At 63.9% G+C, this 109,632-nt stretch carries 116 protein-coding genes and 2 tRNA genes (2 of these 118 running past the window's edge); 51 read left to right on the forward strand and 67 right to left on the reverse strand.

Annotated elements, in window-relative coordinates; translation table 11 throughout:
* Positions 1–690: the 3' portion of a Crp/Fnr family transcriptional regulator gene (locus AC1ROX_RS13370; RefSeq protein ID WP_493126282.1), read on the forward strand. Its footprint begins 12 nt before the window's first position; the window shows 690 of its 702 coding nt (coding positions 13–702); its start codon lies off the left edge, out of view; the stop codon is at positions 688–690.
* On the opposite strand, the gene AC1ROX_RS13375 is transcribed toward AC1ROX_RS13370, so the two are convergent.
* The 3 genes from AC1ROX_RS13375 to AC1ROX_RS13385 all read right to left on the reverse strand — a co-directional run bounded on the left by AC1ROX_RS13375 (position 608) and on the right by AC1ROX_RS13385 (position 2,374).
* Positions 608–1,165 carry a hypothetical protein gene (locus AC1ROX_RS13375; RefSeq protein WP_493126284.1) on the reverse strand — a complete coding sequence of 186 codons (558 nt, stop codon included), beginning with the start codon at positions 1,163–1,165 and terminating at the stop codon, positions 608–610. The genes AC1ROX_RS13370 and AC1ROX_RS13375 overlap by 83 nt on opposite strands.
* 150 nt (positions 1,166–1,315) lie before the next feature.
* Positions 1,316–1,834 carry a response regulator gene (locus AC1ROX_RS13380; protein WP_493126286.1) on the reverse strand — a complete coding sequence of 173 codons (519 nt, stop codon included), beginning with the start codon at positions 1,832–1,834 and terminating at the stop codon, positions 1,316–1,318.
* 93 nt (positions 1,835–1,927) lie between these two features.
* Positions 1,928–2,374, reverse strand: a complete 447-nt coding sequence (locus AC1ROX_RS13385) for an Hsp20 family protein (RefSeq protein WP_493126288.1) — start codon at positions 2,372–2,374, stop codon at positions 1,928–1,930.
* Between the two features lie 455 nt (positions 2,375–2,829).
* Between AC1ROX_RS13385 and AC1ROX_RS13390 the strand changes: the two genes are divergently transcribed.
* From AC1ROX_RS13390 to AC1ROX_RS13405, 4 genes are all read left to right on the forward strand, one after another.
* Positions 2,830–3,600 carry a Crp/Fnr family transcriptional regulator gene (locus tag AC1ROX_RS13390; protein WP_493126290.1) on the forward strand — a complete coding sequence of 257 codons (771 nt, stop codon included), beginning with the start codon at positions 2,830–2,832 and terminating at the stop codon, positions 3,598–3,600.
* A gap of 271 nt (positions 3,601–3,871) precedes the next feature.
* Positions 3,872–4,702, forward strand: a complete 831-nt coding sequence (locus AC1ROX_RS13395; protein WP_493126291.1) for a Crp/Fnr family transcriptional regulator — start codon at positions 3,872–3,874, stop codon at positions 4,700–4,702.
* A 159-nt stretch (positions 4,703–4,861) separates the two neighbouring features.
* A complete protein-coding gene (locus tag AC1ROX_RS13400; protein WP_493126293.1) occupies positions 4,862–5,185 on the forward strand; it encodes a hypothetical protein in 324 nt (107 codons plus the stop codon).
* A gap of 68 nt (positions 5,186–5,253) precedes the next feature.
* Entirely contained in the window at positions 5,254–5,772 is a 519-nt protein-coding gene (locus AC1ROX_RS13405) for a hypothetical protein (RefSeq protein ID WP_493126295.1), read from the forward strand.
* Between the two features lie 81 nt (positions 5,773–5,853).
* Here the strand turns inward: AC1ROX_RS13405 and AC1ROX_RS13410 are convergent, their stop codons facing one another.
* Positions 5,854–6,159, reverse strand: a complete 306-nt coding sequence (locus tag AC1ROX_RS13410; RefSeq protein WP_493126297.1) for a hypothetical protein — start codon at positions 6,157–6,159, stop codon at positions 5,854–5,856.
* Between the two features lie 202 nt (positions 6,160–6,361).
* Here AC1ROX_RS13410 and acpP point away from each other — a divergent pair, with 202 nt between their 5' ends.
* From acpP to AC1ROX_RS13430, 4 genes are all read left to right on the forward strand, one after another.
* Positions 6,362–6,601, forward strand: a complete 240-nt coding sequence (gene acpP, locus AC1ROX_RS13415) for an acyl carrier protein (RefSeq protein ID WP_493126299.1) — start codon at positions 6,362–6,364, stop codon at positions 6,599–6,601.
* A gap of 165 nt (positions 6,602–6,766) precedes the next feature.
* Entirely contained in the window at positions 6,767–7,162 is a 396-nt protein-coding gene (locus AC1ROX_RS13420; protein WP_493126301.1) for a helix-turn-helix domain-containing protein, read from the forward strand.
* A 369-nt stretch (positions 7,163–7,531) separates the two neighbouring features.
* On the forward strand, positions 7,532–7,798 hold the full coding sequence (locus AC1ROX_RS13425; RefSeq protein WP_493126303.1) for an HNH endonuclease family protein: 267 nt from the start codon (positions 7,532–7,534) through the stop codon (positions 7,796–7,798).
* Between the two features lie 71 nt (positions 7,799–7,869).
* On the forward strand, positions 7,870–8,352 hold the full coding sequence (locus AC1ROX_RS13430; protein ID WP_493126305.1) for a hypothetical protein: 483 nt from the start codon (positions 7,870–7,872) through the stop codon (positions 8,350–8,352).
* 168 nt (positions 8,353–8,520) lie between these two features.
* On the opposite strand, the gene AC1ROX_RS13435 is transcribed toward AC1ROX_RS13430, so the two are convergent.
* The 5 genes from AC1ROX_RS13435 to AC1ROX_RS13455 form a co-directional block, all read right to left on the reverse strand.
* Complete coding sequence (locus AC1ROX_RS13435) at positions 8,521–8,769, reverse strand: hypothetical protein (protein ID WP_493126306.1); 249 nt, start codon at positions 8,767–8,769, stop codon at positions 8,521–8,523.
* 249 nt (positions 8,770–9,018) lie between these two features.
* Positions 9,019–10,395 carry a replicative DNA helicase gene (locus tag AC1ROX_RS13440; protein WP_493126308.1) on the reverse strand — a complete coding sequence of 459 codons (1,377 nt, stop codon included), beginning with the start codon at positions 10,393–10,395 and terminating at the stop codon, positions 9,019–9,021.
* Positions 10,392–11,084, reverse strand: coding sequence for a hypothetical protein (locus AC1ROX_RS13445; RefSeq protein WP_493126310.1), 693 nt, complete (start codon positions 11,082–11,084; stop codon positions 10,392–10,394). Before AC1ROX_RS13445 ends, AC1ROX_RS13440 begins: the two co-directional genes overlap by 4 nt.
* The gene (locus AC1ROX_RS13450) at positions 11,074–12,156 is read right to left on the reverse strand and encodes a hypothetical protein (RefSeq protein ID WP_493126312.1); all 1,083 of its coding nucleotides are present in this window, start codon (positions 12,154–12,156) and stop codon (positions 11,074–11,076) included. The genes AC1ROX_RS13445 and AC1ROX_RS13450 overlap by 11 nt, the downstream gene beginning before the upstream one ends.
* 262 nt (positions 12,157–12,418) lie before the next feature.
* The gene (locus tag AC1ROX_RS13455) at positions 12,419–12,790 is read right to left on the reverse strand and encodes a hypothetical protein (protein ID WP_493126314.1); all 372 of its coding nucleotides are present in this window, start codon (positions 12,788–12,790) and stop codon (positions 12,419–12,421) included.
* Between AC1ROX_RS13455 and AC1ROX_RS13460 the strand changes: the two genes are divergently transcribed.
* Both AC1ROX_RS13460 and AC1ROX_RS13465 read left to right on the forward strand, forming a co-directional pair.
* Entirely contained in the window at positions 12,783–13,022 is a 240-nt protein-coding gene (locus AC1ROX_RS13460) for a hypothetical protein (protein ID WP_493126316.1), read from the forward strand. The genes AC1ROX_RS13455 and AC1ROX_RS13460 overlap by 8 nt on opposite strands.
* 75 nt (positions 13,023–13,097) lie before the next feature.
* On the forward strand, positions 13,098–13,388 hold the full coding sequence (locus AC1ROX_RS13465) for a hypothetical protein (protein ID WP_493126318.1): 291 nt from the start codon (positions 13,098–13,100) through the stop codon (positions 13,386–13,388).
* A gap of 8 nt (positions 13,389–13,396) precedes the next feature.
* On the opposite strand, the gene AC1ROX_RS13470 is transcribed toward AC1ROX_RS13465, so the two are convergent.
* Entirely contained in the window at positions 13,397–13,639 is a 243-nt protein-coding gene (locus AC1ROX_RS13470; protein ID WP_493126320.1) for a hypothetical protein, read from the reverse strand.
* Positions 13,640–13,727: 88 nt separating this feature from the next.
* Between AC1ROX_RS13470 and AC1ROX_RS13475 the strand changes: the two genes are divergently transcribed.
* The 6 genes from AC1ROX_RS13475 (at position 13,728) to AC1ROX_RS13500 (ending at position 16,637) form a co-directional block, all read left to right on the forward strand.
* Positions 13,728–14,432 carry a S24 family peptidase gene (locus AC1ROX_RS13475; RefSeq protein ID WP_493126323.1) on the forward strand — a complete coding sequence of 235 codons (705 nt, stop codon included), beginning with the start codon at positions 13,728–13,730 and terminating at the stop codon, positions 14,430–14,432.
* A 4-nt stretch (positions 14,433–14,436) separates the two neighbouring features.
* The gene (locus AC1ROX_RS13480) at positions 14,437–14,721 is read left to right on the forward strand and encodes a hypothetical protein (RefSeq protein ID WP_493126326.1); all 285 of its coding nucleotides are present in this window, start codon (positions 14,437–14,439) and stop codon (positions 14,719–14,721) included.
* On the forward strand, positions 14,718–15,008 hold the full coding sequence (locus tag AC1ROX_RS13485; protein ID WP_493126328.1) for a hypothetical protein: 291 nt from the start codon (positions 14,718–14,720) through the stop codon (positions 15,006–15,008). The genes AC1ROX_RS13480 and AC1ROX_RS13485 overlap by 4 nt, the downstream gene beginning before the upstream one ends.
* A 1-nt stretch (position 15,009) precedes the next feature.
* Entirely contained in the window at positions 15,010–15,246 is a 237-nt protein-coding gene (locus AC1ROX_RS13490) for a hypothetical protein (protein WP_493126330.1), read from the forward strand.
* Positions 15,247–15,330: 84 nt separating this feature from the next.
* Positions 15,331–15,888, forward strand: coding sequence for a hypothetical protein (locus AC1ROX_RS13495; RefSeq protein ID WP_493126332.1), 558 nt, complete (start codon positions 15,331–15,333; stop codon positions 15,886–15,888).
* Positions 15,885–16,637 carry a hypothetical protein gene (locus tag AC1ROX_RS13500; RefSeq protein ID WP_493126334.1) on the forward strand — a complete coding sequence of 251 codons (753 nt, stop codon included), beginning with the start codon at positions 15,885–15,887 and terminating at the stop codon, positions 16,635–16,637. The genes AC1ROX_RS13495 and AC1ROX_RS13500 overlap by 4 nt, the downstream gene beginning before the upstream one ends.
* Positions 16,638–16,664: 27 nt before the next feature.
* Here AC1ROX_RS13500 and AC1ROX_RS13505 read toward each other — a convergent pair whose 3' ends face one another.
* The 7 genes from AC1ROX_RS13505 to AC1ROX_RS13535 all read right to left on the reverse strand — a co-directional run bounded on the left by AC1ROX_RS13505 (position 16,665) and on the right by AC1ROX_RS13535 (position 21,232).
* The gene (locus tag AC1ROX_RS13505) at positions 16,665–17,159 is read right to left on the reverse strand and encodes a GNAT family N-acetyltransferase (RefSeq protein WP_493126336.1); all 495 of its coding nucleotides are present in this window, start codon (positions 17,157–17,159) and stop codon (positions 16,665–16,667) included.
* Between the two features lie 70 nt (positions 17,160–17,229).
* Positions 17,230–17,667 carry a hypothetical protein gene (locus AC1ROX_RS13510; protein ID WP_493126338.1) on the reverse strand — a complete coding sequence of 146 codons (438 nt, stop codon included), beginning with the start codon at positions 17,665–17,667 and terminating at the stop codon, positions 17,230–17,232.
* Between the two features lie 173 nt (positions 17,668–17,840).
* Positions 17,841–18,359 (reverse strand): type II toxin-antitoxin system VapC family toxin, encoded by a 519-nt coding sequence (locus AC1ROX_RS13515; protein ID WP_493126340.1) that lies wholly within the window; start codon positions 18,357–18,359, stop codon positions 17,841–17,843.
* Positions 18,352–19,134, reverse strand: coding sequence for a hypothetical protein (locus tag AC1ROX_RS13520; RefSeq protein WP_493126342.1), 783 nt, complete (start codon positions 19,132–19,134; stop codon positions 18,352–18,354). Before AC1ROX_RS13520 ends, AC1ROX_RS13515 begins: the two co-directional genes overlap by 8 nt.
* A gap of 272 nt (positions 19,135–19,406) precedes the next feature.
* Positions 19,407–19,916 carry a hypothetical protein gene (locus AC1ROX_RS13525; RefSeq protein ID WP_493126344.1) on the reverse strand — a complete coding sequence of 170 codons (510 nt, stop codon included), beginning with the start codon at positions 19,914–19,916 and terminating at the stop codon, positions 19,407–19,409.
* 58 nt (positions 19,917–19,974) lie between these two features.
* A complete protein-coding gene (locus AC1ROX_RS13530) occupies positions 19,975–20,781 on the reverse strand; it encodes a DUF3800 domain-containing protein (protein WP_493126346.1) in 807 nt (268 codons plus the stop codon).
* 28 nt (positions 20,782–20,809) lie between these two features.
* Positions 20,810–21,232 (reverse strand): hypothetical protein, encoded by a 423-nt coding sequence (locus tag AC1ROX_RS13535; RefSeq protein WP_493126348.1) that lies wholly within the window; start codon positions 21,230–21,232, stop codon positions 20,810–20,812.
* Positions 21,233–21,430: 198 nt separating this feature from the next.
* Between AC1ROX_RS13535 and AC1ROX_RS13540 the strand changes: the two genes are divergently transcribed.
* The 4 genes from AC1ROX_RS13540 to AC1ROX_RS13555 are packed head-to-tail and all read left to right on the forward strand — an operon-like array spanning position 21,431 to position 23,804.
* Positions 21,431–21,892, forward strand: coding sequence for a hypothetical protein (locus tag AC1ROX_RS13540; RefSeq protein WP_493126350.1), 462 nt, complete (start codon positions 21,431–21,433; stop codon positions 21,890–21,892).
* Positions 21,893–21,916: 24 nt separating this feature from the next.
* Positions 21,917–22,753 carry a hypothetical protein gene (locus AC1ROX_RS13545; RefSeq protein WP_493126352.1) on the forward strand — a complete coding sequence of 279 codons (837 nt, stop codon included), beginning with the start codon at positions 21,917–21,919 and terminating at the stop codon, positions 22,751–22,753.
* The gene (locus AC1ROX_RS13550) at positions 22,750–22,968 is read left to right on the forward strand and encodes a hypothetical protein (protein ID WP_493126354.1); all 219 of its coding nucleotides are present in this window, start codon (positions 22,750–22,752) and stop codon (positions 22,966–22,968) included. The genes AC1ROX_RS13545 and AC1ROX_RS13550 overlap by 4 nt, the downstream gene beginning before the upstream one ends.
* 29 nt (positions 22,969–22,997) lie before the next feature.
* On the forward strand, positions 22,998–23,804 hold the full coding sequence (locus AC1ROX_RS13555) for a hypothetical protein (protein WP_493126356.1): 807 nt from the start codon (positions 22,998–23,000) through the stop codon (positions 23,802–23,804).
* A 77-nt stretch (positions 23,805–23,881) separates the two neighbouring features.
* Here AC1ROX_RS13555 and AC1ROX_RS13560 read toward each other — a convergent pair whose 3' ends face one another.
* The 6 genes from AC1ROX_RS13560 to AC1ROX_RS13585 form a co-directional block, all read right to left on the reverse strand.
* A complete protein-coding gene (locus AC1ROX_RS13560) occupies positions 23,882–24,166 on the reverse strand; it encodes a hypothetical protein (RefSeq protein ID WP_493126358.1) in 285 nt (94 codons plus the stop codon).
* Between the two features lie 51 nt (positions 24,167–24,217).
* Positions 24,218–24,556, reverse strand: a complete 339-nt coding sequence (locus tag AC1ROX_RS13565; RefSeq protein WP_493126360.1) for a hypothetical protein — start codon at positions 24,554–24,556, stop codon at positions 24,218–24,220.
* A 156-nt stretch (positions 24,557–24,712) separates the two neighbouring features.
* Positions 24,713–25,009 carry a hypothetical protein gene (locus AC1ROX_RS13570; RefSeq protein ID WP_493126362.1) on the reverse strand — a complete coding sequence of 99 codons (297 nt, stop codon included), beginning with the start codon at positions 25,007–25,009 and terminating at the stop codon, positions 24,713–24,715.
* Positions 25,010–25,330: 321 nt separating this feature from the next.
* Positions 25,331–25,588, reverse strand: coding sequence for a hypothetical protein (locus AC1ROX_RS13575; protein WP_493126364.1), 258 nt, complete (start codon positions 25,586–25,588; stop codon positions 25,331–25,333).
* A gap of 96 nt (positions 25,589–25,684) precedes the next feature.
* Positions 25,685–26,023: a hypothetical protein gene (locus AC1ROX_RS13580; protein ID WP_493126366.1), complete on the reverse strand. Its 339-nt coding sequence runs from the start codon at positions 26,021–26,023 to the stop codon at positions 25,685–25,687.
* 57 nt (positions 26,024–26,080) lie between these two features.
* Positions 26,081–26,386, reverse strand: coding sequence for a hypothetical protein (locus AC1ROX_RS13585; RefSeq protein ID WP_493126368.1), 306 nt, complete (start codon positions 26,384–26,386; stop codon positions 26,081–26,083).
* Between the two features lie 46 nt (positions 26,387–26,432).
* Here AC1ROX_RS13585 and AC1ROX_RS13590 point away from each other — a divergent pair, with 46 nt between their 5' ends.
* From AC1ROX_RS13590 to AC1ROX_RS13600, 3 genes are read left to right on the forward strand one after another with little or no spacing between them, the layout of a single operon-like run.
* Positions 26,433–26,660, forward strand: coding sequence for a hypothetical protein (locus tag AC1ROX_RS13590; RefSeq protein ID WP_493126370.1), 228 nt, complete (start codon positions 26,433–26,435; stop codon positions 26,658–26,660).
* The gene (locus AC1ROX_RS13595; RefSeq protein WP_493126372.1) at positions 26,632–27,786 is read left to right on the forward strand and encodes a tyrosine-type recombinase/integrase; all 1,155 of its coding nucleotides are present in this window, start codon (positions 26,632–26,634) and stop codon (positions 27,784–27,786) included. The genes AC1ROX_RS13590 and AC1ROX_RS13595 overlap by 29 nt, the downstream gene beginning before the upstream one ends.
* A complete protein-coding gene (locus AC1ROX_RS13600; protein WP_493126374.1) occupies positions 27,783–28,088 on the forward strand; it encodes a hypothetical protein in 306 nt (101 codons plus the stop codon). Before AC1ROX_RS13595 ends, AC1ROX_RS13600 begins: the two co-directional genes overlap by 4 nt.
* A 94-nt stretch (positions 28,089–28,182) precedes the next feature.
* On the opposite strand, the gene AC1ROX_RS13605 is transcribed toward AC1ROX_RS13600, so the two are convergent.
* The 5 genes from AC1ROX_RS13605 to infA form a co-directional block, all read right to left on the reverse strand.
* Positions 28,183–28,258, reverse strand: a tRNA-Phe gene (locus AC1ROX_RS13605).
* A gap of 35 nt (positions 28,259–28,293) precedes the next feature.
* Positions 28,294–28,524 carry a DNA gyrase inhibitor YacG gene (locus tag AC1ROX_RS13610; RefSeq protein WP_493126376.1) on the reverse strand — a complete coding sequence of 77 codons (231 nt, stop codon included), beginning with the start codon at positions 28,522–28,524 and terminating at the stop codon, positions 28,294–28,296.
* Entirely contained in the window at positions 28,517–29,701 is a 1,185-nt protein-coding gene (locus AC1ROX_RS13615; protein WP_493126378.1) for a ribonuclease E/G, read from the reverse strand. Before AC1ROX_RS13615 ends, AC1ROX_RS13610 begins: the two co-directional genes overlap by 8 nt.
* Positions 29,698–30,279 (reverse strand): Maf family protein, encoded by a 582-nt coding sequence (locus tag AC1ROX_RS13620; RefSeq protein ID WP_493126380.1) that lies wholly within the window; start codon positions 30,277–30,279, stop codon positions 29,698–29,700. The genes AC1ROX_RS13615 and AC1ROX_RS13620 overlap by 4 nt, the downstream gene beginning before the upstream one ends.
* Before the next feature lie 3 nt (positions 30,280–30,282).
* Positions 30,283–30,501, reverse strand: coding sequence for a translation initiation factor IF-1 (gene infA / locus AC1ROX_RS13625; protein ID WP_216964027.1), 219 nt, complete (start codon positions 30,499–30,501; stop codon positions 30,283–30,285).
* 199 nt (positions 30,502–30,700) lie between these two features.
* Between infA and AC1ROX_RS13630 the strand changes: the two genes are divergently transcribed.
* From AC1ROX_RS13630 to AC1ROX_RS13645, 4 genes are all read left to right on the forward strand, one after another.
* Positions 30,701–31,459, forward strand: coding sequence for a hypothetical protein (locus AC1ROX_RS13630; protein ID WP_493126382.1), 759 nt, complete (start codon positions 30,701–30,703; stop codon positions 31,457–31,459).
* 17 nt (positions 31,460–31,476) lie between these two features.
* On the forward strand, positions 31,477–32,052 hold the full coding sequence (locus tag AC1ROX_RS13635; protein WP_493126384.1) for a hypothetical protein: 576 nt from the start codon (positions 31,477–31,479) through the stop codon (positions 32,050–32,052).
* A gap of 149 nt (positions 32,053–32,201) precedes the next feature.
* Positions 32,202–32,513 (forward strand): hypothetical protein, encoded by a 312-nt coding sequence (locus tag AC1ROX_RS13640; protein ID WP_493126386.1) that lies wholly within the window; start codon positions 32,202–32,204, stop codon positions 32,511–32,513.
* Positions 32,514–32,692: 179 nt separating this feature from the next.
* Complete coding sequence (locus AC1ROX_RS13645; protein WP_493126388.1) at positions 32,693–33,004, forward strand: hypothetical protein; 312 nt, start codon at positions 32,693–32,695, stop codon at positions 33,002–33,004.
* A 10-nt stretch (positions 33,005–33,014) separates the two neighbouring features.
* On the opposite strand, the gene AC1ROX_RS13650 is transcribed toward AC1ROX_RS13645, so the two are convergent.
* The 12 genes from AC1ROX_RS13650 to AC1ROX_RS13705 form a co-directional block, all read right to left on the reverse strand.
* Positions 33,015–33,458, reverse strand: a complete 444-nt coding sequence (locus AC1ROX_RS13650) for an arsenate-mycothiol transferase ArsC (RefSeq protein ID WP_493126390.1) — start codon at positions 33,456–33,458, stop codon at positions 33,015–33,017.
* Positions 33,459–33,471: 13 nt separating this feature from the next.
* Positions 33,472–33,960: a UPF0262 family protein gene (locus AC1ROX_RS13655; protein WP_493126392.1), complete on the reverse strand. Its 489-nt coding sequence runs from the start codon at positions 33,958–33,960 to the stop codon at positions 33,472–33,474.
* A 1-nt stretch (position 33,961) separates the two neighbouring features.
* On the reverse strand, positions 33,962–35,260 hold the full coding sequence (gene hisD / locus AC1ROX_RS13660) for a histidinol dehydrogenase (protein ID WP_493126394.1): 1,299 nt from the start codon (positions 35,258–35,260) through the stop codon (positions 33,962–33,964).
* On the reverse strand, positions 35,250–35,930 hold the full coding sequence (gene hisG, locus AC1ROX_RS13665) for an ATP phosphoribosyltransferase (RefSeq protein ID WP_493126397.1): 681 nt from the start codon (positions 35,928–35,930) through the stop codon (positions 35,250–35,252). Before hisG ends, hisD begins: the two co-directional genes overlap by 11 nt.
* A gap of 49 nt (positions 35,931–35,979) precedes the next feature.
* Complete coding sequence (locus tag AC1ROX_RS13670; protein ID WP_493126400.1) at positions 35,980–36,405, reverse strand: DUF2948 family protein; 426 nt, start codon at positions 36,403–36,405, stop codon at positions 35,980–35,982.
* A gap of 5 nt (positions 36,406–36,410) precedes the next feature.
* Positions 36,411–37,694, reverse strand: coding sequence for a UDP-N-acetylglucosamine 1-carboxyvinyltransferase (gene murA / locus AC1ROX_RS13675; RefSeq protein ID WP_493126402.1), 1,284 nt, complete (start codon positions 37,692–37,694; stop codon positions 36,411–36,413).
* Between the two features lie 12 nt (positions 37,695–37,706).
* Positions 37,707–38,261 carry a dCTP deaminase gene (dcd, locus tag AC1ROX_RS13680; RefSeq protein ID WP_068190442.1) on the reverse strand — a complete coding sequence of 185 codons (555 nt, stop codon included), beginning with the start codon at positions 38,259–38,261 and terminating at the stop codon, positions 37,707–37,709.
* 34 nt (positions 38,262–38,295) lie between these two features.
* Entirely contained in the window at positions 38,296–38,460 is a 165-nt protein-coding gene (locus tag AC1ROX_RS13685; protein WP_493126405.1) for a hypothetical protein, read from the reverse strand.
* A gap of 72 nt (positions 38,461–38,532) precedes the next feature.
* Complete coding sequence (locus tag AC1ROX_RS13690) at positions 38,533–41,640, reverse strand: efflux RND transporter permease subunit (protein WP_493126407.1); 3,108 nt, start codon at positions 41,638–41,640, stop codon at positions 38,533–38,535.
* Positions 41,641–41,662: 22 nt separating this feature from the next.
* Positions 41,663–42,793: an efflux RND transporter periplasmic adaptor subunit gene (locus AC1ROX_RS13695; protein ID WP_493126409.1), complete on the reverse strand. Its 1,131-nt coding sequence runs from the start codon at positions 42,791–42,793 to the stop codon at positions 41,663–41,665.
* A 52-nt stretch (positions 42,794–42,845) separates the two neighbouring features.
* Positions 42,846–44,381: an efflux transporter outer membrane subunit gene (locus tag AC1ROX_RS13700; RefSeq protein WP_493126411.1), complete on the reverse strand. Its 1,536-nt coding sequence runs from the start codon at positions 44,379–44,381 to the stop codon at positions 42,846–42,848.
* A gap of 16 nt (positions 44,382–44,397) precedes the next feature.
* Positions 44,398–45,090, reverse strand: coding sequence for a CerR family C-terminal domain-containing protein (locus tag AC1ROX_RS13705; RefSeq protein ID WP_493126413.1), 693 nt, complete (start codon positions 45,088–45,090; stop codon positions 44,398–44,400).
* Between the two features lie 133 nt (positions 45,091–45,223).
* Between AC1ROX_RS13705 and AC1ROX_RS13710 the strand changes: the two genes are divergently transcribed.
* Entirely contained in the window at positions 45,224–45,925 is a 702-nt protein-coding gene (locus AC1ROX_RS13710) for an HXXEE domain-containing protein (protein ID WP_493126415.1), read from the forward strand.
* An 85-nt stretch (positions 45,926–46,010) separates the two neighbouring features.
* On the opposite strand, the gene AC1ROX_RS13715 is transcribed toward AC1ROX_RS13710, so the two are convergent.
* Genes AC1ROX_RS13715 through AC1ROX_RS13725 form a run of 3 tightly spaced genes read right to left on the reverse strand, consistent with a single transcriptional unit; the run spans position 46,011 to position 49,607 of the window.
* The gene (locus AC1ROX_RS13715; protein ID WP_493126417.1) at positions 46,011–47,807 is read right to left on the reverse strand and encodes an acyclic terpene utilization AtuA family protein; all 1,797 of its coding nucleotides are present in this window, start codon (positions 47,805–47,807) and stop codon (positions 46,011–46,013) included.
* A gap of 3 nt (positions 47,808–47,810) precedes the next feature.
* A complete protein-coding gene (locus tag AC1ROX_RS13720; protein WP_493126419.1) occupies positions 47,811–48,791 on the reverse strand; it encodes a Bug family tripartite tricarboxylate transporter substrate binding protein in 981 nt (326 codons plus the stop codon).
* 30 nt (positions 48,792–48,821) lie between these two features.
* Positions 48,822–49,607, reverse strand: coding sequence for an enoyl-CoA hydratase (locus tag AC1ROX_RS13725; RefSeq protein WP_493126421.1), 786 nt, complete (start codon positions 49,605–49,607; stop codon positions 48,822–48,824).
* A gap of 78 nt (positions 49,608–49,685) precedes the next feature.
* Here AC1ROX_RS13725 and AC1ROX_RS13730 point away from each other — a divergent pair, with 78 nt between their 5' ends.
* On the forward strand, positions 49,686–50,576 hold the full coding sequence (locus AC1ROX_RS13730; protein ID WP_493126423.1) for a PaaI family thioesterase: 891 nt from the start codon (positions 49,686–49,688) through the stop codon (positions 50,574–50,576).
* Between the two features lie 133 nt (positions 50,577–50,709).
* Here AC1ROX_RS13730 and AC1ROX_RS13735 read toward each other — a convergent pair whose 3' ends face one another.
* Positions 50,710–51,033, reverse strand: coding sequence for an Hpt domain-containing protein (locus AC1ROX_RS13735; protein ID WP_493126425.1), 324 nt, complete (start codon positions 51,031–51,033; stop codon positions 50,710–50,712).
* The gene (locus AC1ROX_RS13740; protein ID WP_493126427.1) at positions 51,030–53,099 is read right to left on the reverse strand and encodes an ATP-binding protein; all 2,070 of its coding nucleotides are present in this window, start codon (positions 53,097–53,099) and stop codon (positions 51,030–51,032) included. The genes AC1ROX_RS13735 and AC1ROX_RS13740 overlap by 4 nt, the downstream gene beginning before the upstream one ends.
* 155 nt (positions 53,100–53,254) lie before the next feature.
* Between AC1ROX_RS13740 and AC1ROX_RS13745 the strand changes: the two genes are divergently transcribed.
* Positions 53,255–53,962, forward strand: coding sequence for a response regulator (locus tag AC1ROX_RS13745; protein ID WP_493126429.1), 708 nt, complete (start codon positions 53,255–53,257; stop codon positions 53,960–53,962).
* A 50-nt stretch (positions 53,963–54,012) separates the two neighbouring features.
* Positions 54,013–54,088 (forward strand) — tRNA-Ile (locus AC1ROX_RS13750).
* A gap of 227 nt (positions 54,089–54,315) precedes the next feature.
* On the opposite strand, the gene AC1ROX_RS13755 is transcribed toward AC1ROX_RS13750, so the two are convergent.
* The 3 genes from AC1ROX_RS13755 to AC1ROX_RS13765 form a co-directional block, all read right to left on the reverse strand.
* A complete protein-coding gene (locus tag AC1ROX_RS13755; protein ID WP_493126431.1) occupies positions 54,316–55,041 on the reverse strand; it encodes an alpha/beta hydrolase family protein in 726 nt (241 codons plus the stop codon).
* A 342-nt stretch (positions 55,042–55,383) separates the two neighbouring features.
* A complete protein-coding gene (locus AC1ROX_RS13760; protein WP_493126433.1) occupies positions 55,384–55,692 on the reverse strand; it encodes a response regulator in 309 nt (102 codons plus the stop codon).
* A 163-nt stretch (positions 55,693–55,855) separates the two neighbouring features.
* Complete coding sequence (locus AC1ROX_RS13765) at positions 55,856–57,475, reverse strand: tetratricopeptide repeat protein (RefSeq protein ID WP_493126435.1); 1,620 nt, start codon at positions 57,473–57,475, stop codon at positions 55,856–55,858.
* A 119-nt stretch (positions 57,476–57,594) separates the two neighbouring features.
* On the opposite strand from AC1ROX_RS13765, the gene AC1ROX_RS13770 reads away from it, so the two are divergent.
* Both AC1ROX_RS13770 and AC1ROX_RS13775 read left to right on the forward strand, forming a co-directional pair.
* Positions 57,595–58,830, forward strand: a complete 1,236-nt coding sequence (locus tag AC1ROX_RS13770) for a vanadium-dependent haloperoxidase (RefSeq protein ID WP_493126437.1) — start codon at positions 57,595–57,597, stop codon at positions 58,828–58,830.
* 476 nt (positions 58,831–59,306) lie between these two features.
* Positions 59,307–62,843: an autotransporter outer membrane beta-barrel domain-containing protein gene (locus AC1ROX_RS13775; protein ID WP_493126439.1), complete on the forward strand. Its 3,537-nt coding sequence runs from the start codon at positions 59,307–59,309 to the stop codon at positions 62,841–62,843.
* 42 nt (positions 62,844–62,885) lie between these two features.
* Here the strand turns inward: AC1ROX_RS13775 and AC1ROX_RS13780 are convergent, their stop codons facing one another.
* Both AC1ROX_RS13780 and AC1ROX_RS13785 read right to left on the reverse strand, forming a co-directional pair.
* Positions 62,886–64,268: an FAD/NAD(P)-binding protein gene (locus tag AC1ROX_RS13780; protein WP_493126441.1), complete on the reverse strand. Its 1,383-nt coding sequence runs from the start codon at positions 64,266–64,268 to the stop codon at positions 62,886–62,888.
* Positions 64,261–65,328 carry an LLM class flavin-dependent oxidoreductase gene (locus tag AC1ROX_RS13785; RefSeq protein WP_493126443.1) on the reverse strand — a complete coding sequence of 356 codons (1,068 nt, stop codon included), beginning with the start codon at positions 65,326–65,328 and terminating at the stop codon, positions 64,261–64,263. Before AC1ROX_RS13785 ends, AC1ROX_RS13780 begins: the two co-directional genes overlap by 8 nt.
* A gap of 255 nt (positions 65,329–65,583) precedes the next feature.
* Between AC1ROX_RS13785 and AC1ROX_RS13790 the strand changes: the two genes are divergently transcribed.
* Positions 65,584–66,864, forward strand: coding sequence for a CmcJ/NvfI family oxidoreductase (locus tag AC1ROX_RS13790; protein ID WP_493126445.1), 1,281 nt, complete (start codon positions 65,584–65,586; stop codon positions 66,862–66,864).
* A 12-nt stretch (positions 66,865–66,876) separates the two neighbouring features.
* Here AC1ROX_RS13790 and AC1ROX_RS13795 read toward each other — a convergent pair whose 3' ends face one another.
* From AC1ROX_RS13795 to AC1ROX_RS13835, 9 genes are all read right to left on the reverse strand, one after another.
* A complete protein-coding gene (locus tag AC1ROX_RS13795) occupies positions 66,877–68,238 on the reverse strand; it encodes an NtaA/DmoA family FMN-dependent monooxygenase (RefSeq protein ID WP_493126731.1) in 1,362 nt (453 codons plus the stop codon).
* Positions 68,222–69,922, reverse strand: coding sequence for an ABC transporter ATP-binding protein (locus tag AC1ROX_RS13800; protein ID WP_493126447.1), 1,701 nt, complete (start codon positions 69,920–69,922; stop codon positions 68,222–68,224). Before AC1ROX_RS13800 ends, AC1ROX_RS13795 begins: the two co-directional genes overlap by 17 nt.
* Positions 69,919–70,803: an ABC transporter permease gene (locus AC1ROX_RS13805; RefSeq protein ID WP_493126449.1), complete on the reverse strand. Its 885-nt coding sequence runs from the start codon at positions 70,801–70,803 to the stop codon at positions 69,919–69,921. The genes AC1ROX_RS13800 and AC1ROX_RS13805 overlap by 4 nt, the downstream gene beginning before the upstream one ends.
* 5 nt (positions 70,804–70,808) lie before the next feature.
* The gene (locus AC1ROX_RS13810; RefSeq protein WP_493126451.1) at positions 70,809–71,831 is read right to left on the reverse strand and encodes an ABC transporter permease; all 1,023 of its coding nucleotides are present in this window, start codon (positions 71,829–71,831) and stop codon (positions 70,809–70,811) included.
* Entirely contained in the window at positions 71,828–73,303 is a 1,476-nt protein-coding gene (locus AC1ROX_RS13815; RefSeq protein ID WP_493126453.1) for an ABC transporter substrate-binding protein, read from the reverse strand. The genes AC1ROX_RS13810 and AC1ROX_RS13815 overlap by 4 nt, the downstream gene beginning before the upstream one ends.
* Positions 73,304–73,744: 441 nt before the next feature.
* A complete protein-coding gene (locus AC1ROX_RS13820; protein ID WP_493126455.1) occupies positions 73,745–74,191 on the reverse strand; it encodes a hypothetical protein in 447 nt (148 codons plus the stop codon).
* A 128-nt stretch (positions 74,192–74,319) separates the two neighbouring features.
* A complete protein-coding gene (locus AC1ROX_RS13825; RefSeq protein ID WP_493126457.1) occupies positions 74,320–76,185 on the reverse strand; it encodes a TRAP transporter large permease subunit in 1,866 nt (621 codons plus the stop codon).
* A 66-nt stretch (positions 76,186–76,251) separates the two neighbouring features.
* The gene (locus tag AC1ROX_RS13830; protein ID WP_493126459.1) at positions 76,252–77,265 is read right to left on the reverse strand and encodes a TRAP transporter substrate-binding protein; all 1,014 of its coding nucleotides are present in this window, start codon (positions 77,263–77,265) and stop codon (positions 76,252–76,254) included.
* A gap of 41 nt (positions 77,266–77,306) precedes the next feature.
* Positions 77,307–77,672, reverse strand: coding sequence for a hypothetical protein (locus tag AC1ROX_RS13835; RefSeq protein WP_493126461.1), 366 nt, complete (start codon positions 77,670–77,672; stop codon positions 77,307–77,309).
* Between the two features lie 403 nt (positions 77,673–78,075).
* Here AC1ROX_RS13835 and AC1ROX_RS13840 point away from each other — a divergent pair, with 403 nt between their 5' ends.
* The 8 genes from AC1ROX_RS13840 (at position 78,076) to AC1ROX_RS13875 (ending at position 87,524) form a co-directional block, all read left to right on the forward strand.
* The gene (locus AC1ROX_RS13840) at positions 78,076–80,412 is read left to right on the forward strand and encodes a Tex family protein (RefSeq protein ID WP_493126732.1); all 2,337 of its coding nucleotides are present in this window, start codon (positions 78,076–78,078) and stop codon (positions 80,410–80,412) included.
* Positions 80,413–80,600: 188 nt separating this feature from the next.
* Positions 80,601–81,629, forward strand: coding sequence for an ABC transporter substrate-binding protein (locus AC1ROX_RS13845; RefSeq protein ID WP_493126463.1), 1,029 nt, complete (start codon positions 80,601–80,603; stop codon positions 81,627–81,629).
* Between the two features lie 2 nt (positions 81,630–81,631).
* Complete coding sequence (locus tag AC1ROX_RS13850; RefSeq protein ID WP_493126465.1) at positions 81,632–82,450, forward strand: ABC transporter ATP-binding protein; 819 nt, start codon at positions 81,632–81,634, stop codon at positions 82,448–82,450.
* The gene (locus AC1ROX_RS13855) at positions 82,443–83,321 is read left to right on the forward strand and encodes an ABC transporter permease (protein ID WP_493126467.1); all 879 of its coding nucleotides are present in this window, start codon (positions 82,443–82,445) and stop codon (positions 83,319–83,321) included. Before AC1ROX_RS13850 ends, AC1ROX_RS13855 begins: the two co-directional genes overlap by 8 nt.
* Before the next feature lie 424 nt (positions 83,322–83,745).
* Positions 83,746–84,864, forward strand: coding sequence for a methionine ABC transporter ATP-binding protein (locus tag AC1ROX_RS13860; protein WP_493126733.1), 1,119 nt, complete (start codon positions 83,746–83,748; stop codon positions 84,862–84,864).
* The gene (locus AC1ROX_RS13865; RefSeq protein WP_493126469.1) at positions 84,854–85,519 is read left to right on the forward strand and encodes a methionine ABC transporter permease; all 666 of its coding nucleotides are present in this window, start codon (positions 84,854–84,856) and stop codon (positions 85,517–85,519) included. Before AC1ROX_RS13860 ends, AC1ROX_RS13865 begins: the two co-directional genes overlap by 11 nt.
* A 37-nt stretch (positions 85,520–85,556) precedes the next feature.
* Positions 85,557–86,339, forward strand: coding sequence for a MetQ/NlpA family ABC transporter substrate-binding protein (locus tag AC1ROX_RS13870; RefSeq protein WP_493126471.1), 783 nt, complete (start codon positions 85,557–85,559; stop codon positions 86,337–86,339).
* Between the two features lie 114 nt (positions 86,340–86,453).
* Entirely contained in the window at positions 86,454–87,524 is a 1,071-nt protein-coding gene (locus AC1ROX_RS13875) for an LLM class flavin-dependent oxidoreductase (RefSeq protein ID WP_493126473.1), read from the forward strand.
* Here the strand turns inward: AC1ROX_RS13875 and AC1ROX_RS13880 are convergent.
* Together AC1ROX_RS13880 and AC1ROX_RS13885 are read right to left on the reverse strand one after the other, a co-directional pair.
* Positions 87,508–88,698 (reverse strand): YeeE/YedE family protein, encoded by a 1,191-nt coding sequence (locus AC1ROX_RS13880; RefSeq protein WP_493126475.1) that lies wholly within the window; start codon positions 88,696–88,698, stop codon positions 87,508–87,510. The two genes, AC1ROX_RS13875 and AC1ROX_RS13880, sit on opposite strands and share 17 nt — an antisense overlap.
* Positions 88,699–88,760: 62 nt before the next feature.
* Complete coding sequence (locus tag AC1ROX_RS13885) at positions 88,761–89,684, reverse strand: sulfurtransferase (RefSeq protein WP_493126477.1); 924 nt, start codon at positions 89,682–89,684, stop codon at positions 88,761–88,763.
* Between the two features lie 303 nt (positions 89,685–89,987).
* On the opposite strand from AC1ROX_RS13885, the gene AC1ROX_RS13890 reads away from it, so the two are divergent.
* The 4 genes from AC1ROX_RS13890 (at position 89,988) to AC1ROX_RS13905 (ending at position 93,699) form a co-directional block, all read left to right on the forward strand.
* A complete protein-coding gene (locus AC1ROX_RS13890; protein ID WP_493126479.1) occupies positions 89,988–90,815 on the forward strand; it encodes a TauD/TfdA dioxygenase family protein in 828 nt (275 codons plus the stop codon).
* A gap of 59 nt (positions 90,816–90,874) precedes the next feature.
* Positions 90,875–91,651, forward strand: a complete 777-nt coding sequence (locus AC1ROX_RS13895) for a MetQ/NlpA family ABC transporter substrate-binding protein (protein WP_493126734.1) — start codon at positions 90,875–90,877, stop codon at positions 91,649–91,651.
* Between the two features lie 41 nt (positions 91,652–91,692).
* A complete protein-coding gene (locus AC1ROX_RS13900) occupies positions 91,693–92,490 on the forward strand; it encodes a MetQ/NlpA family ABC transporter substrate-binding protein (RefSeq protein ID WP_493126481.1) in 798 nt (265 codons plus the stop codon).
* A gap of 225 nt (positions 92,491–92,715) precedes the next feature.
* Positions 92,716–93,699 carry a Bug family tripartite tricarboxylate transporter substrate binding protein gene (locus tag AC1ROX_RS13905; RefSeq protein WP_493126483.1) on the forward strand — a complete coding sequence of 328 codons (984 nt, stop codon included), beginning with the start codon at positions 92,716–92,718 and terminating at the stop codon, positions 93,697–93,699.
* A 15-nt stretch (positions 93,700–93,714) separates the two neighbouring features.
* On the opposite strand, the gene AC1ROX_RS13910 is transcribed toward AC1ROX_RS13905, so the two are convergent.
* The 3 genes from AC1ROX_RS13910 to htpG form a co-directional block, all read right to left on the reverse strand.
* Complete coding sequence (locus AC1ROX_RS13910) at positions 93,715–94,800, reverse strand: amidohydrolase family protein (protein WP_493126485.1); 1,086 nt, start codon at positions 94,798–94,800, stop codon at positions 93,715–93,717.
* Between the two features lie 10 nt (positions 94,801–94,810).
* A complete protein-coding gene (locus AC1ROX_RS13915) occupies positions 94,811–95,800 on the reverse strand; it encodes a Bug family tripartite tricarboxylate transporter substrate binding protein (protein ID WP_493126487.1) in 990 nt (329 codons plus the stop codon).
* Between the two features lie 128 nt (positions 95,801–95,928).
* A complete protein-coding gene (htpG, locus tag AC1ROX_RS13920) occupies positions 95,929–97,833 on the reverse strand; it encodes a molecular chaperone HtpG (RefSeq protein ID WP_493126489.1) in 1,905 nt (634 codons plus the stop codon).
* A 493-nt stretch (positions 97,834–98,326) separates the two neighbouring features.
* On the opposite strand from htpG, the gene AC1ROX_RS13925 reads away from it, so the two are divergent.
* Genes AC1ROX_RS13925 through AC1ROX_RS13935 form a run of 3 tightly spaced genes read left to right on the forward strand, consistent with a single transcriptional unit; the run spans position 98,327 to position 103,648 of the window.
* Positions 98,327–99,598 (forward strand): hypothetical protein, encoded by a 1,272-nt coding sequence (locus AC1ROX_RS13925; RefSeq protein ID WP_493126491.1) that lies wholly within the window; start codon positions 98,327–98,329, stop codon positions 99,596–99,598.
* Between the two features lie 10 nt (positions 99,599–99,608).
* The gene (locus tag AC1ROX_RS13930) at positions 99,609–102,578 is read left to right on the forward strand and encodes an ATP-binding protein (protein ID WP_493126493.1); all 2,970 of its coding nucleotides are present in this window, start codon (positions 99,609–99,611) and stop codon (positions 102,576–102,578) included.
* A gap of 17 nt (positions 102,579–102,595) precedes the next feature.
* A complete protein-coding gene (locus tag AC1ROX_RS13935) occupies positions 102,596–103,648 on the forward strand; it encodes a hypothetical protein (protein WP_493126495.1) in 1,053 nt (350 codons plus the stop codon).
* 200 nt (positions 103,649–103,848) lie between these two features.
* Here AC1ROX_RS13935 and ppa read toward each other — a convergent pair whose 3' ends face one another.
* Positions 103,849–104,382: an inorganic diphosphatase gene (ppa, locus tag AC1ROX_RS13940; RefSeq protein ID WP_493126497.1), complete on the reverse strand. Its 534-nt coding sequence runs from the start codon at positions 104,380–104,382 to the stop codon at positions 103,849–103,851.
* A gap of 92 nt (positions 104,383–104,474) precedes the next feature.
* Positions 104,475–106,142 (reverse strand): MFS transporter, encoded by a 1,668-nt coding sequence (locus AC1ROX_RS13945; RefSeq protein WP_493126499.1) that lies wholly within the window; start codon positions 106,140–106,142, stop codon positions 104,475–104,477.
* 169 nt (positions 106,143–106,311) lie between these two features.
* On the opposite strand from AC1ROX_RS13945, the gene AC1ROX_RS13950 reads away from it, so the two are divergent.
* Positions 106,312–106,959 (forward strand): response regulator, encoded by a 648-nt coding sequence (locus tag AC1ROX_RS13950; protein ID WP_493126501.1) that lies wholly within the window; start codon positions 106,312–106,314, stop codon positions 106,957–106,959.
* Here the strand turns inward: AC1ROX_RS13950 and AC1ROX_RS13955 are convergent.
* Positions 106,949–109,632 carry the 3' portion of an ATP-binding protein gene (locus tag AC1ROX_RS13955; RefSeq protein WP_493126503.1) on the reverse strand. 763 nt of this gene lie beyond the right edge of the window, so 2,684 of the gene's 3,447 nt are visible here — the last part of the coding sequence; its start codon lies off the right edge, out of view; its stop codon occupies positions 106,949–106,951. The genes AC1ROX_RS13950 and AC1ROX_RS13955 overlap by 11 nt on opposite strands.

The raw sequence follows: 109,632 nt of genomic DNA on the forward strand, positions 1-109,632 counted from the left end.
GCTATGACGCATCCTCTTCTGGACCTCTTGAGCACCCAAGATCGGGATATGCTTTTCCAATCCTTGACGGTGATCGGTCTTAAGCAACACGACCTTCTTGAAATTCCCGGCGAGCGAAATCGCTACGCCTATTTTATCCAAGAGGGCGTCGTCTCAATAGCTGCGGCTAGTGGATCACACCGCATCGAGATCGCCATGGTGGGTCCCGAAGGGGTCGTCGGCTTGGGCCGCAGCGAATCGCATTATGAGGCGACCGTGTATTTTTCTGGTCAAGCACTGCGTATTCCACAGAAGGATTTGAGCGCCGCCATGGCGAAGAGCGTTGCGCTCCGTGACCTGCTGGACAGATACCGCTCGGTATTGGAAGTGGAGATCGCTCAGAGCGCCATTGCCATCGGGACAGCGCAAATGCCAGCTCGCCTTGCCCGATGGCTACTGATGGTCCATGACCGGCTCAATGCCGACAAGTTGCGGCTCACACACGAACTCGTTGCCGATTCTTTAGCGGTCAGGCGACCGACCGTCACACTCACCCTTCAAGACCTGGAAGGTGCCGGCGCAATTCGTGGAGGCCGCAACAACGTTACGATTGTTCGCCGCGACATTCTCAAGGAAAAGGCCGGCAGGCTGTATGGGAAGCCTGAAGCGGAATATGAGCGCCAGATCCGGGAGTTTCGTCGCCGGCACTAGCTCGCCCCAACTCCCTTTCCGCTCGGTCATATTGGCGTTTGGCATCGTCCCACATGTCCGCAGCGAGCGCGACTAGCCAGACCGCCCCGGCATCGATCGGCCGCTCGTCCTCAACCATCTGAACGATGACATGGGGTGAGACCAGCGCGCGGCGCTGGTACGCGTTGCCCCACTCGACATAGATGTTCCATAGCCGGCAGGCGCGGGGGCCGAGTTCCCCGTTACCGCGGCCGACCCGGGCCAGGTCCATCGGGCGGAAGCCGAGACCCTGTGTAATGATCTTGCAGGCCTCGACGATTTGAAGGGCGGCCTCGAATTGATCGCTGCTGAGGCCCCCATCCTCCGGCCCCTTGCGAAGCAGGTCCTGCATGGGCCAAGGCTTCAGCTTCGCCAAGGTCTCGGGTGTTGCCTGCACGCGCTCCGTTCGCCGTACAGCCTGCCGCTTCTTCGCGCGACGTTTCTTTGCCTTCGCCATGGGGCCCCGCCATTCAAGTACTGACGGTTTCCCATTAGGGGGAAGTGTGACTAACGATCTCAACAAAATATTAGAAGAGAGGACTGGCGCGTCACAACTGCGGACCCCGCAGGTTGCGCCACTGCCAGTCCCCTTGCCTCTTCTCTCGCTTCAAATCGGCGGGAAGAGGCGCGGCCCTTTCTCGAAAGGAAGGACTACTGCGCCCGGGCCGCCGTTCACCATCAGGTCCACCGTTCCCACCAAAGCATGCGGCGAAACCGGCTTCGTGATCAGGGGCCGAAGTGCGAGTTCGTGCGGCAGCTCGCTCGCGTCGGCGGCGATCACTGCGAACGGCACATGTTCCGCAGCCAACCAATCCGCGACGGCGAAGGGCGCGCTCCGGCGGGAGTCCACGTCGATCACCGCGGCATCGAGTCGGCCACTTCGCACCAGCCGCTCCACTTCGCTCTGGCTTCCGGCGGGGCCGACGATGCGATAGCCGGCGTCCCGCAGGTGCTTCTGTATTTCGAGAGCCAGATGAAGCTGATCCTCGACGATCAGAATTCGACCGCGTGGGGGCCGGTCGATCGTGCCAGCATATCCGTAGGGCGGGGAAACCTCAGCACCATCGGCCTGGGGAGCCAGGTCTGAAGACCATTCAGGCCGGTAGGCTGCCGACCTTGCGATCATGACGAACCTCCTAAATGTAACGGGATGGAAGGGAAGGGAAGCGCCGCTGCGGTGGCAGCGAGGCACTTCTCTCCCCCGGTGTGGGGCCCGCGCCTACTGCTTCGAAATGCGCGGCGTCGAGCCCGACTCGATACGGATGGCGCGAGCCTTCTTCTCCTCCGGGATCTCGCGCTTCAGCTCGATTGTCAGAAGTCCGTTCGCCAGGCTGGCCCCCACCACCTTCACGTGGTCGGCGAGCTGGAAACGGCGCTCGAACTCACGGGCGGCGATGCCGCGATAGAGGTATTCCTTGTCCTCCGTGCCGGGCTGAGCCTTGCCGGTCACGAGGAGTTCCTCCTCCTTCTGGGTGATGTTCAGCTCGGCCTCGGAGAAGCCGGCTACCGCCATGACAATGCGGTAATGGTCATCCCCCGCCTTTTCGATGTTGTACGGCGGATAGCCCTGTGGACCCTGGCTGACGGCCGAATCGAGCATGTTGAAGACCCGGTCGAAGCCGACGGTGTCCCGGTAGAACGGTGAAAAGTCGAAAGCAGTGCGCATGTTCATCCTCCACTCTTGAGCGATGTGTTTGCGAAGCGGTCCCCCGAAGGGCCACCGCCGATGCGGTACCCTCAAGCACCGCGGCACACGATCTAGGTGAGGTTAACCAGCCTTCAAGTCGTCGATGTGAAAATTTTTCCACCCTTGGACGGGCACTGGGGGTCTTCGCAGAGCTAGCGGCGCCACGGTCGAGGCGCCTCCGGCCGCTCTGCTGGACCCGGCGGGTCCTGTGGCTGCTATCTGGGGGCGGTTGGGTGACGGGATCCGACTAACGGGACAAGCGATTGCAACAAACTCTGACACACCCGTCATGAGAGCTGCAACTCATTAGAGAGTGCGGATGATCACTTCACCCGGCGCGATTCTTGCACTAGAGACGAAACATACAAGGTAAACGGCGTCGGTTTGGGAAGGCCGGCGCTGATTTGGGAACGCTAGCGAACGTGGGGTTCGTTATGACTGCGTTGCGGAAGCCTTCGGCGTGGAGCTTTGCTCCTTTGCGGCAGAAACTGCTGTCTCTGGGTGTGAAAAGCGAAGTTCAACTGGACGAGCTGTTGAGCAGGATCAGAGTGGGTACTCGCGTCAACCGGGGCGAGGACATCCTGGCTGCGGGATCGACGTCGCGATATTCGACGGTATTGATCGAAGGAGTCGCATGCTTGTACGAGCGGCTCATCGACGGCAGCCGGCAGATTTACTCGTTCCAGTATCCGGGCGACTTCTGCGATCTCAGCCGGCATGTGCTGCGGGCAACGACGACGGAAGTCGCGGTAGCCGCCATTACGGAGTGCTCGATCGGCTTCGTCGAGAACAGTGCCCTTGAGCAGATGTTGGCCCAATATCCGGAACTGGCCCTGGTCCTGTGGCGGTCGACGATCCTTGAGACGGGCACGCTCCGGGCAAAGGTACGCGGCGCCCGACAGACTGCATTGCAGCGCGTTGCCCATATCCTATGCGAACAGTCGGCGCGGCTGGCAGCCATCGGGATCGACAGCCGCACCATTCCCGTGAGCCAGATCGATCTGGCCGATGCCGTGGGACTGTCCGTCGTCCACATCAATCGCACCTTCAAGGAGATGCAGGGTATGGGCCTCGTTACAAAGGCCGGGCGCTCAATGAAGGTGGTCGATCGGCTGGGCCTAGCTCGTCTCGCGAACTTCGACGGCCGCTATCTAAACATGCCCGAGTTGCTGGCGGGATGGGACGTCAAGCTTGAGCGAACTTAAGCCTCAATGCTTCGCTCACGCTAAACGCCCCATACTCAAAACAGGCTCATCCCCGGTTGCCATTTGGGCAAGTGTCACTAGGGAATGCCACTCGTGTCTGGCGGCGGCGGCAAAATTTTGTCGCAAACGTGGTGCCATCGCATTTCACCAACTGGATCACTTCTTAAACGAAAATTAACTCCTTCCATACTAGCACTTATTTCGGTTAGGTGCCGCCATTCCAGTATGGCTCAGCTGGTTGGGAAGCGTCAGCCCGCAGCTCAGGACCCCGATGACCGCCATGCTGAATGACACCTCGCAATGGAGCATTGCTCCTCTGCGGCTGAAGCTGAAGTTTTTGGGGATTACTGCCGAAACCGAATTGAAAGCCATCTTGAGCAGAATCAAGAAGGTCGGCCGCATCGGTCGAAACGAGGATATTCTAGCGTTCGGCTCATCTCCGAAGCACACCACTGTGCTCATCGGGGGTATCGCGTGCATGTACGAGCGACTTCTATGCGGCGCGCGACAAATCTATGCCTTTCAGTATCCCGGTGACTTTTGTGATCTCAGTCTCCATGCGCTGCAGGTAAAGACAAGTAAAGTCGCCGTAGCCGCGGTTGCGGACTGCTCGATCGGCATCATCGAGAATTCGGTCCTTGATCAGCTGATTGGTCAATATCCGATACTGGGCTTGGGTCTCTGGCGGTCCTCGGTCCTTGATGCATGCGCTTTACGAGCGCGACTACTCGCCGCAAGACAGACCGCGCTGCAGAGCGTTTCCCATCTACTGTGCGAGCAACTTGTTCGCCTCGACGCGATTGGGGTCAGCAGCGGCATCATTCCAATCAGCCAGATTGATTTGGCAGACGCGGCCGGGCTGTCGGTCGTGCACGTCAACCGCACCTTCAAGGAGATGCAAGTCATGGGTCTGCTGGCGAAGGCGGGACGCTCGATGAAGGTGGTAGATCGTGAAGGGCTTGCTCGACTCGCCGATTTTGACGGCAGCTACCTCAACATGCCCAAGCTGCTTGCGCGATGGGACGTTAAGATTTCGGCCCCTTGGACGCGGCACAGCCCTCAGACCGATAGCCTCCCGCTGCCGCAAAATGGTCCGCCTTGAGCACCCCAGCTTCTTGGCGATCCGCCGTCCGGCTGGCCCTTGACCGGCCGCTCGGGTTGCGGCCGAGTCGGCTTGTGCAGCTGGTGGCCCATCTTGGCGGCCGACCGTATCAGCTTCATAGTCGGCGTAACTTCGTTTCTCTCACACATGAGGACCATCATGGCCGACAAACCCGTTGACCCTGCCCCCATCTATACCGAGCAATTACCCGCCGTCGCCGGTAGCATTTCTGCCATAGCGAGCGCCAACGCTCCCTTCATCTATTTTGACGGCGTGCCCAACTTTGGATTCAACAATGGGATTGCGAATCTCTCCTTGGAGATCCTGCGGTTCAATCCCGTTCCGGGTAACTCGAAGGTAATGGTGGACCGGGTATCGGTTGCCCACCTGAGGATGAACCTCGCGGCTCTCAAGTCCCTCAAGGACGCCATAGCGGGAATCGAGCTTATGGCGGAGCCGGTTCCAGACGATCAAAAAAACTGAATTCGCGCCCAGGTGGACCTGCTTTCCGGTCCCTCCCGGTTGTTCATTGAGACCTCCCTCTGCGAGAAATGGCCGGCAGGTTCATCGCACTGCGCTGCCGCAAGACAGTCCGACGCGAGCATCGTAGCTTTCGCGCGATCCGGTCGTCGGTCAGCCTGCAGGCGTGCAAGTACCTGAGATCCTCGTCGTCCTCCGTGGTCCAGACTTTGCGCCGCCGGGGAACGCAGTCGATTCGGCCCCGTTTAACGGCCATGCTCGACCTGCCGCAGCTCTATCATCTCCCTTACATCGACCCGGACGACTTTCCCGAGTTCGTCGCGATTCTGGCCGGAGACGAAGGCTTTCCCGCCACCTACGACGCTTGGGACGCCCTGCTCAACGCCTCAGAGAAGGATCTCTGGCGAGATGGGAATGTCCCAATATTCACGAGCGTGACCCCAACAGGCTTCCGGCAGTTCGTGGCCGTTTCCATGGCCAGTGCCGGCATCAACACGCTGCTGGCCTATGCGGCTTTGTTGAGCTCGGCGCCAAACGACACCGAACGGAACCCAGACCTGGCGAATCTTCTCGAGAAGGCGGACGCGTAGCGCGGTCCAGACTTCGCGCGGGCGGGCCGAGGTTCATTCTTCGTGTTCATCTGAGCGTGAACGTGAACATTCGGCCGCTCGCTATTCGGCCCGGCGCCTGTCACGACTTTCAAGCGCGTCGACATCCAGCCGAGGCTCCTTGAACTTCGCCCACATAAGATGAACGGCCGCTTTTCCGAGCCGAGCCTTTTCCGGCCGGATCAAGTCCATAACCACGCATTCGAGAATGAGCGGCGGCGCCTGGAAGACGATCGCCGCGCGGCACAAGAGCGGGTTCTTGGAGAAGTAGCCCCACATGTGCCCGGCCCTGGACGCTAGCCGGATCGCCATAAGGCCCACGATCAGCCACGTCAGGATGCCGAAGCCAATCCAAGCGAATATGGGCATGTCGTCGCCTTCCAGCCACGATCAGGGCGGACGCCGAGGCGGGAGCTGGGCGCCGTCGGTGGGTGGACAGTGGCAGGAAGGCAGGGGTGGCCCAACCCCGTAGGCATACCTCCAAAGGGTTAACGTCTCCCATGGAGCATCCTTCCGGAGCCGGGCGGGTTGAACATGAAGGCACTGCCCGCCAGCGCGACCGGAGGCCCCCTTGAGTGAAGTTGAAGATCAGATCGCGGACATCATACTCGAGGCTCTGGATGTTCGGCGCGAATCCATCAAGCCGTCTTCGCGATTCCAAGAGGATCTGAAGGCCGACAGCCTGGAGGTCGTCGAATTGATCATGTCCGTCGAAGACAAGTTCGACATAGAGGTCCCCGACGAAAAAGCCGAGACCCTGCGAACGGTTGGGGACCTCATCGCCTTCATCAAGACGAAGCGGAAAGCCTGAAAGGTCAGGGAGCGCCCTCCCCGGTCATGTCCCGGCGGGTGGCGTCGTCTTCCACCTGCACCAATAACCCGCCTAGCGATCCTGCCACTTCGAGGCCTTGCCCGGAAATCGACGTTGCGTCACACCGAATAGTCACGCTGCAAATAACCTGTCCGAAAGATATCGATGCCACATCCCGTAGACATTTTTGTAGGTGCCCGTGTCCGACAGCGGCGCGCCCTCCTCGGCATGAGCCAGACGGACCTCGGCAAGGCCGTGGGTCTCACCTTCCAGCAAGTCCAGAAATACGAGCGCGGCTTCAATCGCATCAGCTCGAGCCGCCTATTCGAGTTCGGCAAGGTCCTCGACGTCCCCATCGAACACTTCTTCGAAGGCATGGACGCTTCGGCGGGCACCGCCAAGCGCAAGGCGGGCCGCCCCAGGGCCGCCGACATGTCATCCGACACCGATCTCAACACCAAGCGCGAGACGCTCGAGCTGGTCCGGGCCTTCTACAAAATCAGAAACAAAAGTCAGCGAAAGAAATTGGCGGACCTGGTGATTGCTCTCGCCGAGAAATAGGTCCCGTCCAGCTTGAGCGAGCCTCCGGCGGGGGCCGGCGGGCGGTGATTGCTGCCTTCCAAGGGTCCGGGCCGTGGGTTGGCGGGTCCCTAGTTGGGGGAAGTGTGACTAGGGGATGCAACAGAAAGAGGTGTTTGGGCACCAAATGTTCTACTTTCGACTCGCTTACCCCCAAGGAATCGCGTAGCCTAATAGTTGATCAAGAAAAAGGCCGCCCCTCCTGCCAGAGGGAACGGCCTGATCTTGATCGTAACCGCATGGATTGGAAGCCGGCGGCAACGAGATCGTATGGATGCAACGACATTATACCCGTGAAGTTGCTTGGTCAACTTGTCTGCCGGCTCTCCTTCCGAACAGAAGGAAAGAGCTATGAGTGGATTGTTTAGCGTTGGACTATTCGACGAACATCACTCGGTCTGGCTGCGTCACTACGGCAGTGCCGAATGGGCAACAGACTGCGATGGCCGAACCATCAAGCGTTCCGACTACGGCAAGGAAACGGAATATGGTTGGGAGATCGACCATATCACGCCTACTGCTTTAGGCGGCCTGGATCACTGGAGCAACAAGCGCCCACGTCACTGTCGCGGAAACGCTGGTGCCGGCGGTCTGCTTGCCGCGCTGCTGAGACGATAAGGCGAACGGGGGAGGCCGGCGATTCGGCTTCCCTTTTCCTTTCACTCGTCCCAAGAACAGGCGGAGCAACTATGGTGGACGTTTTCGTTGGCCTTGGCGGTTTCAAGACAATGCTTGATGCAGCTAAGGGTTTGAAAAGCATTAACGATGCGGTTATTCGAAACGAAGCCGTTATAGGGCTGCAAGAGCAAATTCTGTCCGCCCAGGAGGAATATGCGACGCTGCTGCAGAAGGTACGTTCCCTTGAAGCAGAAGTTACCGACCTGAAAAACTGGGAAAGTGAGAAGCTGAGATACGAATATCAGCGGCTCAATCCTGGTGTCCACATTCCCACGCTGAAGGCGGAAGTGGCCGGACCGGCAGGCACGCACCATCTTTGTCCCGCCTGCTATGAGCAGGGCAAGAAGTCCATACTCCAAGCGACGCCAGAAACTCGTGCGCGATACCGGGTCCATTTATGTCCTCGTTGCAAAACACAATTGGCGTTCGGCGCTCAGGCGCCCCTTCCACAGATCACGCAGGCCCATAGCGACTATGATCCTTTCGAACGATAAGGATGATTGACGGCCGCCAGCCCGATTGCCTCGCGTTGCCTCAGGATGGTCCGACGTGAGCATCCCAGCTTCCTCGCAATCCGACCGTCCGTGTACCGGCAGGCGTGCCAGTACCTCAGATCCTCGTCGTCTTGCTGGGTCCAGACCTTTCGGCGGCGGGGCCGGCTTTCATTTTTCACGTTCATGTTCATCTAAGGGTGAACATGAACATTCGGCCGGCAATGTTTCACGGCTGACACTCTCAGCAAGTCGTTGATCTGCAACTAAACTGCACAGCCGATCGACCTCGGCCGCCAGCTCACGGCAGCGCGGGCAAAGCGCGGCCTGCCTATATGCCTTCGCGTGGCCGCGTTCGCCGTATCGGGTGCGGCGGGTCTCCCAGGCGCGGCGACGTACCTCGGAAAGGTCCGCGCTCATGTCGCCTCCAGTGCTCCAAACTTAATGTCCCATCCGCGTCGTTGAAGGGAGCATGCGAGCAGCCTCCCTGAATTCATTTCATTTGTTCGCTTGTGAAATGCAGCAATTCGCAATTGTTTGTTGATGCCGACATTGGCAGGCGGCGAGAAATGGCGACGCGCTGAAGTCTCCCCGATGTAGGCGCGAGAGGGAGGCACCATACATTCTGGGTCCCTCGATACCCAGAGGTGCTTCCCTCGTCTAATAACCTCATGACGTCGCTGTCTCCGGCAGGTCGCTGAACTTCGTCAGAGCGCCGTTGAATGCCAGCTCCACTGTGCCCGTGGGACCATTGCGATGCTTCGCGACGATCACCTCCGCCTTGCCGATCGAGGCGATGTGCGCATACGAGTTCTTCTTGTCCGAACGCTCCAGGTAATACTCTTCACGGTAGACGAACATGACGACGTCGGCGTCCTGCTCGATCGATCCGGATTCACGAAGGTCTGATAGCAGCGGTCGCTTGTCCGTCCGCTCCTCGACCTTTCGTGACAACTGCGACAGGGCCAGCACAGGCACCTCCAGTTCCTTCGCCAGGGTCTTCAGGCCGCGGCTGATCTCCGATACCTGCTGGACGCGATCCGCCCGGCTCTTCGGGCCGCCCTCGATCAGCTGCAGGTAGTCGACGACCAGCAGTCCCAGGCCATGCTGGCGCTTTTGCCGGCGCGCGCGGGCGCGGATCTCTGCGATGGTCAGCGCCGGGGCATCGTCGATGTAAAGCGGCAGCCCCTTCAACGCCCCTTCGACGCTCTGCAGCTCGTCCATCTGCCGAGAGTTGATATGACCGCGCCGGATCGATTCGGCTGATAGGCGCGCGTGCTCGGCAGCGCCGCGGAGCATGATCTGCGACGCGCCCATCTCGAGCGAGAAGAAGCCGACAGTGGCACCGTTGTGAGTGTCGCCCAGTTCAAGGGCCTTCGCCGCACCGAAGGCGATGTTCGTGGCTAGCGCCGTCTTCCCCATCGATGGACGACCGGCCAGGATGATCAGATCGGTCCGATGGAGGCCGCCCAGAAAGCGATCCAGGGAGCGAAGGCCGGTCGTGATGCCTACCAGCCGGCCGCCGCCCTTGAAGGCGGTCTCAGCCTGCAGGATCGCCTCGCTGAGGGCGTCGCCAGCGCTGCGGAAGCCGCCGGCCGGTCGATCCGAGGTCGCGAGGGTGTAGAGCTCCCGCTCCAGGTCCGCGATCTGGGAGAGCGCGTCCCCATCCACACCGCCCGCCGCGGACTTCGCATCCTCGGCGAGTTCGATCAGTCGCCGGCGGCGCCACAGGTCTTGAACGATGCCAGCGTAAACCGGCGCATCTGCAGGGGCCGCTGATTGGGTCAGCAGACGCGCGAGATACCGGGTCCCGCCCACGGCCTTCAGGCCTTCGTCCTGCTCGGCAAAGCCCTTCAGCGTCACCGCGTTGACGATCTGGCCGCGCTCCATCAGGCCAGCCACCGACTCGTAGAGGCGGCCGTGAAGCGGATCGGCGAAGTGCTCCGGCCGCAGCACGTCGGAAACCCGGTGATAGGCCCCGTTGTTCAGCAGCAGGGCGCCCAGGACGGCCTGCTCGGCGTCGAGATTGTGGGGAAGTTCCGTCACTGCGGTAGAGCCCAGGTGGCCGGCTGGCGGTTCTGCAGCTTGGCCAGCTCCCGCTCCGCTTCCATGACGGCTGGGGAGCACGCAGTCATGCCGCTATCGAACATGTGCACGATTTGCACCAGTTCGCGGGTATGCGCCTCGACGATGGTTTCGCGATCCTGCTGCTCGCGCTCGATCTCGCGCAGCAGGCTTGCGAGCGCCCGGCGCGGCTGCATCGCCCACTCGCAGGCCGCCAACAGTTCGGAAACGGCCGGCCAGAATGGCGATGTTTCGAGCCATCGTTCGCAGGCCGCCGCGACCGCATCCTCGGGGTACGCCGCCAGCTTCTCGGCATAGACGGCCAGTGCCAGCCGATCGTCGGCCTCGACGGTCGGCCGGATGCGCGCAACCGCTCGCAAACGCGCCGTCGCCCTGAGGCATTGCGCCGGTCCGCTGGGCGTCATTGCCATTTCGGTGGCGGCGAGCGCACGCTTCACGTCGTCCTCCGGAATCGACAGGCGGTCGAGCTGATGCCGCACGTTGGTGCGCAGCTGCATGACCGGCCATCCGAGCGTCGAGTACTCGGGAACGCTGCGGTGCCATGCGAGCCGGATGACGATCGATGCTGGCAAGGTCGGAGCGAACGGGCCGAACTCCCGCTGAAGCTTCACGCGGGTCTCGCCAGAAATTTCCGTCAGGTCATTCGCCATGTCGCCGCTCCCTCTCGCTGATTGCTGAAACCACGTCGCTGAAAACCGACATCCGCCCCGGCGGCCCCGTGGCCCGATCAGACCCGCCGTCGCCGTCGTAGGTGCCCTCGATGACCTTGAGAAAATTCGTGGGGTTCATCAGCCAGCCGAGATTCCAGCCGCGCATCCCGACCTCGCGGATGAAATGCGAGGCCTTCGCCCGCTCGAGCGCGGAGCGGATACCCTCGATCCCGTGTTCCTTCAGCCGAGCCCGGATCGCCGAACGCCGTTCGTCGCTGAGGCCCCGGGTCCTGGGCCATTTCGGGATCTCAGCCGCGTACTGGTCCCACAGGTCGACGACGGCTTTCACGCCGTCGTGCTGGCAGACCTTCGGCGACACACACGCGCCGCTAGGCGCTAGTGTTTCAACAGTATGATTCTCTCTATCTTCTTTCTTAGATAGAAGACTGAAGAAAGAAGAAGGTTCGTCTGTGCTTGGGGTGCTGCTTGCCCCTGTGCTTTCCTCTTGCTTGCTTTCTGCTTCGGGCAACACCCCATTAATGCCGATGCAATCTGCAACGGATGGCGTTTCTTGTGCTTCGCCTCTGCCGGGTATGCTGCTTGCCTCTGTGATTCCCCCCGTGCTGACGCTCTGCTGAGGGGTCTGCTTGGGGGTCTGCTTCGCAGTTCGTGCCGCGCCGGAGGCCTTTCCGCCGCTCCGACCTGCCCTGATTTTGGCCTGCCGCGCGGCCTCCTCCCGCACCATCCGGCGGCAGCAAACGCGACCGCGATCGTCGACTTCGGCAACACCCTTCTCGATCAGTTCGTCGATCAGATCCTGCGTCGCTTCCGCGCCCAGGCCGAACTCGTAGCAGAGCAGCCCACCGAGCGCGGCGCGCGGCGATGGATGGTTGCCGACAAGCATCACGCCGAACTCGGCCGATTCGGCCGCGCAGGGCAGCATGTGCACCGCCCACAGTCCTTTCGCTGCCGGCGAGCAGCGCGACAGGGCGTTGCGCAAGTCGTTCCAGAACAGGTGCGTGCTGGGGTTCTTGCGGTTGCGGGAGGAGCGTTTGCCGGTCCGCTTAGGCACGGTGGCACGTCGCCCGTTCCAGATAGGCTGTCATCGCCTTGGACACGACGCGGCGCGCGACGACGCCGATGGGTTCCCACCCTTCGGATCGACGCTCGTCTGCTGTCCCACTTTCGCGAACGGGACAACCCTGGGACACGCTCTCGCGTCCATGATCAGGCGTGATTGGACGCCCAGCCTCGTCGTACGGTCGCATGGCTAGTCCTTTCGCGGGTCGCCGCCGCGGTTGAGAAGGTCGTCAGGTCGAACGGCGCGCGGGAGGTCAGTCGTCGCGACCGAACGGAGGTGCGTCGCCCAGATCGACAGCACTTCCGCCAGCCACAGGGCCGTCTTCCCGCGCAGCTCGATAAGCTTCGCGTAGTTCATGCGAGTGTTCCTCGTGCCGTTGGTGCGCGGCCTTGAGCGCGTCGAGGCGCTGGTTGAGGGTCCGCCATTCATCGGCGGTCACGACGCGGGCTTCACAGTAGAAAAGTGCCTTCACGCGGCGGTGTTTCCACACCAGCGTCCGCGCGACGCGCGCCAGCCACGACTTCCTGTTGTCGTGACGATCTGGCGGGACGGCCCGCCACATCAGGTCAGGGATCTGAACGTTAGATTCCACGGCCTTGGACTCCTGGTCCAACCTCTTGGACATCGATGCTCCTACTTTCGTGTGCATGCAGAGCATTCACCCGAGGAGAGGCACCAACGGTTTCGAGCACATCGGTTCGATCGCGCGTCGTGTGGTAGCGGAGCTGATCGAAGCGAGACGGAAAGCGGCAGCGAACGGATTCGATCCTGCCAACGACAACGAGACGCCGGACATTGCCGGTGAAGACCGAGAGTTCACGGCCGCGAACTGGTCCCCGCCGAACGCGCCGCCGTGAAGGCTGGCGGCCGGTGTTGGGGCCGGCCGCCAGTTCCTTTTTCAGAAGCCCCTCAGAACGGAGCGAGGTAGCACCGTGGCAAAGAAGCCGAAGACGGGGAAAAAGACGACAGGCGACCGTATCGCCATTGATTCGGCCGTCGGCATTGTTTCCTGGCTCTTGGTGGTCGAGCTGCTGGTCTTCCTCGAACGGCGCGGAACGCTCAAGTCCAAGGACACCAAGCGCATCGTCGCTGGCGCGCTCCACTCCCTCGACATGCTGGAAGGTGGCACCCTTCCCCATCCGAGCTTTCCGATCGCGCGGGAAATCCTTCTCGGCCAGATCGAGGGTTGGGATCGCGGATACCTCAGAGACGAGGACGGGTAGCGGCCTCATCAGGCGGCCTTCCGCCGGGACGGGCGCTGTGATCGACGGCTTTCGCCAACCATTTGCTCACGGTGTTGGGTCATGTAGGCCCGAACCTGGTCAAGCTTGCCGACCGTGAGATCGGCCCCCGCCCTGAGCCTGCCGATAAATTTGCCGTCATTGGCGACGCGCTTGCTGAAAGTCGCTTCCGACATCTCAGCGTCACGGCAGAAGGCGTCGATTTCCTTGAGGAGTGCGGACAGTGTCGTCATGCCGGGGGACACTAAGGGGGATATGTCCCCTTCGTCAAGGGGACACTTCCCAATTACTCCCGGGCGCGCTCCGTGGAAGCATCCCCAGATGGGAACATGGCTACAAGACGAACTTCAGCGGGTGATGGTGGAAAATGGTCTCAAGGCAAAGCCTTGGAGCATTAAGGCCGGCCTCAGCGAGACGTATGTGAAGGATGTCATCAGCGGTAAATCCGCTAATCCAGGGGCCGATGGCCTGAGGAAGCTGGCACAGGCGGCTGGGTTGCCTGGCGGGCATTTTGTGGAACAGCACTCACCGACCGAAGGTCAGGACCCTGTTCCTAATCTCACGCTGGCACCGATGGCACCTCCTATTCCGACACGTGGAGAAATGCCGAAGGATGTGCCCGTCTACGGGACCGTCTCAGGCGGCGAAGATAGCGGTGCCCTCTTCGATTTCGAGCTCAACGGCGAAATTGTCGATTATGTGAGGCGCCCACCCCGCCTAATCGGTCGCGCCGACGTGTTCGCAGCCTACCTCCGCGGGGAATCAGTTTCGCCGTGGCGTGAGCCTGGTCAACTGATCTACTTCGAGCGCGCCAAGGCCCCACGCGTGATGGATTATGTCTTGGTCGAGTTTAAACCCCACGATGGGGAGACCGTTCGACCGGCCTTGGTGAAGCGCCTCTTGGGAGTAACTCCGACCAAAATTAAGCTTCGCCAATACAATCCGCCAAAAGACTTTGAGATCGATCGCAAGCGAGTGTTGCAGATCGTTCGCGCCATGGACTGGGATGAACTCATGGGAGTCTGATGCCATGTCCGAAGAAACGAAATTCTACCCGCTACCTCGGATCGCCGCCGAGGACTTCGCCGAGTTCGCCGAGATCCTGGTCGACGACGCGGACTTCCCCCCGACGCACGTCGCCTGGGAGCGACTGGCCGAGGCCCGTGTCGCCGAGCTGGCCGACGAGGGTTACACCGCTAAGTCGGTCGAGGTGCGGCCGGCCGGGTTCCGGCGGTTCCTGGCCGCTGCTGGCGTGACGGCCAGCATGAACAGCCTTGCCGTCTATGTGGCGCTGCTGGCGACATATAAGCGGTGATCCTGATGGATCGCCGTATACCTCTCGATGATCGGATCACCCAACTGAGGCTGCGGCGGGCTGCGCTCGGATTCACCAGGGGGCAGATGGCGGCGGGCATCGGCCTTGGCCTTATCCACGTCCATCGGATCGAGCAGGGTGCCGAGCCAGACGCTGTGGTCGACCGCTACGAAGAATGGCTGGAAACCATCGAAACTTGGCCAGCAGACCTTCGGATAGCTCAGCTGAACCGCGCTAGAAACGGCGAAAGATTTTCCTCGATCGAGACCAGGGGCAAGGACGGCTGAGATGACAAAGGGCTGGCAGATTGTCGTAGCGACGCAGCGCCCAGGCGGTGCTGATCCCGATGCTGAGTATTTCATCGTGGCTGTTGGAGATCGGGATCGTGCGGTCGAGATCTTGCGTGAGCGTAAAAAGCTGACAACGGGCCAGAAGACCCTTGTCTTCGGCGAGGCGCCCGATGGCGTGCTGCGGTTCCTCAATGCCAAGCGTGGCGAGGTCTTTTCCCTCGCCGTGGTGATGTGATGCGCGGCCTGGCGCTGCTGGCGACGTACAAGCGGTGAAATTGATGAGGCTCCATCTCGCCCCCGTAGTCAGATCGGATAATCCGTGAAGATTCCTTCGCCTATGGCAACGGGAAACCTTTGCGACTGGGTGGATGAAGTGTTGTCCGCGCGGAAGAGCTTTCCGTATCCGCCACCGAACTGGGTGGCGGGAAATCGCTCAACGGAAAAGCGGATTCATCAATGGCTGGTGCAAGATGAGGACGGGCTGATGGGGGCCTTTGTCTCCTTGACCGCCTATCCGTTCGATACGCCGCTACGATATACGATCACGCTTAACGCGTGGCCGTCGGGCTGGCAGAAAGCCGCTTGCGTTTGGCGACTTGATTATGACCCTCCGTTCGCGAGGCACACAAACCGAGGCCAAGGCATCGAAGTTGCGGGGTGCAGTCAGGTGGTAGGACCGAACTTCCACTCTTGGGCGGCCAATCGACATCTTTGCAAAACCTACGGCTTTCCCGAGGAATTGGAGGTCGCTGAGCCGGTGCCGACCGAGGTGCGCCAATTCGACCAAGGATTTCGATGGTTTTGTGGTCAGACCAACATTGTAATGCCGACAGTTCTCATGCCGGACTGGCCTAGCACAGGTGGGAGGCTCCTATGAGCACTTTGGTTGAGCAAGTTCAGAAAGCCGCATCTAGTCTATCTGAGTGTGTTTCGCACAATGACAAGGTCGTTGTGCCCACCCACTTCTTGTACCCCTCGCGGAGCCATGTTTGCGTCTTTGTTTCGACGACGCTGCACAACTCGTTCGTAGTCTCAGATGGAGCGGGTGCAATTGATTCGATCAGCGCGCATGGAATCGAGCTTTATAATGCCGACCGCTATTTGAGCCCCTTCTGCTCACCCGCCGGACTTCGCGCCGTCAATGGTGCCATTGCGAGCGCACACATTGGAGCGGACCAAATTGCCGGCGCGATCATCAATGTGGCTGAAACTTCTGCTCGCGCAGCTCTTCACGCAGTGCATAAGTATCGCCCCCGCAAGAAACGCGATCTCTACGGTGCTGTGAAAGAGGAAATCGATAAACGGTTCGCTCCTGAGCGCGTAAGACAGCATGAGAAAGTGTTGGGCGCCAGCCATCGCCAATATCGCTTCGATTTCGTTGTCACAGTGAACGGCGATCGCACGCTCCTTCTCGATGTAGTGATGCCAGAGCAGAACTCGATAAACGCCAAAGCAGTCGCAAATATCGATGTTGCTCGAGCTGAGAAGACGGGCGTGACACAGATGATCGTCTATGACGACAAGGAGGACTGGAACTCTGAAGACTTGAACTTCGTCCAGCTGGCAGCTCCAACAATCGCGCTATCCAGGTTGCCCGCAAGCCTTCAAAGCGCGTTGGCGCATTAGCCCAAGAGCCCCATCCGGAGGCGGTTGTTACGTGCGAGGGCCGCCGCCGATTATCTTCGCATAGTGGAGCGCTTGCTCGCCGGAATGTTGGTCAACGATCGATTTAGGTGAGGCCGAGAGCAGCTTCTCGGCGACTCGCTTCGATGCCTCGTTTTTCACTCCAACAACCGCCTCAACATAAAATGCGTGAACGCGATTCCTAGCCAAGCCGGCATGGAGTTCTGCGATCGCTGCCGCTATCGCTGCTTGTGCAAGCCCCTTACCTCGCTTCTCCGGCAGTACGGCGTATCCCATTTGGAAACACGGAAGGCCGTCAAGTGGCTCGACTGCCGCCAGGATGACGAGGGCCGTGACGAGCTTGCCCTCGAGACGTACATAGGTAAACCGATGCGCGCCAGTTGGAGCATCAAGATGCACAAAGATCGTCGGATCAAGGGTTCCACGCTGAGCATCAACACGACCCGCTAGCAACGCTTGCTGAAAAGATTCGAGTGCTTGCATTGGGTCGACCATCGCTGGCATTGCACATCCTCCATCACTCCGTTTTACCGCCGCTGCGCCGCCCGCCACTCCAGCTCATGCTGCGGAGCCGCTATCCAAGTCGGCTCTTTATCCGACACCACCGATCCCTGTGACGTTCCATCCGCTCCAAATGGTGCGGCAACGGGCTGGTGACGTTGTAGACACCCTTCTCAACAGCCCAAGACGGGGAATTGGCATGGTCTCCCAGAGCATCTGCCACGTCGTCGAGCGATGCGAAAATGTAGAAGCGAGGATCGGTATCAAGGTCCCAAACCTGCACCACGACCATGCCAGGGGCCTTCGCAAACCAAGCTTTCTGGAAGTGATAACAGGAGCCCGCGCGCGCCTTGACCTGGACGGGTACCACTACGGTGGGCACGGCCTCGCGGAAGGCCAGCAAGTCGATGCCGCAGTCATAAGCCGGTTGCGCGACATAGATGCCCCGGCGCATGAGCTCGCCGGCGACCAGCGATTCGCCTGCTTTTCCAATAAGAGCCGCCTTACTCACCTTGCTCGCTCCCGTTGTCGCTACTCCCATGCCGGCACGCCGTCGCTCGAGTTCCTGACTTACATAGTCGGCACTGTAGGGAACGGACACTCTGAAGAGATTGCGTCGTTACCGGCCGATTAGGAAGGGGAAGGAGAGAAGTTCGAGACCGCGGCGGACGCCTGACTCGCGAACTAGACCGCGCCACTGCCGCCTGCGGCAGCGATAGCGAGCGGAAGATCGTCGCCTACACCGGGTTTTACCACTGGCAATAGCCTTCCACTGCGACACTTCAGAGTGTTGTGGAACGGCAGAAGGTGCGACCCATCCCATGTGTGGAGCTGCGTACAGTCGTAGTGCAGGGCGGTCGCGAGGTGAATTGCGTCAGGACGAATGATCTTGGTCTTGGCTTCGCTCTTGATTCGACGCGCTAGCTTTGCCACTTCGACGTCGAGCTGCACACGCTTAACGAACGGCTGCTCAAGCAAGGCAAAAATCATCGGATCGTGCTCAGCTAGATTGTACGGTTGCCCGTAGGGAGGCTTTCCGTAGACCACCTCCAAGTAACTGTAGGTGCTGGTCCAGATTTCGCACTGCCCCTTCTGCGCTTGCCCCCACAAGTGCTTAAGCACGGTAAGCTTACCGACCTCTTCGTTGATCATACCCAGCCAGGCGCATGCGTCCCAATAGTAGCGAGGAATTAAATCAGGCATCGTCGTCCTCGCCCCAGATCGCATCCAGGTAAGCTCGAGGTGTCAGACCGCCCAAAATACCTGGACGCGCTATCTCATCGTAGTTGATGGGACTGGCATCAATGAGCGCCATGCTAGCGTTGTTCACGCGACTGAGAGCGCCAGTCTTCTTATAAACAATCTCGCCGGATACTGTTACTCGGCGCCCCTCCCAAACCTCGCCCCAGTTGTGGGCGTGTTTGAGTTCATGCGCGGCATCATCCGATAGAACACAGGTGATGACCTGCCCCCGCAAAGCCTCGCACACATCGATCGCCGGCCGCCCGTAGTAGCGTGCAACACCCGCGACTGTACCTTCAATTGAGCCGATTTCGGTGCGACTGAGATCTTCGGTCGCGGCGCGCTTCTCCAGCTCGCTTTTCTCGATGGCAACCAGAGCCAGACGAGCCGTCTTCTCGACGATGATCGTGGGTGGAGAATGCGGGCGCTCAAAATCAATATCGGTTCGACCAACCCCATTGAGGTTTCGCTGCAGCAAAGACCGGGTCTTACTGAGCGCCATCCCCTCAAGCCACGCCGGCGGGGGATTTCCTGCCGTAAGAGTCTCAAGTGCTTGGCTTACGCGTTCCTTCCCTCGCCGCGCTACGATTTCGGGCGCAACCCCGGTCATCGTCGCGAATGCCTCTCCTGTCGCCATGGTCGGGCTATTCTTGGATATGCTAACAAGGCGCCACGATACGACCTCACCGTCGGCATCACCTTGCGCGACAGTCAAGAGATCGAAGATGTCGAGCACCTGACGGAGGGCATCCGATACTGAAATCGGCCCTTCGTCGCCCGTGCTTGGTCTAACTGTGACGGTGACGCGCTCAGGAGGCATTGCGCAGCATCCCGCCAAGGTTGCTCTGTAAGCAATGCTGGCACACGTCGTTCACCCCTGTGAAGATCAGCCTAGATCGTATGCGCCCTAGCATCCGTTCGCACGTCCTCTTTACCAATTTCTCCAACGTGTTGACATGGACGTAGGTCTCCTCCCCCCCCCCTGGCCGGTCACACGGCGTCTCACAGCTACCGGTCCGCGCGGGGGAAAGTCGAGCCAAAGGCATTGATCGCCTCTTCGTAAAGAGCCTTAAACCGTAGGGCTGCGAACATCCCCTGCTGGGGCGCAAACTCGTGAAGCCGCAGGTAGTGCGAGCCGGCAAACATCCGTTGGTCAATCGAGAGAGCTTCACTCTCCTCACCCATTGCCAGATTGGAAAACCAATCTTCAGCGGATTGAAGATTGTGCGGGGGCTTGGGCAAATTCATTTTCTCGAAAGCCGCTACTAATTCGTTCACCGCCGCCCTGCGCCACAACACTCGCCAAACAAGCCATCCCACTATCTGCTTCGATACCCACCAAACTATCGAGATAAGGATGAAGCCTGCCCACACAAAGAATGCAATACCCCAAGGTGAATTGTAACGGTCGGCCATCAGGTGACCGACCACAATCGAAATCAGTATCCAGAATGCGGACGATAGAAGCGCGCTGACGAACCAGCGCCTCTCAACGGCGCTCTTGAAGGCAACGGCCACTATCTCCCTCCCCGCTTCTCAAAATCCCAAGCCAGCGCGCATCTGTGCCCTAAATCTCCTAAGGACTCCGATGCTTCGACTTGCTGAAATCCATCTTCCAGATAGCGAAACCGTGAGTCTCATGATGGGGCAAAGTCTCGGTTCCCAATGTCAGTAGATCTCCACGCTCGGCGCCCGCCTTTGCGGCAGCACCAGTCGCAGGAAGACGCGCTCGTTTAGCTATATGCGCAGCAAGAGCCTTCTTGTGTTCTGAAGCATCCGTGTTGGTGTAGCGCTTGTTCCAGACCCATGCGACGGCGCCGGTTAACACGTCGGCCGCTTGAATCATCAGATTCTCTTTCGAGGCACCATCCACGACACTCTCGAAAATATCGAAATCCTTGCCACTGTCGCGGCGAAAGGCGTGATTGAGTGTGATCGCCTGGACTTCAGCTGAGCGCCGCTGCGGGGATTGGTCTAGGGTTACAATAAACCTGGTAGTATCTGGAGCGAGGGTGCGGCGAGCGTAACCGCGAAGGTGGTGATAGATATAGCGCTCTAAAGACGTTTCCGGCTCGTCAGAACGATACTCTGGCCTATTGGCTTGATGAGCGTCAATGACAGTGCACCGAAAGCTCAGCCCGAGGTCATTACGACAGGCGAAGATTTGATCAACGAACTTGATGTAGAGGCCAAGAAAACCCTTATGGTTCCACTTGCGCTCAAATGTAAGCGTTTCAGGAATTGAAGCTCTGAGCCGCTCTTCGATCTTAGACTGCCTGCTCGCATTGAAGCTAATGGTTCCGTAGACAAGGTAGTGATGCCCCTTATGGGAACTCTCGTCTCCGACGATGCAAAGCCGAGTCGGAACTAGTTCATTGCTCATCGCAAAGCCCCATGGTGATCACATGCGGCTACCGCCGCTCGCTCGTGCTGACGGGCTGTGGCTGCTCCCCCGGTGTCACTGGTTGTCGCGGCGTCACGTTTGGATGAATGCGGGTCATTTCCGGACAATTGTTACGGAGCGATGCAGTTCTCACCGCCTCGATCTGACCCTTGTAGAGCGCGATCTGCGGCGCGATCGATTGGCCTGACATGGAGCCGACCGGTAGGCCGATCAAAATGATGCCGACGGTGTCATTGGATCTCGCATTGCTCTGCGCCACCGACGCCGTGGCGAGCGCCTGGTTAAGGCGGATGCCCTCCTCGCCAAGCTGATCGCAGGTGTAACTCCGATATGGAATGTCGCTTACGTACGACGCCTGAATGGATTCAGGCGTAGGCGCACAGGCCGTCAGTACGGCAGTCGCCGCCAGTGTAGTTGCAATCTTATTCATTTCACTCCCCCAAGCTGCAGGGGAGTTTCGCTGGAGCATTACCCTCGGTCAACCGGCGAACGTTTCTCTGAAAATTCTCGGCGGCTCATTATTTGGGGATGTATCCCCTTGACTAGGGGATATATCCCCCTTACCGTCCCCCTTCGTTCGGTACACGCCGACACGGACCGGGCCGCTCCCGGACGCTGAGGGAAGCCTATGCCCGACACGCTCTTCACCGCCCCGGCCAGCCTCACCACCGCCCAGCGCATCGCGCTTCACCGCCGCCCGCTGCCGTCGCACGAGCTGAACGGCCAGAACTTCCGGGCATGGGCCGTCGCGGTCCTTCACGCGGAGGTCCAGCACCGCAGCCGTGACTTCGCCCGCGTCGAGCGCGAACAGGGACTAAGCTTCGACCGCAACGAAGACCCCCGCTGCGAAGAGCGCGGCCAGTATCCCCATGAGGCCAAGGCAGCCACGGCGCTGATCTGGCTGTCCCACCTGCAGACCCACGAGAGCGACAAGAACTGCCCCTTCGATGCGAAGCCGTGGCGCTCGTGGACACCGGCCGCTCAGAGGGCGTGGCTCGCCCGCCGCCGGTATCTCTGGGCGGGCTTCCTGAAGGCTGTCCGCGCCTATCGCGACGCCCGCGCCCCGATCGACCAGCCCCTCGCCGCCTAGTCCATCAACCGAAGGAGAACCGCCGTGCCCGATACACTCGTCAGCCTTGTTGGCCCATCCCGCCTACCCGTTCCGGCGCAGGGCTCCGTTCCACTCTCGACTTCGCCCGCATCGGAGGCCTGGACGGTTGTCCCCTGCTTTCATGACGGCGAAAGGCTCTGCTTCATCAAGCGTGGTGAAAAGCGAGCGTGGCTGCCCAAGGCCGACACGAAGGGCCTCAGCATCGAGGAGCTGAAGGAAATCGCTGACCGGTGGAACGCGGAGGCTGGTGTATCGGCAGACGCCGCCGGCGCCTTGGATCTGGACTGGACTGTCTTTTTCAAGATCCCGCCGACCGACCCTCTCGCCTTTGGTGAGTTTCGGGCCGACGAGGACCGCCTGAAGCTGGCGAAACAGGCGGTGAAGCGTCGGGCCCCAGCTTCGGCGGGGTGGCTTGCCATTGTGGTGGCGACGCATGGCCAGCCCGTTAACCCGCCAATCCGCCCAGGTTCGATCCGCCATACCTGGCTCACGGCACACTACGAAGTGACCGATTGGGCGGAAGCACACGGCCGTAAGTCGCCGTGTTCTCTGCTGCCTTCCGAGCGCGCCGCGCTGCGGGTCAACGAAGCCGCAAGTGCGCTCAGTGCAGCGAAGAAGGCATACTGGGGCTACTCCCGCGAGCTGGCGCAACTCCATCTTCGGCAGCGCGACGAGTGCGCCCAAGCGGCACACGATCACGTTCGGTCGCTCGACCAGACTGAGCGGCGCACCCTGCTGCTGAAGCTGCGGGCCGATCGCCGGCCGTTGCTCCGCGCGTTCTTCAAGGCAGCCGCGAAGTACGCCGCCGCCCGTGCCGCCCTGGCTCAGGGTGGGCGATGAAGGCCTGCCCTCTCTGCGGCGGCCCCGGCGCCATCCAGCACACGCCCAAGGGCTTGCCCTTCGTCGAGTGCGTCGCCGAGCACTGCGGGGCCGCCAGCAAGCCCGCCGACACCGAAGAAGGCGCGATCACCAGCTGGGCGACGTTCGTCCGCGCCCGCGAGCACATCCCGCACGACTGGATGCTCTACCCACCAGAGTTTTCTCAAGCCGCGTAACCGTCAACATCAACCCAAGGGGACCAATCATGCCCGATACCGCCATTCCATTCGATACGATGTCCAACCACTCCGACGCCAGCAAGGCGCCGCTGGTGACCGCCGCCTATATGCGCGGCTTGTGGGCCGCCTATGAGGCCGCCCGCGAGGGCTACAGCGAGGAGGAAGAGGAGCGGACCGGCGCGGCCTTCAACGAGGCCCAGACGCGCCTCCTGAGCGCGCGCACGGCCGACCCGGAGGGTGTCGCCCTCAAGCTGAAGGTGCTGGCCGAGCGGCCGGACATGGCGCCGCGCATGCTCGCGGAGCTTGCCCACGACCTCGCCCGGCCGCGGCCCCTCCCCTCGCTCGTCTCCTTCTGCCGGGCCATTTCCGCCGCGGCAGCCCCGCACACCGAGGAAGGCGGCGGCATCAAGTCGAAGATCGGCTTGGCGGACGCTCTGATGCCGCTGATCGGCCACTACACGATCGCCGATGCGGTCGGCGCGCTCGCCCTGCTGCACACCGCCTATGTGGCACTCGGTGACGAGGATGGCGACGATCCGATGTTCGCGGCGCTCATGCTCCTGGAAGACTTCGCGTCTTGCGCCGATGCCGCGGACGTCGATTCGGCTACGGCGCGCGCCCATCTCATCGAGAAGTCGCAGAATTCCGACGATGGTTGGGAACTCGGCACCGTTAACATGGCCGATGCCACCCGCCAGGCGCACCGTGATCTCCGTTCCATGCGCACAGGGTCGTTCGATACGGGCGCATATGGTGGGACCTTCGAAGCCTACTTCGGCAATCGGCTGTGGCGGAGCAAGAACGGCGAAGATCTGCCGGTCGCAGCCGAGTAACCAACACCAGCATGTCGACTGCTGACGCCCTACAGTTCGCGAAGAGGCCTGTTCCTGGCCTCTTCGAGCACGTCGGCTCAGGTAGGATGGCCGCCGGGGACCGGCAACGTCTCGAAGGCCGCGCGCAGGTCTGCCCTGGTCAGCTTGGCAGCCCCTGCGAGATCAACCTCGTGCGCATGCCGCTCGGCGGGAGAGAGCGCCGCCATTTCGAGAGCGCGCACGTTTGGTTCACCCCTGCCGACGCTCTCGATCGCGTGGGCCACGAAGAACGACACCCACGGGTCGGGCTCGCTCTGCTCGTCCGTCAGCCGATGAAGGATCGTCTCGATCCCCTGCCACGTGTGCAGTGTTCCTTCGTCCATCGAACACTCCCTTCCCTGCCGGGCACGACAACGTCGGAATGGGCGGGAGGTTCATGCCGTCGGCGGGCTATGCGCGTCGACGTGACCCGCCTCTGCTTGAAGAGCTTTCACAACGCTGGCCCGCACCTCGGCCACAGTCAGCGTCGCCCCGCCCGCCACCGTGGCCAGCGCCTTTTCCGAGCAGTAGAGATCGGGTCGCTCGACCTGAAGCATTACATCTTCGCCGACGCGGAAGTAGCCCATCTCCAGATCGGCCAACACACGGCGGATCAGATCCGTCTCCCAGGCATTGAGCGGCCTCGACTCCTGTCGAACAGTTTCGAGAAACCGCTCCATGCGCTGGACGAGGTTGCGGCGAGCCGTTGCAGTAGCCGTGGGTTTGATTGCCATGCAGGGCTGTAGCATGGGCATCCCTCGCCCGAACCTGCGCAATTGTGTCCGTTTGGCCACTTCCGTACTGGATTGCCCGCCATGAAGGCCGTCCGGGACTTCTCGGCTCAGAGTAAAGCGCTCAGGGCGCGAGCGCGTCTGGCAGACTTTTTTGGTCTACAGTTCGCGAACAGGCCTATTTTTTGCCTTTTCGAAGGTCGCCCGCGCTTCTGTGAGCGTGAGGAGCAGGTCGGTCTTGGGAATGCCGTCGACTTCGGGCTGCAGTCGCCCGCCTTCGGGCACTCGGCATTTGTGGAACAGTCCGACCCCCAGGTGGGCATCCACCGGCGTCTCGATATAGGCGATGGCTCTGACGAGGTGATGGCATTCCCAGCGGTCGAGCTGCTTCTCGTCCTGCTCCCGCTCGCACAGGAAGGCCTCTATCTCCGTAATGAGAACTTCACGTTCGGCCATGAGCACCCGTCCTATCGCAGATGCGAACGCCACGCAGTTGAGTCCGGTTCCTGTGAATGTTCGACGCCACGTGAACCCCGGCAATCACTTCACATTCTAAGGAACACTCCGACCGCCCTGCCCGCACTGCAGTTCCTCGATCTCACTTCACTTGCGTGTGAATTGAACTCGCGAGGCAAAGACGCCAACACTTTCAGTGACGCGCAGGGTTTCCCACACACCCAAAAACCCTTCGCGGAGGCCGGCACCAATACCCCATCTACTTGCCGGCCCGCCGCCGATCAGGCTCCCAACTTGGTCGGCGGCCCCACGGGGCCAATGTCACAGAACTTCCAGCATCCTTCGCAATCGCTCCCGCGTGTGCAGGGGACGGCGAGGCTTCATCGCCTCTTCTTCCAGTGTCGGACCACGTCTCAGGGTGCTGATGTGATTGAGGGCAATATCGTAATCGCCCCTTCGGATCGCTTCGATCGCACAGAGCAGTTTCATTTCCGCCCAGGCTTTGGGCTCGGCGGCCTGCCGATTGAGTTCAGCCAGCACGACGGCTTTCGCCGCGTCTCTCGTGACGACGACGGGCATGCTCCTTCCTCACATTCGACCAGCATGGCCGCGTGCGCAGAAGCCCCGCGGCCTCGCTCTCGACGGGCAATTTTATGGGAACACCAATTTCGCGTTTCAAGAGGCGGACAGAGATTCACCAGGGTCTGCGACCGGGCTCTCTTCCCGATCGCCGCGGATCACGCTCCGGAGGGCAGCGCGCAAGTCTGCCGCAGTCATGTGGTCATGAAGCCCCGGCATGTCAGAGACCGTCATCGGAATGGCATCGACACGCTCCGCGGCCTTCATGGCTTCGACGCCATCGCCGAAGCGGGCGTCGCGAAGGCACTCGATGGCCAACAGGACGTAATAGGCCTCCCGGCGCCCGGGTTGGCGCTTGTAGCGCTCAAGAACCAGGACAAATCGGTGAATGCGACGCGCGAGAGCAGCGATCGTCGGATCGTTGGGCTGAAGCATCACATGTTAAGTTACAGCAAAATCGCCGAAATTTCCAACACACTGCAACCAGTGGTGTCAGATGGCAGCGGCGACCACGCGGTCCAATTCCGCTCTCATCTCTGCGACCGTCACAACAGGACCGCCGCTCGAGGCGATGCTGGCGGCCCTGGTTCGGAACAACTGCGGTCGGCCCGCCTTGAAGGCCGCGTCATGGGCGAGGCTGTAGTTTCCGACCTGAAGGTAAGCCAGCGCACGGGCGAACATATCGGACTGCCACGCATCCAGCGGTTCGCCATCGGCATCGAGCCGATCAAGGCTTTCGCGAATTCGCGCCGCGGCGGAGTCGAACGTTGTGAAGACCGTTTTCCGGACGGCAGTCATGGAGCGACCCTGCATGAGTAAAGTGGCGAGAGATTGGCCAGCTCTGATGAAGCCGCTGACGGCACGTGCCTACCTGGACGATATGCCGGCTGCCGAGTTCAGTGCCCTGGTGGTGCCCCATCTCGACGCCCGCACGTCCGGCGGCAAGCTTCGCTTCACCCGCAAATCCCTGGACGACTGGATTGACGCCAGCGGCGGGTCGCGGGAGGTTCAGACCCCTGAGGCGCTGGGAAGGCTACTGGACGATGACGACGGTCCACATCTCGGGCATTAAGCGCTACGTCAGCAACGGCACGACGTACTATTACCTGCGGGCCAGCGGCGAGGCGATCACCGACGAGGCCGGCAACCGCCTCGATCCCAACAAGCAGCCGGAAGAATTCGCCGCCCGAGTCGAGGCGATGAAGGCGAAGCTGGCCGCCTTGCCGAAGCCCAAGGCCAAGGCCGGCGCCCTGCTCGACCTTATCGAGGCCTGGCGCGGCATCCCCGGCACGGACGGCCGTCCCAAGCGCGATCCCTCCCCGGAATGGCTGCAGCTCTCCCCGGCCACCCGCAAGAGCTACGAGCGCATGATCGACCCGAAGGACGGCTATCTGCGCCGGGCCCTCAAGCTCGACCTCGCCACGCTGATGCTGCCGGCGATCGACACGCCCAACGTGGTCAAGATCCGCAACAAGGTCGGGAAGGCCTTCGGCTTCTGGACCGGCAACTACGCCGTCACCGTGCTCTCGACGATGTTCTCGTGGGGCATCCTGTACGGCCATTTAACCGTGAACACGGCCAAGGGCGTGCCCGACCTGGAGCGCCCTGAGGAGCTGGAGTCCCAGCACCGGCCTTGGGCGGACACCGAGTTCAATGCGATGGTCGACGGCGCCCGTGAACGCGGCTGGAAAGGCATCCTCCTGGCGCTCGGCCTGGGCAGGTTCGCCGGCTGGCCGACGGGCGACATCACGCACCAGCCGCCTTCCGTGTGGCAGCGCCCGCGTCTCGTCTACACGCGCCGCAAGACCCGCAAGGGGAAGAAGATCACCAACGTGCTCGCCCCGGATCCGCTCATCGCCCTGCTGGACGAGGTGGGCGTCAATCCCAACGCTAAGACCCTGGTCGTGAACGAGGCCGGCGAGCCCTACACGGAAAGCGGCCTGCGGACGATGATCAACCGGCTATGCCGGGAGTTGGCCGACGAGAAGAAGGTCAAGCGAGGCCTCAACATCCACGGCCTGCGCCACTCGCTCGGTAACGAACTCTACGACCTCGGCATCGAGCGCGAAGCCCGGAAGCGCATGATGGCCCACGAGAGCGACGCGGCGAGCCTGGTCTACGAGCAGGGCGGCAACCGCAGCCGGCAGGCCGACAAGGCCACGCGAGCGCTCAACAGGAAGCATCGGAGCAAAAAATGAACGAAGCGGAAGATCGGAAGCAGCGATTCGCGGCGGCCTTTCCCTGGTGGGCAGAAGGCAAGGCGAAGCATGGCTGGGCTATGAAGGTCGAATATCAGCCAGGGATGAGGGAAATCCGCCGCGGGGGCCTCTTGATGGCGGCAGAACACGACCCGGCAAAAGATACCAGGTTCATTCAGATCAACATGCCCGGAGCGACAAAGGAGCAGTACGACGCCGTCGAAGCTTGGGCAGTGGCAGAATACGAGCAAGTACTGAAGCTGCGGCCTCAGGAACGTGAACGGAACGGGATCGATGTCTAAAACTGCGAGCGAGGGTGTCTAAAAAACAAAACCGCCCGATCGGCGCGGCTCAGGTGTCCTTGCTTAACTCGCTGAAATTATAGGGAAAAAGGAATGGTGCCCAGGGGCGGAGTCGAACCACCGACACTGCGATTTTCAGTCGCATGCTCTACCAACTGAGCTACCTGGGCATGCCGTCCGTTGGAGGCGGGGCTTATAGGACGCGTCAGCGCTGCTGTCCAGACGGTCCCTGCGTGCCGCCCCCGCTCTCCGGATCGTCCTCGCCGGGCCCCTCATCGGTCTCGACGCGGTAGCCCTCCTTCAGCCAGCGGCCGAGGTCGATATCGGCGCAGCGCTTGCGGCAGAACGGCTTGTATTTGGGGTCCGCGGGTTTTCCGCAGGTCGGACATTTCGGTTCGATGCGCACGGCACGCAGCGGCGGGGATCGGTCAGTCATCGCTCTTTTCCAGCGCTTCGAGCTGGGCCGCCAGGGTCGGGCCGCGCCGCGCGCGGGTCAACTCGAACAGGCCGAGCCGGGTGAAGCCGTAGATCTGGGTCGGCACCGGGTCGCTCGCCAGGGCCTCGGCCAGCGCCGCCTGCACCTTGTCGCGATCGTAGGCGCTGCGCATGGTGACGAAGTCGATCACCACCGCGCCCGCGAGGTTTCGCAGCCTGAGCTGCTGGGCGATCGTCGGCGCCGCCTCGAGATTGACCTCGACCGGGCGGCGCGGCGCGCGGCCCTGCCGGCCGCCGGCGCTCGCGCTGTCGACATCGACGGCGCACAGCGTCTCGCCCGGCTCGAACAGCACCTCGACGCCGCTCTCCAGCGCGATGCGTGGCGCCAGCGCCGTGTCGATCTGGCCCGCGACGTCGTCGATGTCGAAGGCCGGCATCGAGCCGTTGTGCCAGCGCACGCGGATCGCCTCACCCAGCCGGTCCATCTCGTCCTGCAGCCGCCGCGCCATGGCACGGTCGTCGAGGATCACCTCGTCGAGCGTGGCCCCGTGATCGCGCAGCGCGCGGGCGATCGGGTCGCGCTCGCCGGGCACGCGCGACGACAGGTCGGCCGGCGGCTCGACATCAAGGGCCAGCCGCCTGATCTTCTCCCAGCGCTCCAGCACATGGGTGGCATCGGCGCGCAGCACATCGGCCGTGACGCCGGACGCCGCCGTACGCAGCACGATGCCGCCCTCGAGCAGTCCCTCGACATGCGCCTTGAGGCGGTCGCGCTCGGACTCGCCTTCGATGCGGCGCGAGAAGGTCACGCCCGCACCGTTCGGGTGGTAGACGAGATAACGGCCGCTGATGGCGATGTTCATCGACAGGCGCGGGCCCTTGTCGCCCTCGCCGTCGTTGCGCACCTGCGCCAGCACGGGCGCGCCGAGCAACGGCCAGCCGTCGGTGCCCGAGCGGTCCTCGGCGCGCAGGAAACCCGAGCGGCCGGTACCGATATCGACGAAGGCGGCATCGAGGTCGGGCATCACCCGTTCCAGCCGGCCGAGGAAGATGCAATCGACCTTCGAGGGCTTGTCGCGGCGCACGACCTGCAGCTCGACGAGCCGGCCCTCCGTCACCAGCGCCATCAGGAACGCCTTGGGCAGCACGTGACAGATGAGGCGATCGACGCGGCTCACGGCGTCGCCGACTTCAGGAGCGAAACGGTTTCGAACAGCGGCAGGCCGACAACGTTGCTGTAGGAGCCGGACAGAAAGGCGACGAAGGCGGCGGCGCGGCCCTGGATGGCGTAGCCGCCGGCCTTGCCCCGCCATTCGCCGCCGGCCAGATAGGCATCGATCTCCGCCGCCTCGAGCCGCTTGAAGCGCACGATGGTCTCGACGAGGCGTGTCCGCACCTTACCGTCAGGACCGGCCACGGCGACGCCGCCCAGCACGCGATGGCGCCGGCCCGACATCCTTGTCAGGCAATCGCGTGCCTCGGCCTCGTCTTCCGTCTTGGGCAGGATGCGGCGGGAGCAGACCACGACGCTGTCGGCGGCCAGCACGAGGGCGCCGGCATGACGCGCCCTGACGACCTCGAGCTTCGCCCGCGCCATGCGCAACGCATAGGCGCGCGGCAGCTCGCCGGCGTGGGGCGTTTCGTCGATGTCGGCAGGGTCGATCGTCGCGGGCTCGACTCCGACCTGCCGCAGCAGGTCGAGCCGTCGCGGAGACGCGGAGGCCAGTACGAGCGGGAGGATCGGCGAGGCGCGCAACGCCTACTTGAAGCGGAAGGTGATGCGGCCCTTGGTCAGGTCGTAGGGTGTCATCTCGACGGTGACGCGGTCGCCTGCCAATACGCGGATGCGGTTCTTGCGCATCTTGCCCGATGTGTGGGCCAGGATGATGTGGTCGTTGTCGAGCTTCACCCGGAACATCGCATTGGGCAGCAGCTCTGACACAACACCCGTAAATTCGATCAAGTCTTCTTTGGCCATCCGGCCTCCGGCTGGGGTGAATTTCTGGGAAAGCGGCCGGAAAATGGGCCGCAGGCGGGGGTAAGTCAATGGCGCCGCCGGAGAGCATGGGGGCAAAGGCGGGTATGGCCGGCCTTCTCACCGGAGCCCGCCTCCCCTATACAGAGCGCGGCTGCGGACGCCCGGGAAAGAAGGACCAGCAAAGATGAACGCAACGTGCATGTCCGGCCTTGTGGCCGCCCTGCTCCTGACACCGGCGCTCGCATTCGCCCAGGCGAGTCCGGCCCCGACCGCGCCGCCCAACGCCATCACCCATCCCGCGCAGAAGACGATCGGCAAGCCCGCGACGCGGCAGTATTCGACGGCGCTGATCGTCATCAACTCACGCGGTGCGAAACTCGACGGCCAGAAGCTGGTCCTCGACGGCGTGCTGCCGACCGCCACCCTGTTCACCAGCCGGCCGAAGCGGTCGGTCGGACACATGGTGACCCCGGACATGGCCGACATCTGGCGCACCGGCAGCTTCGCCAAGGACCCGCCGAACGCCACGGTCTCGGTGTTCCACAAGGACGGCAGCAACGTGTCGGACCTGGTGGTCACCTTGAAGACCGCCAAGCTCGAGGGCGAGAAGCTCACCTTCGACGTCGATGTGCTGGAGGGCAGCCTCGGCGCCGCCGACGGCCCGGCCTCGGTGTTCATCGACACGATCTGGTTCGGCATCGGCTCGCATGGTGCGCAGTATTACGGCCAGAGCCAGACGACCGGCGGCGAGACGCCGGCGATCGGCGATCCGGACGGCACCAGCACCTTCAGCGGCTGGCCCAATCCCTCGCCGACGCAGCCCGTCAATCCGTATCCGTATGCCGGCGGTAATGGCGGTGGTGCCGGTGCCCCTCCGCCGCCCGACATCGATCCGCGCTACCAGCAGCGCTACAACGCGCCGACCTGCGGCAAGCCGCCCCTCCTGCCCTGCTACTGAGCCGTACGGTGAAGAACATGAACAGCTTCCGCCTCTCCGTCGCTCTGGCTACCACCGCTGCCACACTCGGCCTCGCCTTCGGCGCCTCGGCGCAGACCGCGCCGGCCACGCCCTCGGTGCAGGGCCTGCCCAAGGTCGTCGGCGCGTCGCGTCATCCGCGCCTCATCCCCTCGATGTTCGTGCTGAACGCCCGCGGCGCCAAGCTGCAGGACAACAAGCTGATCCTCGAAGGCATCGCCCCCAGCGTCATCGTGTTCGCCGATCGCCCCGTTCGCTCGGCCGGACACGCGATGCTGCCGCACGTGCTCGAGGAGTGGACGCTGAAGGCGCCGAACTCCTTCGCGAAGGATCCGCCGAACGCCACCGTGTCGGTGCTGAACAAGGCGAAGGCCAGCGTGGTCGATGCCGTGGTCACGCTGAAGTCGCCGAAGCTCGAAGGCGACAAGCTCACCTTCGACGTCGACGTGCTGGAAGGCGACCTCGCCGGAGCCGACGGCGGCGCCTCGGTGTTCATGGATCTCGTCAACCTGCCGGTGCCGCGTCACAGCTCGCACCGCGCCGCGTGGTACGCCGGCTCGCCTGAGTCGCGGTGACACCGTCCTTACAATCGGCCGTGCGATGCCGATGGCTCGCCTGCTCGCGCAGTAGGTTGTAAGCCGCATTTCATTCACAATCCGGTTCTGAAATGGCCCTGGGCCGAAAGTGCTCCTTGTGGAGCGCTTCGCGCCCAAGGAGAGCCATCATGAACCGCACATTGCTCGCCGTATTCCTGGTCGGAGCAGTGACCCTTTCGGCCGCTGCAGCCCAGGCTCAAGTCCAGACCTCCGGCCCCGAGCCGACCGGACCGGTAACCGTCCGCATGCCGACGGTGGTTCCCAACTGGACGCCGACGGCCGAGGGCGCGATCGCCCGCCAGCAGATCCACGACGCGGGCTACAACGGCGTCACCATGCTGACGCGCAACAGCGACGGCAGCTGGGAAGGCCAGGCCCTCAAGGGTGACACCTACTACCTGATCACGCTCGATCGGGCAGGCCACGTCACGCAGCACTAGGCGCTGAGGGTTCGCCCAACTCGTGCTGACACGGTCCTTACAATCGCTTGCGCGAGGCAGGTGCCTCACCTGCGCGCGCAAGCGAACGCAGGCCACAATCCACTCACAATTCGGTACCGATATGGCCCCGGGCGAAAGCGCTCCAGTGTGGCAGCGCTTCGCACCTTAGGAGAGACATCATGAAGCGTACATTGCTCGCAGCATCCCTGATCGGAGCAGTGACCCTTTCGGCCGCTGCAGTCCAGGCGCAAGTCCAGACCTCCGGCCCCGAGCCGATCGGCACCGCGGGCTTCACCATGCCGACGGTATCCCCCAACTGGACGCCGACCGCCGAGGGCGCGATCGCCCGCCAGCGGATACACGATGCCGGCTACGGCAATGTCACCATGCTGATGCGCAACAACGACGGCAGCTGGCAGGGCCAGGCCCTCAAGGGCGACACCTACTACATGATCACGCTCGACCCGTCGGGCCACGTCACCCAGCGCTAGGCGCTCAGGGCTAGACTGACGGTGCGATCGGGACGCCGAAGCGTGCCTTCAGTCGGGCCAGGACCTGGTCGCGGGTACGGCGGTAGGCATCGAGCCGCGTCTCCCGCGACCCTTCCACGGCGCTGGGGTCGGGCATCGGCCAATACTCGACCTCGGTCGCCGTACCGCGCGTGAATTCCAGCGCACTGTGATGGGCTTCCGGCGACAGCGTGACGATCAGCTCGAACGAGGCAGGATCGACATCGCCGAACGTCTTGGCATGATGGCGGTGGACGTCGATGTCGAGTTCGTCGAGCACGGAGACCGCGAAGCCATCGACATCGCTCGCGCGCACCCCCACCGAATCGACGTACAGCGACCGGCCGTAGAGCCGCTTGGCCAGCGCTTCGGCCATCGGCGACCGGACGGAATTCTCGCTGCAGGCGAAGAGCAGGCTGGACGGCAGTCCGGTCATCGCCCGTCCACGCTCACGATTTGATGTGCAGGGCGCAGATCAGCGTGAACAGCCGGCGGGCTGTGTCGTGATCGACCTCGATCTTGCCGTCGAGCCGCTCGCGCAGTAGCTCCGAGCCCTCGTCGTGCAGACCGCGCCGGCCCATGTCGAGCGCCTCGATCTGCGCCGGGCCCAGCTTCTTGATCGCGGCGTAGTAGCTCTCGCAGATCAGGAAGTAATCCTTCACGACCTTGCGGAACGGCGTCAGCGACAGGACGATGTCACGCAGCTTCTCGTCGGCGTCGTTGCGCACGTCGAACACCAGGCGCTGCTCGAAGATGCCGATGCGCAGGCGATAGGGGCCGGGCTGGCTGCCGACCAGCAGGAAGTCGTTCTCCTCGATCAGGTCGAACAGCGCGACGGCGCGCTCGTGCTCGACCTCGGGCGTGCGCCGGGCGACCGATTCCTCGTCGAGCACGACGTCGACGATGCGCCGTGCCTTGTCGGTCGGTTCGGCCGGCATGTCAGCGGCCCAGCCGGAGCGAGACCGACCGGCCGTGCGCGCCGAGCCCCTCGGCTTCGGCGAGCGCCACGGCGGACGGACCAAGGGCTGCCAGCGACTGCGGCGTGCAGGCGACCAGCGAGGTGCGCTTCAGGAAATCGGCGACGCCCAGACCGCCCGAGAAGCGCGCGGCGCGCGACGTCGGCAGCACATGGTTTGTGCCGGCGACATAGTCGCCGATCGCCTCGGGCGTATGGCGGCCGAGGAAGATCGCGCCGGCATGGCGGATCTTCTGCGACAGCGCCTCGGCCTCTGGCATCTCCATCGCCAGCTCGACATGCTCGGCGGCGATGGCGTCGACGATGGCCGGCGCGGCAGCGAAGTCCGGCACCAGGATGACAGCACCGTTGTCGCGCCAGCTCAGCCCGGCGATCTCGGCGCGCGCCAGTGTCTTCAGCTCGGCCTCAACGGCGCGCTCGACGGCGTCGGCGAACGCCGCATCGTCGGCGATCAATACCGATTGCGACGACGGATCGTGCTCGGCCTGGGACAGCAGATCGGCCGCGATCCACTGCGGATCGTTGTTCCGGTCGGCGACCACCAGGATCTCGGAGGGGCCGGCGATCAGGTCGATGCCGACCTGGCCGAACACACGGCGCTTGGCGGCGGCGACATAGGCATTGCCCGGCCCGGTGATCTTGTCGACCGGCTTGATGGATTGGGTACCGTAGGCGAGCGCCGCCACAGCCTGCGCGCCGCCGATGCGCCAGATCTCGTCGGCGCCGGCGATGTCGGCGGCCAGCATGACCAGCGGATTGAGCGTGCCGCCCGGCGTCGGCACGACCATCACGATGCGGCCCACGCCCGCGACCTTGGCCGGCACGATGTTCATCAGCACCGACGACGGATACGCCGCCGTGCCGCCCGGCACATAGACGCCGGCCGCATCGACGGGCCGGTAGCGCGCGCCGAGCCGCGTGCCGGTGGCGTCGGTGAAGTCGACGTCCTTGGGCATCAGGGCGCGATGGAAGGCCTCGATGCGCTTGGCCGCAAAAGTCAGCGCCTCGCGCTGCGCTGCCGGCACCTGTGCCGCGGCCGCGTCGCGTTCGGCGTCGGAGATGCGCATGTTGGCAGCGCTGATTCCTGCCCAGTCGAACTTCGCCGTGTAGTCGACGACGGCCGCATCGCCGCGCGCCCGCACGTCGGCCACGATGCCGGCGACGATGCGGTCGACATTCTCGTCGGTGTCCCGGTTGCGCCCGAGGAAGGCCGAAAATTCCTTTTCGAAACCCGGCGCCGAGGCGTCGAGCCTAAGCGGCACGGGCGGCCCCGACGGCGACCTCGCGGAAGCGGTCGATCCAGTGGCCGACCCGCTCCGGCCGCGTCTTGAGCGCGGCGCGGTTCACGATGAAGCGCGAGGTGATGTCGGCGATATGCTCGATCTCGACCAGGCCGTTCTCCTTCAGCGTGCGGCCGGAATCGACGAGATCGACGATGCGGTGGCTGAGGCCGAGCGACGGCGCCAGCTCCATCGCGCCGGAGAGCTTGACGCATTCGGCCTGGACACCGCGCGCGGCGAAGTGCTTGCGCGTCACCTCGGGATACTTGGTGGCGATGCGGACATGGCTCCAGCGGCGCGGATCGTCGTTGCCCGCCATCTCGGCCGGTTCGGCGACGGCCAGGCGGCACTTGCCGATGCCGAGATCGATCGGCGCGTAAATCTCCGGATAGTCGAATTCCATCAGCACGTCGGCGCCGGCGATGCCGAGATGGGCGGCGCCGAAGGCCACGAAGGTCGCGACGTCGAAGGAGCGCACGCGGATGATGTCGAGGTCGGGATGGTTGGTCGTGAAACGGAGCTGGCGGGCGTCCGGATCGGCGAAGGCCGCCTCCGGTTCGATGCCGGCGCGCGCAAAGACGGGGGCCGCTTCCTTGAGGATGCGGCCCTTGGGCAGCGCCAGGATGAGCTTCTCGTTGGGCTCGCTCGACACGACGGACTCTCCAGTAACGAACGCCCGCCCCTCGCCGGAGCCGATAAGGCTATTCGACCGGGTGGGCGGGCTTCCACGGGGTGGGCCAAGGCTCCCCGACATCCCCCAAATGGCATGCGAGCCGGCCGATTTCCAGACGTATGGCCCGGCCGGCCGAAAAGCGCAGGAGGACTGAATGGTCGTTTTCGAGCACGACGGCCAGCACTTCCAGCATCCGGTCGGGTTCACCGGTCGGGATGTCATGGTGCCGCACGCCTGTCACATCATTGAAAATAAGGGCGGAATGGGTGCGGGAAAAGCCGGTGCCGGCCTCGGTGTCCTCTTCCCAGCGAAACCGGTTCAGCAGCAGGACGAAGCGCTTCTCGTCCTTGAGGTAGGCGCAGTCGCGCACCGCCACGAGGGCGTCCTGGACGGCGGCCGAGATGATGGCCAGGTCGTCGGCATCGAGCGCCGACAGTTTCAGCTTGGCCGTCATCCGCGTCAGCCCTTCAGCCGCTCGATGTCGGCACCGCAGGCGCTGAGTTTCTCTTCCAGGCGTTCGAAGCCCCGGTCGAGGTGGTAGACGCGGTGGAGCATCGTGTCGCCCTCGGCCGACAGGGCCGCGATCGCCAGCGACACCGAGGCGCGCAGGTCGGTCGCCATGACCTCGGCGCCGCGCAGCTTCGGCACGCCGCGCACCAGCGCCGACTGGTGATGGATGGTGACGTTGGCGCCCATGCGCGCCAGTTCCGGCACATGCATGAAGCGGCTCTCGAAGATCGTTTCGGTGATCATCGAGGCACCCTCGGCGCGCGTCATCAGCGCCATCATCTGGGCCTGCAGATCCGTCGGGAAGCCGGGGAACGGCTCCGTCATCACGTCGACGCCGTGCAGCGCGCCGTTGGTCCGGTGCACGCGCATGCCCTTCTCGGTGTTCTCGAGCGTAACGCCGGCCGAGCGCAGGCTGGCGGCCACCGTGTCGATCAGGTCGACCCTGCCGCCGATCAGCTCGACGTCGCCTGCCGTCATCGCGACGGCCATGGCGTAGGTGCCGGTCTCGATGCGATCGGGAATGACCTCGTGCTCGATCGCCTTGAACGAGGTCACGCCCTCGATGGTGAGGGTCTCGGTGCCGATGCCGCCCACCGGCACGCCCATCGCCGACAGGCATTCGGCGAGGTTGGCGATCTCGGGCTCGCGCGCGGCGTTGTCGAGCACGGTCGTGCCCTTGGCCAGCGCCGCCGCGATCATCAGGTTCTCGGTGGCGCCGACCGACACTTTCGGGAAGGTGTAGCGCGCGCCCTTCAGGCCCTTGGGTGCCCGCGCGACCATGTAGCCGCCGTCGATGTCGATCTCCGCGCCCATCTTCCGCAGGCCGGCAATATGCAGGTCGACGGGACGCGCGCCGATGGCGCAGCCGCCCGGCAGGGAGACCTTGGCCTGGCCCTCGCGCGCCAGCAGCACGCCCAGCACCAGCATCGAGGCGCGCATCTTGCGCACGATGTCGTAGGGCGCCGTGGTCGAGGTGATCTTGGAGGCCTTCAGCACCATCGTCGTGCCGTGGCTGTGGCCGTTCTCGCCGGCCGCGGCGGTGATCTCGACGCCATGCTGCCGCAGGAGCTGCATCATGGTGGTGATGTCGGCCAGCCGCGGCACGTTGTGCAGCGTCAGCGGCTGGTCGGTCAGCATCGACGCCACCATCAGCGGCAGGGCCGCGTTCTTGGCGCCGGAGATGCGGATCTGGCCGTTCAGCTGGCGGCCGCCCTTGATGCGAATTCTGTCCATGGCCGCCTCCGCTCAGATTTTCGGCAGGGTGACGCCGCGCTGGCCCTGATACTTGCCGGCCTTGTCGCGGTAGGAAACCTCGCAGGGCTCGTTGCCCTGGAGGAAGAGGAACTGGCACGCGCCCTCGTTGGCGTAGATCTTCGCGGGCAGCGGCGTCGTGTTGGAGAATTCCAGGGTCACATGGCCCTCCCACTCCGGCTCCAGCGGCGTCACGTTCACGATGATGCCGCAGCGCGCATAGGTCGACTTGCCGACGCAGATCACCAGCACGTCACGCGGGATGCGGAAATATTCGACCGTCCGCGCCAGCGCGAAGGAATTGGGCGGGATGATGCAGACATCGGTGTTGCGGTCGACAAAGCTCTGCTGGTCGAAGTTTTTCGGATCGACCACCGACGAATTGACGTTGGTGAAGATCTTGAAGTCGTTTCCGACCCGGGCGTCGTAGCCGTAGGACGACAGGCCGTATGAAATGACGCCCTCGCGCTTCTGGGCGTCGACGAAGGGCTCGATCATGCCCTTCTCCTGCGCCATGCGGCGAATCCAGCGGTCGGAAAGAATGCTCATCAGGGGGCGCTTCTAAAGGAGGGAGGGGGCCGGCTCAACCGCCGGTCTTGTCGGCCGTCCGACCGGTGTCCGCCGGTTTCGGGACGTCCCCCTTGGCGCGCGCCTGCGCCTTGCGCCGTTTCAGGTTTTCGCGCAACGCGGCGGCAAGCCGTTCGGCGCGTTCGTCCTTCTCCGGGACGAGTTTGGAGGGGGCCGTCATGGCCCGGAGGATACACTATCGAGGGGGCGCCGGGGCAGTCTTGTCTGCCGCCCCGGCCACATTCCTGAAGCGTCAGTCGCCCGCCGCAGGGGCGGCCTCGACGGGCTCACCGGGTTCGCCGGCACCGCGTTTCTTGGAATGGTCCGTCGCCAGCATCACGTAGACGGCCGGCACCACGAACAGGGTGAACAGCGTGCCGACCGCCAGGCCGCTGGCGATCACCAGGCCCATCGAGAAGCGCGACAGGGCGCCGGCGCCGGTCGCCACGATCAGCGGCACGACGCCCAGCACCATGGCCGCCGTGGTCATCAGGATGGGCCGCAGCCGGATGGCGGCGGCCTCGATGATGGCCTCGCGCCGCGACTTGCCGGCTTCCTGCAGCTCGTTGGCGACCTCGACGATCAGGATGCCGTGCTTGCTGATCAGACCCATCAGCGTCACCAGCCCGACCTGCGTGTAGATGTTCAGGGTCGCCCCGGGTACCGCCACGGTGCTGAGTGCCATCAGGAAGATCAGCGCGCCGGCGATCGACATAGGCACCGAGAACAGGATGATCAGCGGATCGCGGAAGCTCTCGAACAGGGCCGCCAGCGACAGGTAGATGATGATCAGCGCAAACCCGAAGGTGACGATGAAGCCGCCGGTCTCCTGAACGTACTGGCGCGACGCGCCGCCGTAATCGACCGAATAGCCCACTGGCAGCGTGCGCGCCGCCAGGTCCTTCAGAGTCTCCAGCGCCTCGGCCTGCGACACGCCGGGGAAGGCGACGCCCTGGATGGTGGCGCTGTTCAGCTGCTGGAAGTGGTTGAGCGATTGCGGGATCGCCTTGGTGACGAGCTTCGCGACGGTCGACAGCGGCACCGACGAGCCGTCGGCCGCCTTGATGTGATAGTCGAGGATCTGGTCGATGTTCTGCCGCGAGGACTGCTGGACCTGCGGGATCACCTTGTAGGAACGGCCGTCGAGCGCGAAGTAGTTGACGTAGCCGCCGCCCAGCATCGAGCCCATCGCGCCGCCGATATCGCTCATCTTCAGGCCAAGCTGGGCCGCCTTGTCGCGATCGATGACGACCGTGGCCTGCGGCGCATCGATCTTGAGGTCGGTGTTGAGGAAGATGAAGCGGCCGGTGGCGAGCGCCTCCTGCAGGAACTTCTGCGCCACGTCGTTCAGCACGTCGAACCCGCCCGTCGTGTTGATGACGAACTGGATCGGCAGGCCGGTCGAGCCCGGCAGCGGCGGCGGCTGGAAGGCCACGACCTGCGCACCGGCAATGCCCGCCAGCTCCTGCTGCACGATCGGCTGCAGCTGGTTGGAGGTCATCGTGCGCTTGTCCCAGGGCTTCAGGACGTAGCCCGCGATCGACTGGCCGGGCACGTCGAGCTGGAAGACGTGGTCGGTCTCGGGATGGCTGGCGCCGATCTTGTAGATCTCGCGCGAGTAGATCTGGCGCTGGTCGATGGTCGAGTTGGGCGCCGAGGTCGCAAACGCGATGATGATGCCCTGGTCCTCCTGCGGCGCCAGCTCGCTGCTGGTCGCCGAGTAGAGGTAGACGATGCTGCCCAGCACCAGCACGGCGAAGGTCGCCGTGACCGGCAGGTAGTTGAGGCTGCCGGTCAGCCAGCGCGAATAGCCGCGGCGCAGGCCGTCGAATACGCGGTCGATGCCGCGGATCAGGCGCGCTTCCAGGCCGCGATCGGCGGCGTCGTGCGGCTTCAGCATGCGCGAGCACATCATGGGCGACAGCGTCAGCGCCACGATCGCCGAGATGGTGACGGCGCCCACCAGGGTGAAGGCGAACTCGGTGAACAGCGCGCCGGTCAGGCCGCGCTGGAAGCCGATGGGCACATAGACCGCGATCAGCACCACGGTCATGGCGATGATCGGCCCGCCCAGCTCGCGCGCCGCCTGGATGGCGGCCGGGAAAGGCTTCTGCCCCTCCTCGAGATGGCGGTTCACGTTCTCGACCACGATGATGGCGTCGTCGACCACCAGGCCGATCGCCAGCACCAGCGCCAGCAGGGTCAGCAGATTGATGGAGAAGCCGAAGGCCGCCATCATCGCGAAGGTGCCGATCAGCGACAGCGGAATGGCGATGACCGGAATGATCACCGAGCGGACCGAGCCCAGGAAGGCGAAGACGACCAGGGTCACGATCACCAGCGCCTCGACGAGGGTGCGGATCACCTCGTCGATCGAGCTGTTCACGAACTCCGTCGAGTCGTAGATGACCTGGCCGTTCAGCCCCTGCGGGAGCTGCGCCTGGATCTCGGGGAAGATCTTGCGGACGCCGGCGATGACGTCGAGCAGGTTGGCGGCCGGCGCCACCTGGATGCCGATATAGACCGCCTTCTGGCCGTCGAAGCTCACCTCGGATTCGTAGTCGTCGGAACCCAGGGTCACGTTGCCCACGTCGCTCAGCCGGACGATGGCGCCGTCCTGCTGCTTCAGCACGAGGTTGCGGAACTCCTGCAGCGAACTCAGCGCGGTCGAGGCCTTGAGCGTGGCCTGCACCATCTGGCCCTTGGTCGTGCCGAGGCCCGCGATGTAGTCGTTCGCCGTCAGTGCCTGGCTGACATCGGCGGCTGTCAGGCCGTAGGCCGCGAGCTTCTGCGGATCGAGCCAGGCGCGCAGCGCGAAGTTCTTGGCGCCCAGCAGCTCGGCCGTCTGCACGCCCTCGACCGCCTGCAGCTTGGGCTGCACGACGCGGGTCAGGTAGTCGGTGATCTGGTTGGGGGCCAGCTCCGTGCTGTTGAAGCCGATATACATCGCGTCGATCGTCTGGCCGATCTTCACCGTCAGGATCGGCTGCTGCGTGCCGGAGGGCAGCCGGTTCAGCACCGAGCTCACCTTGGTGTTGATTTCGGTCAGCGCCTTGCTCGAATCGTAGTTGAGTCGCAGGTAGACCGTGATGGTGCTGACACCGCTCTGGCTGGTCGACGTCATGTAGTCGATGCCGTTGGCCTGCGCGATCGCCTGCTCCAGCGGCGTGGTGATGAAGCCCGCGATGACGTCGGGATCGGCGCCGTAATAGGTCGTCATGACCGTGACGACGGCGTTCTCGGTGCGCGGATACTGCAGCACCGGCAGCGCGCTGATGGCGCGCAGGCCGACGACCAGGATCAGCAGGCTCACGACGCTCGCCAGAACCGGGCGGCGGATGAAGATATCGGTGAACTTCATGGGACGATGTCCTGAAAGCTGATTACTTGTCGACGATCTTCGGCGCAGGGTCGTTGGTCGGGACGACGCGGTTGTCCACGATCACCGGCACGCCGTTGCGCAGCTTGATCTGGCCGGAGGTGACGACCATGTCGCCCTCGGCCACGCCCTTCAGGATTGCGACCTGGTCGCCGCGCGTGGCGCCGGTCGTGACGAAGACCTGGCGGGCAACGAGCTGCGGCTTGCCGTCGGGCGTCTTGCCCTTGTCGTCGACGATGTAGACCAGCGAGCCATAGGGATTATAGGCCACCGCCGTCTGCGGCAGCGTTACCAGCCGCTGCGCAGCACCTGTGTCCAGCTCGACCGTGGCGAACATGCCGGGCAGCAGCTTCTGGTCGGCGTTGGGCAGCGTGGCCCGCACCTGTAGGTTACGGCTGGCCGTCTCGATCTTCGGGTTGATGGCGGTGATCTTGCCCTCGAAGGTGCGGCCCGGGAACGCGTCGATCTTGGCCCTGACCTTTTCGCCCACGGTGACCTGCGCCACGGCCTGCTGCGGCAACAGGAAGTCGACATAGATCGGGTCGAGCGACTGCAGCGTGGCGATCACGGTGCCGGCCGAGAGGAACTGGCCGAGATCGACCTGGCGCAGGCCGAGCTTGCCGTCGAACGGCGCCCGCAGCGTCTTCTTCTCGACGATCGCCTTCTGCTGGGCGACCTGCGCCTTGACGTTGCGCAGGTTGGCCTCGTCGTTGTCGACGATCGCCTGGCTGATCGCCTGCGCCTTGAGCTGCTTCACGTCGCGGTCGTAGGTGATCTGGGCAAGCGTCGCCGTCGCCTCGAGCGACTGCAGCTTGGCCACCTCGTCGTCCTTGCGCAGGGCGAGAAGCACCTGCCCCGCCTTCACCTGGTCGCCGGACTCGAAGGTGATCTCTTCGACCACGCCCGGCACTTCGAGCGACAGCTCCGCGCCGCGCACGGCGCGCAGACTGCCGACCGCATCGATCTTGGGCTGCCAGTCGCTGCTCTCGGCCTTCATGGCGGAGACCGTCTGGGGCATGTTGGCCATGCCGGCCATCGCCTCCTTGATCTTGCCGTTGACGAAACCCTTGAAGCCGAACAGCCCGCCGAGCACTGCGCCGACGAGAACCAGCATGATGAGCATTCGCTTGATCATCGTATGCCTCTTGAACCTTGCTTAACGAGTTGATGCCTGATGAACCGCACGCTCAGTGACCGGCGCGCGGCAGCTTGATGTCCTGGACGGGCGGCAGCGCGAAGCGCGTGGGCTTGCCCATCGATTTCGGATCGACGTCGGTCCGGTTCCACCAGCCACCGCCCAGCGCCTGGAAGAGCGCGGCGGTGTCGGAGTAGCGCGCGGCCTGCGCGCGCAGCCGGTTGATGACGGCGGTCTGGTAGGTCTGCTGCGCGTTGAGCAGGATCAGGTAGTTCACCGCGCCCAGCTGGTACTGCTGCTCGGAGAGCCTGAGGCTCGCCGCGGCCGTCTGTTCGGCGGCGACCTGTGCCCGCAGCGTGTCGGCATCGGCCTGCAGCGCGCGCAACGCATTGGCGACGTCCTGGAACGCAGACAACACGACGCCGCGATATTGCGCCGCCGCCCGCTCATAGGCCGCAATCGCGGCCTGCCGCTGATGGTCGAGCCGGCCGCCGTCGAACACGGTCTGGGCGAGGCCGAAGCCGATGCTCCACACGCCCGCACCCGGCACGAGCAGCGAACCGAGGCCGCCCGAGGAGAAGCCCAGCAGGCCGGTGATGGTGAACTGCGGCATCTGATTGGAGACGGCGACGCCGATATCGGCGCTGGCGGAATGGAGCTGCGCTTCGGCGGCCTTCACGTCGGGCCGCTGCTCGACAAGCTGCGAAGGCAGGCTGAGCGGCAGATCGGTCGGCAGCTTCAGCTTGGCCAGATCGAACTTCTCGCCCCGGTCCTGGTCCGGGGTGCGGCCGACCAGCCGCATCAGCCCGTTGCGCTGGATGGCGAGCTGCTTCTCCAGCGGCGGCAGGGTGGCCTGCGTCTGCGTGAGTGCGGCTTCCTGCGCCAGCACGTCGGCGCGCGAGGCGCCGCCCAGGTCGAACTGGCGGCGCACCACGCCCAGCGAGTTGTTGAGGATGGCGATGATGCCCTTGGTCGCGTCGATCTGCGCCTGCAGCGAGGCGAGGTTGATCGCCGCCACGACGACGTTGGAGGTGAGCGTCAGGTACGTCGCCTCGAGTTGGAAGCGCTGGACTTCCGCCAGGGCTTCCCGCGATTCGACCTGGCGCCGCACGCCGCCGAATATGTCGGGCGAATAGGAGATGTTGAGCGACGCCGCCGTGACGCCATAGGTGATCGCCGGGCCGCTCTGGCCCTGCGACGCCAGCGAAACCTGCTGCTGAGTGCCGGACGCATTGGCGCTCAAGGTCGGGAACAGGCTGCCCTGCTGGGCGAAGAAGTTCTCGCGCGCCTGGCGGAGTGCGGCCTGCGCGGCATCGACATCGGGATTGGCCTGCAGCGATTCCTTGATCAGCACATCGAGCTGCGGTGACTGGAACAGCGTCCACCATTCGCCCGGAATATCCATCTCAGGCACGAAGCTCTGCGCCGCGCCGCCGGGGCCGGCCGCCGAGCTGGTCTGCGGCGCCAGCGATTCCGGCGTGTAGCTCGTCTGCGCCGGCTTGTCGGGCTTCACGAAGTCCGGACCCGCGGTGCAGCCCGCGAGAAGGAAAGCCGTGAAGGCGACGAGGAAAGGCGAACGCTTGTGCATGCAGGTACTCGCGAAATTAGGGTGCGGGGGCCGCAGCGCGGCAGATGGCGAGCGTCTGCTCGCGCACGATCTGCTTCATCAGCCGCACGCTGTCGGCGTCGAGGCCGCCGGCCGTGAGGATGGGTCGCTTGTTGTTGTTGCAGAAGATGACGACCTGTCCGATCAGCGCCATCGTGCGCAGGGTCATCTCCTGGCCGGCTTCCGCTTTGCCCTGGATACGGGCGAACAGAGCGAGGCAGGGATTGAAGATCTGCTTCATGCCATTGTCGTGCAGCCGGTCGAGGCCGGGCGTCTCCTCGACCTCGGCGCGGGCGAAGATGAGCCGGCGGCTCTCGACCTGGGTGCCGCTGGTCACCAGGGTGACGAAGGCTTCGAGGAGCTCGCAGAGGAGCTCGCTCAGCGCCTCGTGCGTGGTCGCGGGATCGTCGAGAGCGGCCCGCACGCGTGGCGCCACCTCGGCCATGTGCCGCTCGGTGTCGGCGACGATGTCCTCGATGATCGCGCGGTAGAGGCCTTCCTTGTTGCCGAAATAATACTGGATGGCCGGCAGGTTCACGCCCGCGCCCTCGGCGATCTGCCGGGTGCTGGCGCCCTCGTATCCATGAGCAGCGAAGAGATCGAGCGCGGTTTCCAGGATGCGCCGCCGCGTATCCTCGCCCCTCGCCTGAGTGCCGGGGCGGCCGCGGCCGGTGGTTTGAATGTCGGTCATCAGTACCCTGAACAGCGCTAACCTGGGCGACTTATTTATCGGTCGATATACTATGTCAATCGATAGATATTGTCTTGGATCGCGCAAATTAGCGGCGGCGGCCGCGCCTCTGCGACGTTAGCTTTGCGCCCGAATGCCCAGCTTTACTTATCTCTGGCCCTATCTTGGCCTCGCCATTGCAGTCGGACTGCTATTCCTGCTTTTCATAACCGACTTGCTGCGCTGCAACAAGAGCGGGTCGCGCTGGAACGACCTGCCATGGCTGGCCTGGGCGGGCACGTGGATCTACCTCGTGCACCAGTTCGAGGAGCACGGGATCGATGCCGAGGGCGGGCATTACGCCTTCCGCGGCTTCCTGTGCGCAAACCTGGGCTTCGCCGATGCCGCGACCTGCCCCGTCCCCTATTCCTTCATCACGGCCGTCAACATCGCCGCCGTCTGGCTGGCGGGGCCGGCGGCAGCCCTGCTCGGCCGGCGCTGGCCCGCCCTGGCCCTCAGCTACTTCTCGATCCCCTTCGTGAACCTGTTCGCCCATCTCGGGCCGGCCATCGCCCAGGGCGGCTACAATCCCGGCGTCGTCACCGCGATCGTCCTGTTCCTGCCGCTGTCGCTCTGGGCGTTCCATGTCGCCTTGAAGCGCGATGACCTCGGCTGGCGCGCCGTCATCGCCACTGTCGGCGCGGGAATCGTCCTGCACGCCATCCTGCTCGGATCGCTCAAGGCCTACATCGCCGGCGCGATCAGCGTCGTCCTGCTAGACGCGATCCAGGTCCTCAACCCGGCGATCGCCGGCCTGATCGTCTTACTCGCGACGTGCCGGCGACATCGCCAATAAACGAAATAAACGAAATAAACGAAACGGACCCCCCGGGGGGCGATTCCCGGGGTTGTGATGGCTCGGGACCTAGAGGCACACCGCTCTAAGCGCCAAGCTTCGCCGCCAGCTCCTTCGGCACGCGGACCGGCATGTCCAAAAGCATCTGGGCAAAGGCCTTGGCCAGCGGGTCGGCCTTGAGCGAGGCCATGCCGCCGCCGCCCAGCGCCTGGCGCAGCAGGAAGTTGAAGCCCTTGATGCCGGGCAGCCGCCAGCGCGTGACCGGGCCGTTGATGCGATGGGCGAAGTATTTCGCCACCGCCTCTTCCGTCACCTCGGCATCGAGGATGGACTCGTACTGGGGCTCGCGTGCAAAGATGCCGATGTTGGCATTGTCGCCCTTATCGCCCGAGCGGCCATAGGCCAGTGCGACCAACGGCACGGTGGTCGTATCGCTGGTCGTCGAAGACGAAGCCGGCGGGGCTTCCGTCGGCAATTGCGCGGCCGTGAAGCCGCCGCTCAACGCACCTTCCTGCATCGCGATCTGATGACCACCGACATCGACCGTGACCGGCACCATCGTCTTCGGCACGAGGCAGGAGAACATGCGGATGACCGGCGAGGGCGAGACACGGCCGGCGCCGAAGCTGCCGGTCATGCCGACCACGCCACCGGTCGACATCGGCGAGATCTCGCGGCCGAGCAGGCCGAGCGCTTCCTTCTGGTCGTGCTTGGCCGCGATCTTCACCACGACTTCGCGCGCGTCGGGCGTGCGGCCGTGCGGCCCATAGGTCGCTTCGCTGCCGATCACCTCGATGCTGACGTCGCGATAATCCGCCATGCCCTTCTCGGCGAACATGCGGCGCGTCTTCTTGATGATCGACTCCGCACTGTGCCGGCCCTTGGCCACCGCCTCGCGTCCGCCCAGCATGAAGATCGAGCTGAACTTGTAGCCGTCGGACCAGGTGGTCGAGACCTTGTAGGTGTCGGTCGGCGGCCGTCCCTTCGCGCCGCTGACGCGCACGCGGTCCTTGCCGACCTGCTCGTAGGTCGCCTGCGTGAAGTCGCATACGACGTCGGGCACCATGTAGGCGCGCGGATCGCCGATCTCGTAGAGCATCTGCTCGGCGACCGTCGCGGTGCTGATCAAGCCGCCGGTATTGTCGGGTTTGGAAAGCACGAAGCTGCCGTCGCTCGACACTTCGGCGATCGGGAAACCCATATTGTCGTAGTCGGGCACCAGCCGCCAATCGGTGAAGTTGCCGCCGTTGCACTGCGCGCCGCATTCGATGATGTGACCGCACAGCGTGCCGGCGGCGAGCCGGTCGAACTCCCCCGGCGTCCACGAAAATGCATGGATCAGCGCGCCCAAAGTCACGGCGGAATCGACGCAGCGTCCGGTGATGACCACGTCGGCGCCCTCGGCCAGCGCCCGTGCGATCGGGAAGCCGCCGAGATAGGCGTTCATGCTGGCGATCTTGGCGGGCAGCTCGGCGCCGGTGTCCATCTCGCGGATGCCGGCGGCGCGGAACTCGTCCACCCGCGGCAGGATATCGTCGCCCAGCACGACCGCGACCTTGAGCGTCACGCCTGCGGCCTCGCAGGCCTTGAGCACGGCGTCGCGACAGGCCAGCGGATTGACGCCGCCGGCATTGGTCACGACCTTGATCTTCTTCTCGGCGATCTCGCGCGCCAGCGGCGCCATCACGACGGTCACGAAGTCGAGCGCATAGCCCGCCTGCGGATTGCGCAGCTTCTGGGCCGCCATGATCGACATGGTGACTTCGGCCAGATAGTCGCTCACCAGATAGTCGACTTTGCCGTGGCGCACGAGCTGCACCGCGGCGGTCTCGGTGTCGCCCCAGAATCCCGAATGGCAGCCGATGCGGACGGTCTTGCTCATCGTCTAGCCCTCCGGCTGGATCCCCGCCTCGCGCGCGAGCCTCGTCCATTTCTCGATCTCGGCCTTCTGGAAGGCCAGCAGCTCTTCCGGCGAGCCGGGCTTGAGGATCGTGTTGAAGTCGCGCATGCGCTGCTGCATCTCGGGCTTCGCGTATTCTTCCCGGATGATCGCGTTCAACTTGTCGATGATCGGGCGCGGCGTCTTGGCCGGCGCGAACATGGCGTACCAGCCGTCAAGGTCGAAATCGATGCCCTGCTCGCGCAAGGTCTTGAGGTCCGGCAGGTTGGGCGAACGCTCGCTCGAGATCGACGCGATCGCCTTCACGCGACCGGCCCTGACATGAGGCAGCACGGTGCCGATGTCGGCGATCATGTATTGCAGCGTGCCGCTCAGCACGTCGTTCAGCGCCGGCGGCACGCTCTTGTAGGGCACCTGCACGGCGTCGAAGCCCAGCATCCGCTTCAGGGTTTCGCCGGCCACCACGCCGGTGCTGTTGCCGGTGCCGTAGGAAAGCTTGCCCGGGTTGGCCTTGGCGTAGGCCACGAGTTCCTGGATCGTATTGAAGGGCGCGGCGGGGTTGGCGACGATGCAGAAGGGGACCAGGCCGATGAAGCCGATGGTCTCGAAATCCTTCACCTGGTCATAGGGCACGTTCTTCACCAGCGCCGCGGCGGCTGCGTGCGAGGTGTTCGAGGTGAACATCAGCGTGTGGCCGTCGGGCGCGGCGCGCGCCACGAAGGCGCCGGCGATCGTGCCGTTGGCGCCCGGCTTGTTGTCGACGGTCACCGGCTGGCCGAGCTGCGCGGAGAGTTTCTCGGCGAAGATGCGCGCCATCGTGTCGGTGCCGCTGCCGGGGGCGAACAGGATCACGATGCTGACCGGCTTCGTGGGCCATGCGGCCTGGGCCAGCGCGGCGGTCGATACGGTCGGTCCCAGCGCGGCGGACGCCGCAGCGGAGACCAGGAATTGACGGCGGTCGATCATTGTCTCGTATCCTTCCCTGCTCTGATTTTCTTACTTCTTCTTGCGATTGACGAAGGCGCCCATGCGCTCGATGTGCTCGCCCTCGGCGACCGACTGGGCGAAGGAATCGATGCCGGCCTGCACCGCCTCGTCGAGCGGCAGCCGCTCCCAGCGGCGCATCAGGCGCTTCTGCGCCCGCACCGCGAGCGGCGTCGCGTCGACGATCGAATGCACGCAGCGTTCGACCGCGGCGTCGATCTTCACCGTCTCGACGACTTCCTCGACCATGCCCCAGGCCTCGGCCTTGGCGGAGTCGATGTTCTCGCCGGTGAGCAGCATCCACGAGGTGCGCCCCCAACCGATCAGGCGCGGCAGCAGTGCCGCCTCGACGACGGAGGGAATGCCGACCTTGACCTCGGGCATGCCGAAATGCGCCGTGTCGGTGGCGATGCGCAGGTCGCAGGCCGCCGCCACTTCGAGGCCGGCGCCCAAGGTGTAGCCCTCAAGACGGCAGATCACCGGCACCGGACAGTCGCGGATCGACTGGCAGAGCTTGTGGACCATGGTGATGAAGGTCCGGCCGTCCTCGGACGTGCGCATTCCCGCCATGTGGTTGATGTCGGCGCCGCCGATGAAGGCCCGGCCGCCGGCGCCGGAGAAGACGACGACACGCAGATCTTCCTCGGCCGACAGCGCGTGGAAGGTCTCGGTGAGATCGTGCAGGGCCGACGGGTTCAGGACGTTGAGCCGCCGCGCATTGTCGAATACGAGATGCGCCACCGTGCCGGCCTCGCGCTTGTCGCGCCGGACCTCGATCTTGTGGGCGGCTTCCCCCATGACGTTTCGCTCCGTGGCTCTTTGTGATTGGGTGATTCTCTTCTATTAGAACCCGCCAACGACGCTTCACAAGAGCCAATGCCCGACACCATCGACCTCTCGCGCTACACCGTGTTCGTGCCGCCGGATCCGTTCGAGGATCATGTCGGACCGTTCTATTTCGACATCCAGGGCGATGCCCGGAAGGCCGGCACGGTGCATTGCGTGCTGCCGACCTTGCCACGCCACGGCAACTACATGGGCGGCGTGCATGGCGGCGGCATCCTGACCTTCGCCGACTATGCGCTCTGCCTGGTGGCGGGCCGCGCGGCCGACGGAGGCACCAATACGTCGTTCGCCATGACGGTGAGTATCGCCGTCGAATTCCTGAACGGCGCCGTCATCGGACCGCCGCTGGAAGCGCGTGGCGAGCCGCTGCAGGTGACGGGACGCATGGCCTTCGCGCGCGGCTCGATCACCCAGGAAGGCCGCACCATCGCGCTGTGGTCGGGCGTGTGCCGACACGTCGCGCGCGCCAAGGCGATGGCGCGCAAGGACGAGCAGGCGCCGTCGAGGATAGACCTGCCGCCGCAGGTCGTGCCCGAGGGCTTCGAGCCGTTCAAGGCGAGCCTCTACTCCACGCATATCGGCCCGGCCTTCGTGCGCAAGGAGGCCGACGGCGCCTCGCTGGTGCAGCCCACGCTCGCGCGCATGTGCAACTCCGGCGGCGCGCTGCATGGCGGCTACATGATGAGCTTCGCCGACACCGCCATCACGCGCGCCGCGGCGATGACCAGCGACCTGGCGCCCGCCACGGTCTCCTTCGCCGCCGAGTTCCTGTCCGCCGGCGACATCTCCGCGCCGCTGATCACGCGCGTCGAAGTGCCCAAGCAGGGCAGGTCGATCGCCTTCCTGCGCGGCCTGCTGGAACAGAACGGCCGCGCCCTGCTCTCCTACTCCGCAACGGTGATGCTGAGGCCCCGCCGCTAGAGCGGATCGAAGCGGCCTTAGTGGAGCGCGCCACTCCAGTGGCGCTCAAGCTTCGCCTATGAGCAAGATATGAGCGCAACTGGAGTTGCGCGCTCCCTTGAGCGAGCCGAATCGCGGATCATTCGGCGCTACGCTATGGGGCACCGACTAGAGCTGCGATCTTCGTCACCTCCTGACTGAAGTTCTCGTCCAGCCGGCGCACAGCCGAAAGGTCGTGCGCCTTCGCCGCTTTCTCGACGGCGGCCGCGACCTGGCTCAAGGCATTGGCGCCGATCATGCCCGACGCGCCCTTCACCCGATGCGCCGCGCGCGCGATCGTTTGCAGATCGTCGGTGTCGCGGATCTCGCGTTCGGCGCCGCGGGCCGTGTCGAGGAACTCGCGTTCGATCTCGGCCAGCGTGGCGGGATCGTCGCCGAACAACTCGGCCAGCCGGCCGCGATCGTAGGCCGCGCTCACGCCACGCGCGTCCCGGCCGCATCCTTCAGCCAGACGCCGAGGGTCGCGCGCAACTGCTCGATGCCGACCGGCTTGGTGATGAAACCGTCCATGCCGGCCGCCCGGCTGCGCTCTTCCTCGCCTTCGAGCGCACTGGCGGTGATGGCGAGAATCGGCAGGCGCGCCCGGCCCTCCCGGGCTTCGCCTTCGCGGATGTGTCGCGCCAATTCGAACCCGTCCATGTCCGGCATCTGCAGGTCGGCCAGCACGAGGTCGTATCCACCCTTGCGCCACAGCGCGAGGGCCTCCTCGCCGCCGGCCGCAACGTCGGTCGAGGCACCGGCCAGTTCGAGCTGGCGCGCCAGGATCTTGCGGTTGACCGAATTGTCGTCGACCACCAGGACGCGGCCATTCAATCGCCCGGCCGGGTTCGGCGTTTCGACGGCAGCCGTCCGGCAGCTCATGCGACCGGCCGCGCGCGCGATCGCCCGCACCAATGCATCGCGCCGCCACGGCCGCTTGAGATCGGCCAGGGAAACCTGCTCCTTCACCCCATCGATGCTCACCACGGCGAGGTTCGACACCACGACGTCGACCTCGGCACCGACATCGCGCAGGTAACGCGCCAGCGCGGCGCCCTCCTCGGGATCGGGCAGCGACAGGACGAGCGACAGATCCTTCAGCGGCAGGTCGGCGCCTTGCGGAACGGCCGCCGCGACGCCCAGCGTCACCGTAACGACGAAGGTCGAGCCGATGCCGGCCTCGCTGTCGATTACCACGCTGCCCTGCATCGCCTCCGCGAGGCGGCGCACGATGGACAGACCGAGGCCGGTGCCGCCGAAGCGGCGCGTCGTCGAACTGTCGGCCTGGACGAACGGATGGAACAGCCGGTCGCGCTGTTCCGCGGTGAGGCCGATGCCGGTGTCGGAGACCCGGATGCGAAGGACCAGTCCACGCTTTGATGGTTCGCGTTCGAGCACGAGGCGGACGGAGCCCGCCTCGGTGAACTTGATGGCATTGCCCAGCAGGTTGAACAGGATCTGCTGCAGGCGCAGCGGATCGCCGACCGCACTGGCCGGCGCGTCGGGCGCCACGAAAGCCGACAGGACCAGGCCCTTCTCGGCGGCCTTCGCGGCCAGCGTCTCGGCCACGCCTTCGATCAGCTCGACCGTCGAAAACTCGATCTGCTCCAGGTCGAGGTGCCCCGCCTCGATCTTGGAGAAGTCGAGGATGTCGTCGATGATCCGCAGCAGCGCGGAGGCGGAATAACGCACCGTGCCCAGAGAGTCGCGCTGTTCCGCCGAAAGCTTCGTGCGCTCCAGCACGTCGATCATGCCCAGCACGCCGTTCATCGGCGTCCTGATTTCGTGGCTCATGGTGGCGAGGAAAGTCGACTTGGCCTGGTCGGCCTTCTCCGCCTCGCCCTGCGCCGCCAGGGCCTTGTCGTAGGCGACCTGCAGGCGGCGCGCGAGGTCCTCCTTCTCGTAGGCCAGCGCGATATTGTCGTACTGCCAGCGGTGCACGTCGCGCACATAGGCCATCAGATGGCCGACATAGGCGGCGCCCGCGATGCCCACGAGCTGGTAGAATGGCCCGCCCGAGGCGATCAGCACCAGCAGCAGCGGCGCCGTCGTGGCGACCGCGAAGGCGTAGAAGGTCGGCGGATGGGCCGAGCGGATCGGCACCGCCGTTGTGATCGTGGCCAGCAGCACCAGGCCCAACAGCATGCGCTGCAGCTCGAAGTCCTTGGAGGCCAGCACGAACCCCGCCCATCCCCAGCAGGCGCCGCCCAGGAAGGTGAAGCCCGCGAACCACCAGCCCCAGCGCAGGGTCTGCTCGTCGTCCGGATGGGCCCGGGCAAAATTGCGGCGCAGGGCGTCGAAGCCCAGGGTCACGGCCAGGTAGGCCACGAAGGGTCCGGCCAGCTCCATCGGGTCGATCTGCCGCCAGTAGATGGCCGCGATCACCGGCCACAGCACGAAGGAGAAGTAGCGCGACGGGGCCGATCCCTCGAACAGCCGCCGCACCAGCTCGGCACGGACGAAGCTGTCCTGCTGGGCGGCCGGATCGGCAACGGCGAGCGTCATTCACATCCTGGGGACTAGGGTTGGGGGCGCCACCCGCGGGATGCGGCTAGAGATTGCGCATGCGCAATCGTATCAAAAATATCAAGAAAACAATATAATTCATTGAGAAATAGTGTTATTTTGAGGGCATTAAAAGTCATTTATTAGGTTAAGTCATGCAGCTTCCGTCCGTGTTGTTGGTCGAGGACGACGCATTTCAGCGCAAGGCCGCCGAGACCTATCTTTCCAGCCATGAACTCAAGGTAACTGCCGTCGAGAACGGCGCCCAGATGCGCCGCCAGATCTCCCGCGCGATGCCGGACCTGGTCCTGCTCGACGTGCAGCTTCCGGGCCCCGAAGACGGGTTCGCGCTGGCCCGCTGGCTGCGCGAGAGCAGCCCCCGCGTCGGGATCATCATGCTGACGGCGTCCGCCGACCCGGTCGACAAGGTGCTGGGCCTCGAGAGCGGCGCCGACGATTACGTTGCCAAGCCCTACGAGCCGCGCGAACTGCTCGCCCGCTGCAAGAGCGTGCTGCGCCGCTCGGTGAACAAGACTACCCCGTCGCGGCTGGAGCGCGTGAAGATGGGCGGGCACATGCTCGACCTGTCCAAGCGGCAGCTCCTGGACGGGGAGAACGGCGACGTACCGCTGACCTCGGGCGAGTTCGACATCCTGAAGACCTTCGCCGAGAACCCCAACCGGCCCTTGTCGCGCGACTGGCTGCTGGAGACGACCAGCCACCGCGCCCGCGACCCGTTCGACCGGGCGATCGACCTCCGGATCACGCGCATCCGCCGCAAGATCGAGCCGGCGCCCGACAAGCCGACGGTGATTCGCACCGTGCGCGGCGTCGGCTATATGTTCGTGCCCCCCGCCGAATAGCCGGGCTATAAGGTCCCGCCCCGGCCCGGCCGGGGCGGCCAAACGGTCGGGGGCCCGTAGTTCAGCGGTTAGAACGAGCCGCTCATAACGGTTATGTCGCAGGTTCGAATCCTGCCGGGCCTACCAACCACCCTGGGTTGTTTGACCTACTATCTGAAGGAACCTAGAAAGCGCCGCCTTTGCGGCCCTTTTTACGTCTTGAGCGATACCAGAGACCGGCCAATTTGCGCCTCAAAGTGCGTCTTCTGCGGTTTCTGGCCGAAAGTCTCCGAACGCCCAAAAGGCAGTCACTACTCTACCTTTGATTGTATCAGTATAATAGTTCGACTTTCGAATCTTGCCGCAGAACCTTATCAGCTCCCTGCTTCGCCGTGGGGAAGAGTGGGCCGGTTGGCTAATTTTTGAGCTCTTATCCATTTGCCCAATACTTCAGCAATTTCGGAGAGCACCTCTTGATCGTTTCGACCCGACCGAACCAAGACGCCAAACGAATGGTCGGCGTGTTTCACTGGCCAGAAAGTCGCCCGTTTCCCTAAGCGCTTAATTGCCCTTCGCAGGAGCGAAGGCTTAGCTAGCTCGTCCCGCGTGCCTTGGACAAATAATTGAGGAATTCGGACGTCGAGAAGATGCTCCGCGCGTTCAATCGAGGGCTTTTCAGGTGTGTGCAGCGGAAATCCTAAGAACACCAAGCCGCGAACATCCGGAAGCGGTTCCAGCGCCTGCGCCTGGGAAGTCATACGACCGCCGAACGATTTGCCTCCCGCAAACAGAGGGAGCGTCGGCGCCAGCTTCGCCGCCTTTTGGACAGCCGCACGTATGGCCGCGTGAGCTGTGGCCGGTCGATCAAGCCGCTTCAGGCCTGCCTCCATGTAAGGAAATTGGAATCTGAAGGTGCTTACACCTGCCTCAGTAAGCAGATCAGCTACGGACGCCATGAACGGATGTGACATGCCGGCCCCCGCCCCGTGCGCGAGTACAAGTAGCGCGGTAGCGCGGGGCGCCTTTTTATAGAGAGCAGAAACGGTCGTACCCGGCTTTACTAGCAGCCTAAGCCGTCTCGCTTTAACAACAGCTTTCATAGCTCAAGCTCCGCAGCACAAAAAGGCCCAGCGACAGTCTAGCTGATCAGTCGCGATAGCGCGCTTCGCCAAGCTCGGAAGGGACGGTACTCCGGTGGTGCTTCGCAATAACAGAAGCGGGATTCACTACCTGCTCATCGGACGCTGCTGGGCTCCCTTAAGCGAGCCCGTCGCGGATGCCTTGGCTGGGATTCAAAGGAATGCGAGCTCTCCAAGGGATCGCCAGCTCACTCGAATGCTGGCATAACGCTGCTCAACGCCGCCTCAAGCAACAGGGGGCGCTAGGAGCGAGCCACGCAACCCTTACGTCATGTCGATGACGTCACGGACCCCGGCAGCCAGCTATTTGAAAGTGATGGGCTGGGAGATGAGCTGGACGCCGGCGTCGAGCCGGCCGTGGTGGACGATGGCGCTTCTAGAATAGTCGGTGGTGAACAGGACCTTGAGACCCGGCCTGAGCGTGGCAGCGGCATCGGCCAGGACGCGGCCGCTCTTGCCGGGCAGCACGACGTCGGTGAACAGCAGATCGATGCGCGTCGGGCTGTGCAGAATCGCCAGGGCAGCTTCAGCCTCGGACGCCTCGAGCACGCGGTAGCCCAGCTCCTTCAGCACCATCGAGCTGTAGGTGCGGACGTCCTCCGGTAGTGGCACCAAGCCGACGGTAGCAAAGAATCGAGAGATGTCGGCGGCTAGGGGGTAAAGCAGACATAACGCCGACGGGCGGTCACGTCAGCTCATGACCGAAAGCGGACGTGAGGCCTGCAATTGCAAGCGTCATCCGCCACGAGGATCACGGCGAGGCGACGTTGCTCGCTCAATCGGGCAATCCGGCGAGACGACATCCTTCGGTCATCGTCTGTCGATATGTCGGAAAATTATCATCAACGACCATGTTCGATATCGAGGCGTCCGGGCGCAGCTCGAGGAGGGTTTTCACCGCTGCACGGGCCTCGTGCACTTGTCCGGCATGGGCGCGGGCGGCAATCAACGTCAATAGCGACGGTGGATATCCCGGCTGGTGGCGCAGGGCGTCTTCAGCCAGCTCAGCCGCCTTGGCGAAATCACCGCTGTGCAAATACGCATTGGCCAGCGCGTTCTGGGTGAACGGCGCGCGTTGGTCGCGCGGATTGAGCCGCAAAGCGCGCTCGAAGTAAGGTATTGCCGGTTTACCCAGACGAAGGCACGCGAAGCCCCTGCGGTGCCAGGCAAAGAAATGATTCGGATCGAGTTCGGTCGCCTTCTCAAAAAGGGGAAGGGCTTCTTGGGGTGATCCGGCGAGATATTCCCAGACGAACCCGCTCAGTACGAGCACTCGTGGATCATTACGATCCAGATCGAGTGCCTTGCGCGCCAGGCGTTCGGCTTCCTTCGCCTCGCGTTCGAGGTCGGCCGCCCATCTCCAGGCTTTTCGCTGGACATAGCAAATCCCGGCCTGTGCCCAGGCCAGCGCAAAGTGGGGGTCTAAGTCCATCGCACGCTGGAAATATGACAGCGCTTCATCAGTCGCCTCTCGGGTATGCTGGCCGATGCAAGCCCAGCCCCGTAGGGAACAGTCATAGGCGGCCAGGCTCCCGGTCGGTTCGCTCGACCGGCGTTCGATCTCAGTTCGTTCCAGATTGGGAATGATTGCTATTACTGAACGGGAGGCGATCTCATCCTGAAGCGCGAAAATATCGGCGAGGTCGCCGTCGAAGCTCTCGGCCCAGATATGGGCGCCGGAGTGAGCGTCAACTAGCTGGCCGGTAATGCGAACTTTCGTTCCCGCTTTGCGCACACTGCCATCGAGCACGTAGCGCACGCCCAGTTGCCGCCCGACCTGGCGCACGTCCGGCGATACACCCTTGTATGAAAAGCTGGAGTTGCGCGCGATCACAAATAGAGCCTTGGTACGCGACAGCGCAGTGATGATGTCCTCGACTAGGCCGTCAACGAAGTATTCCTGCTCTGGATCACCAGACATGTTTTGAAAGGGAAGAACTGCGAGGGAAGGTTTATCGGGCAATACCAGTGGGCCATCGGCCGTCTCTGCAGTCGAAGTAGGCCCAACAATGTCACCGCCAAACGGACCTCGATCGGGCGGCGACGGGCCCGCTTGTGGCGCGGTGACCACCGGCATCTTCAATAGATATCCGCGGCGATGTCGGGTCTCGATGTAGTGTGGCTTCCGCGCATCGTCGCCTAGCGCATGTCGCAACTCATGGATGCAGGAGGTAAGCGCATCGTCACTTACGGCGAGCCCGTCCCACACCTCATCAATGAACATCTGTTTGGTGACGACCTGCCCGGCATGCTCGACGAGAAGCGACAGAACGGCAGCGGCGCGCGGTGTGAGCTTAGCCTCGCGGCGGTTGCGCCAGAGCTGGCCTGTGTGTGCGTTGAAGCGACAGTGGCCAAACGTCAACAGCCGATCCGCGGCGGCATCCCGGGCGGTCATGCGATTTTCCAGACGTTTCCCAGAAGTTCCCAGAACTCCGCCATTACTCCTCTCAAGCGACACGAATAAATGTTGCACGCCGTCCTCCACGCAGCAATCGACAGACAGGGAGAAAGTGCATGAATACAATCTACAGAAGCACAGTAGCTGCCGTCGCCTTAATCGGCCTCTCCTCGCCAACCTCGGCCGACGTGATTTCCGACTGGAACGAGAAAGCCGTAGCGTTCGTGGTCGCCGGCGGTATGGCGCCGCCGCCGTCCTCACGCATCCTGGCCATGACTCATTTGGCTATGTTCGACGCGGTCAACTCAATCGAGGGGCGCTACCGGCCGTATTTGGCTCACGTACCATCTCCCGCCGGGACCTCGCATGACGCCGCAGCGGCGACCGCTGCTGCCCACATCCTCGCCAGTGTCGATCCCAAAACCGAGCCCACGATAAAAGCTGCGCTCTCGGCCTATCTGGTGACGATGCCCGAAGGGGCCGCGAAGCAGGAAGGAATCAAGCTCGGCGAAGCCGTGGCGGCAAAGCACCTGCACGCGCGCGCCAATGATAATTCGCGCGCGTCGGATACCTACCGGGCGCGGGTGGCGGCGGGAGACTATTCGCCCACTGTACTGCCCGTCATGTCACATTGGCCGAGGGTCACGCCGTTCACCATGGCGAGCGGCGACTCGCTCCGACCCAGGCCACCTGTCGCTCTGAACAGCGCCCAGTGGGCCGCCGACTACAACGAGATCAAAGAACTGGGCGCGCGCGACAGCACGAAGCGTACGGCACGCCAGACGGAGGACGCGCGCTTTTGGCTGGCCACCGATGGCCGAGTCTACTATCCGCTGGTTAAGACCGTTGCTGCTGCACGGAAGATGCCAGTAGCTGACAGCGCCCGGCTTTACGCGCTTACGGCCGCCGCCTGGGCAGACGCGCTGATCGCGGTGTGGGATGCCAAGTTCCACTATAACTTCTGGCGGCCAATGACGGCCATCCGCAACGGCGATATCGACGACAACCCGGCTACTGATCGCGACGCTGCCTGGATGCCGATCGACGCGACGCCAATGCACCCGGAGTATCCCTGTGCTCACTGCATCGTGAGTGCCGCAGTGGGCAGCGTTCTGGAGACTGTGCTGGGCACCCCTGAGATCCCGGAAGTAGCGTTCTCAAGTCCTACCTTGCCAAGTGTGACACACCGCTGGAGCAATGTCCGAGCCTTCTATCAGGAGGTCGCCGAGGCACGCATCTGGGCAGGGTTCCACTACCGGTTCTCGACGCGCGTCGGACAAGAGATGGGAGTCAAGATCGGCGCAAACGCCGCCACGGGTATCCTGCTCCCCGTCGCCGTTACAACGCGGTGAGCTGATAAGGCCCTCTTCTCGCAAAAGAGGGGAGAGGGCCGAAGATCGAAAGTGGCAGGCGACGACTTTGCAGGCCCAACCCGGATTTTCCATCGGCACTCGATTTCAACCAGGACACGGCTTCCTCAAAACTACCCGCCAGAAAGTTCGCGATCGGCATACGCGGCCGATGCGCTGTCGTGCATCATCGACTGTCTCATATCTGGCTAGCGATGTCGGCTATTTGCACTAAGCGGACCTGGCGGGACGCCCGCTGCGTTCGAATTCGGCCCGCCCAGCCTTCTGGTCGCGCCGTAGAAGGATTTCGCAGCGCGCCGTTGATGCAGCATCAAATGATGCTGCTGTTTCGAATCTTGTCTTGGCTACCACTCCCCCCGGGGCGGTTCTCGTGACCGCGCGGACCATGCCGCGCAAAAAACGCGAAGACGCGCTAGGATGAGTGCGGGGACGGGTTTGGGGGAAGCATGCGGAAGTCAATGGGTTGGGTCAGCGGACTGGCGCTGCTGGTCTGCTGCGGGATTTCCACGGCATTCGGCCAGACGTCCGTCGATATCCCCCTGAGCTACGTCTTCGACGCCCAGTCCAACGCCGCGCGCCTCTCGATCAACATCGGCATCAACGGCGGGGCGCCGAGACCCTATCTGTTCGACACCGGCTCCTCGCTATTCAATGCGGCCTTCGATCCCAAGACGTGGGGTGGCTATTCCCAGTACACGACGTCCGTTCCGACCTCGAGCCTTCCCAACGGCAACGACGTCAAGCTCTGCTATTCGGAAAGTGGCGGTTGCCGCGGTTACGTCGGGAACATCCTGCAGATACCGCTGCTCAACTTCTATGCGGCAGGCGTGACGACGACAGACACACCGCCGGCGGCGACACTTTCCACCCCCGATGGCCCAGGGCAGGGCTTTCAGATCAATGCCGCCTACAAATATACGGATCCCGATACCACTCCGGCGACGCACGACATCTTTCCGGACTACTTCCATCATGCCGATACGAAGGACATACCGCCCCAAGAGGGCCTGTTCTACGGCGTGTTCGGCGCCCGCATCTCCGTCGACCAGCTCCCAAAGGACAAGTGCCCCGGCTCGCCGGATTGCTACATCGCCGGAGGCGTGCTCGGACAAGTGATCATGCCGGGAGCGGCCCGCCAGGGCTTCGTCGTGGCGGCGAACGGCCAGAGCGATGCGGCGAATCCGACCGCGTCCCCGAATGCGACGGTCACGATCGGCGGCAAGTCCCAGAGCGTGACGTCGTGCAATCCATGCGTGACGGCGGGCCTGACGCCAGAGATCATCGGCCAGTTCGCCCCGGTAGCGATGCCGACGGCAACCTCGGCCCCCGGCTTGATCCAGTGGGTGGCACCGACATCGCCTGATCAAGCACCTGGCTTCCCCAATCCCTACGGCGGCTCGACCGGAAACAATTCGGCGCCGACGGACGCCATGTATTTCACGGTGACTGTGTCGGACGGTTCTTCCACCACGACAAAGACGGCCTTCACCCTGTTGGACACCGGGACCAAATATTATTCCCTGACCAAGGACTTTTCGGAAACGCTCAGAGGCTCGATCTCGATCACGGGCCTGACGCCGGACAAGCAGCCGATCACCGGCCTGCCGACGGCGACCGCCGAACTTTCCGGCAAACCCAATTTCTATGTCGACGGAAGCGGAACGACGAACACGCTGGGCATCCCCTTCTTCATGTCGAACTCGGTGATGTTCGACCTGAGCGACCAGGTGACCGGCTACACGCCGTTCTTCGTCACGGCCGCCAATCTCGAGACCACGGCCGGCGGTCCTCTCATCGTCACCAAGGACAACGTCAAGCTGGGGCTGGCCGGCGTCATTTCCGGTCGCGGTGGCCTCACGATTGAGAGCGGCGGCGCTGTGCAGCTCAGCGCGACCAACACCTATACCGGCGAGACGAGAATCGAGGGCCCATCCTCCGGCATTCCGGCGACGCTGCTGATTTCCGGACCGGGCAGCATCGCTGCCTCGCGGGGCGTGGTGAACGACGGCGTGTTCGACATTTCGCGTTCATGGGCCCCTGTCAACATCAAGGACCTGAGAGGTACCGGACGGGTCAATCTCGGCGGCCAGAATCTCACGATCACCGAAGGCAGCGGCACCTTCTCCGGCATCATCGCCGACGGCGGCGAGTACAACGTCACCGGCGGCAGCGTGACCATCGGCGGCGGCACGCAGACCTTCGCCGGCACGAATGCCTATACCGGCGGCACGGTGGTGAGCGGCGGCACGCTCAATCTCACCGGCTCCCTCATCGGCGGCATGACCGTCATGCAAGGCGGCACCTTCAACAATGCCGGCACCCTCGATTCGCTCGGCGGCGCCGGATTCCTGAATCAGGGCGTCACCACCAACACGGGCAGCCTGACCACTGACGTGCTCAATACCGGCTTGTTCCAGAACAATGGAACTTTTACCGGCACTTTCGCGAACCTGGGCACTCTGTCGGGCACTGGAGGACTTACGGGCACGCTTGCCAATGCCGGCATCGTGGCGCCGGGAACGCCGTACGGCACGATGACGGTGAACGGAGCCTATAGTCAGACATCGTCCGGCATGTTCCAGGTTGCGGTGGCCCCTTTGGGCGAAGCGGGCAGGCTGAACGTGACCGGCGCGGTGGGTACAGCCGCCCTCGCCGGCTCGGTCCTTGCGCTGGTGCAGCCGGGCGGCAGTTATGCGCCGCGGGCGACCTATACCATCCTGCAAGCCACGGGGGGCCTGACCGGCACCTTCGCCAGTGTCGCGAGCAGCTCGCCGTTCCTGCTGCCGAGCCTGAGTTACGACGCCAACAACGTCTATCTCACCCTGCAGATCGGTGGCTTCGCCAGTGCAGCGCTCAATCCGCAGCAGCAGGCGATCGCAAACGCGTTGGACAGCTCGGCCGCCTCCGCGACCGGCGACTACGCCACCGTGCTGAGCGCGCTGGCCACGCTGACGCCCGCGCAGGTCCAGCCGATCCTGACGGCCCTGTCGGGTACCAACTATGCGGGCTTCTCCTCCGCGATGGTGCAGGGCGCACAGTTCTTCATGAACAACTTCGCCAGCCAGGCCAGCGGCGGTGGTTCATCAGGCAGCGGCCGCGTGGCTCTCGCCGAGGCGTGCGACGTCGCTTGCGATGCGTCCGGCCCGTCGCGCTGGGGCGTCTGGGGCGGCGCGATCGGCGGACTTGGTACCGTCGGCGCCGGCACCGCGCAGGGCGCCGTCACCTACAATGCCGGCGGTTTCGCCGCCGGCCTCGACCGGGCCTTCACCGACACCTTCCGCGCCGGCGTCACCGTCGGCTACAGCGCCGGCACGCAATGGGTCTCGGGCTTCAGCGGACAGGGGAGCAGCGACACCGTGCAGGTCGGTCTCTACGGCAACTACGCGACCGGCCCGTTCTATGCCGACGGCCTGTTGGGCTACGCCTACAGCAGCAACCGGATGACGCGGCAGATCGTCATTCCGGGCTTGGCGCCGCGTACCGCCTTCGGCCAGGCCGGCGCCAACCAGCTCTTCGGCCAGCTCGAGGCCGGCTACCGCGTCGATATCGGCGGCCGGGCCGATGCCTTCATCAAGCCGTTCGCGCGGCTGCAGGCTTATACCGGCACCCAGAACGGCTTCACCGAGACCGGGGCGCAGTCGCTCGACCTCACGGTCGCGCAGCAGACGACCAACTCGCTTCGCTCGGTGATCGGCGCGCAGTTCGGCGCATCGATGGACATGGGCTGGCAGGACAGGCTGGCGATGCAGCTCCGGCTGGGCTGGAGCCACGAATATGCCGATGTCGCCCGGCCGGTGACGGCCGCGCTGACCGGCGCGCCCGCGTCGCCCTTCACGACCTTCGGCCTCTCGCCGGCCCGCGACGGCGTGCTGCTGGGCTTCTCCGCCAGCACCGCCGTCGCCGAAGCGACCTCGCTGTACCTCCGCTACGAAGGCCTCCTGGCCGGACCGGACGGAAGCCAGGCCCTCACGGCCGGCGTGCGCATGACCTGGTGAGGGAGGCGTGAGCCGATCCGCGGACCGGCTTTCATGACCGCCTTATGCCGCGTCGCGCATCCTGTCCGCCGACACGGCCTGCGCAACGCGCGTTGCCCCTTCGATCTGCTCGAGGACGGAACTTGCCTCCCAGGCAGCCCCCCGCAACGGGTGGCCAACGGCATACAGGCGTCGCGACGGCCGGCCATCGCTTCCGATCACCGCGCCAGTCGCGGCGTCGGCCTCGATGCCGAATCCGACCGGATGGGGCCTCACCGCTCCCCTTGCCAGGAGATTGCGGGCAAGCACGTCGGGCAAGCGCCGCCAGTCCGCCTCATACCCTGCGGCGTTCACGACATAGTCGAAGCGACGACTCTGGTTTTCGGCATCGCCGCGAAGGCGCCAGGTCACGTTGACGCCGGGCTCCGCAGACGGCGCCAATCCCTGCACGCGGCCCGCCACGTTGAAGAAACGTCCCTGCTCCCGAACACGATCCAGCCACGCGAGCGAATCGGGCACGGCGCGATGGAAGGCCAGGTCCCAGAAGGTCCTGAGATGACGGGTGAACCGCCGACGCTCGATGTCGGATGCGCTGGCCCAGAGCGACTCGATGAACGGACGCAAACTCAGGACCAGCCGCTGCCAATCGTCTCCGGCCGTCGCGATGGCGCGCCGTTCCCGCTGAATTTCCCGCAACAGGGCCAGCGCACTGCCCGGAAGGTTTTCAGGACGCAGGAAAGCCGGCCACGCCTCGACCTCGCGCCGGCAGTGCGCGATCAGGCCACGACGCGAAAAGGTGAAATAACGTCCGCGAAAGCCGCGCTTCTCAAGGCTGATCACGATGTCCAGCATCGTAAGGCTGCTGCCGACGATCGCCACGTCGCCATCCGGGCCGTCGACCGCGTCATAGGCGTTCGCCGCCCATGGATCGCCAATGTATCTCGCCTGCGAGCGCACCTGCTCGGAAATCGCAAAACCCGACTCGTTTCGCACGAGGCCCGTCGCCAGCACGATCCTGGTGGCGGCAAGCCGGCGTCCGGAGGCGAGCACGACCTCGCCTTCCGCCGAGACGTCCACGGCACGATCGACCACGTGCTGCACGCCGATCTTTGCCAGCTCCGACTGCACGTAGTCGCCGTACAGGAAGCGGGGCGGAAAGCTTGCATCGAAGTTTCCGTCGGCCGGCCCCGTCCAGCCCCGCCTGTCCGGATGGTTGGCCAGCCATCGTGACAGGTGTCCGGGATCGCCGGGGTACAGGCTGAACATCCGTGCCGGCCCGTTGACGAGATGGTCGAGATCCGGCGTGCTGTAGGCAATGCCCCGACCGAGTTCCGACCGGGGCTCGACGATCGTCACCTGCGTCGCTGGATATCCGGCCTCCACGAGTTTGATGGCGGTTGCGGCGCCGGCGAAGCCGCCGCCGAGGATCACGATCGCATCAGGCATTATGCACGCGCGGCATGATGTGCTCCGCGAAGCGGCGCATCTCCGCCTCGAAGGGCTGGAACTGGAGCATGAAGGTCTCGATGCCCGCGCGGTTGAAATCCCTGATCCGCGACGCGACCGTATCGTAGCTGCCGACCAGACCCGCTCCCGTACCGCCGTTGCTGCCGACGCGCGGAAACTTTGCGAGGGTCCTGGCCATCACCGAGTCCGGGTCGGTGTTGGCCTTCTTCACCTCTTTCCATGCGGCGTCTTTCTCGGCCAGCGCCGCGAGATGGCGCAGCACGGCCTGGGCTTCCTCGTCGGTCTCGCGCGCAATGACGAAGGCCGACAGGCCAAAGCGCAGCGGCTGGTCGGCCCTCGGCCGGCGCGCCACGTCGGCGATCAGGGCCTTCACATCGTCGAGCGGCTGTCCGTTGATGAACCAGACATCGCCCTGATCGGCAACCAGTGCGCGCGCCGGCTCGGACTCGCCGCCGACATAGATGCGCGGCCGGGAGCGATGCAGCCCGGCCGGCCGCAAGGCGTAGCCGTCGAGGCGGAACTGCTCGCCCTGGAAGTGGACGCTTTCGCCGCGCATCAACGGCTCGACGACGCTCAGCCACTCGTGGCCGTAGGCGTAGCGCGCATCATGTTCCGGAAAAGCGATGCCGGCGCGTTCCAGTTCCAGCTTGTTCCACGCATTGACGACGTTGATCGCGAAGCGGCCGCCGCTGATCTCCTCGATCTGCAATGCCATCTTGGCGAGGACTGCCGGATGATAGAGCAGCGGCTTGATGGCGGTGATGATCTCGATCCGGCTGGTCAGTGCCGCCAGCGCCGCCGAAGCGGTCCAGGCCTCGAGTTGCGCGAGATCGGGTTTGTGCGGGTTGATCGTGTGCTGGGCCACCAGCGTCGAATCGAACCCCAGTCTTTCGGCCTCCAGGACAAGCGCGCGATTGCGCTTCCAGGAAGCGTCATAGGGCTCGTCGGGATCCTGCAACGCTGCACGGCTGCCGTGGACGAGGGCCCAGATACCGAAACGGATGGGAGGTAGGGAGGTTGAAAGCGGCGTGGCGGACATGTCCGCTTATAGCACGCCCGGCAAGGCGCGATGCTCGATCGTGCGCCATCGACACCAACGCGCAGCAAATGCTGGCGGAACGGAGATTAATCTTCCATCGCTGGCGAAGGAGACGATGCGACGATCTCCTCTTCGCGAAATCATCGACGCGAAGATTCCATTTATGAGCCCGGCACGCACTGCCACGCTTGGATCGCAATAAGCACCAGCCCGGACGGCCGGATCCTTTCGACAGATCGCGCGCGGAGGAACACCATGAGCCAGCTTGAGATCGTCAGGAATTCATCCGCGACATTCCTCCCGAAGAAGGCCTCGACGGCCTACGTCCCATCGCTGCAGCGCACGGAAGGCCAGCCGCCGCCCATCGCGGCGAACGGCGGCCTTTCCTACATGTCGTTCGACCGGGAGGGCGATGCCGGAACGGCCGCGGCGCTCCTGGATGCACTGGTCGAGATCTCCGGCGGCGCGGGACAGCGTGTCATCGACATGATCGACAATGCGCCGTCGGGGCCGATCGAAACCCGCTGGGGTCTCGGGTTTCGCGACTACGATGCGTGCCTCGACTATATCCGCGCGAAGGGCATCACGGCTCCCGACGGTGGCCTGGTGCTGCCACTGCCTTATACGGTCTACGATCGTCCGACATATTCCGTCGTTCCCTCCAACGCCATCTGGCGGGATCCCGATCGCGCCGACATCGCGGAGACACTGCGCAAGAACGAGGAAGCCAACCGGCGCCGCGACCTCTATTTCCCGCATGTGATGCGGGATGCGCGCCGGATCGGGGAATATTATCCGGGCCTCTCACCCAACAGCCCCGAAAGCATGGACCGGCTCGGCGTGTCGCTGGCTCACCTCGAGTCCAAATGCACGAACTTCTACGATTCGGCGGAGGTGGAGCGGGTGTTCTATCCGGAAATCGAGAAGCTCCTGCTCGATTTCTTCCCCGGCGCGACCGATGCGCTGGTCTACAACCACGACGTCTTCGACCGGGACTATGCAGGCGATCGCACCGAAGACCAAGCCAACAAGAATCCCGGCGTGAATGCCCGCTACGCCAACCTCGTGCACAACGACCTGAACGACAATAGCGGGCGCGTGCGCTGCCGCGAGCTTCTGACGAAGAACCTGCGGAACTTCGGACGCACGCAGCGTTTCACCGAGGAACAGGCCGACGCGAAGATGTCCCGGCGATTCATGTCGATCAATCTCGCCAAGCCGATGGAGACGGTCGAGCAGTTTCCCTTCGTGCTCTGCGCCTGGCCGTCCTTCGCCGACCAGCCCTACATCACCAACTACCGGATCTATGACGACCGCGTAGGCGAGACCACCCGCTTCACCAATCGTCTCGATCACGAATGGTACTGGTTCCCCAAGCAGAAGCCGACCGAAGTCTCGATGCTGAAATGCTACGATTCCGTCACCGACGGCTCGGTCTCGCGCTGGTCCTTCCACACCGCCTGCATCGACCCGACCGCACCCGCCGACGCTCGATGCCGCAAGAACGTCGTGGTGAGGTCCTACGTCTTCTTCTAAGAGCCGGAGCCGCTATCCGGCGGTCGCCCGCCGCTCTTCGGAGACACCAACTGCCGGAACTGGGTCCGGCAGTCCGAGGCGCTGGCGTATGGTCAGGCCATCGTATTCGGTCGGAAACGCTCCCGAAGCCTGCAATAGTGGAATCACGGTGCGATTGAACTCGGCGATGCCCTCGGGCAGCACCGGGATATGGATATTGAAGCCGTCCACGGCGCCGGTGCCCCACCAGTCCAGGATCGTATCCGCCACTTCTCGCGGCGTGCCGACCGCGAGGCGATGGCCGCCATCGACGAGTCGCACGAGCTGACGCGGCGTCAATTCCTCCGCCGCCGTCAGTTCTGCAAACGAGCGCGTGAATCCGACGGGGCGCAACTGGTCCTGCGAGTAAGTGAACAACGCCGGATCGATGGGCTTGTCGGGATCGAGACCCGAAAGATCCGGAATGGCTGCCCGCTTGAAGAAGTCCCGGACCAGACCCTCTTCCCCATCGGCACCATGCAGCGCTTCGTGCTTGCGATAGGCTTCCTCGCGCGTTTCGCCCAGGACGACGACAAGCCCCGGAACGAGCAGGATGTTGCCCGGATCCCGCCCGTGGACGAGCGCGCGCTCGCGTAGCTGCGCCTTGTATTCGAACGCCCCCTGCTTGTTGAACAGGGAGGCATAGACGATGTCCGAATGCTTGGCGGCCAGGTCGACGCCGGCATCCGACGCACCGGCCTGCGCGATGACCGGATGCCCCTGCGGCCCGATCGGCACGTTCAGCGGACCGTCGACCTGGAAGAACTCGCCCCGGTGCTTGATCTTGCGCGCCGTCGTCTCGTCCCACAGTTTTTCCGCGGGCGTATCGCCTTTAGGCGCATCCCAGCTCAACCAGAGCTTCTTCACCAACTGCACGAACTCGTCGGCACGGCGATAGCGTTCGGCGCGCGCGGGCAGCGGCGCGGCACTGAAGTTGGCCGCGATGTCGGGATTGAAACTGGACACCACGTTCCAGATCAAACGACCGCCCGAGATATGATCCAGCGTCGCAAGCCGCCGCGCCAGATTGTACGGCGAGTTGTACGAAGACGACGCCGTCAGGAAGAAGCCGATATCCGGCACCTGGGCGGCGATTGCCGAGAACAGCACGGTCGGATCGAAACTGTGGAGAGGCCGTGAGGTGTTGTCGCGCTGCAGCGCCGGATGGTCCGATACGAACACGATGTCGAACAGGCCGTCGTGCGCCAATTGCGCCGAGCGCAGATAGTGATCGTAGTGGCTGAACCGGGTCCAGTCCGTGTCTGGTGCCAGCCACGACCGATTGGCCGATCCCGTACTGTTGATGGCGACACTGAGGAACAGGCGCCGGCTGGGGCGATCAATGGGCTTGGTCATGAACAACTCCGTGACTCGATCTGGCGCTCAAGGCGAGCGAGGAAGGTGCAAGCAGCTCGACATTGTCTCTCAGCCGTTGGCCTGGCACGGCGTCCAGCAGGGCGCGCGTGTAGGCCTGGCGCGGACCGTCGAACACCTGTCGGGTTGGGCCGGTCTCGACCAGGCGTCCGCGCTGCAGGACGGCCACCGCATTCGACATCGAGCGAACGAGCTGCAGGTCGTGCGAGATGAACAGGTAGGTCAGGTTGAGGTCGCGCTGGAGTTGCTCCAGCAGGCCGAGGATGCGGCCTTGCGTCACCACGTCGAGGGCCGACAGCGCCTCGTCCAGCACGACGATGCGGGGCTGCGGGGCAAGTGCCCGCGCGATGGCGACCCGCTGTTGCTGGCCACCGGAAAGCTCCCTCGGCCGGCGGTGCGCCACGCCTTGCGGCAGGCCCACTTGATCGAGCAGCTCGGCGACCCGCCGGGGCCTCGCGGAACGGTCACCGATCCCGAAGGCGTTCAGTGGCTCGGCGATGATCTGCGCGACGGTGAACCGCGGATCGAGCGCCACCTGCGGATTCTGGTGCACCAGCTGGATGTCGCGCCAGATCCCGCGCTGGGCTTCGCCGGACAGATCCGTGGCCGAGCGCCCCATGACGCGCACCGTGCCGCCATTGGGTCGCGCGAGACCGAGGATGAGGCGCGCGATCGTCGACTTGCCCGAACCGGACTCGCCCACCAGGGCAAACGTGCTTCCGGCCTCCACGGCAAACGATACCGAGTCGACGGCCTTGAATTGCTGCCCCGAACCGTGCGCGAACACCTTCGTCAGGCCGGCGACTTCCACCGCCGGCTCAGCCTGGATCGCCCGTTCCTTCTCGGCCCGCGTGCCCGGCCTGAAGGCGGCACGGATCAGCTCGCGCGTGTACAGGTGCCTGGGATGGGAAACGAGATCGCCGATGGGCGCGCTCTCCAATACCTGGCCATTGCGCATGACGACCGCGCGATGCGCGTGGTCGCACGCCACCGCCAGATTATGGGTCACGAACAACACGCCCACGCCGGTCTGCTGCGCCAGCCTGTCGAAGACCTCGAGCACCTGCTTCTGCACCGTGACATCGAGCGCGCTGGTCGGTTCGTCGGCAATCAGCAGCCTGGGCCTCAGACCGAAGGCCATGGCGATCAGCACGCGTTGTTTCATGCCGCCTGAAAGCTCGTGCGGATACTGGCGCAGGCGCTCCTCCGGGTGATCGATGCCCACGAGTTCCAGTAGCTCTACCGCCCTGTCGCGCAGCTCCGCCCGCGAAAGCCGCTGTTCCGAAGGGTGCAGCCGGTAAACCTCGGTAAGCTGCGCACCGATGGGCTGCACGGGGTCGAGCGACGTCGCCGGGTCCTGGGGAACAAGCCCGACGATTCGACCGCGTACTTTCACCAATTCACGCTCGTGCAATGCGGTAATGTCCCGTCCGCCGATGCGAATGGCTCCATTCACGATCCGTGCCGTCCTGGGCAGCAATCCGATGACGGCCTTGCTGAGTGTCGTCTTGCCCGAGCCGGATTCACCGATGACGGCCACGACCTCACCGCTCCCGATCGTCAGGCTCGCGCCGTCCACGGCCGGCTGGGAGCCGCCGCGATAGGCGACCGTCAGGTTCTCAATTTCCAGCAAGGATTCCGCCGGGCTCACGCGCGCCTCGCTCATATCCGGAACCGACGCTGCAGCAGCCGGCTCACGCGAGAAGAAGCGAGGACGGTGCACAGGACCACGATCCCGGGCAGCGACGTCAGCCACCACGCTTGTGCCAGGTAGTCGCGTCCTTCCGAAAGCAGTGTCCCCCACTCCGGTTCCGGCGGCGTGGCGCCGTATCCCAGGAACCCCAGGCCTGCGATGCTGAGGATCGTCGCGCCGAGCTCGATCGGAATCAGCGCAACGATCGGTCCCGCCGAGTTCAGCAGCACGTGCCGGATCAGGACGGAAGCCGGCCGCGCGCCCGAGATACGGGCCGCGTCCACGAAGTCCAGTTGCACGACCCGCAATGCCTCGGCCCGGGCGACACGCGCGAACGGCGCGATGGCGGCAATACCGACGCCGATGGCGATCTTGGCCGTTCCCGGTCCGAACGCGGACACGACGCACAGCGCGAGCAGGAAGCCGGGCAGCGCCAGCAACACGTCCACGAGCCGCATCAGCACCGTATCGACGACGCCTCGGGCGACGCCTGCGGTGACGCCAATGAGGGTGCCGATGCTGAGCCCGATGATCGTGCTGATGATCGCGCCGTACACCGTGTTGTGTGTGCCGTGGATGACGCGCGAGAGGGTGTCGCGACCTGCTCGATCGGTGCCGAACCAGTGCGACGCACTCGGGGGCAGGAACCTGTCCGCGGCATCGCCGAACAGGGGATCGAACGGGGTGAACCATCCCGGCACGATCGTCCAGAGCACCACGAGCCCGAGCATCGTCAGCGCCAATGTATTCGCGATGTTCGCGCCGGTCAGCGAAGCGATATTCGAGCGCCTGATCAGGACGCCCATGACCGTTTGCCCGTTCGTGCGGGAGTCGATCTTTTGTTCGATGGTCATGTGGCTCAGGCCCGCGCCGCGCCGGGGGTCAGCAGCACCCGCGGATCCAGTACCGGGTACAGGAGATCGATGACCAGATTTACGAACACGTAGACCCCGGCAATGATCAGGATGAAGCCCTGCACCAGCGCAACGTCCTGCTTGGACACGGCCGTCTGCAGCACCCTCCCCACGCCCGCACGCGCGAACACCGTCTCGGTCACGACGGCGCCGCCGACCAGAATACCAAGGATGTTGCCGGCGACCGTGAGGCCCGGCGCGGCCGCGTTACGGGCGACGTGGCGAAAGAACACCCAGGAGGCGCCGGCGCCCTTCGCGCGCACGACCTCGATGAAGTCGCTGGCGTAGACGGTCTCGACACTCTTGAGCAGCACCTGGGTGAAGGCAGCCGACAGAGGCAGCGCCAGCACGACGGACGGCACCAGGATGGAAAGGAAGCTCCCATCGGGGAACACCGAGATGATGCCCCATTGGAACGACAGGACGTTCAGCACGAGGATGCCGACCCAGAACACCGGCGCGCCCGCAAACATCGGCGGCAACAGCAGGACGGCATCACGCAACCATTGCCATCGTCCGAGCGATGCGGTCGTGACGATCAGGGTGGCGATCAGCAGCGCCGCGGAGAAGGCGATCGCCGTCAGGCGCAGCGTCGGAGGCGCGGCATCGCCGATGGCCCGGGCTACAGTCTGACCGGTACTCATCGAGTAGCCGAGCTGCCCCTGCAGCAGATGCCCCAGCTCGATGAAGTATCTTTCGACGACGCCGTGATCGTAGCCGTAATAGATCTTCATCTGCTCGACGGTCTTCGCGTCGATCACGCCGCTGTCGTCCGCCGCCAGTATGTCGATGGGATTGGAGGGCAACAGCGAGATCGCGACAAACGTCACGGTATACGAGAGCCACAGCACCACGCCGGCCTGCGCGATGCGGGACAGCACGTAGCGGAGCAGCCGCCGCCGTGCGCCTGCCGTCCTCGCATCCGTGGCAACACCAAACCGATCCGCCGGCGCGAGATCGGCCGTCATGTGCTCTTCCACGCATTGTGGAAGTCGGGATTCGTCTGCGCCTGGAACGTCAGGTGCACCTTCGGCGACACGCCGAAGGTCTGCGCTTCTTCGAAGTAGGCGATGACATACGCCCCCTTGATCAGCGCCTTCTGCTGCTCGATCTGGACTTTCCTGAACTCCGCATCGTCCGCGGCCTCCAGCTCACGCTCATAAAGCGCCGTGAGCTCCGGAGGCGATCCCAGCAATGCCGTGTTGCCCTTGCCGCCGAAGGCCTGCCCCAGGGAGATGATCGATGTACGGCTGACCACGAACGGCACGTTCACGTTCTGCGCGGCGGCTGCCGCAAAGGACGGATCGTTGCGGACATCGAGCACGATGCCCAGTTCCTTGCGCCACTGCTGGGTGATGTATTCCCAGGCCGGTCCCAGCGCGACCTGTTGCGCGGTGAGCGGCACGGTGAGCCGGAGCCTCTTGCCGTCCTTGCCGCGAACGCCGTCCGCGCCACGCACCCAGCCCGCCTGTTCGAGCAGGTCGCGGGACTTGTTCGGATTGTAGGCGAACTCCTGTGACAGATCGGTCACGTTTGGATTGTTGGCATTGAGGATGGACAGAGGCGGCGGATAGCTCGGCGTGAGCGCACTGCGCGTCAGGCCCTCGCGATCAATGCCGAGCGTTAGAGCCTGGCGCACGCGAAGGTCCTTGGTGAACTCGTTGTCCACCCGCAGTCCGGCGAAGTTGGCGCTTCCCAGCGGCGGTCGATACGAAAGCAGCCGGTAGCCGCGAGCCACGATCGTGGCTTCGTCGATCGGCTGGATGCCGCGTGCCACATCCACCTGGTTGGACAGGAGCGCACCGGTACGCAACCCGATCTCGGGCAGCGCCTTCCACACGATCCTGTCCAGATACGCCTCGCCCTGGTTCGGCGAACTGGCCGGCACCCAATTGTAGCCTGTGCGCCGCACCAATATGACTTCCTGACCGGGCACGTAGGATTGCAGGACGAATGGCCCGGCGCCCACGTGGTTCTGGGGCAGCCCGGCCTCCTCCAGCGTGAGCGCGAGCGTCTTCTCGGCCACGATGGCCGAGCTGCTTCTCGTCGCGTCGCGGAGGAACTGCTGATTGGGCTTGTTCAGCACGACCCTGACGGTGTCGCCGTCCACCCTCACATGATCGAAGCCGCGCGCGATCTGCGGATGCACGGGAATGCGAAGCTTCTCGTCGCCGCGCCCGAAACGCTCGAGATTCTTCGCCACGACGTCCGGCGTGAGCGCACTGCCGTCGCTGAACGTGATGCCCTTGCGTATCCTGAACCAGAAATTGGTGTTCTCGGGATTTCGTCCCCATTCCTCCGCGACCCACGGCTGGAAGGTCTTCCTGTAGGGATCGAAGTAGACGAGGAATACGTTCGTCGGAATGGTCAGGTTGGCGGCACTGTAGGTGCCGAGCCTCTGGTTCTGCCAACTGGCGACCGCCTCGGTATCCGAAAACACCAACGTTCCGCCGCGCACGGGCGGCCCCGATGGTCCTCCCTTCGCCGTTGGCTGCGCTTCGGCGCGTGACCTGGCCGCCGTGTTCAGAAACAGTCCGCCGAGACCTGCTGCGCCTGCCCCGAGGAGACGGCGCCGATCAATTTTTCCACTCATTGGATAGTTCACCTTGGCCTGGCTATGTGCCGCGGCAGACATGCCGCAGAACCTGTCGGCGCTACCTGCATCGGCATCGCCATCACCATTCCAAGGTCGTTGATGTGGTCGACGACAGCTATCGAATGTATTCGTCGTTATGAGAGTCGAACGGAGGCAATTTTCGTTGCAAACGACCCGCCCTTAGCATGTCGCTGCAAGACACTCGAAACTACTGTCGAGAAGTCCACTGAGCCGCATTTCGCGCGTCACATGCGGACGTTGCGACCGTAGCGGGCGCCAATCGCGCTAAAAATCATCCGGCGGCGGCGACAAATCTGGATCCGCGCCATGCAGCTGCAGATGTGCGCACGCATGCGGCAGGGTTTGGAGGAAGCGATCGATACACCGTTGAATGTCATCCAGCACTTGTGGTTCGGCGATAACGATACGTTGTGCGCGCTGGAGCGATTTCAGAAGCAAAGTTGCTGCCGCTATCGGCTTGATCAGTCCCCTGTCGACCTCCAAGCCCAGCTCGGTGGGCGGGCGGAGATTGGCAAAGGAAGGTAGCTCGTAGGTCATCACCTCGAACCGCAAATCTCGATTGTCTGCCATCCTGTGAAGGACTCGCAGCTTCTTATCGAGATCGATCAGCTGCCAGAAGATAGACTGGACCGTCAGAGGCTCTGGGACCTCATTGGCGCTTTCGGTCACAAGAGCAGCCAGGGTCTTTTCAAGGTCGTCGGGCGTCGGCATGCGTTTCACCTCGTGATGAAGGAAGCACTGGCCCGGTGAATAGTCCACTGATGGCGCCCCCGAGCCTTCTGAGATCTCCCCAATACAGATTTCTTCCTGTTGGACGGTTTCGCCGCCGTTCGCCGCTCCTAAAGAAAGGCGACCGAGAACCAGGGCACGGCAGCGATGACCGCAAGGCCGGCCATCAACGCCAGCAGGTACGACCAGATGGCCCCGATGGCTTCATCCGGCGAAACGTTGCCGATGCGGCAGGCCAGGTAGAAGCCGATGCCGATCGGCGGCGTCATCAGGCCGATGTTCATCGCGGTCACGATGGTCATCGCATAGTGGATGTCGTTGACGCCGAGGCTCTTGGCGATCGGGAACATCAGCGGCGCCATCAGGACGATCGCCGGCAGTCCCTCCAGGACGCAGCCGAGGATGAGAAACACCACGATGCTGAGGATCATGAAGACGATGGTGCCGCCCGGCATCGCCGCCATGAACTGGGTGACGTCGCGCGCGATGCCCGCCTGGGTAATGGCCCAGGCCATCGCCGACGCGGTTCCCAGGATCAGCAGGATCGAGCCGGTCAGGGCTGCCGTCTCCACGAGCATGGCGTAGGATTTCTTCAGGCTGATGCCGCCGTAGAGCACCACGCCGACGAAAGCCGCATACAGCACCGCGATGGTCGAGACCTCGGTGGCCGTCGCAACACCGCCCGAAACCGTGCTGCGGATCAGGAACGGCAGGACCAGCGCCGGCGCCGCGATCAGCGCAGTGCGGCCGATGATGCGCAGGCTCGGCCGCTGGACGCCCGACATGTCTTCGTTGCGCGCCTTCCAGCGGGCAAGGATGGCGAGGCCCAGCAGCAGGACCATCGCGATGGCGAAGCCGCTGGTGAACAGGGCCGCGATCGAGACGCCGGCGACCGAGCCCAGGACGATCAGCACGATGCTGGGCGGCACGGTGTCCGCCATGGCCGCACCCGTCGCCAGTAGGGCGATCATCTCGCGGGGCTTGTTGCCGCGGCGCTTCATCTCGGGGAACAGGGCCGGCGCCACCGTCGCCATGTCCGAGACCTTGGAACCGGAGATGCCGGACACGACGAACAGCGACCCCAGCAGCACATAGGACATGCCGGCGCGAATATGGCCCAGCCAGGAGGCCAGGAAATCGACGATGGCCTTGCCCATGCCGGTGGCATCGAGGATGCAGCCGAGCAGGAGAAACACCGGCACCGACAGCAGGATGATGCTCGACATGCCCTCGTCCATGCGGCCGATCACGACCGACAGCGGCGCCGTGGTGCCAAAGGCTAGGTAGCTGATCGTGCCGATGGCGAAGCAGAAGGCGATCGGCACGCCGCAGGCGAGGCTGACCGAGACGAACAGGACGAGGAACAGCAGCAGTTTCGAGTTTCCGGCCCGCACGAGCTGCGGCGAGAAATGCCACAGCAGGCCCCCGATCGCGCCAACGACGACAAACGCCACCAGCAGGTGCCGGAAGTCCGGTGACCGCAGAGCGTAGCGGATCACCAGGACGAGCATCAGGACGATGCCGAACGGGATCGCGGCCACGCGGAAACTGTTGGGAATGCCGAGCGCGGGCGTGGTGATGAACCACTCGTCCATCGTGTACTCGACGGCGTGCGGCAGCAGCGCGACCAGCACGGCCGCCACCACGACGAGACCGAAGGCATCGATGAAGTTGCGGCGCCGCTCGGAGAAGAGATTCACGAACAGGGTCAGCCGAAGATGCTCGTTGCGGTCCAGCGCCATCGCCGAGCCGAGCATCGCCACCCAGATGAAGCTGATCGAGCAGACCTCGTCGATCCAGATGACCGGAAAGTTGAACAGGTAGCGCGAGGCCACGCCCGCCAGCAGGAGCAGGACGATGCCCAGCATGAGCATGGCCGCGATCGCGTTGATGGGCTCGAGCAGGTTCCAGCGCCCGCCGGGGCTCGGGGTACCAAGCGACTCGGACAGGTCGAGATTTTCAGCAGGCGCGCTCATGACGATTTCCGAACAGATCCGCAGAAAGAAGACACCCCGGCCTTTTCAGGCCGGGGTGCGTCACCCTTAGCTCAGCTTGCCGGTGTACTTCTCGAGGATGGACCAGGCTTCGTCGCCATACTTGCCCTTCCACTCCGCGTAGAAGCCGGCCGTTCGCAGCTTGTCGCGGAAAGCCTCCGCCTTGGGCTGGTTGATGACCATGCCCTTGTCGGTCAGCTCCTTCTGCAGGCCCGCATTCAGCTGGGCCACGTCCTCGCGCTCCTTCACGCCGGCGGCGTTCACATGCTTGGCAACCACCGTGCGCAGGTTCTCCGGCAGGCGCTCCCAGGCACGGCGGTTGGCCAGGAACCAGAAGCCGTCCCACATGTGATTGGTGAGCGAGCAGTACTTCTGGACCTCGTAGAGCTTCGCGGTCGCGATGATGGCCAGCGGGTTCTCCTGGCCGTCGACGACCTTGGTCTGCAGCGCTGTATAGACTTCGGAGAAGTTGATGCTAGCGGGCGCGGAGTCGAACGCCTTGTACATAGACGTCCAGAGCGGCGAGACCGGCACACGGATCTTGAAGCCCTTCAGGTCTTCCGGGCCCTGGATCGGCTTGGTCGACGACGTCGTCTGGCGGAACCCGTTGTCCCAGATCTTCTCCATGGCGACGAGGTTGGCCTTGGCGATCTGGTTGCGGACGTATTGGCCGAGGTCGCCGTCCATCGCCTTCCACACCGACGGATAATCCGGGAAGGCAAAGCCGATGCCGTTGATCGAAGCCACCGGCACCAGGGTCGACAGGATCAGGCCGGACAGGGTGAAGAACTCGATGCCGCCGGAGCGGAGCTGGCTCAGCATGTCGGTGTCGGAACCGAGCTGGTTCGACGGGAAGATCTGGATCTCGACCCGGCCGTTGGTCTCGGCCTTGATCGCGTCCGCCATCTCCTTGGCCCGCTGGTTCATCGGATGGGCGACCGGCAGGTTGTTGGCGTACTTGTAGGTGAATTCCGCAGCCTGCGCGCGCGCGACCCAGGGGGCCGCAACTGCAATCGAGCCCAGTGCAGACGCCCCAAGCAGCGTCCTGCGAGATACTTTCATGATTTCCTCCGGTCCAACTCGTTTGGCTTGCCGCCGGAATACTATGAAATCCCCGCCCCTGACACATTCTTGCTGCATGGCCCGCCAGACGGATTGCACAGGCTGATCAACTCGGCGCCAAGGAGATAGCTTTGGCCACGCAACAGCGCTGTCAGGAGTCCGGCCAGCAGCAACCACGTCCCGGCGTGCGAGAGCGGAAACCAGACCGGCGCACCCGTGAACGGCGCGATCCTGATCGCATCCAGAAAGGCTTCGTGAATGGGCTCCCCGAGGCGAATGACGACCAGCCAGCCGATCACCAGCGTGAAGGGCAAGGTGCGGACGAAGGCATTGAGCAGGCCGCCCCGGTCCGGCCGCTCGTCCCACAGGAAGCGCAGCACGATCATCGGCCCGTAGGTCGCCAGCATCGCAGCCTCCGGTCCCAGCAGGTACGTGGCACCAATGACGAGCGCCTCACCAGGGTCATGGTGCCGATGATGCCGCGCGACCGCTCGCGATCAGGCCCACGACAAGCAGGGCCGGCAGAGACCAGATCAGATAGAGCAACGGCGTTTCCCCGAATCGCGGGCGTTTGGCGGACCCCCGCTTCTCGTTTCATTTATTTCGTTTATTGCGTTTATTTCGATTATGCGCCAGCCACGGCACCGGCGGATAACGTTCGCTTCCCGACGCAGGAGTCAAGCCAAGCGGGAAATCTTGCTGTGGATGGGCGCTGTCCGTGGAAGCTCACAAACTGCTTGAAGAGTCACAGGCGCGCCGTTCATACCCGCAGGCCGACATAACGACATCCGACCCAGGAGGTGTTTTTTGCTGGCTTCCATTCAGGCGCGTATTGCCGAGGAACTCGGGGTCAAGGAACAGCAGGTCCAGGCCGCGGTCGACCTGCTCGACGGCGGAGCGACCGTCCCCTTCATCGCGCGCTACCGCAAGGAAGTCACCGGGTCGCTGGACGATGCGCAGCTGCGCACCCTCGAAGAGCGGCTGACCTACCTCCGCGAGCTGGAAGCACGACGCAAGGTCATCCTCGACTCGGTCCGCGAGCAGGGAAAGCTCACGCCGACGCTCGAAGCCGCGATCATGGCGGCCGACAGCAAGGGCCGCCTCGAGGACATCTACCTCCCCTACAAGCCCAAGCGCCGGACACGGGCCGAGATCGCCAAGGAAGCAGGGCTGGAACCGCTCGCCAACAAGCTGCTGGGCGAGCCGAACAACCTGCCCGCCGACAGCGCGGCGCCCTTCGTCTCGGCCGACAAGAACGTCGCCGATGTCGCGGCGGCGCTCGACGGCGCCCGCGCCATCCTGGTCGAACGCTTTGCCGAGAATGCCGACCTGATCGGCGCGCTGCGCGAGGAATTCTGGACCAACGGCCAGCTCGTTTCCAAGATGCGCGAAGGCAAGGCCGAGGCCGGTGCCAAGTTCAGCGACTATTTCGATTTCTCCGAAGCGCTGGTGAAGATGCCCTCGCACCGCGTGCTGGCCCTGCTGCGCGGCGAGCGCGAGGAAATCCTCGGCCTCACGGTCGAGCCGGACGATCCCGCGAAGCGCCCTCCTGCCGGCACGCCTGTGGTGGTCAGCGCCTACGAGCTGCGCATCATGCACGCCTACGGCATTTCCGATCAGGGACGGCCGGGCGACAAGTGGCTCGCCGAGACCGTGCGCTGGGCCTGGCGCACCAAGATCCTGGTCGTTCTGTCGATCGACCTGCGGCTGCGCCTGCGCACCGCGGCCGAGGAAGAAGCGGTGCGGGTCTTCGCCTCCAACCTGCGCGACTTGCTGCTCGCGGCGCCCGCTGGCACGCGGCCCACGCTCGGGCTGGATCCCGGCTTCCGCAGCGGCGTGAAGGTCGCCGTGGTCGACGCCACCGGCAAGGTGGTGGCGACCAGCACGATCTATCCGCACGAGCCGCAGCGACGCTGGGACGAGGCGCTGGCCATCCTCGCGCGTCTGGTACGCGAACATAAGGTGGAGCTGGTCGCGATCGGCAACGGCACCGCCTCGCGCGAGACCGACAAGCTGGCGACCGAGCTGCTGAAGGGCCTGTCGGACGTCAAGCTGCAGAAGGTGGTGGTGTCGGAGGCTGGCGCGTCGGTCTATTCGGCCTCGGCCTATGCGTCGGAAGAGCTGCCGACGCTCGACGTGACCCTGCGCGGCGCCGTGTCCATCGCCCGCCGCCTGCAGGACCCGCTGGCCGAGCTGGTGAAGATCGATCCGAAGTCTATCGGCGTCGGCCAGTACCAGCACGATCTCAGCGAGTTCAAGCTGTCGAAGTCGCTGGATGCCGTGGTCGAGGATTGCGTGAACGGCGTCGGCGTCGACCTCAACACCGCCTCGGCGCCGCTGCTGGCGCGCGTCTCGGGCATCGGCCAGGGACTGGCCCAGGGCATCGTCTCCCACCGCGACACGCACGGCGCCTTCCGTTCGCGCAAGGCGCTGAAGGACGTGCCGCGGCTCGGGCCCAAGGCCTTCGAACAGTGCGCGGGCTTCCTGCGCATCCCGGCCGGCGACGATCCGCTCGACGCCTCGGCCGTGCATCCGGAATCCTATCCGGTGGTGCACCGGATCATCGCGGCGACCAAGAGCAGGATCGACGCGCTGATCGGCAATGCCTCCGCCCTGCGTGCCCTGTCCGCGAAAGACTTCGTCGACGACAAGTTCGGCCTGCCCACCGTCACCGACATTCTGCGCGAGCTGGAGAAGCCGGGCCGCGATCCGCGTCCGGCCTTCAAGACGGCGGAGTTCAAGGCCGGCGTCGAAACGCTCAACGATCTCGAGCCGGGCATGATACTCGAAGGCGTCGTCACCAACGTCGCCGCCTTCGGCGCCTTCATCGATGTCGGCGTCCACCAGGACGGGCTCGTGCACGTCTCGGCCCTGTCGAAGACCTTCGTGAAGGATCCGCGCAGCGTGGTGAAGCCGGGCGATATCGTGCGCGTGAAGGTCCTCGAGGTCGACAAGCCGCGCAAGCGCATCAGCCTGACCCTGCGGCTCGATGACGAGGTCGGCAAGCAGCCGGCGCGGACGGGCGGTCGATCCGACGGCGGTGCCGCGCCCAAGCGCGTTCAGTCCGAGCTGCAGCGCGGCAAGGCTGCCGCGCCCGGGAACGCCATGGCCGACGCTCTTCGACGCGCCGGCTTCGGCTCGCGCTGAGCCACCGGCTCACGCCGACTTCTCGGCCGCGCCGGCTTTCGCACATTAAATGCCCGCAATCGGCCGATTGCGAAAAGTCTTTCCCTCATCGGCGAGAGAATCGATGAACTCTCTTCATTGATTCCTCGGGATGCGACGGTCACGTTCGCGCAGCCGACCTATCGGCTGAACTGCGGGCAAGGATTTCGATGACGAAGAGATCAGTTGAACTGAGCCGCCGCGCCGTGACCGGCGGACTCGCCGCGTCGATGCTCGCCGCTCCTGTCTCGAGCGCACGCGCGGAAATCTCTGAAGTCCGCATCGCCCAGCAGTTCGGCCTGACGTTTCTACCGCTGATCGTGGCGCGCAATCGCAAGCTGATCGAGGCGCGGGCCGCGGCGGCCGGCATCGATCAGCTGAAGGTGAACTGGGTTCGGCTCGGCGGCGGCGCCGCGGTGAATGACGCGCTGATCTCGGGCAGCATCGAATTCGCGACGGCCGGCCTCGGCCCGTTGCTGACGCTGTGGGACAAGACGCGCGGCAATCTCGACGTTCGCGGTGTCCTTTCCCTCGACGCCTCCGCGGTGCTTCTCAACGTGAACCGCCCCGAGCTCAAGACGCTGGCCGACCTCAAGGACACCGATCGCATCGCTTTGCCGGCGGTCAAGGTCTCGCATCAGGCTGTCCTGCTGCAGATGGCGGCCGAGAAGGCATTCGGTGCCGGGCAGCAGACACGGCTCGACAAGCTGACCGTCACGCTGCCGCACCCCGAGGCCTACATCGCGCTGATGTCCGGCAAGAGCGAGATCACCGGGCATTTCGGCAACGCGCCGTTCGTCTACCAGGAGCTCGACAATCCGAAGATCAACCGGCTGCTCTCGTCGGAAGAGATCCTGGGCGGCCTCGGCACCGTCACCTCGATCTTCACGACGGGCAGGGTCCGCACCGCCAATCCCAAGGTCTACAAGGCCGTCCTCGACGGCGTGCGCGACGCGATCGATTTCATCAATCGCGACAAGGCCGCCGCCGCTGCCATCTTCGTCGAGGAAGAGAAGTCCTCACTGACGCCGGCCTATATCCAGAAGATCATCGAGGCGCCGAGCGCCCTCTACAGCGCCGCACCGGTCAACAGCTACAAGTTCGCCGACTTCATGCAGCGGACGGGTACGCTGAAGAACCGCCCCGCCTCGTGGCGCGATTACTTCTTCGCCGACATCCACGAGCTGCAGGGCAGCTGACGGTGACCGCCGCCTCCGTGAGCGCCCTGCCGCATCCGCTGCTGGCGGTGCGCGGCCTCACCGTCCAGTACAAGACACGCGACCACCTGGTGAGGGCCGTCCACCGCGTGAGCTTCGATGTCCATCGCGGCGACCGGTTCGTCATCCTGGGACCGTCCGGCTGCGGCAAGTCCACACTCCTCAAATCCATCGCGGGATTCATTCAGCCCGTGGAAGGCGAGATTCGCCTCGACGGCAAGCTGACGCAGCGTCCCGGCCCCGACCGGATCATGGTGTTCCAGGAATTCGATCAGCTGCTGCCATGGAAGACGGTGCGCGAGAACGTCATCTTCCCCCTCGTCGAGACCGGCGTGGACAAGGCCGAGGCGGCGGCGCGGGCTGACCGGCAGCTGCAGCGGGTCGGTCTTGCGAAGTTCGCCGAACTGTTCCCGCACATGCTGTCCGGCGGCATGAAGCAGCGGGTCGCCATCGCCCGCGCGATGGCGCTGGAGCCGAAGGTCCTGCTGATGGACGAGCCGTTCGCCGCGCTCGACGCGCTGACGCGGCGTCAGATGCAGGATGAATTGCTGCGCCTGTGGGAGGACGTCGACTTCACCCTGATCTTCGTCACCCATTCGATCGAGGAAGCCATCGTCGTGGGCAGCCGGGTCCTGCTTCTGTCGCCGCACCCCGGACAGGTCCGCGCCGAGCTGAACGTGCCGCAGGCGTCCGGCGATCACACGGGTGGCGAGGCACAGACGGCGCTGGGCCATCGCATCCATCAATTGCTTTTCGGCGACGGGACCGAAGTCGAGCCTGAGCGGGCCACCGCCCGTGGCTAGTGGCCGCCTCCAGCCTCTCGACCGGCCAGAATTCGTTCGGGAGGTCGAAAGCGTCGGCGGTGACGTCGATATCGTCGTTTCCCTGACGCTGTGGGAGCGCCTCACTCGCATCGACGCCGTGCGCCAGGCGACCCTGCTGGTCATCCTTGCCGCCCTCTGGCAGGCCTATGCCACGTTCGTCGCCAATCCGCTGATCCTGCCGACGCTGTCCGACACGCTCGATGCGCTGTGGCACGGACTGCTCGACGGGCCCCTGCTGCTGCGCGCCTGGACGTCGATCAAGCTGTTGGTGACGGGCTATGTCCTTGGCGCGGCGTGCGCGCTGCTTCTGACCTTCGCGGCGATCTCGAGCCGCACCGGCACGGACTTGTTGAACCTTCTGACGGCGATGTTCAATCCGCTGCCGGCCATCGCCCTGCTGCCGCTCGCACTTCTGTGGTTCGGCATCGGCGAAGGGAGCCTGATCTTCGTGCTGGTGCACGCCGTGCTGTGGCCCCTCGCCCTCAACACCTATTCGGGTTTCCGCACCGTCGGCGAGACGCTGCGCCTCGCCGGCCAGAGCTTCGGCCTCACCGGCCCGCGCTTTGCCTTCAAGATCCTGGTGCCCGCGGCGTTTCCCGCGATCCTCACCGGGCTCAAGGTCGGCTGGGCCTTCGCCTGGCGCACTTTGATCGCCGCGGAGCTGGTGTTCGGCGTCAGCTCCGGCGGCGGCGGTCTCGGCTGGTACATCTTCGAGAACCGCAACCAGCTCGAAATCCCGAATGTCTTTGCGGGCCTGCTGACCGTGATCGCCCTCGGCCTGTTCGTCGAAGGCGTGATCTTCCGGACGATAGAACGCGCGACGGTGCGGCGCTGGGGCATGCAGCGATGACCGGATCGGCTGCGACATAACAACCCTTCCGACCGGACGACCCGGATCCCCTGCCGCCATCGCCTTGGCAACATCTTCGACGCCATGCGTTCAGCGGAAATTTTTATCCGCTGCGGATGGCGACCAAGAGATTAATCGCGTCGATCGACGGGTTTTTTCCGAAGCCAGGCAATAGATAACGTCGTTCACGGTGGGCCCGAGGCTGCGTTGACGGAAGCGACGGACGATGCGACCTGTCCGCCATGACGAATGCGCTTCCTTCCCGAGTTCGCATCGCGGCGACACGCATGTCGTTCGCGGGCGACTTCTGTCGATGTCACTGAGCTAGACGTCGCCGTTCCGGAACGCGCCGCCGTTCCTCTTCTGGAAACCTTCCGACTTCTTCCGACGCCCTTCGCCATCGGCCTGGAGCCCCTTCGTGACGATCGTTACCGCCCCTCCGCGCGACCTTTCCCTGCAAAGCCAGGCGTCGTCGGCACTTGCCGATAGCGCCGCGAGTGCAATCGTCTCCCTCGAGGATGTCCGCAAGACCTATCCGGCGCGCAAGGCTTCCGCCGCTGTCAGTGCCCTCGATGGTGTCTCGCTCTCGATCGCGCAGGGTACCATCGCGGGCGTCATCGGCCGCAGCGGTGCGGGCAAGTCGACGCTGATCCGCCTGGTCAACGGACTCGAAAAACCCAGCTCGGGGAAGGTCATCGTCGACGGCACGACGATCTCGTCACTCGACGAGCGCGGGCTGCGAGCCGCGCGCCGCTCGATCGGCATGATCTTCCAGCACTTCAACCTCCTGTCGTCGCGCACCGCCTTCGGCAATGTGGCGCTGCCGCTGGAGATCGCCGGCCGGCCCTCGCATGAGATCGCCGAACGGGTCGGCCTGCTGCTCGATCTCGTCGGTCTCGCCGACAAGCGCGACCGCTATCCGGCCGAACTGTCCGGCGGGCAGAAGCAGCGTGTGGGGGTCGCCCGTGCCCTGGCGACCAGCCCGAAGGTCCTGCTTTCGGACGAAGCGACGTCCGCTCTCGATCCCGAGACGACCACCCAGATCCTGGAGTTGCTGAAGCGCATCAACCGGGAACTCGACCTCACCGTGCTGCTGATCACCCATGAGATGGCGGTGGTGAAGAACATCGCCGACCAGGTGGTCGTCCTCGATGCCGGCCGGGTGGTCGAACAGGGACCGACGTTCGACATCTTCGCCCATCCGCACCATCCGACGACGCGCTCCTTCGTGGGCTCGGTCACCGGCTCGAAGATCCCGCAGGATCTCCAGAACCGGCTGCGTGCCGATCCCTTCGCCGGGTGCCGCGCGGTTCTGCGGGTGACCTGGACCGGCGATCAGCCCGGCGATCGCGTCGTGAGCCGCCTCTCCCGTACCCTGTCGATCAATGTCGGCTTGTTGCACGGCCAGATCGACTCGATCGGCGGCCGTCCCTTCGGAACGCTCGCCATCACCGTTCCGGGCGATCCACCCACCGTTCAGGCCGTACTCGAGAATTTCAGGGCGAACGATCTGCGTGCAGAGGTGCTGGGTCATGTCGCCTGAAATCCTCCGTCTCATCGCCGATGCCACGCTCGCTACGCTGCTCATGGTCGGCATCGCCGGCGCGCTCGGCACGATCATCGGATTGCCGCTGGGCGTGTTCCTGGCAACCAGCCGGCAAGGCGAATTGTTCGCCGCTCCCTGGCTCAACCGCGTGCTGGGACTGGTCGTGAACGCGACGCGCTCGACGCCTTTCATCATCCTGGTCGTGGCCATCATCCCCTTCACGCGCCTCGTCGCGGGCACGTCGATCGGCACCAACGCGGCGATCGTGCCGCTCACGGTCGCCTCGGCGCCGTTCATCGCGCGCCTGGTCGAGGCCGCGATCCGCGAGCTGGATCACGGCCTGATCGAAGCGGCCCGTGCCATGGGCGCGAGCCCGCTGCAGATCGTGGTCAAGGTGCTGTTGCCCGAGGCGCGCCCCGCGATCGCGCTGGCGCTGACCTTGGCCGTCGTCAGCCTGCTCGGATACTCCGCGATGGTCGGCGCCGTCGGCGGCGGCGGCCTCGGCGATCTCGGCATCCGCTACGGCTACCAGCGCTTTATGCCCGACGTCATGGCGGCCGTGGTGGTCGTCCTGATCGTTCTCGTGCAGGGCGTCCAGAGCGCCGGCGATGCCCTCGCCCGCCGCCTCGACAAGCGCACGCGCCGCCACTGATCCCTCGTTCCTCTCTCAACCAGCCACGGAGACCATCATGTCGTTGCGTACTTTCAGTCTCGCCCTCGCGGCGTCCCTGCTTCTTGCCGGCACGGCATCGGCGGAGAAGATCAAGATCGGCGTGACGCCTGGTCCTCACGCCCAGATCCTCGAAGCGGTGAAGCCGATCGCCGCCAAGAAGGGACTGGACATCGAGATCGTCGAGTTCTCCGACTATGTCGTGCCGAACGCCGCCCTCGACGCCGGCGAGCTGCAGGCCAATTCCTTCCAGAACCTGCCCTACCTCGACAACCAGAAGGCCGATCGCAAGTACAAGATCGAACCGGTCGGACTCACCGTCAATTTCCCGCTCGGCGTCTACTCCAAGAAATTCAAGAGCTGGGACCAGGTGCCGGACGGCAGCACGATCGCCATCCAGAACGATCCGACCAATGGCGGCCGTTCGCTGCTGCTGCTGCAGGACAAGGGCATGATCAAGCTGAAGCCGGGCGTCGGCTACAAGCCCACCGTCGCCGACATCGTCGAGAACCCGCGCAAGTTCAAGATCGTCGAAGTCGAAGCGGCACAGACGCCGCGCACCCTCGACGACGTCGCCGCCGCCGCAATCAACACCAACTACGCGACACAGGCCGGCCTCGATCCGACCAAGGATCCGATCCTCAAGGAAGACGCGAAAGGCCCCTACGTGAACCTGCTGGCGGTGCGCGCCGCCGACAAGGACAAGCCGTGGGTCAAGATCCTGGTGGAGAGCTATCAGACTCCCGAAGTGAAGGAGTTCGTGCTGACCAAGTTCAAGGGCGCCGTCCTCCCGGCGTGGTGATCGACGATCAGATGTCGTCGAAATCCCGGGAAATTCAGGACATCTCTTCCCGGCGCTGCGCCTAGCATCGACAGGCTTGCGGCAGCCCGCATCGGCAGCAAAGGATCGGCTCGCATGGACACTCTCCGGCCGCGGTTCGGCATCTGGACGCAGGTCTACGGCGCCTCCGGATCGTTCTTTCACCCGGACGATCCACCCGATGCGTCGTGGGAAAGGAACAAGCGCCTGGTCCAGGAAGCCGAAACGCTCGGCTTCGAGTCCACGCTGGTTGCGCAGCACATCCTCAATCCGCGCGACGACGAGCGCGACCAGCTGGAGACCTGGACGGCCTGCGCCGGCCTGGCGGCCGTGACCGACCGGATCGAGATCATCGCGGCGATCAAGCCGTATCTCTTCCACCCCGTGGTGCTGGCGAAGATGGCCAGCCAGATCGAGGAGATCAGCCGCGGCCGCTTCGCCATCAACCTCGTGAATGCCTGGTTCAAGCCGGAGTTCGAACGCGCGGGTATCGCCTTCGCCGATCACGACGACCGCTATGCCTACGGCCGCGAATGGATCGAGATCGTCCGGTCGTTGCTCGACGGCCAGCGAGTCACCTTCTCGGGCCGCCACTTCCAGGTGAGCGACTACCAGATCCGGCCGGTCGGTCGTTATCGCCCGCGCCCGATCATCTATGCCGGCGGCGAATCCGAAGCGGGTCAGGCCCTCGCGGCCGGCACGGCCGACGTCTGGTTCATCAATGGGCAGCCGCCGCAGGACGTGCGTCGGCTGATCGAAGCGGTGAAGTCCCGGCCGCGCGCCGACAGACCGATCCGCTTCGGCCTGTCCGCCTTCGTCGTGGCGCGCGAGACGGATGCCCTGGCAGAAGAGGCGCTGCAGGACCTCTTCGAGATCCAGAAGCAGGACGTTCCCCTGCGGCAGGCCATGGCTGCGAAGACCGATCCCAACGCGGTAATGTTCAAGACCATGTCCCGCACGCCGTCATTCGGCAGCAATGGCGGCACGGCCGCCGGACTCGTCGGCAGTTACGACACGGTCGCGCAGCGCATCCAGCACTTCGCCGAGCTCGGCATCGAGACCTTCATGCTGCAGTTCCAGCCCTTTGAGGCCGAGATGCGGCGATTTGCAAACGAGGTCCGTCCCCGGGTCGACCGGCTGGTATCCGCCGTCAGGAGCGCTGCCTAGAGCCCGACAGGTATCGCGCCGCCAGGGACGCGAGCAGGACACCCGCGAAGCAGAAGATCGCGAACACCCAGCCCGAGGCCGCTCCGGCAAAGATGCCCGAGAGCAGCACACCGACGGTGCAGCCGAGCGATACCATCGCGCCCCACCCGAGCAGTATGCCGCCGGCCAGCCCGCGCGCGGCATCTTTCACCGTCGGCCATCGCGGCTGGAACTGCCCCGCCAGGAGCGCGGCCGCCAATGCGCCCAAGATGAGCCCGCCGACAAACACGCCATTGCGCGACAGCACCGTCTCCTTGATCGCCGTCGCGCAGCCGGCGAACGTGTCGAGGCCCTCGAGCCGCTTCGGCAACACGCCCAGGGCATCCGCCGCGGTGCGCGACCATGAGCCCAGCTCCGCCGTGACGCCGAGCGGGCCGACCCGCAGATAGGCAACCGTCGCCAACCCGCCGACCAGTGCACCGCCGACGTAAGCGGGCCAGCGGCGGCGAAAGACCGCTTCGAACAGCGAGGGAACGGGCGTTTCCGCCGGCGCGCGGTATCGCATGAGGAGAAGTGCCAACGCCGCGAGTATCGCGAGTTGCAGTGCCAGCGAACCGCCATAACCCAGCAGCCGAGGCAGCCAGATCACGGGCGCTTCCTGGACGGCCCGGAGATAGAGGTCGTTCCACGACAGGAAGCCCAACCCGAATCCCGCGGCCGATCCGAGCAGCGCAAACGGTGCGGTCGGCGAGCCCTCGCCCAGGCGATAGAGATGGGCGCTGATGCAGGACCCCGACACGGTCATGCCGATGCCGAACACCAGCGCCCCCAACGCCAGCACCCAGGAGACCGGGCCGATATGCGCCTCGGCAGGCAGCCGCGTGGTCGAGGGCTGCGGCATCCAGGCGCCGAAGACGGCGTAGGTTCCGAGCAAACCGACGGCCAGCGCCACAAGAATGCCCAGCAGGCCACGCGGATCGCGGCGCTCGATGAAATCGCGCGCGATGCAATAGAAGCAGAAGCGCGAGCGCTGCAGCAGGATGCCGAAGGCGCCGCCCAGCAGCATCGAGAGGGGCAGCGAGCGGCCGAGAGGATCACGTTCCGGCAATTGCAGGACGAGCCAGAAGAAGAGCGCCGCCGTGACGAGGGCGGCGGCGACGTGAAGGCGGGAGAGGTTGGGCGTTTCAACGGTCATGACAAGACAGAAAGGGCGCACGGAAACCGCGCGCCCCTCTTCTCATTGTCCGGATGACGGGTTTACTTGCCGGTCCAGACCGTGCCGGCGACGTTGACGATCGGCACGCCGACGGAGTTGCCGTACTCCGTCCACGATCCATCGTAGTTCTTCACGTCGTAGCCCAGGATCTTGACCAGCGCGAACCAGGTGTGGCTCGACCGCTCGCCGATCCGGCAATAGGTGATTACCGGCGTCGTGCCGTCGATGCCCTTGGCGGCATAGAGCGCCTTCAGCTCGGCGGCCGGCTTGAAGGTGCCGTCCGCGGCGACGGCCTCGCCCCACGGCACATTGACGGCGCCGGGCACGTGACCCGCACGGATGGCGAGTTCCTGGATTCCGGCCGGCGCGATGACCTTGCCGTTGAATTCGTCGGCCGAGCGGATATCGACGAGCTTGGCATTGGACTTCTTCTCCGCCGAGGCCAGCACGTCGACGAGACGCGCGCGCAGCGCCGGATTGGCGTCGGCCAGCGTGACGTTGCCGGGCTTCGCCGCAGGCGCTTGCGAGGACAGTTCGCGCTTCTCCGCCTCCCACTTGCGGCGGCCGCCATCGAGCAGCTTCACGTTCTTCACGCCGTAGATGTCGAACACCCAGGCACCCCAGGCCGCGAACCAGTTGTTGGTGTCGCCATACAGCACGACGGTGCTGTCCTGGTTGACGCCCGCCTCGCGCAGCAGCTTCTGCAGATTGTCCTTCGAGACGATGTCGCGGCGCACCGGATCGGCCAGGTCGGTGTGCCATACGAAGTTGGCGGCGCCCGGCACGTGGCCGCGCTCGAAGACACCCGGATTGACGCTCACCTCGATCACCCGGACCTTCGGGTCATTCAGGTTCTTCTGCAGCCAGTCCGTGGCGACGAGCGCGTCCGAGGCCTGTGCGCTCGACAGGCCGAGCAGACCGACAGCGACGGCCGCCGCAGCGGCCAGAATGCGTGAAAGCTTCATTTTTCTCTCCTCCTCCCCTTAACGGGAGCATCGATGAGGCTAAGTCGACGGCATTGCACAGGCAATGAAACGAGCAACCGATTGCAACCGCAGGTTTGGAAAATTCTTCTCCTGCCCGGCGGAGCGCGCGCAGGAGGACCCGCTGGAGCAGCGCGTGCTGCAATCGATTGGCCGGGCAAAATTTTCCGATGGAGCGTCGGGATTCTGCGACCGAGACATTCCGTTGACGAAAACAGCCCTCGGATCCCACGCTTGGGCCATGACGAATTTCACGAGAAGAACAGTTTCGGCAGGAGTTCAGTGATGGCCTACGACACCATTCACGTGAGGCCTCTCACACCGGTCGTCGGTGCCGAGATCTCCAACATCGACCTGACCGCCACGCTCGGCAACAGGCAGGTCGAGGAGCTTCATGCCGCGCTGGCAGAGCACCAGGTTCTGTTCTTCCGCGACCAGAAGATCGACCTGGAGCAGCAGAAGAGGCTTGGCCGGCATTTCGGCGAGCTGCACATCCATCCCAACACGCCCGGCCCTGAAGGCCATCCCGAGATCCTGCCCATCCATGCCGACGGCCAGTCCAAGCGCATAAACGGCGAGAACTGGCATTCCGACGTCTCCTGCGACGCCGAACCGCCGATGGGCAGTATCCTCCACCTGCACACGGTGCCACCGGTCGGCGGTGACACGATCTTCGCCAGCCAGACGGCCGCCTACGATGCGCTCACGCCCGCCTTCCAGGAATTCCTCAGTGGCCTGACGGCCACCCATTCCGGCGATCGCTCGTATCGCCGGACCAACAGGATCCTGGGCATCGACGACAGCCAGCGCGTTTTCCCTCAGGCCGTGCATCCGGTGGTGCGCACCCATCCGGTGACAGGCCGCAAGGCCCTGTTCGTGAATGAGAATTTCACGATGCACATCAACGAGCTGTCATCCGAAGAGAGCCGCGCCGTGCTCGACCTGCTGTTCGCGCACAGCACGAAGCCCGCCTTCCAGGTGCGCTTCAACTGGCAGCCCCATTCGATCGCCTTCTGGGACAACCGGTCGGTCCAGCACATCGCGATGTGGGATTACTTCCCGCAGGTTCGTTCCGGGAACCGGGTGACGATCAAGGGCGATCGTCCGTTCTGAGCCCGAGGGCTCGGCACGAGTTTCATTTCACAGGAGTTGCGTCAGTGTATTTTCCAGCTTTGCGCCTTGGCGGCGCCGTCCTCGCGCTCGCCCTCGGCCTGGCGTCCGCCGCTGCTGCCGAGACCATTCGTGTGGGTGTGACCGCCGGTCCGCACGCCGAGATTCTCGACATCGTCCGCACGGTCGCAGCCGACCGCGGGCTGGATATCAAGGTGGTCGAATTCACCGACTACGTCGTGCCCAACCAGGCGCTGGCGCAGAAGGAACTCGAGGCGAATTCGTTCCAGCACGAGCCCTACCTCAAGAACCAGCTCTCCAAGACCAACTGGAAGATCGTCAAGGTCGCCACGACGATCGCCTCGCCGCAGGGCGTCTATTCCGCCAAGTACAAGAAGCTCTCCGACCTCCCGCAAGGCGCGCAGGTAGCGATCGCCAACGATCCGTCGAACGGCGCGCGCGGCCTGCTGATCCTGGCCGAGCAGGGCCTCATCAAGCTGAAGGACGGCAAGACGGTGACCGCCACGGTCGCCGACATCGTCGACAATCCCAAGAAGCTTCGCTTCATCGAGCTCGATGCCGCGCAGCTGCCGCGTTCCCTGCAGGACGTCGATCTGGTCTCGATCAACAACAACTATGCCGTCCAGGCCGGGCTCAATCCGGCAAAGGACGCGATCGCTCGCGAAAGCCTCGAAGGTCCCTGGGTGAACATCCTCGCCGTCCGCGAAGAGGACAAGGACAAGCCCTGGGTCAAGAAGCTGATCGAGGCCTATCACTCCCCGGCCGTGAAGGCATTCCTCGAGAAGCGGTTTGCCGGCACCTACATCGCCACCTGGTAAAGCCGCGCTCTCCTTCCCGACTAGCGTTCCCGGAGTACACCATGATCGATCGCCGACTGTTTCTGCTTGCCGCCGCCCTTCTCCCGGGCCTGATCCTTCCCGGCGCCGGCACCTTCGCGCAGGACAAGGTGCTGAAGGTCGGTGTCTCGGCCGGCCCCTACGGCGACATCCTGCGCGAGGCGGCACGCCTCTCCGCAAAGGATGGCCTCAAGGTGGAGATCGTCGAATTCACCGACTGGAACCTGCCCAACTCCGCCCTCGACGCCCGCGAGATCGATCTCAACAACTTCCAGCATCGCCCCTATCTGGCAAACCAGGTGAAGGCCCGGGGCTACAAGCTGGTCGCGCTCGATCCCTCGATCGTCGTGCCGGGCGGCATCTTCTCGTCCAAGTACAAGAGCTTCGCCGATCTGCCGGAGGGCGCAAAGCTCGGCATTCCCAACGATCCGACCAATGCCGCCCGGGCATTGTTCCTGTTCCAGCAGGCGGGCCTCATCAAGCTGCGGCCGGATGCCGGCAGCGCCGCCACGGCCCTCGATATCGTCGAGAACCGCAAGAAGGTGAAGTTCGTGGAGCTGGATGCCGCGCAACTGGCACGGTCATTGAGTGACCTCGATGCGGCTTTCGTCTCGAACAACTATGCGAGCCTCGCCGGTCTCAAGCTGAAGGACGCCTTGCTGGTCGAGGGCAAGAACTCCGAATGGACGCTGGTGTTCGCCGCCCGGGAGGACCGCAAGGACGATCCCGCCATCCGCAGCTTCATCGCGACGTACAGGTCGGAGCCCGTGAAGAAGTTCATCGAGGAGAAGTTCCAGGGCTCGATTCTTCCGACCTGGTAGGCAATGGCAGGTCGGGATCTGCCGAACCCTGCCCATGAAAAGTGCAACGAAGATTATTCTTCCATCGCAAACGAACGAGGCGATGTAGCGATCCCCTCTTCGCAGAATCATCGATGCGAAGATTCGATTTATGGGCCCGGCACGCACTGCCACGCTTGGCTCGCAAGGCCACCGGTTCGGAGTCATCCCGGGACGTTGCGCGTTCACCATGCGTAGGAGTTGAGTATGACGGGCAGCAACGCAACACGGCGTCACTTTCTCGGCGCCAGCGCCGCCGCACTCGCGACAACGGCGCTGCCGCTTCAACTGCGGGCCGAGACCTATCCGGGACGCCCCATCTCCTACGTCGTGCCTTTCCCGCCCGGCGCCACCAACGACAATTCCGGCCGCATCGTTGCGCGCAAGCTCGGCGAGAAGCTTGGCCAGACGATCGTCGTCGACAACAAGTCGGGCGGTGGCGGATCGATCGGCGCCGAATTCGTCGCCAAGTCGAAGCCGGACGGGCACACGCTGCTCAATGCCTCGACCGGCAACCTCACGATCGCACCGCATCTGGTCCGGACAGGGTACGAGCCGTGCCGCGACTTCAGGCCGGTCGGCTATGTCGGCGCGTCCCGCTCCGTCTTCGCCATCCACCCCTCCCTGCCCGTCAAGACACTGCAGGAGCTGATCGCCTACGCGAAGGCAAATCCCGGGAAGCTCAATTTCGGCTCGGCCGGAAACGGCTCCGGCGGACATCTCGCGGGGGAATACCTCAAGCTCCGCGCCGAGATCGACATGGTGCACGTGCCCTATCGCGGCAGCGCGGCTGCCGCGAAGGATGCGACCGCCGGCCTCGTTCAGGTGGTCATCGATCCCATCACCGCGCCGCTGGTCCGTTCGGGACAATTGCGTGGGCTCGCGGTTTCCGGGAACGATCTCCGTGACGACCTGCCCGGCGTTCCCAGCATCGCCGAGGCCGGTATTCCCGACTGGGAATTGAGCAGCGGCTTCGTCGCCGTCGCGCCGGCGGCGACCCCGGCACCCGTCCTGGCACGGCTGAACGAGGTCTTCGCGGAAATCCTGTCGGACCCGCCCACCATCGCTTCGCTCAACGCGATCGGCTTGCGGCCGCTCGTGCTGACACCCGACGAAATCGTCGCGAGCCTGAAGAAGGAAAGCGACACGAACCGCCGGATCATCGAGGCCGCGAAGATCACCGCCGACTGATGCGCGGCCCAGGCGCTACCTTGCCTGGAGATCGACGGCCAATGCGGCGGGCAGGCGGTCGAGGCCGTAGGTGCGCATCGCAGTGCCGCTGTAGAGCGCCGTCTTCTCGGCCGCGCCGGCTCTTGCCGTCAGGCGCTTGAAGGCATTCCACAGGACCGGGTAGCTGCACTGGCCCTTGTCGACCGGGAAGTTGCTTTCGAACATGCAGCGGTCGACGCCGAACGCCTCGATGCAGGGCTCGATGTAGGGGGCCCAGGTCTTCGCCAGCTCTTCCGAGCCCGGCGGCTTCGCGTTCTTGTGGAAGTCGAAGCCGTTCACGAACATGGTGAGACCGCCCAGCTTCACCCGAACGTTGGGCAGCGCCGCCAGCTCCATCATGCGCTGCTTCCACTCGGGATAGACCTCGGCCTGCTTGCCGCGGAACGGCCCGATGCCCAACGGACCGCCAACATGGTCGACGACGATGGTCAGTTCCGGCACGGCCTTCGCCAGCTTCACGACGTGCAGAAGCTGCGTGTGATAGCCCCAGACGTCGAGCGGCAGCCCCTGCTTCGCGAGCCGCCGCGCGCCGTCGGCGAAGGACGGATGCTCCAGCGGTCCCGGCGGCTTCATGACCAGGTTCGACGTGACGTCGGGCGACGGATGCCAGGCGGTGCGGTTGCGGATGCCGCAGAAGCGGCCGCCGGCGATGGTGCGATGCTTTTCGAGTAGTGCCTCGACCTTGTCGCCCAAAGTGAGGTCGACCATGCCGATGATGCCCGCGCAGGCGCGCGTCGGCCCATGCCGGCCGCTCGCGCTGACGGCGGCCGCGCCGGTCACGAACTCCGTCTCGCCGAGCGACTGCTCCTCGGCGGGTACGCCCGCGCGATACATCTCGCCACACTGGACGAAGATGGTCGCGCGGATGTCGTGGCCGCTTGCCGTATCGGCCAGGAGCTGCGGCAGCAGATAGGAATGCCCGCCGTCGCGCTCCCAGAGATGGTGATGCGGATCGACGATCGGCAGGCCCGGCTCGAGGATCGGCTCCTCGGTCAGGCTGAGCCAATCCTCGCGCACGATGATCTGGCGACCGTGTCCCAGCAGCGGATCATTCTCGGCCATCGCTTGCTCCCTACTCGATGCGGATGTCGGCGCTCTTCACCATCTCGGCGAAGAAGGCGATCTGCTTCTCGCGGAAGGCCACGAATTCGGCGACCGTGTTGGCCTGTGTCAGCGCGCCCAGCTCGGCGAGCCGCTTGGCCACGGCCTCCGCCTTCATGAGAGCATTGACCTCGGTATTGAGGCGCGAGATCAGGCCGGCATCGGTGCCGGCCGGCGCGAACAGGCCGTTCCATTCCCAGGTCTCGAAACCCGGAATGACCTCCGCAATGGAGGGGACACCCGGCAGCACCTCGACCGGCTTGGGACCGGTATGCGCCATGCAGGTCACGTCCTTCGAGGTCAGCAGCGCCACGGTGCCGGGCACGTTGTTGAACAGAAGCGGGATACGGCCGGCGAACAGGTCGTTCCGGACCGAGCCCATCTCCTTGTAGGGCACGTGATTGATCTTGATGCCGGCCTTCTGGTTCAGCAGCTCGAGCGAGACATGCTGCACCGTGCCGACGCCGGTGGAGGCGCAGTCGAGTGTGCCCGGCTTGCTCTTCGCGAGCGCGATCAGCTCAGGGACAGTCTTGGCCTCGAACTGCGCGTTGCGCACCAGTGTGACCGGCGTCAGCAGCGTCTGGACGATCGGCACGAGGTCGCGCTGCGTGTCGTAGGGGAGCTTGCCCGCGAACAGCGACGGGTTCACCGACTGCGCGGTGGCGTCGTAGAGCAGCGTGTAGCCGTCGTTGGGCGCGCGCGCCACGATCTGGGCGGCGATGGTACCGGCCGCACCCGGCTTGTTGTCGACGGTGAAGCTCTGGCCGAACTTCTCGCCCAGCGCCTGGCAGTAGATGCGGCAGACGACGTCGGCGGTTCCACCGGCGCTGTAGGCGTTGACGACACGCACCGGCTTGTTCGGCCAGGCCTGGGCGCGACCGATCGCCGGCGCGGCCAGCGTGCCCGCGGCCGCAGCGGCACCCAGGAAAGTACGGCGCCGAATGATCCCGTTTGCAGACACTATGCTTCCTCCGTCACAGGCAGTTCTTGTCGACTGTGACGGAAGCCTTCAGGCACGGCGCTTTGCTCGACAAGGGCAATCGGCGTCGATCCACTGCACGCCGAAACGAAAAGTCTTATGCCGGCTCGCTACGCATTTCCCCTCAACGCCCGCACGACATAGTCGTTGAGACGGCGCGCGAAGGCGGCGGGATCGGACGGGATTTCGCCGTCGAGGATGCAGGCCTCGTCGAGCAGCAGGTTGGCGAGATCGTCGACGTCCTGCGCACGGTCTTCCTTCTTCGCCGTGCCCAGCGCCTTGACCATCGCATGCTTCATGTTGAGCTCGAGGATGGGCCTGGCGCCGCTGCCGCGGTTCTGGCGTTCGAGCAGGCGCTCCAATTCGCGGTCCCTTCCCTGCGCGCTCGCCACCAGGCACGAGGCACTGTCGGTCAGTCGCGTCGAGGCCTTCACGTCGGCAACCTTGTCGCCCAGCACGTCCTTCGCGGCCGCGAGCACGGACGCATCGTCGCCGGCATCCGCATCGGCCTCCTTCGCCTTCTCCGCATCGGCGAGCGGGATCAGGCCGAAATCGACGTCGCCCTGGCTCAGCGACTTGAGCGGCTTGCCCTCGAACTCCTGCGGCAGGGTCGTCCAGAAGGCATCGACCGGATCGGTCAGCAGCAGGACCTCGACGCCGCGCGCCTTCGCGGCCTCGAGCTTCGGATTGGACTTCAACCGATCCAGGCTGTCGCCGACGAGATAGTAGATCTCGGTCTGGTTCGGCTTCAGGTCGGCCACGTATTCCTTGATCGAGTGCGGCTTGTCGCCGGCGGTCGAGGCGAAGCGCGCGAGGCCCAGCAGCTGTGCCCGCCGCTCCTGGTCCTCGTAGAGTCCCTCTTTCAGGATCGAACCGAAGGTCTCCCAGATCTTTGCGAAGGCATCCGCATCCTTCGTGGCGGTGCTTTCCAGCTCCGACAGGACGCGGCCGACCAGGCCGTTGCGGATCTGGCGGACCTGCGGGTTGTTCTGCAGCATCTCGCGCGACAGGTTGAGCGGCAGGTCCTCGCTGTCGACGACGCCCCGCACGAAGCGCAGGTAAGCGGGCAACAGCTCGGCATCGTCGGTGATGTAGACGCGGCGGACATAGAGCTTCACCCGCCCCTTGCGCGCCGGATCGCCGAGATCGAACGGCGGCGTGCTGGGCACGAACAGCAGCACCGCATAGGACTGCCGTCCCTCGACCTTGTAGTGGAGCGTCAGGGCCGGCTCGTCGAAGGCCATGGCGATCGAGCGATAGGCCTGCGTGTAGTCCTCCGGCGTCACCTCGGACTTGGAGCGCTGCCACAGCGCGCTCGCCGCGTTGACCTGACGCGCCTCGCCCTTGTCGTCGATCAGCTCGATCGGGAACAGGACGTGGTCGGAATAGGTCCGCACGATCCGCTCCAGCTCATAGGGCTGGAGGTAGCGGACGGCGTCTTCCTTGAGATGCAGCACGATCTCGGTGCCGCGCGTCACGCGCGCCGCCTGCTCTTCCGTGGCCGGCGCGACCTCGAAGCCGGCCCCGCTCGCCGACGTCCAGGTCCAGGCCTCGGCCGCACCGGCGCGACGGCTCGTCACCTCGATGCGATCGGCCACCATGAACGCCGCGTAGAAGCCCACGCCGAACTGGCCGATCAGGCCCAGCCCGTCCCTGGCGTCCTTCAGCCCCTGCAGGAAGGCCTTGGTGCCTGAGCGGGCCAGCGTGCCGAGATTGTCGACAAGCTCCTGCCGGTCCATGCCGATGCCGTTGTCGGCGATGGTGAGCGTCCTGGCCTCGGCGTCGGGCTTGATCCGGATGGCCAGCCGCTCGTCGCCGGCCAGCAGTTCCGGCCGGGCGATGGCCTCGTAACGGACCTTGTCGCAGGCGTCGGAGGCGTTCGACACCAGCTCGCGCAGGAAGACGTCGGTCTCGGAATAGACCGAGTGGATCATCAGGTTGAGGAGCTCGGCCACCTCGGCCTGGAACTGGTGCTTCTCCGGGCCGCCCTGGGCCGCCGAACCGTCGCCGTTCATTGCGCTTCAATCCCTCGCGATGGATTTTCCGGCGAGGGATATAGGAAAAGCGCCGCGGACGGCAAGGGCCGGATGCCCCTCTACCAGGTCATGCCGAAACCGGTGGTGAAGGCGCATTGTCATAGCCGGAGACCTCGCCCTCGTAGTGGAGGTAAAGCGATGTCGCGTCGGCGATGTGGCGGCGAGGCTCGGGACCACACCATCGCGCTGCGGCGCCACACCATAGGTCCTGAACGGCGCCGCCATGCCAAGTCGCCCAGCAGGAGTGCGATACAGCGCGAGCGTACTCTACATACGCGAATTGGGACATTAGCCCCAGAAGCATAAGAGCTAGCTTAAAGAAAATCATATAAAGCGTATAAATCGTTGCATTTTTAAACAACCACACAATACCCGCGTGCACAATTATAAGATTACCCACTTATGATTATTGACATATTTGGTTGCATCAATAAAAAGTTACACTAGCAGGCATAGCTCGCGGGAGACAGGCATGCCGATTGTATTGACCGTTGGAAGGCACGATGGCCCTGAGGGGTCCGTATTAAAGCTAAGGTTTCAGGACACCGACCCCGACAATGGGTTTGTGGACAAGCCCTTCAACGCCAATCTGGATAATGTGCTCTCTTCGGCGACGGCATTGCGCAAGCTCTTAGCGGAGCTCAGTGATCTGTCTCTTCAAGAGACCTTGCTGCATGCGCGTTTAGAGGACGCACTGCCAGATGTACGAAAACTGTTTCGTTCGCGGATGAGACAACTAAAAGGCTTGTCGCGTGAACTGTATGATCATTTGTTCAAGCGCGATGAGCACGCTCCAGGTGGGGCCACCGGCGACCCTATGGGGCGCATGGACGAATTCCTAGAGATATTGGCAGCGGGACATCCCTTCGAGGTGAGATGCAGCACCGCGGCCCCCATTCCCTGGGGCTTCCTGTATTTCGGCGGTGACGATGATAATCAGGAGGCTGAGCAATCTGATGATGCGAAGCAAGAACATTCCGGCGATGAGGAGACGCACCGACCCGAAGATTACACGGACCTTTGGAAGATCGAATGGAAGGACTTCCTGTTGGAGCGCTTTTCAGTAACGGTTCGTTATTCAACCTTTCCACGACCCAGGAAAGTTGCTCCGTCAAGCTTTTATTCACTTTATGCACTTCATCGAGCCTCTTACCGAGCAATTGACAATGTCAACGCGCTTGGAGTGCGTCGCAAGGAAGATTTAGACCGTCTGCTATCTGAGCCCAATAGCGTGGTCTATGACTTCGACAGGTGGAAGAAGCGTTGGAAGCAAATCGCAAATCTAGATAGCCTCCTCTACATTTTCGGGCATTCTGACGGGAAGCATATCCTTTTGAAGGATGAAGCGTCTGAAAACGATCGAACTTATTGCTGTACCGCTAGCAACCTCATCCAAATTCTTGGGGAAAAGAAGAACGTAAAGTCGGCCACCATCTTCTTTTTGAATGGATGCAACACCGCCAAAGGCACTCTTAGCACATCATTCCTGGAAGCGACGCACAGGACGGGCTTTCACGGCTACATTGGCACGGAAACAAGGATTCCTAACTCCGTCGCCAAACGATACGCAATCGACTTCTTAGTTCATCTACACGAAGGGAAACGGCTCGGTCAGGTCTTTCGCGAGCTGCGTTTTGCGACGGATCTATTTCCTTGGAGCTTACTCTACGCTTGTCATGCGGACACGGGGTTTTGTATCGAAAATACGTCACCCCCGGCGACCGCTACTTTGGCCATCCATTGAGAGGTGGCAAGTGCCTGATTCCATTTCTCTAAGTCCATCCGAGGCACCAGCGAGTTTCCCCACTCGCCCCTATTTGGGTCTCGCTTATTTTACAGCCAATGAAGTTAGTCTCTTCATTGAGCGGGACGATGAAATCGCAGAGTGCGCCGTATTGCTGGGATTGCCACGCACGCGACAACTCCTGGTGCACGGCTTCAGTGGCGTTGGAAAATCGTCATTCTTGCGCGCAGGTCTGCTACGTGAACTGGATCGCGAGACGAGCCACTTCGAATGTCCAAAGAAAGCAACCGGATCCTACGATTTAGTCAGGAGTACCGAAGATCCACTCTTAAGGATCTGGGAGAAGCTCCAAGCATGGCTTGAAGATACATCGGAGCACAACCTAAGTGGGACGAGCGATGCAAAAGTTGCTGCGCTCCGGGAGTTAAGGCAAGTAAAGGTTGAAGACGATCGAACAGAGTTCGTATCAGCGGTTGTTCGCGCGCTTCAAATCTACAGCAGCTCAGCAGGGCGGACACTTTTAATTACCGTAGATCAAGCTGAGGAAGTGCTGACGCTCGTTGCTGAAGACGATCCGCTCAATAGGCGCTTCGCATTCTTCGAATTCCTCAGAGAGCTCTGTAGCCTTAACTTTGACGTAAAAGTTGTTGTGGCGCTTAGGACCGAATACTATGGTCAGTTCGTCGCGGCCTTCGGCGTCGATCCTGCAGCGCGTCACGTCTATGGCGAGGACGCGATGGGCCCTGAGGCGTTCCTGCTAAGCCCTATACGGGATCGCGAGAAAATACGGCGGGTAATTTTGAGGCCTACCGAGAAGACGCCAATAGAAAGATTCGGCACACCTTATGATCAATATGGTTTCTCGTTTACCGAGGACGCACTCGAGGCACTAGTATCCGACTTGGTTAAGCGCAATTCGACGTCAGTCAGCACGCTACCTGTGTTGCAACTTGTGTGTAAGAGTTTGCATGAGCAAGTCGTGTTAAAGGGCCGTCGAAGCGAGATCAACCGCGATGACTACATCCATCTAGGCAAGGTCGAGGGCAGAATTCAAGCCTACATAGATGATGCGCTGGCATCTGCCATTGCGAAAGCAGCTACAGATCCTCGTCTTATTGCCGTCGTCGGCCGAATGGGCAGAGCGTTTATACGCGGCGCAGATATCGAGCCTTGGCATCAGATTCTATGCGAATTCGTAGGTCGCACAGAAGGCGGTGCTACTACGACACGCATTCTCGAGCAGAGCCACCTCGTCGACATGGCTTGGGATCGAAAGATCCATAGACACGTAGCGGAACGAGTCCTTGACGAATTGGGAGGCGAGGATTGGCTAATTCTGAGATCGGTTTCCGACGACACATCGAAACGATACAGTCTGAGCCATGATTCACTTGCAGCTGTCATGGCAAGCTGGATCCCAACCGCGAAGGAGCGAGCCGCCGCCACTATTCGCCGTGAGCGAAAGCGTAGGGTTCTTATTGGTGCACTGCCAACCTTAGCCTGTGCCATCTTGGGTGGCTTTTTCTTATACTACGGTTATTTTCGACCAGCCGGCGTGTTGGAGCAAGCGACGACGGCGATGGAGAATCACATTGCATCCATTGAGGGCACTCTGCCGCCATCGGAACTTTCCACCTATAATGTGGTACGGCAGGTGCTTGCTGCTCTCCATTTCAGCGAACGAGCTTTCCTTGGATCGCTAATTTCCACCGCAGAGGCGGAGAAGCAACTCAACAGAATAGTCGCCGGTGCGCCAACGACGAATCTTCGTGCAAGCGTATCCGGTGTTGATGCAGACGGACGTCGGGTTGCGCTTCTTAAAATGGACGATCGAACATCACCTGTAAGAGTGTTCGATATCTATACCGGCGCATCAGAGAATTGGGGACTACCTCCGCGTAATCAAGGGAAGTCATCGACACAGCCGTCAATTGGCTTTGTTGCAGATGTTGAGGGACCAGTTGTCTTCTGGGCCGGCTTCGCCTACTACGTGAAGAATAACAGGTGGCTCACTAAAAGCTTCGTGAATCCTGCGGATCGATCCACGGAGGGAATCGCTTATGGTTGGCCAGAAGTGGCCAATGACGGAATCCGGATAAGCGCTTTTACTGGTGGCGCCCGGACGGTTAGCTTGCTAACCGCTGCCAATTTCGCCGATGGGGCGAAAGCGCCCGTGATTCTATCACGGTCTCTGGACCAGAGCGGCGGCTGGAGGCAGGGGCCGGCGCTTTCCTATACAACCAGCTTCTATGCTTCGATCGAGCGACAAACTTCAATCGACTACTCCGCCAATCAGAGCGCGGCCCTGAAAGCTACAATCGGTTCACTCCTCCATGATCGTACACTTAAGCCCGTCGAAGTAAGATTCGACGGTCAAGACGGACCGGCTGACTATGTGGCCGGTGCGGGATTTTCGCGGAGTGGAGGATTTCTTGTACTTCGCCCGACCCCCAAAGAGCTCCTGATATTCGATAACTCCTATGTAGAAACGGAAAATAATGACCAGCGAGATTGGAAGCCAATCAAGATTCCAAGCTTCGCCCACAACATACCTGTTCGGGGCGCCTTCGAACGGCCCATTATTGCTGCTAGCGTCTCTTCAGAAAATCAGCGCTTTGCCTGGCCAATAGAACGTGGACTACTGTTACTGGAAGGCAGCAGTTCGAAAGAGAAGTCAATACGAGTACTGTTCGATGGCTCACAGCCTGCAACGTTCGGACAGGCGCGCCTCATGTTCGACAAAACGAACCGCTTTCTCATCGCAACAACCTCTCTATTTCCGCAAATGTCCAGCACGGTACGAATTTGGGATCTGGCTCACCAACCTCCCTTTTTGCAAGGTACCGAGCTTCAGAAGAAAATGTGTGAAATTGCAGACAGCTTCGCACCATCTTGGGCTCGCGATAATGAGCGAATGGTATTTCTTGCCGGGATGACCCTCAACGATCCCTGTCCTAAGTCGGACACTAAGCAGCCATGACGGCGTGGGCGCAGTCCGTGGCAGCTTTCGTAAAGAGTGCCATGGGGAATTCAAAGCCGTTACCGACAGTACACGCGATCCCATTTTCTCAATGTTCGCCGCGCGAATCTGTTGGTGCAGAAATCGAGCAAGATAAAGCCTATTTTACATTCACCATTAATGAGCTTTTTCTCAAGCATACAAACGTTCTGTGGCAGGCTAACCTGCCAGCCGTACTCGTGCTCGCCGACTTTATTTACGGTGAAAACAAGCTCACCGTGCCTGCTATGGTGGGACCCAATCTCATTAAGCAGAAAACGGAGATGCCAATCCCACTCGGTCTAGTCATCCAAGATACGACCGTAATGGGTCCGCACCCTTTTCGTGGTGGCAAGATTTCGCTGACCATTTTGCTGTATCGAGTGGAACACGAAAACCACGCAATGAGTATTTTACAATGTGTTGAAAGCATTTCGAGCGCAATCGGTGCGCCTGCAGATGTCAAGTTGCTCACCAAGATCGGCGGGACAGTTACACAGGCTTTCAGCAATCTCATCGGATTAAAGAAGACGAACGCCTTGGCTGGACATCGCATCGAGATGGATGCGGAAGAACATCCGGGCCTACAGTCATCCTATTTCGTTCTATCGACCGATCCCGGCCTCGACGCAGGATCCCTGCGCGTGAGGAATAAACGTCTCTTCCAAGTGCAGGAAGACGGCAGTGAGCGCAGATTTGATAGTGCCGATTTCGTACTTTACAGCCTTATGGCGCGTCAGCGGCGCGGCGCCGACAGCACTTTGCCCTTCTTCGAAGCTATCAAAGAAGCAAAGAAGGCAGCTGCTGAGCCAACTGACGAATATTGGACAAAAGCCAAGACCCTCCTCTCAGCAGCGTATAGCCAAATGACACAGTGCGACGATCTAATTTCATCCGAGGCTGCTGAGTTGCTCGAAAAATACAAATCCGAACTACAGGGTATCCACCGCAGGCATAAAGAGATATTTCAGATGAGTCGGGCCATCGAACTCGGCGTAGCGGAAGCAAATCCAACGCTTCTAACAGCGAACGAACTACTTACATTAAATTGAGGGCGAAGCGCGCTGTCAGCTGCGCATCGCAAACTGGCATAGAGGTAAACACCTAAAGTATCGAGCGTTAATCAAATGCACAGCCAGTGTCTTTGGTGAAGTTTGACAGGCAGGCCGCAAGCGCAGGCAACGAGCATTGCCCGCCAGACATTGCGACGCTTTGCGGTTCTCCCAAACCCTCCCAACTCCGCGCCGGAGCCTCAGCGCTTCGTCTTAGCCCGCTCGATCGCCTCGGTGATGAGGCGTTTGGCCTCGTCGACGTCGCCCCAGCCCAGCAACTTCACCCACTTGCCGGGTTCGAGATCCTTGTAGTGGATGAAGAAGTGCTCGATCTGGTGGCGCGTGATCTCTGGCAGGTCGGTGTAGTTCTTTACGTGCACATAGCGCTGCGTCAACTTCGGCGAGGGCACGGCGATGATCTTCTCGTCGCCGCCGCCATCGTCCTCCATGCGCAGCACGCCGATCGGGCGCACGTTGATCACCGCGCCGGCGATGATCGGACGGGTGTTGGCCACCAGCACGTCGATCGGATCGCCGTCGTCGGACAGGGTATGCGGCACGAACCCGTAATTCCCGGGATAGCGCATGGGCGTGTAGAGGAACCGGTCGACCACCAGGGTGCCGGCTTTCTTGTCCATCTCGTACTTGATCGGCTCACCGCCGATCGGCACTTCGATGATGGCGTTCACGTCTTCGGGCGGCAGCTTGCCGATGGGGATGGCATCGAGGTTCATGCCGCACTTCATACCGAAGCCCGGCGAAACCTCAAAAAGAAACCGGCGGCCCTTGCGGGACCGCCGGTCTTTATCTTTCCGCAGACTGCGTGTCAGTCCTCGGCGTAGATGTCGCGGTCCTTGGTCTCCGGCATGAAGAGCAGGCCGATCACCAGGGTCATGCCGGCCACCACGATGGGGTACCAGAGGCCGGAGTAGATGTTGCCGGTCGCCGCCACGATGGCGAAGGCGGTCGGGGGCAGGAAGCCGCCGAACCAGCCGTTGCCGATATGGTACGGCAGCGACATGCCGGAGTAGCGGATGCGGGTCGGGAAGAGCTCGACCAGCAGGGCCGCGATCGGGCCGTAGACCATCGTCACGTAGATGACCAGGACGGTCAGAATGACGATGACCATCGTCATGTTGACCTGCTTCGGGTCGGCCGTGGCCGGGTAGCCGGCGGCGCGGATCCCCGCGGTCGCCTCGGTGTTGAACGCCCGCTCCTTGGCAGCGCCGTCCGCTCCCGCCTTCGCCTTGTCGAACGACGTGATGACCTTGTCGCCGATCTTGATCTGCGCCGGCGTGCCGGCCGGAGCGGCCTGGTTGGCGTAGTTCACCGAATTGCGCGCGAGGAACGACTTGGCGATGTCGCACGAGCTGGTGAACGAGGCGGTGCCCGTCGGGTTGAACTGGAACGAGCACTCGTTCGGGTCGGCGATCACCGTGACCGGCGACTTCTGGATCGCCTGCTCCAGCGCCGGGTTCACCGCGTTGGTGAGGGCGTGGAACAGCGGGAAGTAGGTGACCATGGCGAGCGCGCAGCCCGCGAGGATAATCGGCTTGCGGCCGATCTTGTCCGACAGCCAGCCGAAGAAGATGAAGAACGGCGTGCCGATGGCCAGCGACACCGCGATCACGATGTTCGAGGTCGTGGCGTCGAGCTTCAGCGTCTGGGTGAGGAAGAACAGGGCGTAGAACTGGCCCGTGTACCAGACCGCCGCCTGGCCGGCGGTGCCGCCGAACAGGGCGATGAGGGCGATCTTCGCGTTCTTCCAGACGCCGAAGGCCTCGCGCAGCGGGGTCTTGGAACCCTTGCCCTCGGCCTTCATGCGCTGGAACGCCGGCGACTCCTGGAGCTGCAGGCGGATCCAGATCGACACCGCCAGCAGGAAGATCGACAGCAGGAACGGCACGCGCCAGCCCCAGGCCGCGAACTGCTCGGGCGTGAGCGCGAGACGCAGCGCCACGACGACGAGCAGCGACAGGAACAGGCCGACGGTCGCCGTCGTCTGGATCCACGAGGTGTAGAAGCCGCGTCGATCGTGCGGCGCATGCTCGGCGACATAAGTCGCGGCACCGCCATACTCACCGCCCAGCGCCAAGCCCTGGAGCAGGCGGCAGGCGATGAACAGGATGGGCGCCGCGATGCCGATCGAGGCGTAACCCGGCAGGATGCCGACCACGAAGGTCGCGATGCCCATCAAGGTCATCGTCACGAGGAAGGTGTACTTGCGGCCGATCAGGTCACCCAGGCTGCCGAAGAACAGCGCGCCGAACGGACGGACCGCGAAGCCCGCAGCGAAGCCCAGAAGGGTGAAGATGAACGCGGCCGTCGGATTGACGCCGGTGAAGAAGTTCGCGGCGATGTTCGCGGCGAGCGCGCCCGCGAGATAGAAATCGTACCACTCGAAAATGGTGCCGACCGAGGAGGCGAGGATGACCTTCCTCTCCTCGCGCGTCATCGGACGCGCGCGATCGTTTACGGTGCCAGCGACGGCCATCAGCGTTTCTCCCCAAGCTACGTGGGTGCCCATACACGGACCCCATCTTGATTCTTGTGTAAATCGCACGCGCTGTGTGCTGCAATTCGACCAAGGTCCAAAGCTGCGTAGAGTGCGCCGCAGCATTTCCTACCGCGCCGCAACAGAGAAGAAGCGCAAAGAACAATCGATGTCCGGGGAAACCGCCCTGTCTTTCCTGATCGCCGACGACCATCCCATGGTTCGCGATGCCTTGGCGTCGGCACTGGGACAGTCCTTCACCGGCGCCCGCTTCGGCATGGCCGGCACCTTGGACCAGGCCAAGACGGTGCTGGACCGCGAACCCGAGACCGATGCCGTGCTGCTCGATCTCGACATGCCGGGCATGGACGGGCTCACGGGCCTCGGCCGCCTGCGCGCCGAGCATCCCACCGTGCCCATCGTCGTCGTGTCGGCGGCGCGCGACGCCTCGACCGTGCAGCGCGCCTACGAGTTCGGCGCCTCGGCCTATATCGACAAGTCCGCCTCCCTGGAAGAGATCGCGGGCATCGTCCGCGCCGTGCTCGACGGCGAAATCTTCGCGCCGCCCGATGCGGTGGCCGGCGACACCTTCGCCCAGCGCGCGGCGCACCTCACGCCGCAGCAATGGCGCGTGCTGGCGCTGATGGTGCAGGGCGACCAGAACAAGCAGATCGCGCACAAGCTCAGCGTCGGCGAAGCGACGGTGAAGGCGCACGTGACGGTGATCCTGCGCAAGCTCGGCGTCCGCTCGCGCACCCAGGCGGTTATCGAGGCGCGCGGGCTGGCGTTGCCGGCGGCGGAGGCGGTCAGGCCGTAAGCCGCCCCACCGCCGAGCTCCTCAACCGCAGCAGCGCACGCAACGACGCCGGCTTCACCGGCTTGTGCAGCAGTTCGACCTGTTGCGCCCGCGCCCGCAGGCGCAGGGTCGGATCGCGGTCGGCGGTCACCAGCGCAGCCGGAACGGCGCGGCCCCAGGCTTCGCGCATCGCCATCACGGCTTCGAGCCCGTCCGCGCCCTCGTCGAGATGCAGGTCGGCCAGCACGAGGTCGGGCAAGCGGCCGGCGCGCGCTACCGCGTCCAGCGCCTCGGCCTGCGTCGCGGCGGTCGCGACATTGCAGCCCCAGCCGCCCAGCAGCGCCGCCATCGCTTCGCGCACCCGCGCCTCGTTATCGAGGCAAAGCACGAAGCTCTCGGCCTCGATCGACGGCAACGGCTGCTGCACCGGCGGCGCAACGGACGTGGCCGCGACCGCCGCCACGCGCGGCACCGTGATGGAGAAGGTCGAGCCGCGGCCCGGCGCCGAGGCGAGCGCGACCGGCAGGTCGAGCATGCGCGCAATGCGATCGACGATGGCAAGACCGAGACCCAGGCCCCGCTCCTCGCGCGGCCCCTCATCCTCGGGCTGCAGCCGCACGAACTCGTCGAAGATCACGGCCTGCTTGTCGGGCGCGATGCCCGGCCCGTTGTCGCGCACTTCGATGCGCAGCGAGTCGCCGCCCTCTTCCGTCGTCACGCGTCGGCAGCCCAGCAACACCCGCGCCGGCCTTCCCTCGACGCGACCGTAACGCAGGGCGTTCGACAGCAGGTTCTGCAGGATGCGGCGCAGGAAGGCGGGATCGGTGTCGACGAAGGCCCGCGTCGGCGCCACCACCAGCTCGACGCCGCGCCGCGCCGCCGTCGGCGCGAAGGCGGTGGCCAGCGATTCGAACAGCGGCTGCAGCGCGAACGGCCGCTTCTCCGGCTTGAAGGCGCCGGCATCGAGCTTGGAGATGTCGAGCAGAGCATCGAGCAGCGATTCGACGGCGCCGAGGCTCGCATCGATCTTGCCGCCGAGATCGTTGCGCGGGTCGCGGTCGATCATCGCCGCCGTGAACAGCCGCGCCGCGTGCAGCGGCTGCAGCAGGTCGTGGCTTGCCGCCGCGATGAAGCGCGTCTTGCCGAGATTGGCCGCCTCCGCCTCGGCGCGGCTGGCCTCGAGCTGGGCGGTGCGCTCGACGACACGCTGCTCCAGCGTCTCGGCGGCGCGGCGCAGCTGGCCATCACTGTCGCGCAGCGCCTGGGCGGTGTGCACCCGTGCCGTCACATCGTTGCAGGTGGCGACGAAACCATCGCCGGGCAGCGGATCGAGACGCAGTTCGATCACCCTGCCATCGCGCGTGGCGATCTCGTGCGTCTGCGGCGTCTCGGGCCGGCGCAGCAGCGCAATGACATCGGGCGTGGCGCCGAACTCCTGCGGCGCGGCGCCGACCGCCACCGCATCGTCGTCGAGCGCCAGCAGCGCGGTGAAGCGGTCGTTGAAGATTTCCAGCCGGCCCTCGCGGTCGAAGGCGGCGATGCCCATGCCGACATGGTCGAGCGTGTTGCGCAGGATCTCGTAATTGTAGCGGATCGCCTCCGACGCCTCGTCGATGATGGCGCGGGCGCTGCGCGGCAGCAGCCGGCCGCGCCGCACCGAAGCGGCCACGATAATGCGCGCCGAGGCAGCGCCAAGCGTTCCCGACAGCATGCGCTCGGTGCGGACCAGCGCCGTCGCCAGCGACAGTTCGCCCGAGAGGGTGCGGGCCGCGCGCTCGACGCCGACGAAGCGCGCCAGCAGCTGCCGCAGCTCCTCGATGCGCGCCGCATCGGCCGGCGTCCGCCGCGTCGGCGGCTTGGGCTCGGCGCCCAGGACGAAGGCGTCCGCCTGCTCGCGGTCGCGGCCGACAGGCCGCACCATCAACGACACACCGACCAGTAGTGCCGTGTTGACGGCGAGGCAGACCAGGAAGCCCTGCAGCACCGGATCGAGTTCGGCCAGCGGCGCCGGCAGCCAGTGCATGAAGGGCGCCACCGGCCCCCCCTCCGTCCCCGCGCCCGCTTCCTGGCGCAGGGTCGGCAGCAGCAAGGCGTAGAGCCAGACGACGAAGCCGCCGGCCAGGCCCGCCACCACGCCGTAGCGATGGGCGCGCTGCCAGTAGAGGCCGAGCACGAGGCCAGGCGCGAAGTTGGCGACGGCGCAGAAGGAGATGAGCCCGATCGAGGCGAGCGGCAGGTAGCCCGAGATGATGCGCTCGTAGGCGTAGCCCGCCATCAGGATCAGCACGACGGCGGCGCGGCGTACCAGCACGACCAGCGGGCCCATGTCGCGCGCGACCCCGGCCTGGCGACGCAGCAGGTAGGGCATCAGCAGCTCGTTGCCGATCATGCCCGACAGCGCCATGCAGGCCACGATCACCATCGACGTGGCCGCAGACAGGCCGCCGATGAAGACGAAGGCCGACAGCCAGCTCGCGCCGTTCACCAGCGGCAGCTGCAGCACGTAGAGGTCGGGACTGACATTCGGCCCGAGCAGCAGCAGCCCCGCCGCCGCGATCGGGATGACGAACAGATTGATCAGCACGAGATAGGCCGGGAACAGCCAGCGCGCCGTCTTGAGGCTCGCCGGATGGTCGTGCTCGACGACGGCCACGTGGAACTGGCGCGGCAGGCAGAGGAAGGCCATGCCCGAAA

The sequence above is a fragment of the Reyranella sp. GW821-FHT14A01 genome (assembly GCF_058803965.1).

Excerpts from the sequence above, each read along its gene's own strand:
- AC1ROX_RS13375 (WP_493126284.1), bottom strand. The coding sequence starts at position 1,165 with ATGGCGAAGGCAAAGAAACGTCGCGCGAAGAAGCGGCAGGCTGTACGG.
- AC1ROX_RS13380 (WP_493126286.1), bottom strand. The coding sequence starts at position 1,834 with ATGATCGCAAGGTCGGCAGCCTACCGGCCTGAATGGTCTTCAGACCTG.
- AC1ROX_RS13385 (WP_493126288.1), bottom strand. The coding sequence starts at position 2,374 with ATGCGCACTGCTTTCGACTTTTCACCGTTCTACCGGGACACCGTCGGC.
- AC1ROX_RS13390 (WP_493126290.1), top strand. The coding sequence starts at position 2,830 with ATGACTGCGTTGCGGAAGCCTTCGGCGTGGAGCTTTGCTCCTTTGCGG.
- AC1ROX_RS13395 (WP_493126291.1), top strand. The coding sequence starts at position 3,872 with ATGACCGCCATGCTGAATGACACCTCGCAATGGAGCATTGCTCCTCTG.
- AC1ROX_RS13400 (WP_493126293.1), top strand. The coding sequence starts at position 4,862 with ATGGCCGACAAACCCGTTGACCCTGCCCCCATCTATACCGAGCAATTA.
- AC1ROX_RS13405 (WP_493126295.1), top strand. The coding sequence starts at position 5,254 with ATGGCCGGCAGGTTCATCGCACTGCGCTGCCGCAAGACAGTCCGACGC.
- AC1ROX_RS13410 (WP_493126297.1), bottom strand. The coding sequence starts at position 6,159 with ATGCCCATATTCGCTTGGATTGGCTTCGGCATCCTGACGTGGCTGATC.
- AC1ROX_RS13420 (WP_493126301.1), top strand. The coding sequence starts at position 6,767 with ATGCCACATCCCGTAGACATTTTTGTAGGTGCCCGTGTCCGACAGCGG.
- AC1ROX_RS13425 (WP_493126303.1), top strand. The coding sequence starts at position 7,532 with ATGAGTGGATTGTTTAGCGTTGGACTATTCGACGAACATCACTCGGTC.
- AC1ROX_RS13430 (WP_493126305.1), top strand. The coding sequence starts at position 7,870 with ATGGTGGACGTTTTCGTTGGCCTTGGCGGTTTCAAGACAATGCTTGAT.
- AC1ROX_RS13435 (WP_493126306.1), bottom strand. The coding sequence starts at position 8,769 with ATGAGCGCGGACCTTTCCGAGGTACGTCGCCGCGCCTGGGAGACCCGC.
- AC1ROX_RS13445 (WP_493126310.1), bottom strand. The coding sequence starts at position 11,084 with ATGGCGAATGACCTGACGGAAATTTCTGGCGAGACCCGCGTGAAGCTT.
- AC1ROX_RS13455 (WP_493126314.1), bottom strand. The coding sequence starts at position 12,790 with ATGTCCAAGAGGTTGGACCAGGAGTCCAAGGCCGTGGAATCTAACGTT.
- AC1ROX_RS13470 (WP_493126320.1), bottom strand. The coding sequence starts at position 13,639 with ATGACGACACTGTCCGCACTCCTCAAGGAAATCGACGCCTTCTGCCGT.
- AC1ROX_RS13475 (WP_493126323.1), top strand. The coding sequence starts at position 13,728 with ATGGGAACATGGCTACAAGACGAACTTCAGCGGGTGATGGTGGAAAAT.
- AC1ROX_RS13480 (WP_493126326.1), top strand. The coding sequence starts at position 14,437 with ATGTCCGAAGAAACGAAATTCTACCCGCTACCTCGGATCGCCGCCGAG.
- AC1ROX_RS13490 (WP_493126330.1), top strand. The coding sequence starts at position 15,010 with ATGACAAAGGGCTGGCAGATTGTCGTAGCGACGCAGCGCCCAGGCGGT.
- AC1ROX_RS13500 (WP_493126334.1), top strand. The coding sequence starts at position 15,885 with ATGAGCACTTTGGTTGAGCAAGTTCAGAAAGCCGCATCTAGTCTATCT.
- AC1ROX_RS13505 (WP_493126336.1), bottom strand. The coding sequence starts at position 17,159 with ATGCCAGCGATGGTCGACCCAATGCAAGCACTCGAATCTTTTCAGCAA.
- AC1ROX_RS13515 (WP_493126340.1), bottom strand. The coding sequence starts at position 18,359 with ATGCCTGATTTAATTCCTCGCTACTATTGGGACGCATGCGCCTGGCTG.
- AC1ROX_RS13530 (WP_493126346.1), bottom strand. The coding sequence starts at position 20,781 with ATGAGCAATGAACTAGTTCCGACTCGGCTTTGCATCGTCGGAGACGAG.
- AC1ROX_RS13535 (WP_493126348.1), bottom strand. The coding sequence starts at position 21,232 with ATGAATAAGATTGCAACTACACTGGCGGCGACTGCCGTACTGACGGCC.
- AC1ROX_RS13540 (WP_493126350.1), top strand. The coding sequence starts at position 21,431 with ATGCCCGACACGCTCTTCACCGCCCCGGCCAGCCTCACCACCGCCCAG.
- AC1ROX_RS13550 (WP_493126354.1), top strand. The coding sequence starts at position 22,750 with ATGAAGGCCTGCCCTCTCTGCGGCGGCCCCGGCGCCATCCAGCACACG.
- AC1ROX_RS13555 (WP_493126356.1), top strand. The coding sequence starts at position 22,998 with ATGCCCGATACCGCCATTCCATTCGATACGATGTCCAACCACTCCGAC.
- AC1ROX_RS13560 (WP_493126358.1), bottom strand. The coding sequence starts at position 24,166 with ATGGACGAAGGAACACTGCACACGTGGCAGGGGATCGAGACGATCCTT.
- AC1ROX_RS13565 (WP_493126360.1), bottom strand. The coding sequence starts at position 24,556 with ATGGCAATCAAACCCACGGCTACTGCAACGGCTCGCCGCAACCTCGTC.
- AC1ROX_RS13570 (WP_493126362.1), bottom strand. The coding sequence starts at position 25,009 with ATGGCCGAACGTGAAGTTCTCATTACGGAGATAGAGGCCTTCCTGTGC.
- AC1ROX_RS13575 (WP_493126364.1), bottom strand. The coding sequence starts at position 25,588 with ATGCCCGTCGTCGTCACGAGAGACGCGGCGAAAGCCGTCGTGCTGGCT.
- AC1ROX_RS13580 (WP_493126366.1), bottom strand. The coding sequence starts at position 26,023 with ATGCTTCAGCCCAACGATCCGACGATCGCTGCTCTCGCGCGTCGCATT.
- AC1ROX_RS13585 (WP_493126368.1), bottom strand. The coding sequence starts at position 26,386 with ATGACTGCCGTCCGGAAAACGGTCTTCACAACGTTCGACTCCGCCGCG.
- AC1ROX_RS13590 (WP_493126370.1), top strand. The coding sequence starts at position 26,433 with ATGAAGCCGCTGACGGCACGTGCCTACCTGGACGATATGCCGGCTGCC.
- AC1ROX_RS13595 (WP_493126372.1), top strand. The coding sequence starts at position 26,632 with ATGACGACGGTCCACATCTCGGGCATTAAGCGCTACGTCAGCAACGGC.
- AC1ROX_RS13600 (WP_493126374.1), top strand. The coding sequence starts at position 27,783 with ATGAACGAAGCGGAAGATCGGAAGCAGCGATTCGCGGCGGCCTTTCCC.
- AC1ROX_RS13610 (WP_493126376.1), bottom strand. The coding sequence starts at position 28,524 with ATGACTGACCGATCCCCGCCGCTGCGTGCCGTGCGCATCGAACCGAAA.
- infA (WP_216964027.1), bottom strand. The coding sequence starts at position 30,501 with ATGGCCAAAGAAGACTTGATCGAATTTACGGGTGTTGTGTCAGAGCTG.
- AC1ROX_RS13630 (WP_493126382.1), top strand. The coding sequence starts at position 30,701 with ATGTCCGGCCTTGTGGCCGCCCTGCTCCTGACACCGGCGCTCGCATTC.
- AC1ROX_RS13635 (WP_493126384.1), top strand. The coding sequence starts at position 31,477 with ATGAACAGCTTCCGCCTCTCCGTCGCTCTGGCTACCACCGCTGCCACA.
- AC1ROX_RS13640 (WP_493126386.1), top strand. The coding sequence starts at position 32,202 with ATGAACCGCACATTGCTCGCCGTATTCCTGGTCGGAGCAGTGACCCTT.
- AC1ROX_RS13645 (WP_493126388.1), top strand. The coding sequence starts at position 32,693 with ATGAAGCGTACATTGCTCGCAGCATCCCTGATCGGAGCAGTGACCCTT.
- AC1ROX_RS13650 (WP_493126390.1), bottom strand. The coding sequence starts at position 33,458 with ATGACCGGACTGCCGTCCAGCCTGCTCTTCGCCTGCAGCGAGAATTCC.
- AC1ROX_RS13655 (WP_493126392.1), bottom strand. The coding sequence starts at position 33,960 with ATGCCGGCCGAACCGACCGACAAGGCACGGCGCATCGTCGACGTCGTG.
- AC1ROX_RS13670 (WP_493126400.1), bottom strand. The coding sequence starts at position 36,405 with ATGACGGCCAAGCTGAAACTGTCGGCGCTCGATGCCGACGACCTGGCC.
- murA (WP_493126402.1), bottom strand. The coding sequence starts at position 37,694 with ATGGACAGAATTCGCATCAAGGGCGGCCGCCAGCTGAACGGCCAGATC.
- dcd (WP_068190442.1), bottom strand. The coding sequence starts at position 38,261 with ATGAGCATTCTTTCCGACCGCTGGATTCGCCGCATGGCGCAGGAGAAG.
- AC1ROX_RS13685 (WP_493126405.1), bottom strand. The coding sequence starts at position 38,460 with ATGACGGCCCCCTCCAAACTCGTCCCGGAGAAGGACGAACGCGCCGAA.
- AC1ROX_RS13690 (WP_493126407.1), bottom strand. The coding sequence starts at position 41,640 with ATGAAGTTCACCGATATCTTCATCCGCCGCCCGGTTCTGGCGAGCGTC.
- AC1ROX_RS13695 (WP_493126409.1), bottom strand. The coding sequence starts at position 42,793 with ATGATCAAGCGAATGCTCATCATGCTGGTTCTCGTCGGCGCAGTGCTC.
- AC1ROX_RS13700 (WP_493126411.1), bottom strand. The coding sequence starts at position 44,381 with ATGCACAAGCGTTCGCCTTTCCTCGTCGCCTTCACGGCTTTCCTTCTC.
- AC1ROX_RS13705 (WP_493126413.1), bottom strand. The coding sequence starts at position 45,090 with ATGACCGACATTCAAACCACCGGCCGCGGCCGCCCCGGCACTCAGGCG.
- AC1ROX_RS13710 (WP_493126415.1), top strand. The coding sequence starts at position 45,224 with ATGCCCAGCTTTACTTATCTCTGGCCCTATCTTGGCCTCGCCATTGCA.
- AC1ROX_RS13715 (WP_493126417.1), bottom strand. The coding sequence starts at position 47,807 with ATGAGCAAGACCGTCCGCATCGGCTGCCATTCGGGATTCTGGGGCGAC.
- AC1ROX_RS13720 (WP_493126419.1), bottom strand. The coding sequence starts at position 48,791 with ATGATCGACCGCCGTCAATTCCTGGTCTCCGCTGCGGCGTCCGCCGCG.
- AC1ROX_RS13725 (WP_493126421.1), bottom strand. The coding sequence starts at position 49,607 with ATGGGGGAAGCCGCCCACAAGATCGAGGTCCGGCGCGACAAGCGCGAG.
- AC1ROX_RS13730 (WP_493126423.1), top strand. The coding sequence starts at position 49,686 with ATGCCCGACACCATCGACCTCTCGCGCTACACCGTGTTCGTGCCGCCG.
- AC1ROX_RS13740 (WP_493126427.1), bottom strand. The coding sequence starts at position 53,099 with ATGACGCTCGCCGTTGCCGATCCGGCCGCCCAGCAGGACAGCTTCGTC.
- AC1ROX_RS13745 (WP_493126429.1), top strand. The coding sequence starts at position 53,255 with ATGCAGCTTCCGTCCGTGTTGTTGGTCGAGGACGACGCATTTCAGCGC.
- AC1ROX_RS13755 (WP_493126431.1), bottom strand. The coding sequence starts at position 55,041 with ATGAAAGCTGTTGTTAAAGCGAGACGGCTTAGGCTGCTAGTAAAGCCG.
- AC1ROX_RS13765 (WP_493126435.1), bottom strand. The coding sequence starts at position 57,475 with ATGACCGCCCGGGATGCCGCCGCGGATCGGCTGTTGACGTTTGGCCAC.
- AC1ROX_RS13770 (WP_493126437.1), top strand. The coding sequence starts at position 57,595 with ATGAATACAATCTACAGAAGCACAGTAGCTGCCGTCGCCTTAATCGGC.
- AC1ROX_RS13775 (WP_493126439.1), top strand. The coding sequence starts at position 59,307 with ATGGGTTGGGTCAGCGGACTGGCGCTGCTGGTCTGCTGCGGGATTTCC.
- AC1ROX_RS13780 (WP_493126441.1), bottom strand. The coding sequence starts at position 64,268 with ATGCCTGATGCGATCGTGATCCTCGGCGGCGGCTTCGCCGGCGCCGCA.
- AC1ROX_RS13785 (WP_493126443.1), bottom strand. The coding sequence starts at position 65,328 with ATGTCCGCCACGCCGCTTTCAACCTCCCTACCTCCCATCCGTTTCGGT.
- AC1ROX_RS13790 (WP_493126445.1), top strand. The coding sequence starts at position 65,584 with ATGAGCCAGCTTGAGATCGTCAGGAATTCATCCGCGACATTCCTCCCG.
- AC1ROX_RS13795 (WP_493126731.1), bottom strand. The coding sequence starts at position 68,238 with ATGACCAAGCCCATTGATCGCCCCAGCCGGCGCCTGTTCCTCAGTGTC.
- AC1ROX_RS13800 (WP_493126447.1), bottom strand. The coding sequence starts at position 69,922 with ATGAGCGAGGCGCGCGTGAGCCCGGCGGAATCCTTGCTGGAAATTGAG.
- AC1ROX_RS13805 (WP_493126449.1), bottom strand. The coding sequence starts at position 70,803 with ATGACCATCGAACAAAAGATCGACTCCCGCACGAACGGGCAAACGGTC.
- AC1ROX_RS13810 (WP_493126451.1), bottom strand. The coding sequence starts at position 71,831 with ATGACGGCCGATCTCGCGCCGGCGGATCGGTTTGGTGTTGCCACGGAT.
- AC1ROX_RS13820 (WP_493126455.1), bottom strand. The coding sequence starts at position 74,191 with ATGCCGACGCCCGACGACCTTGAAAAGACCCTGGCTGCTCTTGTGACC.
- AC1ROX_RS13825 (WP_493126457.1), bottom strand. The coding sequence starts at position 76,185 with ATGAGCGCGCCTGCTGAAAATCTCGACCTGTCCGAGTCGCTTGGTACC.
- AC1ROX_RS13830 (WP_493126459.1), bottom strand. The coding sequence starts at position 77,265 with ATGAAAGTATCTCGCAGGACGCTGCTTGGGGCGTCTGCACTGGGCTCG.
- AC1ROX_RS13835 (WP_493126461.1), bottom strand. The coding sequence starts at position 77,672 with ATGCTGGCGACCTACGGGCCGATGATCGTGCTGCGCTTCCTGTGGGAC.
- AC1ROX_RS13845 (WP_493126463.1), top strand. The coding sequence starts at position 80,601 with ATGACGAAGAGATCAGTTGAACTGAGCCGCCGCGCCGTGACCGGCGGA.
- AC1ROX_RS13865 (WP_493126469.1), top strand. The coding sequence starts at position 84,854 with ATGTCGCCTGAAATCCTCCGTCTCATCGCCGATGCCACGCTCGCTACG.
- AC1ROX_RS13870 (WP_493126471.1), top strand. The coding sequence starts at position 85,557 with ATGTCGTTGCGTACTTTCAGTCTCGCCCTCGCGGCGTCCCTGCTTCTT.
- AC1ROX_RS13875 (WP_493126473.1), top strand. The coding sequence starts at position 86,454 with ATGGACACTCTCCGGCCGCGGTTCGGCATCTGGACGCAGGTCTACGGC.
- AC1ROX_RS13880 (WP_493126475.1), bottom strand. The coding sequence starts at position 88,698 with ATGACCGTTGAAACGCCCAACCTCTCCCGCCTTCACGTCGCCGCCGCC.
- AC1ROX_RS13885 (WP_493126477.1), bottom strand. The coding sequence starts at position 89,684 with ATGAAGCTTTCACGCATTCTGGCCGCTGCGGCGGCCGTCGCTGTCGGT.
- AC1ROX_RS13890 (WP_493126479.1), top strand. The coding sequence starts at position 89,988 with ATGGCCTACGACACCATTCACGTGAGGCCTCTCACACCGGTCGTCGGT.
- AC1ROX_RS13900 (WP_493126481.1), top strand. The coding sequence starts at position 91,693 with ATGATCGATCGCCGACTGTTTCTGCTTGCCGCCGCCCTTCTCCCGGGC.
- AC1ROX_RS13905 (WP_493126483.1), top strand. The coding sequence starts at position 92,716 with ATGACGGGCAGCAACGCAACACGGCGTCACTTTCTCGGCGCCAGCGCC.
- AC1ROX_RS13910 (WP_493126485.1), bottom strand. The coding sequence starts at position 94,800 with ATGGCCGAGAATGATCCGCTGCTGGGACACGGTCGCCAGATCATCGTG.
- htpG (WP_493126489.1), bottom strand. The coding sequence starts at position 97,833 with ATGAACGGCGACGGTTCGGCGGCCCAGGGCGGCCCGGAGAAGCACCAG.
- AC1ROX_RS13925 (WP_493126491.1), top strand. The coding sequence starts at position 98,327 with ATGCCGATTGTATTGACCGTTGGAAGGCACGATGGCCCTGAGGGGTCC.
- ppa (WP_493126497.1), bottom strand. The coding sequence starts at position 104,382 with ATGAACCTCGATGCCATCCCCATCGGCAAGCTGCCGCCCGAAGACGTG.
- AC1ROX_RS13945 (WP_493126499.1), bottom strand. The coding sequence starts at position 106,142 with ATGGCCGTCGCTGGCACCGTAAACGATCGCGCGCGTCCGATGACGCGC.
- AC1ROX_RS13950 (WP_493126501.1), top strand. The coding sequence starts at position 106,312 with ATGTCCGGGGAAACCGCCCTGTCTTTCCTGATCGCCGACGACCATCCC.